We start from the raw sequence: 113,126 nt of genomic DNA on the forward strand, positions 1-113,126 counted from the left end.
GAAGCTGCTCTCGTTCTCGAAGCCCGATGCCTACTTCACCCAGGTCTCGGGCGCGATCTGGTGGCCGATGGTCTACGACCTGCCGCAGGACGCGAAGCAGAACTTCGCCCGCCTCAAGCGCGACGCACAGAACAAGCGCGCGATGTACTACATCGAGAAGGTGGATGCCGAGCACGTCTTCCCGATGGCCGGACCGCCGATGTTCCTGCGCGAGGAGCTGTTCCGCTACAACGGCTGGGGTCTCGAGGACGACGCGATCTTCACCGACCAGCAGCAGTTCCTCGACCACATGGCCGCGCAGCGGCCGGACCAGAAGGGCTACCTCTTCCTGCCGGGCACGCAGGTCGACCTCGACCACGCCGCCGTGACGGTGACGCAGACGCTGTTCTCGGATGCCGAGATCGAGCGCATCTTCGGCCAGAAGTGGGACTACCTCGCCGAGCAGCGCGACACCCGCCAGGACGAGATCCAGGCCGAGGAGGCGCGCCGCGCGCCGGTGCTGCCGCCGGCGGACATGCTCACGGCGATCAAGGAGTGGTGGGAGCCGCTGCTGCGCCGTGCGCGCACCATCCGCGACGGCGTCGGCGGCAACGTGCGCTTCCGCATCGGCGAGCTCGACATGGTCGTGGACTTCCCGAAGGCGAAGGTGCGCGAGTACGCCGGCGAGGAGTGCATCTACTGGTACACGATCCCGGCCGATCTCGTCTCGACCAACATCGCCGATCATGAGATCGACTGGTCGAACTCGATCTTCCTGTCGATGCAGTTCGAGGTCGGACGCAGCGGCAAGTTCAACGAGTTCCTCACCACTTTCCTGAAGTGCCTCTCGCGCGACCGCATCGAGTACGTCGAGAACTGGTACGCCGAGCAGTCGGATCAGACCGAGGATGCGCAGCTGGGCGACTGGATCGTGCAGCGACGCTGCCCGCATCTGCGCGCCGACCTGACGAAGACCGGGAGGATCGAGGACGGCGTGCTCACCTGCAGCCTGCACGACTGGAGCTGGGACCTGCGCAGCGGCAAGTGCCTCACGAGCCAGGGGCACGCGATCCGCGCCCACGCCGTCGAGGACGCGCTGCACCGCGACGCGACCGTTCCGGCCGCCTGAGCACCACCGCGAGCGCCGCGATCGCCAGGGCGCGCTCGCGCCTCGCCTCTCGGCGCGGTGTGGGGGAGCGTCCCGGCGGCCCGATGATACACGGGCTCGTCGCGTATCACGCCAGGGGGCCGCGGCTCTTGATCATCGGTTCATCCAAACCGGAGATTAAGAAGGAGTCGCAATGACAACCATCCCTGTCCGCGCAGGATCCATGACCGCGCCGGCTCCGGCCCGCGAGTCCGCCTGGGCGCGTGCCGTCCGATTCGAGGCCACCGTCGAGGGCGGCGTCAAGACGCTGCTGGAGCGCTGGTCGATCGCCGTGCTGCGTGTGGCGCTCGGGCTCGTGTTCCTGGTGTTCGGCCTGCTGAAGTTCGTCCCGGGCCTGAGCCCGATCGAAGCGCTCGTCATGCGCACGTGGCACTCGCTGTCGTTCGGGATCGTCACGGGCTACTCCGCCATGGCCATCACGGCGGCCATGGAGTCGCTCGTGGGCATCCTGCTGATCGCGGGCGTGTTCCAGCGCTTCGCCCTGGCGCTGCTCGCCCTCACGTTCGTCGGCATCCTGTCGCCGCTCGTGTTCTTCACGGGCGACCTGTTCACGCCGGGACCGACCCTGACCGCGCAGTACATCCTGAAGGATGTCGTGCTGGTCGCCGCCGCGATGGTCGTCGCCTCCCGCGCTCTGCGCGCGGCGCCGTCCCGGAGCTGACGTCGCCGCACACGCGAGGGGCGGGACGGATCGAGGATCCGTCCCGCCCCTCGCGTGTGCGCGGTCTCGGCATACACTTCCGAGTGTGTTCGACTATGACGCGCAGATCCGGGCGGCACTGCAGGTCCCGCTCTCGAGCATCGCCGACGTCGTCACACTGATGAGGACGATCGACACCCTGACCACCGACGGCGACGGCCTGAAGTGGTTCAACGGCCTCTATCTCACGGTGACGGATGCGGTCGGCACCCGCGCCGCGGGCGGCGGATTCGCCGACGCCGGCTTCATGGCGGCCCTCGACGTGGAGTTCGCGCGGCTGTACTTCTCGGCGCTGGCGGACTTCCTCGACGGGTCTGCGCTGCCCGGGTGCTGGCAGGTGCTCTTCGCTGCTCGCGCCGACCGGCGGCTCGCCCGCATCCAGTGCGCCCTGGCCGGAATGAACGCCCACATCAACCACGACCTCGCGTTCGCGATCGTGTCGACGTGTCAGGCGCGCGACATCGCGCCGGATGACGGCAGTGTGCAGCACGGCGACTTCACCGCACTCAACGCGACGCTCGACAGTCTGATCGAGACGGCGAAGACCGGACTCGATGTGCGGCTGCTCGGGGACGCCCTCCCGCCGCTCGGCGTCGTCGAGAACACCATCGCGGGCTGGAGCATGAGCGCGGCCCGTCAGAACGCCTGGAGCAACGCCGAGATCCTCTGGAGCATCCGCGGCCTGCCGCTGCTGAGCGACCGCTTCGCGCACGGCCTCGACGGTGTGGCGAGCGTCATCGGCAAAGCCCTCCTGGTTCCGGTGCCGTGAGGCGGGGTGTCCGACCGCTGCAGAGTTTTGGATAGACTGGTCGCGCACAGCCCAGCAACCTTTAACACCGTCCAGAGAGGCGGAGAAGGGAGCGGCGGATGAGCACGCGCACCGTGCTGCACGAAGCCGACATCGCTCGAGCCCTGACTCGGATCTCCCACGAGATCCTGGAGTCCAATCGCGGACCCGACAACCTCGTGCTCCTCGGCATCCCGACACGCGGCGTCACCCTCGCCGAGCGGATCTCGCGCATCCTCGGCGAGATCTCCGGCGAGTCGATCGAGGCGGGCGCGCTCGACGTCACGATGTACCGCGACGATCTGCACCGCAATCCGACGCGCACCCCCCAGCCGACCCAGATCCCCGGTGGGGGGATCGACGGCAAGGTCGTCGTGCTCGTGGACGACGTGCTCTTCTCCGGTCGCAGCATCCGCGCCGCACTCGACGCCATCCAGGACATCGGCCGGCCCGCGATCGTGCGCCTCGCGACGCTCGTCGACCGCGGCCACCGCGAACTGCCGATCCGGCCCGACTTCGTCGGCAAGAACCTGCCGAGCTCGCGCGACGAGCGCGTGCGCGTGCGACTGGCCGAGGTCGACGGCGAGGACGCCGTGACGATCGAGGGGGAGTGAGCGCCGTGCGGCACCTGCTCGACACCAAGACGCTCGGCCGCGAGGAGGCGCTGCGCATCCTCGACGTCGCCGAGGACATGGCCGACGCGCAGCAGCGCGAGGTCAAGAAGCTGCCGGCGCTGCGCGGCAAGACGGTCGTGAACCTCTTCTTCGAGGATTCGACGCGCACGCGCATCTCGTTCGAGGCCGCCGCGAAGCGGCTGTCGGCGGACGTCATCAACTTCTCGGCGAAGGGCTCGAGCGTCTCGAAGGGCGAGTCCCTGCAGGACACCGCCCAGACGCTGCAGGCGATGGGGGCGGATGCCGTCGTCATGCGCCACGGGGCCTCCGGCGCCCCCCGCACCCTCGCGACGAGCGGCTGGATCACCGCCGGCGTCGTCAACGCCGGCGACGGCACGCACGAGCACCCGACGCAGGCCCTGCTCGACGCGTACACGATGCGCAAGCGCCGGTACGGCGCCGACAGCCGCGGACGCGATCTCACCGGGTATCGCGTGACGATCGTCGGAGACATCCTGCATTCGCGGGTGGCGCGCTCGAACCTCTGGCTGCTGAACACCCTCGGCGCCGAGGTGACGCTCGTGAGCCCGCCGACGCTCATCCCTCAGGACGTGACGTCCTGGCCCGCCCGCATCGGCTACGACCTCGACGAGGCGATCGCCGGCGGTCCGGACGCGCTCATGATGCTCCGCATCCAGCAGGAGCGCATGAACGCCGCCTACTTCCCGACCGAGCGAGAGTACTCGCGCACGTGGGGCCTGGACGCGGCCAGGCTCGCCGCACTGCCGACCGATAGCATCGTGATGCACCCCGGCCCGATGAACCGCGGTCTGGAGATCTCCGCCGACGCCGCCGACTCCGCACGCTCGACCGTGCTGGAGCAGGTCGCCAACGGCGTCTCGGTCCGGATGGCCGTGCTCTACCTGCTGCTGGCGGGGGAGCGCAACGAGAAGGAGGACGCCCGATGACCGCCCTTCGACAGGATGCCGGGACCCCCGGCGCCGTGATCTACCGCGGAGTCAGCCTCGAGGGCGGCGAGACCGCCGACCTCCTCGTCGTGGACGGTCGGATCGACGAGGTCGGCACGGGGCTCTCCCGCGCCGGCGCCGCCGCGGTGGACGCGGACGGACTGGTCGCCCTGCCCGGACTCGTCGATCTCCACACGCACCTGCGCGAGCCCGGATACGAGGCGTCCGAGACGATCCTCACCGGCTCCCGCGCGGCTGCCGCCGGCGGTTACACGGCCGTGTTCGCGATGCCGAACACGTCTCCGGTCGCCGACACCGCGGGTGTCGTCGAGCAGGAGCTGTCCCTGGGCGAGGCCGCCGGCTACGTCACCGTGCAGCCCATCGGCGCGGTCACCGTCGGACAGAAGGGCGAGCGTCTCGCCGAGCTCGGCGCCATGGCGTCCTCCCGGGCGCACGTGCGGGTGTTCAGCGACGACGGATTCTGCGTGTCCGACCCGCTCATCATGCGGCGGGCGCTGGAGTATGTGAAGGCCTTCGACGGCGTGATCGCGCAGCACGCACAGGATCCGCGCCTCACCGAGAGCGCCCAGATGAACGAGGGCGCGGTCTCGGCGGAGCTGGGCCTCGCGGGTTGGCCGGCCGTCGCCGAGGAGTCGATCATCGCCCGCGACGTCCTGCTCGCCCAGCACGTCGGCTCCCGCCTGCACGTGTGCCACCTGTCCACCGCGGGATCGGTCGACATCATCCGCTGGGCGAAGGCGCGCGGCATCCAGGTGACAGCCGAGGTCACGCCCCACCACCTGCTGCTCACCGAGGAGCTCGTGCGCGACTACGACGCCCGGTTCAAGGTCAACCCGCCGCTGCGGCGCGACGAGGACGTCCTCGCCGTGCGCGCGGGGCTCGCAGACGGGACGATCGACATCGTCGCCACCGACCACGCGCCGCATCCCGACGAGGCGAAGTCGTGCGAGTGGCACGCGGCTGCGAACGGCATGGTCGGGCTCGAGAGCGCGCTCCGGGTCGTGCAGCAGGCGATGGTCGACACCGGGATGCTGGACTGGGCCGACGTCGCGCGGGTCATGTCCCGCACGCCGGCGCGCATCGGCCGGCTGGACGGACACGGGCGCCCGCTCGCCGCGGGCGAGGCGGCCGAGTTCACGCTGTACGACCCGTCGGTCTCCGCAGTCTTCTCCTCGGACGACCTGCGCGGGCGCAGCCGCAATTCGCCCTACCTGGGTCGCGAGCTCCCCGGACGGATCGTGTGGACGGTCCACCGCGGCGTGCCGACGGTCGCCGACGGCGTCCTCGCCGAGGCGGGAGTCCCCGCGTGAGCACCGGTTTCGCCGTCATCCCGATCGCCCTGTTCGTCGCCGCCATCGCAGTCGGCGCGGTGTGGGCGTGGATGCGCCGCGCGAAACGCGACTCCGCGCCGTTGGTCGAGCACGGCGAGCTTCCGGCCGACGCGCACGTGCAGGCTGCCTTCGACTCGCTCTACGTCGCCACCACGAGGCACGAGGAGCCCCTGGAGCGCATCGCCGCCCCGGGCCTCGCGATGCGCTCGTTCGCCGGGCTCACCGTGGCGACCGAGGGCCTCGGCGTCGACCTCGGGGGCAGGACGCGCTTCGTCCTGACACCCGAGCGCATCCTCGAGGTCGGTCAATCCACCGTCGCGATCGACCGTGTGGTCGAGAAGGACGGCCTCGTGCGCGTCGTCTGGCGCACCGACATCGACACAACCGTCGACTCCTACTTCCGACCGACGGATGCCTCCGCCCGCGCCCTCGCGGAGGCCGTGGCCGGCATCCTCCCCGCCTCACCCTCTGACTCCCAGACAGGAGCCGACGCATGACCTTCACCACCGACCCCGCGGTGCTCGTCCTCGAGGACGGCACCCGCCACGTCGGGCGCGCCTACGGCGCGCGCGGCACGACCCTCGGCGAGGTCGTCTTCGCCACCGGCATGACGGGCTACCAGGAGACCCTCACCGACCCCTCCTACGCGGGTCAGATCGTGCTCCAGACGGCCCCGCACATCGGCAACACCGGCATGAACGGCGAGGACCCGGAGTCGCGCCGCATCTGGGTCGCCGGCTACATCGTGCGCGACCCCTCCCGGGTCGTGTCGAACTGGCGGGCCGACGAGTCGCTCGACGACGCCCTCGTCACCGACGGCATCGTGGGGATCAGTGGCATCGACACCCGCGCCGTCACGCGCCACATCCGCTCGGCGGGCAGCATGCGCGGCGGGATCTTCTCCGGGGAGGCAGCAGCCCTCGATCCGCAGGAGCAGGTGCGCATCGTGCGCGAGGCGCCGCAGATGGCGGGGCTCAACCTCTCCGCGGAGGTCTCGGTCGCGACCGCCGAGGTGACCGAGGCGACGGCCGAGCGCATCGGCAACCTGGCCGTGCTCGACCTCGGCGTCAAGCAGGCGACGATCGACAATCTGGCGGCGCGCGGCTTCGAGGTGCACGTGCTGCCGCAGAGCGTCACGATCGACGAGATCCGCGCGATCGACCCTGTCGCCGTGTTCTACTCCAACGGCCCGGGCGATCCCGCCGCCTCCGACGACCACGTCGCACTCCTGCGCGCGGTGCTCGACGACGGGCTGCCGTTCTTCGGCATCTGCTTCGGCAACCAGCTGCTCGGCCGCGCCCTCGGGTTCGGCACGTACAAGCTGCCCTTCGGCCACCGCGGCATCAACCAGCCGGTGCTCGACAAGGCCACCGGGCGCGTGGAGATCACGGCCCACAACCACGGCTTCGCCGTCGACGCCCCGATCGAGGGCGAGACGCAGAGCCCGAACGGCTACGGCCGCGTCGAGGTCAGCCACGTCGACCTCAACGACAACGTCGTCGAGGGCCTGCGGGCTCTCGACATCCCGGCGTTCTCGGTGCAGTACCACCCGGAGGCCGCCGCCGGACCGCACGACGCGAACTACCTCTTCGACCGCTTCCGCGACCTCGTCCGCGAGCACCAGAGCCAGAAGGACGCCAAGTAATGCCCAAGCGCGACGACATCAAGAGCGTCCTGGTCATCGGCTCCGGGCCGATCGTCATCGGCCAGGCGTGCGAGTTCGACTATTCGGGCACGCAGGCCTGCCGCGTGCTGCGCGAGGAGGGCGTGCGCGTCATCCTGGTGAACTCGAACCCGGCCACCATCATGACCGACCCCGACTTCGCCGACGCCACGTACATCGAGCCGATCACGCCGGCGGTGATCGAGACGATCATCGCCAAGGAGAAGCCGGATGCGATCCTGCCGACCCTGGGCGGGCAGACGGCGCTCAACGCGGCGATGGCGCTGCACGACCTCGGCATCCTCGAGAAGTACGGGGTCGAGCTCATCGGAGCGAAGGTGGACGCCATCCGCAAGGGCGAGGACCGTCAGATCTTCAAGGAGCTCGTCATCGAGGCCGGGGCGGATGTCGCGGCCTCCGTCATCTGCCACTCGATGGAGGACCTCCTCGCCGGTGCAGACCAGCTGGGCTACCCGCTCGTCGTCCGTCCGTCGTTCACGATGGGCGGCCTCGGATCCGGCTTCGCCTACGACGAGGAGGACCTCCGTCGCATCGGCGGCGCGGGCCTGCACGACTCGCCCACGCACGAGGTGCTCCTCGAGGAGTCGATCCTCGGCTGGAAGGAGTACGAGCTCGAGCTCATGCGCGACACGGCCGACAACACCGTCGTCGTCTGCTCGATCGAGAACGTCGACCCGGTCGGCGTGCACACCGGCGACTCGATCACCGTTGCCCCGGCGCTGACCCTCACCGACCGCGAATACCAGAAGCTGCGCGACATCGGCATCGACATCATCCGCGCGGTGGGCGTCGACACGGGCGGCTGCAACATCCAGTTCGCGGTGGATCCCGCGAACGGCCGCATCATCGTCATCGAGATGAACCCGCGCGTGTCGCGGTCGTCGGCACTGGCCTCGAAGGCCACGGGATTCCCGATCGCGAAGATCGCCGCGAAGCTCGCCATCGGCTACCGCCTCGACGAGATCCCGAACGACATCACGCGCGTGACGCCGGCGAGCTTCGAGCCGACGCTCGACTACGTGGTCGTCAAGGTCCCGCGGTTCAACTTCGAGAAGTTCCCGAACGCCGACACGACTCTCACGACGACCATGAAGTCGGTGGGCGAGGCCATGGCGATCGGCCGCAACTTCGCGACGGCCCTCAACAAGGCGCTGCGCTCCCTCGAGAAGCGCGGATCGAGCTTCCACTGGGGCGACGAGCCGCGCTCCGTCGACGAGCTCCTGGCGGTGGCGGCAGTCCCGACCGACGGCCGGATCATCGCCGTCCAGCAGGCCCTGCGCAAGGGCGCCACGATCGAGCAGCTCTTCGAGTCGACCAAGATCGACCCCTGGTTCCTCGATCAGATCGTGCTCATCAACGAGGTCGCCGCGTTCGTCGCGGCGGCGCCGGAACTGGATGCCGCCACCCTCCGCATCGCGAAGGAGCACGGCCTCAGCGACGCGCAGATCGCGCAGCTGCGCGACGAGGCCGAGGCCGAGGTGCGCGGGGTGCGCCACGGCCTGGGCGTGCGGCCGGTCTACAAGACGGTCGACACGTGCGCCGGCGAGTTCCCCGCCCTCACTCCGTACCACTACTCCAGCTACGACAGCGAGACCGAGGTGGCGCCGTCCGACCGCACGAAGGTGGTCATCATCGGCTCGGGACCGAACCGCATCGGCCAGGGCGTCGAGTTCGACTACTCGTGCGTGCACGCCTCCTTCGCCCTGTCGGCCGCGGGCTACGAGACCGTCATGGTCAACTGCAACCCCGAGACGGTGTCGACGGACTATGACACGAGCGACCGCCTCTACTTCGAGCCGCTGACGCTCGAGGATGTCCTCGAGGTGCTCCACGCCGAGGCGCAGTCGGGCGAGATCCTCGGCGTGGTGTGCCAGCTCGGCGGCCAGACGCCGCTCGGCCTCGCGAAGGGCATCGAGGATGCGGGGTACCGCATCCTCGGCACGAGCCCCGAGGCGATCGACCTGGCGGAGGAGCGGAGCCTGTTCAGCGGGATCCTGAACGCCGCCGGACTCGTCGCCCCCCGCCACGGCACGGCGACGGACGTCGAGGGCGCCGTCGTCATCGCGGAAGACATCGGCTACCCGGTCCTCGTCCGGCCGAGCTTCGTCCTCGGCGGCCGGGGCATGGAGATCGTCTACGACACCGCGACCCTGCGCGACTACTTCGTGCGCGTCGCAGACCAGGCGATCATCGGCCCCGGGATGCCGCTGCTCGTCGACCGGTTCCTCGACGACGCCATCGAGATCGACGTCGACGCGCTCTACGACGGCACCGAGCTGTACATCGGCGGCGTGATGGAGCACCTGGAGGAGGCCGGCATCCACTCCGGCGACTCCAGCTGCACGCTGCCGCCGGTGAGCCTCGGCCGGGCCGACGTCGATCGAGTCCGCACGGCCACGCGCGCGATCGCGGAGGGTATCGGCGTGCGCGGCCTCCTGAACGTGCAGTTCGCGATCAGCGCCGACGTGCTGTATGTCATCGAGGCCAATCCCCGCGCCAGCCGCACCGTGCCGTTCGTGTCGAAGGCGCTCGGCATCCCGCTCGCCAAGGCCGCCTCGCGCATCATGGCGGGCGCGACCGTCGCCGAGCTGAAGGACGAGGGGCTCCTGCCCGCCGTCGACGGATCGCGCGTCCCGCTGGACGCGCCGGTCGCCGTCAAGGAGGCCGTGCTGCCCTTCAAGCGCTTCCGCACGAAGGAGGGGCACACCGTGGACTCCGTGCTCGGTCCGGAGATGCGCTCGACCGGAGAGGTCATGGGCATCGACCGCGACTTCCCCACGGCGTTCGCGAAGAGCCAGGACGCCGCTTACGGCGGGATGCCGCTGTCGGGGACCGTGTTCATCTCCGTCGCGGACGGCGACAAGCGGGCCGTCATCCTGCCTGCTCACCGACTCAAGCAGCTCGGCTTCTCGCTCGTCGCCACGGAGGGCACAGCCGAGATCCTGGCCCGCAACGGCATCAAGGTGGGTGTGGTCCGCAAGTTCAGCGAGTCGAAGGACGGCGAGCCCAACATCGTCGACCTCATCAACGCGGGCGAGATCGACATCGTCGTCAACACGCCGAGCGGCATGTCCGCGCGGGCCGACGGCTATGAGATCCGTGCGGCGGCGGTGGCCGCCGACAAGGCGCTGTTCACGACGATCGCGACGCTGGGAGCGGCCGTGACGGCGATGGATGCGATGCAGGACGGCTACGAGGTCACGAGCCTGCAGGAGTACGCCGCGGCACGGGCGGCTCGCCTGTGATCGACTTCGGCGCGCGACTGGCCGGCGTCCTCGCGGCGCACGGCCCCCTGTGCGTCGGGATCGATCCGCACGAAGCCCTGCTCGAGGAGTGGGGGCTGGATGCGTCGGCCGACGGCGTCCGCGAGTTCGGGCTGCGCGTGGTCGAGGCCGCCGACGGCCGCGTCGGCATCGTCAAGCCGCAGGTGTCGTTCTTCGAGCGGCACGGATCGGCCGGCTACGCCGCACTCGAGGACGTGCTGGCCGCGGCGCGCGCCGCCGGGCTCCTCGTCATCGCCGACGCGAAGCGCGGCGACATCGGATCGACGATGGATGCGTACGCCCGCGCCTGGCTCACTCCGGGATCGTCGCTCGAGGCCGACGCCCTCACTGTGAGCCCGTATCTCGGCGTCGGCGCGCTGGCCGGCTCGTTCGACGTGGCCGCTGAACACGGCAAGGGGCTCTTCGTGCTCGCCGCGACCAGCAACCCGGAGGGTGCATCGCTCCAGGCGGCCGGCGCGGGGGATCGGAGCGTCGCTGCGCAGGTGGCCGGCGAGGTCGGCGCCCGCAACGGCGGCGCGCACCCCGGATCCTTCGGCCTCGTCGTCGGCGCGACGCTGGACCGGGCCGCGTTCGGCCTCACCGACGAACTGCTGGAGGGCACGCCCATCCTGGCTCCCGGATTCGGCTTCCAGGGGGCGCGAGCGGAGGACCTGTCGTCGCTGTTCGGCGCGGTCGCGGGGAGCGTCGTCGCGAGCGAGAGCCGCAGCATCCTCTCCGCCGGTCCCGGCGGCCTCGCGGCGCGAATCGCGGAGCGTGCCGCCCTGTACGCTTGAAGCTCCCATGCCTGACAGCCGCACCCCGCTTGATGGGGCTCCGCCCCAGACCCCCGGCGCGCCAGCGCGACCGCCCGAGGTCGACCGCGTCGCCGCCTCCCGAAACGCCGTCGCCGCCCGTCGTGCCCGGGCGAGCCTGAAGCGCGACCTCGCGTCGCGCGTCGTCTCGCCGCAGACCGTCCTGAGCCGCGCGTTCGCCGACCCGTCGTCGCCGGCGGGCACGATGCGGATCACGGACTTCCTCATCTCGCTGCCGGCGATCGGCGAGGGCAAGCGCGACCGCATCCTGGAATCCCTCGGGATCTCACCGGTCAAGCGTCTCGGCGGGCTCGGCACGCGCCAGCGCGTCGCCCTCCAGGAGTGGCTCGACGAGCGCATGCCGGAGGTCGCGCCGAGGGGCGGGCGCAGCCGGCTCATCGTGCTCGCCGGTCCCACGGCGGTCGGCAAGGGCACCGTCGCGGCGCACATCCGCGACCACCACCACGACATCCATCTCTCGGTGTCGGCGACCACGCGCCCGCCGCGTCCCGGCGAGGTCGACGGCATCCACTACTTCTTCGTCGACGATGCCGAGTTCGACCGTCTCGTGTCCACGGGTGCGCTGCTCGAACACGCGACCGTGCACAACAAGTACCGCTACGGCACGCCGCGCGAGCCGATCGAGCGGGTGCTGGATGCCGGCGGCACGGCGCTGCTCGAGATCGATCTGCAGGGTGCGCGCCAGGTGCGTGCCGCCGCCCCGGACGCGACGCTCGTCTTCCTCCTGCCGCCGAGCTGGGACGAACTCGTGCAGCGACTCGTCGGCCGCGGCACCGAGGACGCCGAGGAGCGGGCCCGCCGGCTGCGCACGGCGAAGGTCGAGCTTGCCGCCCAGAACGAGTTCGACTACCGCGTCGTGAACGAGGATGTCCCCACCGCGGCCCGGGACGTCGTAGAATTGGCTCAGGCGCCCTCGCGCGCGCTTCCGCGCGCCTGAGCGCCGCTTCTTTGCCGCCGAACCGAAACCAGGAGGATTCGCCATGGCCGGACACAACCAGGGCATCATCGAGCCCGCAATCGACAGCCTTCTCGAGAAGGTCGACTCGAAGTATCAGCTCGTGATCTACGCATCGAAGCGCGCGCGTCAGATCAACGACTACTACTCGGACCTGCACGAGGGCAACCTCTTCGACAACGTGGGCCCGCTCGTCGACTCGACCGTCGAAGACAAGCCCCTGACGATCGCCCTTCACGAGATCAACGAGGACAAGCTCCGCCTGCGCCACGCTGAGTGATGCATGACCTCGTGCGACGGCCGGCGGACGGATGTCCCCGGCCGTCGGCATACTGGTCCGCACCCCGCCGCCCGATTCCCGGCCGTCTGATCCTGGAGGATCGATGACAGAACTGCGCCTGTTCACGTCCGAGTCCGTCACCGAGGGCCATCCCGACAAGATCTGCGACCAGATCTCGGACAGCATCCTCGACGCGATCCTGACCGACGACCCGCACGGGCGCGTCGCGGTCGAGACGCTCGTGACGACCGGGCTCGTGCACGTCGCGGGCGAGGTGTCGACGAGCACGTACGTCGAGATCCCGGCGATCGTGCGCGACGTGGTGACGGGCATCGGCTACACCTCGAGCGACATGGGCTTCGACGGCGATTCGTGCGGTGTCAGCGTGTCGATCGGCGCCCAGTCGCCCGACATCGCCGCCGGCGTCGGCAACGCCCTCGAGCACCGCGAGGGCGGATCCGTCGACCCGCGCGACGCGCAGGGCGCGGGCGACCAGGGCATCATGTTCGGGTACGCGACGACCGAGACCCCGCAGTTCATGCCCGTCGCAGCGTGGACGGCGCATCGTCTCGCGGAGAACCTCGCCGGCGCTCGGCGCGGCGGGCGTCTCCCGTTCCTGCGCCCGGACGGCAAGACCCAGGTCACGCTGGGGTACGAGGGGGCGGTCCCGAAGACGATCGAGTCCGTCGTGCTGTCGACACAGCACCATCCGGACGTCAGCCAGGCCGAGCTGCGCGCGCTCGTGCGCGAGGAGGTCATCGACCCGGTGCTCGAGACGACCGGCCTCGACGCCTCCGACGTGACCTATCTCGTCAACCCCGCCGGTCCGTTCGTGATCGGCGGCCCCAAGGGCGATGCCGGCCTCACCGGCCGCAAGATCATCATCGACACCTACGGCGGGGCGTCGCGCCACGGCGGCGGGGCGTTCAGCGGCAAGGACCCCTCGAAGGTCGACCGCTCGGCTGCGTACGCCATGCGCTGGGTCGCGAAGAACGCCGTGGCGGCGGGCTTCGCCGACCGGCTGGAGGTGCAGGTCGCCTACGCGATCGGGGCCGCCCACCCGGTGGGGCTCTATGTCGAGACGTTCGGCACCGGCCACGTCGCCGACGAGACGATCGTCGGGGCGATCCGCGAGGTCTTCGACCTGCGACCCAAGGCGATCATCGACGACCTCGACCTGCTGCGCCCGATCTACCGGCAGACCGCCGCCTACGGACATTTCGGTCGTGAGCTGCCCGACTTCACGTGGGAGCGCCTGGACCGCGTCGACGACCTGCGGCGCGCCGCGGGGCTCTGATCCCGGACACGGAGATGACGGGCCGGCGCATCGCGCGCGTGCTCATCGACTCACCGCTGCCGCAGCTCGATCGGCTGTTCGACTACGCGATCCCCGACGAGCTCGCCACGGCCGCCGTGCCCGGCGTGCGGGTGAGGGTGCCCTTGCGCACCGCGGGACGGGTCGTCGACGGCTACATCGTCGAGACGGTGGAGGCCGACGATTCGGGGGAGGTCGAGGATTCGCCGCCCCGGCCGCTGTCGGAGCTGGACGCCGTGGTGTCGTCCGTGGCTGTCCTGCCCGCGAGGCTGTACGCGCTCGCGCGTCGTGTGGCCGATCGGGCCGCCGGCTCGGCGAGCGACATCCTCCGCCTGGCCATCCCCAAGCGCATGGTGCGCGTCGAGAAGGCGTGGTGCGCCGGCGATCCGCCGTCTGCGGCGCCGGTCACGGCGGCTGCCGCGGCGTGGGCGCGTGCCGAGCTGCAGGATTTCCCCGGCCTCGCCGACGCGCTCACCGACGGGCGGCGAATCGCCGTGGACGCACCGCCGGTACCGGTCGAACTGCCCTCGGGCGAGACGACGGGCCGCTGGGCGACCCTCCTCGCGGCCGCCGCGGCACATGTGCTGGCGGCCGGCCGGAGTGTCGTCGTCGTCGTCCCCGATCACCGCGATCTCGACAGCGTCGCGGCCGCGCTGGAGGGCCTGATCCCGGCATCCGCCCTCGTCCGCGACGACGCGGACCAGAGCGGACCCGCACGCTACGGCGCCTACCTCCGGCGGCTCGCCGATGCGCCGTGCGTCGTCATCGGCAACCGGTCCGCGGTGTACGCGCCCGTGCACGACCTCGGACTCGTCGCGATCTGGGACGACGGCGACCCGCTCCTGGCTGAGCCGCTGAGCCCGGGCGTGCACGCGCGCGACGCCGCTCTGGTCCGTCAGGAGCTCGATGGGGGAGCCCTGCTGCTGCTCGGCCACACCCGGACGACGGATGTCGAGCGGCTCGTGACCGTGGGATGGGTCCGCGACCTCGCCGCCCGGCGCCGGGTCTCGCCGCGCGTCGTGCTGAGCCCGCCCGATGCCCGCGGTGCCCGCATCCCCTCGGCGGCGTGGGCCGCCGCTCGCTCCGCACTGGCCGACGGGCCGGTGCTCGTCCAGGTGGCGCGCCCCGGGTACGCCCCGGCGCTCGTGTGCGCCGACTGCCGGCGCCCTGCCCGCTGCCCGCACTGCACAGGGCCGCTGCGGGCGCGCCGACCCGGCGCGACGCCCGAGTGCGCCTGGTGCGGCCGCGCAGCGACGGGCTGGACGTGCGGCAACTGCGGATCGGACAAGGTCCGCATGGCGTCGTCGGGCAGCGAGCGGACCGCCGACGAGCTCGGCCGGGCCTTCCCCGGCGTGCGCATCGTCGTCGCCGACGGTGCGCACGCCGTGCTTCGGGTGGATGCGCGGCCCGCCCTCGTCATCGCCACCCGGGGCGCGGAGCCGATCGCCGACGGCGGGTACCGAGCCGTCCTCCTCCTCGACGGCGAGCGGATGCTGATGTCCGAGGATCTGCGGATCGGCGAGTCGTGCCTGCGGTGGTGGTCGAACGCCGCAGCGCTCGCCCGTCCGGGCGCCCCCGTGCACCTCGCCGGCGTCGTCGGACCGGTCGCGCGCGCCCTCGCCACGTGGTCGCAGCCCGCCTACGCCCGGGGCGAGCTCGCGGAGCGGGCGCCCCTGCGCATGCCGCCGGCCGTTCGGGTGGCGGCGATCGAAGGGGTGCCGACGGCTGTCGCGAGCGCGTTGAGCACCCTCCGCGAGGCGGTCCCGGCGCTCCCGGAGGACGCGGTCGTCGGTCCCGTGGCCGTCGGGGACGACTCCGCGGTCCATCGCGCGCTCGTCCGGTTCGAGTACGCCCAGGGTCGTGCCGTCGCCGAGAGCCTCCGAGCCTCTGTCGTGCATGCGGCGCTCACGAGCAGACGGTCTGCGCACGAGCGTGGTCCCCGCGCCCGGAATACACTCAAGGTGCGGCTCGACGTGCTCGAGCCCGAGCTGTGAGGAGATCCATGCGCGTCGTCTTCGCCGGGACCCCAGATGCGGCGGTTCCCTCGCTGCGGCTGCTCGCCGCATCCACTCACGACATCGTCGGTGTGATCACGCGCCGAGACGCCCCCCTCGGCCGCAAGCGCGTCCTGACCCCCTCGCCGATCGCCCGCGCCGCGGAGGAGCTCGGTCTGCCGGTCATCAAGACCGATCGACTGGATGCCGAGGCCACAAGCCGGATCGCCGCCCTGAAGCCGGACCTCGGCGTCATCGTGGCGTACGGCGGACTCGTGCGCGAGCCGCTGCTGTCCACGCCGGGCCGGGGCTGGATCAACCTGCACTTCTCGCTCCTGCCACGGTGGCGCGGCGCCGCTCCTGTGCAGCACGCGCTCATCGCCGGCGACGAGGTCGTGGGCGCCGCGGTGTTCCAGCTCGTCCCCGAGCTGGATGCCGGTGACGTCTTCGCGGTGCTCGAGCACCGGCCGGTGGGCGGTGAGACGGCCGGCGATGTCCTCGACGACCTCGCCCATCGCGGCGCGTATCTGCTCGAGGATGTGGTCGATCAGCTGGCTGCCGGGACGGCCGTGGCGACGCCCCAGGAGGGCAGCGCCACCTTCGCACCGAAGCTGACTCTCGACGACGGCCGGATCCGCTGGAACGAGCCGGCGCACGACGTGCTGAACCGCGTGCGCGGTGTGACGCCGGAGCCCGGGGCGCACGCGGAGCTCGACGGCGCGCGGGTGAAGATCCTCGCAGCGAGGGCTGCTTCCACGGCCCGCGAGCTGGCGCCCGGAGAGGTGGAGCTCGTCGGCAAGGAGGTGCTCGCAGGCACGGCCGACGAGCCGATCGCGCTCGTGACCGTCCAGCCTGCGGGTCGCGGATCGATGGCGGCCGCAGACTGGTGGCGCGGGCTCCGCGGCATCGGTCCGGTGGTCTTGCGATGAGCTCGGCCTCTCCACGCACGTCGTCCTCGCGGGGGCGCCCCGGCGGTCACGGGGCCGGCGGTGCGACCCCGGCGCGTCTGGTCGCCTACGAGACGCTGCGCGCCGTGCACGAGTCGGAGGCGTACGCCAACCTCCTGCTGCCGCGAGCCATCGCGTCGGCACGGCTCTCGACGGCGGATGCGGCGCTGGCCACCGAGCTCGCGTACGGCACGCTTCGCCGGCAGGGCACGTACGACGCCGTGATCGCTCTGGCCGCCGACCGCCCGGCGCATGACATCGATCCCGCCGTCCTCGACGCCCTGCGTCTCGGCGTCCATCAGCTGCTCGCCACGCGGATCGCCTCGCACGCCGCGGTCAACGAGTGCGTCGAGCTCGTGCGGCGCACGAGCGGCAAAGGTGCGGCCGGATTCGCGAACGCCGTGCTGCGGCGCGTGTCGCGTGAGACGCCGGGGGAGTGGATGTCGCAGGTCGAGGCCTCGGCCCGCACGGAGGACGAGCGCATCGGTCTGCGCAGCGCGCACCCCGTCTGGGTCGTGCGGGCACTGCGCCGAGCCCTCGCCGCGGAGGGCCGGGCGGACGAGCTCGACGAGCTGCTGGACGCCGACAACGAGGCTCCGAAGGTCACGATGACGGCCCTGCCCGGACTCGCGGACGTGCCGGAGTCCGCCTCGCGCACGCCCTACTCGCCGACCGGGTTCCGCCTCGGCGGGGGCGACCCGGAGCCCGTCATCGCCCGCTCCCAGGGGCGGCTGCGCGTGCAGGACGAGGGGTCGCAGCTCGCGGCCTACGCGCTGACCCACGCGTCGCCGATCGCCGAAGGGGAGCGCTGGCTCGACCTGTGCGCCGGTCCGGGCGGCAAGACCGCGCTCCTCGCCGCCGAGGCGCTGGCGCACGGCGCCCGGCTCGAGGCCAACGAGATCGCCCCCGCGCGGGCCGGCCTCGTCCGGCAGGCCCTCGCCGCGGTGCCGCTCGACGTACCGGTCAGCGAGCAGGATGGCCGTATCCGGGCCACAGCGTCGCTGGACACCTACGACCGCATCCTCGTCGACGCGCCCTGCACGGGCCTCGGAGCGCTGCGGCGGCGGCCCGAGGCGCGCTGGCGCAAGACGCCGGCCGATGTGCCCGAGCTCGTCTCACTGCAGCGCGAGCTCGCATCCACCGCCATCGGGGCCCTCAAGCCCGGCGGCGTCCTCGCGTACGTCACGTGCTCGCCGCACCTCGCCGAGACGAGCGGTGTGGTCGCCGACCTTCGCCGAGACTGGGGCGATCGCATCGAGGAGCTGGATGCGCGGGCGGTGCTGCAGTCCGTCGCCCGCACGCCGCTCGACCTCGCCGAACCCGCCGACGGATCGGGCCGCGCGCAGCTGTGGCCGCACCGCCACGGCACCGATGCGATGTTCATCGCGCTGCTGCGCCGACGCTGACCTTGCGACCTCGGGATAATGGGCCCGTGCCCGATCTTCCCGCCGCGCCGCGCATCAACCCCAGCATCCTCGCCGCCGACTTCGTGAACATGGAGGCCGAGCTCGCCCGGATCGCCGCCGCCGATTTCGTCCATGTCGACGTCATGGACAACCATTTCGTGCCGAACCTCACGTTCGGCCCGCAGATGGTGGAGCGCATTCAGGCGACGAGCCCGATCCCGCTGGACGTGCACCTCATGATCGCGGATCCCGACCGCTGGGCGCCAGGATATGCGGAGCTCGGAGCCGCATCCGTCACGTTCCATCTCGAGGCGGCCACCGAACCGGTGAGCCTCGCGCGCCGCCTGCGCGACATCGGCGCGCGTGCGGGGGTGGCGGTCAAGCCCGCGACGCCGGTGGAGGGGCTGTTCGACCTCCTCGACGACTTCGACCAGATCCTCGTGATGACGGTCGAACCCGGCTTCGGCGGCCAGTCGTTCATGAGCGAGATGATGCCCAAGCTGCGCCGCCTGGCCGACGAGGCGAAGCGGCGGGGGAGCTCCGTGTGGCTGCAGGTCGACGGGGGGATCGCGGCATCCACCATCGAACAGGCCGCGGAAGCGGGCGCCGACACGTTCGTCGCGGGGTCCGCGGTGTTCGGCGCCGACGACCCCGGGCGGGCGATCGCGGCCCTGCGCGAGACGGCCGCCCGGCACCGTCACTGAGCGACGCGCGGTCCGCGGCGCTCCGCCGCTTCGCTACGCTGGAACGGTGAAGACGTTCGACTCGCTGTTCGCCGAGCTCGCCGCGACCGCGGCCGAACGGCCCGCCGGCTCCGGCACGGTCGCCCGCCTCGACGCGGGTGTGCACGCGATCGGCAAGAAGATCGTCGAGGAGGCCGCCGAGGTCTGGATGGCGGCCGAGTACGAGTCGAAGGATGCGGCGGCCGAGGAGATCTCGCAGCTGCTGTACCACCTGCAGGTGATGATGCTCGCAAAGGGCCTGCAGCTGGAGGACGTCTACCGACATCTGTGAGCGAACGCCCGTCCGTCCGCCACGAACCGAAAGCAAACCCGATGCTGCGAATCGCCGTGCCCAACAAGGGCTCCCTCGCCGACACAGCCGCCGACATGCTCGCGGAGGCCGGATACACCGGCCGTCGCGATGCCAAGGACCTCTACGTCTCCGACCCCGTGAACGAGGTCGAGTTCTTCTATCTGCGCCCGCGTGACATCGCGACGTACGTCGGGGCGGGAGCGCTCGATGTCGGTATCACCGGCCGCGACCTCCTCCTCGACGCCCGCATGCCCGGCGCGCGCGAGATCGAGGCGCTCGGCTTCGCCGGTTCGACCTTCCGCTTCGCCGGCCCTCCCGGGCGGTTCACCTCCTTGGAGGACCTCAACGGGATGCGGGTCGCCACGGCGTACCCCGGACTGGTCGACGGCTACCTCGACGCCCACGGCGTCGCGGTCGACCTCGTACCGCTCGACGGCGCGGTCGAATCGGCCGTGCAGCTGGGCGTGGCGGATGCGGTGGCCGACGTCGTCTCGACCGGCACGACCCTCCGCCAGGCCGGCCTCGAGATCTTCGGGCCCGTGCTGCTGGAGTCCGACGCGGTCCTGATCGCGGGACCCACCGACGCCGACGGCACCGAGACGCTGCTGCGCCGCCTGCGCGGTGTCATGGTCGCGCGCCGATACGTCCTGGTCGACTACGACCTGCCGGCGAAGCTCGTCGACCGGGCGATCTCGATCGCAGGCGGCATCGAGTCGCCGACGATCTCGCCGCTGCGCGACCCGGAGTGGGTCGCTGTGCGGGTCATGGTCCCGCGCGCTGGCGTCAACCAGGTGATGGACCAGCTCTATGCGATCGGAGCCCGTGCCATCCTCGTGACCGCGATCCACGCAGCGAGGCTCTGACATGACACTCGCGACCCGGGTCATCCCGTGCCTCGACGTGGCCGGCGGTCGCGTCGTGAAGGGCGTCAACTTCGAGAACCTCCGCGACATGGGCGACCCCGTCGAGCTCGCCCGCCTGTACTTCGATCAGGGCGCGGACGAGCTGACCTTCCTCGATGTCACGGCCACGGTCGACGACCGCGCCACGACGTACGACGTCGTCCGCCGCACCGCCGAGCAGGTCTTCATCCCGCTGACGGTCGGCGGCGGTGTGCGCTCGACGGATGACGTGGCACGGCTGCTGTCGGTGGGAGCCGACAAGATCGGCGTCAACTCGGCTGCCATCGCGCGCCCGGCCCTCGTGGACGAGATCGCCGACCGCTTCGGCGCACAGGTGCTCGTCCTCTCGCTCGACGTCAAGCGCAGCGCTGCGACGGCGTCGGGCTTCGTCGTGACGACCCACGGCGGGCGCACCGAGACCACCCTCGACGCCCTCGAGTGGGCCCGCGAGGCGATCGAGCGCGGCGCCGGCGAGCTGCTCGTCAACTCCATCGATGCCGACGGCACCAAGGAGGGCTTCGACCTCGAGCTCATCCGCCTGATGCGGGAGATCTCGAGCGTTCCGGTGATCGCCTCGGGCGGCGCGGGCAAGGCCGAGGACTTCGCACCCGCGGTGCACGCCGGCGCGGACGCCGTGCTCGCGGCATCCGTCTTCCACTCCGGCCAGCTGACCGTGGGCGACGTCAAGCGCGCGCTGTCCGCGGAGGGCATCGACATCCGCGAGACGGGGGAGCTGTCATGACAGACACCGCACGGGTTCCGGAGGCCGTCGAGGACCGCATCGCCCGGGTCGCCTTCAACGCGGACGGCCTCGTGGCCGCGATCGTCCAGCAGTGGGACACCCGGGAGGTGCTCATGCTCGGATGGATGGATGCCGAGGCCCTCCGCCGCACGCTCACGAGCGGCCGCGTCACCTTCTGGTCGCGCTCGCGCCAGGAGTACTGGCGCAAGGGCGACACGTCGGGCAACATCCAGATCGTGCGCGGCGCGCGCCTGGACTGCGACGGAGACGCCATACTCCTGGAGGTCGATCAGGTCGGCCCGGCATGCCACACGGGCACCCGAACGTGCTTCGACGCCGACGACCTCGACCCCGTTCGAGGTCCGGAGCGATGAGGGCGCGCGCACGGCTGATCTCCGTCGTCCTCATGCTGATCGCGGGCGCGGTCGGCGTCATCTCGTCGACCCAGACGTGGCTCACGGTCACGGTGGACGTGGGCTCGTCGCACGACCTGCCGGTGCCGGGCGCGTCGGCGATGCCGATCCTCGCGCCGCTGAGCCTCGCGGTCATGGCCCTCGGCCTGGCCCTGTCGATCGTCGGGCGAGTGCTGCGCTACATCTTCGGCGCCCTGAGTCTCGTCATCGCCGCGATCCTCCTGTGGCAGACCGCCGTCATCGTCTTCACACGTCCCGTCAGCTCCGTGCAGGCGGTCGTCACGAAGGCGACCGGCATCGCGGGACTCGGTCCGATCGGCCAGCTCGTGGAGAAGATCACCGGGACCGCCTGGCCGGCGATCACCCTGCTGGCCTGGATCGTCCTCGCGGTGGGGGGGATCCTCACCCTCGTCACAGCACGCGACTGGGGCACGGGCGGCCGGCGCTACCGTGCCGACGCCGCACCCCATGCCGCCGCATCCGGTCCGCTCGACGCGATCGACTCGTGGGACGATCTGTCCCGGGGTCAGGATCCCACCGCCGGCGAACAGCCCCGATAGACTGGCCGCGCGCAGTCGCGCCACCCCCGAAGGAGAAACATGAGCAGCAACCCCATCGGCGACCCCGGCCACGGACACTCGCCGGCGGCCTGGACGGCTGTCATCATCATGCTCGCCGCGATCGCCCTCGCGACCGTCGCGTTCTTCCTCGAGGTGCCGTGGCTCGTCTGGACCGGTGTGGTGCTCATCGTCGTCGGTCTCATCGTCGGCTGGGCGATGGCCCGGGCCGGCTATGGCGTGAACGGCCCCAAGTACACGCCGAAAGAGCACTGAACATGCTCGCCGACCTGACGGCCGGCGCAGTCGAGGATGCCGAGGCTCGAGCGGCCGTCCGCCCGCTCGCCGAAGTGGAGCGCGCGGCCCTCGCGCAGACGCCCGCCCTGGACGCCCTCGCGGCACTCGCTCCCGCTGACCGCGTCAAGATCATTGCGGAGGTCAAGCGCGCCAGCCCGTCGCGCGGCGACCTCGCGGCGATCCCCGACCCCGCGCTGCAGGCGCGGCTCTACGAGCAGGGCGGAGCGTCCGCGATCTCCGTGCTCACCGAGGAGCGGCGCTTCAAGGGGAGCCTCGCCGATCTCGAGGCCGTGAAGGCCGCCGTCGGCATCCCCGTCCTGCGCAAAGACTTCATCGCGACGCCGTACCAGGTCTTCGAGGCGCGCGCCGCGGGGGCCGACCTCGCGCTCCTGATCGTCGCCGCGCTCGATCAGCAGCTGCTCGCGCAGCTGCACGCGCTCGTGCTCGAGCTCGGGATGACGCCCCTCGTCGAGACGCACTCGGCCGACGAGGTGGCTCGGGCCGCCGATGTCGGCGCCCGGCTCGTGGGTGTGAACGCCCGCAACCTGTCGACGTTCGATCTCGACCGCGACCTGTTCGGCCGGCTGGCCGACAGCATCCCGGCCGGCGCCGTGAAGGTCGCCGAGTCGGCTGTGCTCGCACCCGCCGACGTCGCCCGCTACCGCGCAGCCGGCGCCGACGTCGTCCTCGTCGGCGAGGCTCTCGTCACGGGCGATCCCGTCGCCACGTTGAACGCATTCCTCGGAGGTTCCGAATGACGACCCTGCGTGCGGCCAAAGGCCCGTTCTTCGGCGAGTTCGGCGGGCGCTACATGCCCGAGTCGCTCATCGCGGCGATCGACGAGCTCACCGAGGTCTACGAGCAGGCGATGGCCGATCCCGCGTTCCTCGCGGAGCTCGGCGAGATCCTGCACTCCTACGCCGGACGTCCGTCGGTGCTGACCGAGGTGCCGCGTTTCGCCGAACATGCGGGCGGCGCCCGCGTTTTCCTCAAGCGCGAGGACCTCAACCACACGGGGTCGCACAAGATCAACAACGTCATCGGCCAGGCTCTGCTCACCAAGCGCCTCGGCAAGACCCGCGTCATCGCGGAGACGGGCGCGGGCCAGCACGGCGTGGCGACCGCGACGGCCGCGGCGCTGTTCGGCTTCGACTGCACGGTCTACATGGGCAAGGTCGACACGCAGCGCCAGGCGCTCAATGTCGCCCGCATGCGCCTGCTGGGCGCCGAGGTCGTCCCGGTCACGACGGGCTCCCGCACGCTGAAGGACGCGATCAACGACGCATACCGCGACTGGGTGGCGAGCGTCGAGACCACGAACTACATCTTCGGCACAGCGGCGGGCCCGCATCCGTTCCCGTCCATGGTCCGCGACTTCCAGAAGGTCATCGGCGAGGAGGCGCGCGACCAGCTGCTCGCCGAGACCGGGCGCCTTCCCGACGCCGTCCTCGCGTGCGTCGGCGGCGGCTCGAACGCGATCGGCATGTTCGACGCGTTCCTCGACGACGAGGGCGTCCGCCTCTACGGCGTGGAGGCTGCCGGCGACGGCGTCGACACCCCGCGGCACGCCGCATCCATCGAGCGCGGTCGTCCGGGTGTGCTGCACGGCGCCAAGACCTACGTGCTGCAGGATGCCGACGGCCAGACGATCGAGTCGCACTCGATCTCGGCCGGCCTGGACTACCCCGGCGTCGGTCCGGAGCACGCGTGGCTCGCCTCGATCGGTCGTGCGGAGTACATCCCGGCGACCGACGACGAGGCGATGCAGGCGCTGCGCCTTCTGTCGCGCACGGAGGGCATCATCCCCGCGATCGAGTCCGCGCACGCTCTGGCGGGGGCGCTGCGCATCGGGCGCGAGCTCGGATCCGACGCGATCCTCGCGGTGTGCCTCTCCGGTCGCGGCGACAAGGACATGGACACCGCGGCGCGTTACTTCGGGCTGTACGACGAGGAGGGCCAGCGATGACCTCGCGAGTGGAAGCCGCGATCGACGCCGCGCACGCCGCCGGCCGCGGGGCGTTCGTCGGGTACCTCCCGGTCGGGTTCCCCGATCTGCAGACGAGCATCGACGCGGCGGTGACGCTCGCCGAGAACGGCGTCGACGTCATCGAGCTCGGGCCGCCGTACTCCGACCCGGTCATGGACGGAACGGTCATCCAAGAGGCGACGCAGGCCGCTCTCGCGGGCGGCTTCCGGCTGCCGGACCTCTTCACGGCGGTGCGCGCCATCACGAGTCGCGTCTCGATCCCGGTTCTCGTCATGACCTACTGGAACCCGGTGCTGCAGTACGGCGTCGACCGGTATGCCGACGACCTGCTCGCCGCCGGCGGCGCGGGACTGATCACGCCCGACATCACGCCCGAGAGCGCGCCGGAGTGGATCGCGGCGAGCGAGCGCACCGGCCTCGACCGCGTGTTCCTCGCAGCGCCGACCTCGACGGATGCGCGCCTGGACCTCATCAGCGCCAGCTCAACGGGCTTCGTCTACACCGTGTCGACGATGGGCATCACGGGGGAGCGGGCGCAGCTGGATGCCGCGGCCCGCACTCTCGTCGGCCGCCTGCGCGCGCACGGTGCGCGGCGCGCGTGCGTGGGCATCGGCATCTCGAACGCCGAGCAGGTCGCCGCGGTGCTCGAGTACGCGGACGGGGCGATCGTCGGGACGGCGCTCGTGCGCGCCCTGCGCGACGGCGGACTGGACGGCCTCGCGCAGACGACCCGTGCCATCGCGGCCGGGACGGTGCGCGCAGGAGCCTCGTCGCAGCCCGCCTAGAATCGACGCATGACCCTCCCCGCCTCGGGCGTGCTCTCCGGCGCGCTCGCCAGCATCCCGAGCCCGCCCTCGAGCTACTTCACCGTGGGCCCGTTCCAGATCCACTACTACGCCCTGTGCATCATCGCCGGCATCGTCTTCGCCACGCTGATGACCAACTACCGGCTGACCAAGCGGGGCGGCGAGCCGTGGGTGGTCATCGACATCGCACTGATCGCGGTGCCTCTCGCGATCATCTTCGCCCGGGGCTACCACGTGCTCACGCACTGGAGCTTCTACTTCGGACCGGGCAAGAACCCGCTGACCGCCCTGTACATCTGGGAGGGCGGCATAGCGATCTACGGCGCCCTCATCGGCGGCGCCATCGGCGCGTGGCTGGGCTGCAAGTGGACCGGCATCCGCTTCACGAGCTTCGCCGACGCCCTCGCACCGGGCCTGCTCGTCGCCCAGGCGCTCGGCCGGTTCGGCAACTGGTTCAACCACGAGCTGTACGGCCTTCCGACGACGCTTCCGTGGGGCCTGCAGATCGAGTCGACCAACCCCGCGTTCCCGCCGGGACTGCCGGCCGGCACGCTCTTCCACCCGACCTTCCTCTACGAGATCATCTGGAACCTGATCGGCGCGGCGGTGCTCCTGTGGGCCGGTCGTCGCTTCCACCTGCAGTGGGGCCGGCTCTTCGGCCTCTACCTCGTCTGGTACAGCGCGGGCCGCATCGTGTGGGAGTCCATCCGCATCGACCCGAGCGACGTCTACCTGGGTCTGCGCACCAATGTGTGGGCCGCGATCTTCGGCGTCATCCTGGGTCTCGCCGTCATGCTCGTGCAGAAGCGCCGGCACCCCGGCTTCGAGCCGTCGGTCTATATGTCCGGTCGACAGCCCAAGTCCAAACTGCCTGTAGACTCTGGGGACACCGATGACTACGTCGACGTGAGCGAGCCGCCCGCGACGGAAGTCGAGGGCACAGCCACAAGCACCGCCGCCACCACGTAGGAGAACGGGCCGACGTCGTCCCATCTTGAGTATCAACTGAGGACGGTAGGTATGGCTTCGAGCCCACCTCACGGCGCCGCGACCGGCGCGTTCCCGGCCAAGCAGGGCATGTACAACCCGGCGTTCGAGAAGGACGCCTGCGGCCTCGCGATGGTCGCGACGCTGCGCGGCGAGGCCGGACACGACATCGTCGAGCTGGCGCTGACCGCACTGCGCAACCTGGAGCACCGAGGTGCGATCGGATCGGATGCGGGCACCGGCGACGGCGCCGGCATCCTGACCCAGATGCCGGACGCGTTCCTGCGCGCGGTCGTCGACTTCGACCTGCCGCCGGTGGGCGAGTATGCCGCAGGACTCGCGTTCCTGCCGCGCGACGACGATGAGCGCGCCGCGCTCAAGGAGGGCGTCGCGCGGATCGCCGAAAGCGAGGCCCTGACGATCCTCGGCTGGCGCACCGTGCCCGTCGAGGAGGAGCACCTCGGCAAGCTCGCGTTCGAGGCCCGTCCCTCTTTCGAGCAGATCTTCGTCTCCCGTCCGGCGGTCGGCGACTCGCCGGCGCTGTCGGGGATCGAACTCGACCGCCGCATCTACCGGCTGCGGAAGCGTGCCCAGCACGAGCTCGACGCGTACTTCGTCTCGCTGTCGTCCCGGACGCTCGGCTACAAGGGCATGGTGACGACGCTCCAGCTCGAGCCGTTCTACCCCGACCTGCAGGATGAGCGCTTCACGACCGAGCTGGCCGTCGTGCATTCGCGCTACTCGACCAACACGTTCCCGTCGTGGCCGCTGGCGCAGCCGCTGCGCATGCTCGCCCACAACGGCGAGATCAACACCGTCAACGGCAACCGGAACTGGATGCGCGCCCGTCAGTCGCAGCTCGAATCCGAGCTGCTGGGCGACATCCGGCCGCTCCTGCCGATCTGCACCGACGCCGCCAGCGACTCGGCGTCGTTCGACGAGGTGCTGGAGCTGCTGACCCTCAGCGGCCGCAGCCTGCCGCACGCCGTGATGATGATGGTGCCGGCCGCGTATGAGAAGCAGACCGAGATCTCGCCCGAGCTGCGCGCCTTCTACGAGTTCCACGCCATGCAGATGGAACCGTGGGACGGCCCCGCCGCCCTCATCTTCACCGATGGCACCCTCGTCGGCGCGACCCTCGACCGCAACGGCCTGCGCCCGGGCCGGTGGACCGAGACGACCGACGGCCTCGTCGTCATCGGCAGCGAGACGGGCGTGCTCGACTTCGAGCCGGCGCGTATCAAGCGCCGCGGCCGGCTGCGTCCCGGACGCATGTTCCTCGTGGACACGGCTGCCCGCCGCATCGTGGAGGACGAGGAGCTCAAGGCGGACCTCGCCGCCCTCGAGCCGTGGCAGCAGTGGCTCGACGAGGGCCGCGTTCGGCTTGCCGACCTCCCCGAGCGCGAGCACATCGTGCACCCCATCGCATCCATCACGCGCCGCCAGCGCACGTTCGGCTACACCGAGGAGGAAGTGCGCATCCTCCTGACCCCGATGGGCCAGAACGGCGCCGAGCCGCTCGGCGCGATGGGCAGCGACACGCCCGTCGCGGTGCTCAGCGAGCGCCCGCGCCTGCTGTTCGACTACTTCACGCAGCAGTTCGCGCAGGTGACCAACCCGCCGCTGGACTCGATCCGCGAGGAGGTCGTCACGTCGCTGGCGCTCGGACTCGGTCCGGAGCGCAACCTGCTGTCATGGGGTCCGTCGCACACGCGCAACGTCATCCTGGATTTCCCGGTGATCGACAACGACGAGCTCGCGAAGATCCAGCACATCGACACGGCCCTCCCGGGTCGCTCGTCGGTGACGATCCGCGGCCTGTACCGCGTCGAGGCCGGCCACAAGGGGATGGAGAAGCGCCTCGCCCAGATGTGCCAGGAGGTCGACGAGGCCATCGAGGACGGCGCGGAGTTCATCGTGCTGTCGGACCGCGACTCGAACAAGGATCTCGCGCCCATCCCGTCGCTGCTGATGCTGGCGGCCGTGCACCACCACCTCATCCGCAAGGAGACGCGGATGCGCGTCGGTCTCGTGGTCGAGGCGGGCGATGTGCGCGAGGTGCACCACGTGGCGACGCTGATCGGCTACGGCGCCTCCGCGGTGAACCCGTACCTTGCGATGGAGACCGTCGAGTACCTCGTGCGCGCCGGCTACATCACCGGCGTCACGCCCGAGAAGGCCGTCCGCAACCTCATCTACGCCCTCGGCAAGGGCGTGCTGAAGATCATGTCCAAGATGGGCATCTCGACCGTGTCGTCGTACGCGGGCGCGCAGGTCTTCGAGGCGATCGGGCTGTCCCGCTCGTTCATCGACGCGTACTTCACGGGCACCGAGTCGAAGCTCGGCGGTGTCGGCATCGAGGTCATCGCGGCCGAGGGCGCCCAGCGCCACGCGTTCGCGTACCCCGAGGACGGCGCGGTGCGTGTGCACGAGCGCCTGTGGACGGGCGGCGAGTACCAGTGGCGCCGCGACGGGTCGCCGCACCTGTTCAACCCGGAGACGGTGTTCCGTCTGCAGCACTCCACCCGCACACGTCGGTACGACATCTTCCGCGAGTACACGAAGATGGTCGACGACCAGGCCACGGAGCTGAAGACCCTCCGCGGCATGTTCCGGCTCAAGTCCGGGATGCGCCCCGCCGTCCCGATCGACGAGGTGGAGCCGGTCTCCTCCATCGTCAAGAGGTTCTCCACCGGCGCGATGAGCTACGGCTCGATCTCGCGCGAGGCCCACGAGACCCTGGCGATCGCGATGAACCGCATCGGCGGCAAGTCCAACACCGGCGAGGGCGGCGAGGACGTCGACCGCCTCGTCGACCCCGAGCGGCGCAGCGCGATCAAGCAGGTCGCGTCGGGCAGGTTCGGCGTCACGAGCATGTACCTGACGCAGGCGGACGACATCCAGATCAAGCTCGCCCAGGGCGCGAAGCCCGGCGAGGGCGGTCAGCTGCCTCCGGGCAAGGTGTATCCGTGGATCGCCCGCACCCGCGGGGGCACGGCCGGCGTCGGCCTCATCTCGCCGCCGCCGCACCACGACATCTACTCGATCGAGGACCTCAAGCAGCTGATCTTCGATCTGAAGCGCGCGAACCCCGAGGCACGGGTGCACGTCAAGCTCGTCAGCCAGTCCGGCATCGGCGCGGTCGCGGCCGGCACGGCGAAGGCTCTGGCGGACGTCATCCTCGTCTCCGGCCACGACGGCGGAACGGGCGCGAGCCCGCTGAACTCCCTGAAGCACGCGGGCACCCCGTGGGAGCTCGGCCTCGCCGAGACGCAGCAGACGCTCATGCTCAACGGCATGCGCGACCGCGTGTCCGTGCAGGTCGACGGGCAGCTGAAGACCGGTCGCGACGTCATCATCGGCGCGCTGCTCGGCGCCGAGGAGTTCGGCTTCGCCACCGCGCCGCTCGTCGTGTCGGGCTGCGTCATGATGCGCGTGTGCCACCTCGACACGTGCCCCGTGGGCGTGGCGACGCAGAACCCCGTCCTGCGGGCGCGGTTCTCCGGCAAGCCGGAGTTCGTCATCAACTTCATGGAGTTCATCGCCGAGGAGGTGCGGGAGCTCCTGGCTCAGCTCGGCTTCCGGTCCCTCGACGAGGCGATCGGCCACAGCGAGCTGCTGGACGTCGACGGCGCCGTCGCGCACTGGAAGGCGAACGGTCTCGATCTCACGCCGATCCTGCACGGTCCCGCTTTCGCCGAGGACGAGCCCCGCCGTCGTGCCCGTGCCCAGAACCACGAGCTCGAGGAGCACTTCGACGTGCCGCTCATCGAGCGTGCCCAGGATGTCATCGGCCACGGCGGCCACGTCGCGTTCGATCTGCCGATCCGCAACACGGAGCGGGCGGTCGGCACGATGCTCGGTCACCACGTGACGAAGGCGCACGGCGAGAACGGACTGGCCTCCGGGTCGATCGAGATCAACCTCACGGGCTCGGCCGGGCAGTCCTTCGGCGCGTTCCTGCCGGCGGGCATCACCCTGCGGCTGGAGGGCGACTCCAACGACTACGTGGGCAAGGGCCTCTCGGGCGGCCAGATCGTCATCCGCCCGCCGCGTGCCGCGACCTTCGACGCATCCCGCAACGTCATCGCGGGCAACGTCATCGGGTACGGGGCGACGCAGGGCACGATGTTCCTGCGCGGCGTGGTCGGCGAGCGGTTCCTCGTCCGCAACTCGGGCGCGACCGCGGTCGTCGAGGGTGCGGGCGACCATGCTCTCGAGTACATGACCGGCGGTCTCGCGGTGATCCTGGGCGAGACCGGGCGCAACCTCGGCGCGGGGATGTCGGGCGGCACCGCCTACATCCACAAGCTCGACCGGGCGCGCGTCAACCGGGAGGCGCTTTCGGGAGGCGAGCTCGAGCTCGGTCCGCTGGGATCGGCGGATGCGGAGATCCTCCGCGATCTGCTCGAGCAGCATGTCGCCGAGACCGACTCGGCCCTCGCCGCGGCGATGCTCGCCGATTTCGACGCCGAGCTGGCGAACTTCACGCGCGTGCTCCCTCGGGACTACGCGGCCGTACTGCAAACCCGGCAGGATGCCGTCGCCCAGGGTCTCGACCCGGACGGCGACGTGGTCTGGAGCCGCATTCTGGAGGTGACCGGTGGCTGACCCCAAGGGCTTTCTGAAGACGACGGAGCGCGAGCTGCCGCCTCGCCGTCCGGTGCGCGTGCGCATCATGGACTGGAAAGAGGTCTACGAACCCGGCGACTCCGCCGTGCTGCGCCGGCAGGCGGGCCGCTGCATGGACTGCGGCATCCCGTTCTGCCACCAGGGGTGCCCGCTCGGCAACCTCATCCCCGAGTGGAACGACCTCACGTGGCGCGGCGAGGGCCGCTCCGCCATCGAACGGCTGCACGCGACGAACAACTTCCCGGAGTTCACCGGCCGGCTGTGCCCGGCGCCGTGCGAGAGTGCGTGCGTCCTCGGCATCAACCAGCCGGCGGTCACGATCAAGCAGATCGAGGTCTCCACGATCGACGAGGCGTTCTCGCGCGGATGGGTGGAGCCTCAGCCTCCCGGTCGCCTGACCGGCAAGACCGTCGCCGTCGTCGGATCGGGTCCTGCCGGCCTCGCGGCCGCGCAGCAGCTGACCCGCGCCGGCCACACCGTGGCCGTGTTCGAACGCGACGACCGCATCGGCGGGCTGCTGCGCTACGGCATCCCCGACTTCAAGATGGAGAAGCGCCACATCGAGTCGCGCCTGCGCCAGATGCAGGACGAGGGCACGCGCTTCCGCGCGGGCGTCGAGGTCGGCGTCGACATCTCGTGGAGCGACCTGCGGGCGCGCTACGACGCCGTCGTGATCGCCACCGGCTCCACCGTGCCGCGCGAGCTCGCGCTGCCCGGTCGTGACCTCGACGGCGTCCACTTCGCCATGGAGTACCTGGTCGAGTCCAACCGCGTGATCGCCGGCGAGCGGGTGCCCAACCAGATCACGGCCGAGGGCAAGCACGTCATCGTCATCGGCGGCGGCGACACCGGCGCCGACTGCATCGGCACCGCGCACCGCCAGGGTGCGCTGAGTGTCACGAACCTCGCGATCGGACGCCAGCCCCCGGCATCCCGCCCCGACCACCAGCCCTGGCCGATGATGCCGAACGTGTTCGAGGTGCAATCCGCGCACGAGGAGGGCGGCGAGCGCTCCTATCTCGCGTCGACGGTCGAGTTCCTCGGGAACGACGTCGGAGAGGTGCGTGCGCTGCGCGTCGCCGAGACCGAGTTCGTCGACGGCCGCCGCGTGCCGCGCAGCGGCACCGAGCGCGAGATCCCCGCTGACCTGGTGCTGATCGCCATGGGCTTCACCGGTCCCGAGCGCGAGCTGCTCGAGGACCAGCTGGGTGCGCGGTTCACCGGCCGAGGGAACGTCGAGCGCGAGGACGACTATCAGACCACTGTTCCCGGCGTGTTCGTCGCCGGCGACGCGGGCCGTGGACAATCCCTCATCGTGTGGGCCATCGCCGAAGGCCGCGCCGTCGCCGCGGGCGTCGATCGGTACCTCATGGGGGATACGTCCCTGCCATCTCCCGTTCGCCCGACCGACGTCGCCATCGGTCTGCAGCCCGCGTAGGCTGTACGCGGTTTGCCCAACAAATCCCCGGAGTTGAAACCCGAATGAGACGCGCGAAGATCGTCGCAACCCTGGGGCCCGCCACATCGTCGTACGAGATGGTTCGCGCCATCATCGACGCCGGTGTCGACGTGGCCCGCCTCAATCTCAGTCATGGCGATTACTCGCTGCATGACGCCAACCTCGCCAATGTGCGGCGCGCCGCGGACGACGCAGGACGCGCCGTCGCCGTGCTGGTCGACCTGCAGGGTCCGAAGATCCGTCTCGGACGCTTCTCCGACGGCCCGCACGAGCTCGCCCCGGGCGACATCTTCAAGATCACCATCGAGGACATCCCCGGCACGAAGGACATCTGCTCCACGACCTTCAAGGGTCTGCCGCAGGACGTCAAGCCGGGCGACTTCCTCCTCATCGACGACGGCAAGGTCCGCGTCCAGGTCATCGAGACCGACGACCTCGTCGTGACCACGAAGGTCGTCGTCGGCGGTGCCGTGTCGAACAACAAGGGCATCAACCTTCCCGGCGTCGCGGTCAACGTGCCCGCGCTGTCCGAGAAGGACGAGGCGGACCTGCGCTGGGGCCTGCGCGCCGGCGCCGACCTCATCGCCCTCTCGTTCGTGCGCGATGCGAAGGACGTCCAGCGGGTGCACGTGATCATGGCGGAGGAGGGGCGTCACGTCCCGGTCATCGCGAAGATCGAGAAGCCCCAGGCCGTCGACAACCTCGAGGAGATCGTCAACGCGTTCGACGGCATCATGGTCGCGCGCGGCGACCTCGGCGTCGAGCTCCCGCTCGAGGCCGTGCCGATCGTGCAGAAGCGCGCCGTCGAGCTCGCGCGGCGCAATGCCAAGCCCGTCATCGTGGCGACGCAGATGCTCGAGTCGATGATCACGAGCCCGGTGCCGACCCGCGCCGAGACGAGCGACGTCGCCAACGCCGTCCTCGACGGCGCGGACGCGGTCATGCTCTCCGGCGAGACGAGCGTCGGGGAGTACCCGGTCGTCGTCGTCGAGACGATGGCCCGCATCATCGAGTCGACCGAGGACCACGGCCTGGAGCGCATCCTGCCCCTGACCACCAAGCCGCGCACGCAGGGCGGCGCGATCACGCTCGCCGCGAGCGAGGTCGCGGACTTCGTCGAGGCCCGCTACCTCTGCATCTTCACGGAGTCGGGGGACTCGGCACGCCGCATGTCGCGCCTGCGCTCGAAGATCCCGATGATCGCCTTCACTCCCGATCCCGGGATCCGGCGCCGCATGGCGGTCACGTGGGGCATCCACTCGACACTCGTCGAGCACGTGCAGCACACCGACCGCATGTTCATCCAGGTCGACGACTACCTGCTCTCGAACGACCTCGCGAAGGTCGGCGACAAGGTGGTCGTGATCTCCGGATCCCCTCCCGGGATCATCGGATCGACGAACGACATCCGCGTCCACAAGGTCGGCGACGCCGTCCACGGAGCGGCTCCGATCTATCGTCAGTAGCGAATTACGACACGTCTCGCGGAGGCCCGTGCCCTATCGGGGTGCGGGCCTCTATGCTGGGCTCACAATCGTGAAAGGGCGGTGTCCGTGTTCTTCTGGTGGATTCTCTGGGCGTTCTATTTCTTCGCCTACTTCTATGTCATCTTCTTCGTCATCCGCGATCTGTTCCGTGACGACAAGCTGAACGGGTGGCTGAAGGCGCTGTGGATCATCCTGCTGATCTTCGTGCCGTTCCTGACCGGTCTGATCTATGTCATCGCGCGGGGCAACGGCATCGCCGAGCGCGAGTACGCGGCGCGCTCATACGGTGTCGCCGAGTCGGACGACTACACGCCGACGGCCTCCGCGGACCCGGCCGGTGATATCGCAAAGGCGCAGGCATTGCTGGAGTCGGGCGCGATCTCGCAGGGCGAATTCGACGCACTCAAGAGCAAGGCGCTCGGAAACAAGTACTACGGCGCATAACGACGGATGCAGGAGCGGATGCCTCGGCCCGAGGCATCCGCTCCTGCATGTCCGGATCGTGCCGGTGGTGGGAGTCGAACCCACACGCCCTCACGGGCAACCGAGTTTGAGTCGGTCGCGTCTGCCATTCCGCCACACCGGCCGGCGTCGTTCGACAAGAACCATACCGTAGGATTCAAAGGTGACTGAGCAAGAGACCAACGGGACGAGCGCTCCTCGACGCGTCGTCGTGGCCGAGGACGAATCGCTGATCCGCCTCGACATCGTCGAGATCCTGCGCGACAACGGGTTCGACGTCGTCGGCGAGGCCGGCGACGGCGAGACCGCCGTGCAGCTGGCCACCGAGCTTCGTCCCGACCTGGTGATCATGGATGTGAAGATGCCGCAGCTCGACGGCATCTCCGCCGCCGAGAAGCTCAGCAAGAACCACATCGCCCCCGTCGTGCTGCTGACCGCGTTCAGCCAGAAGGAGCTCGTGGAGCGGGCGAGCGAGGCCGGTGCCCTCGCCTACGTCGTGAAGCCGTTCACGCCGAACGACCTGCTGCCGGCGATCGAGATCGCGCTGGCACGCCACGACCAGATCATCACCCTCGAGGCCGAGGTCGCCGACATGGTCGAGCGCTTCGAGACCCGCAAGCTCGTCGACCGCGCGAAGGGCCTGCTCAACGAGAAGATGGGGCTCAGTGAGCCCGAGGCCTTCCGCTGGATCCAGAAGGCGTCCATGGACCGCCGCCTCACGATGCAGGACGTCGCGAAGGCGATCATCGAGCAGCTGGCCCCCAAGAAGAGCTGAGGACCGCCCTTCGAGCGAAGCCGCGTCGCCGCAAGGCGCGCGGCTTCGATGTCGAGGGTCCCGGACTCAGTCGACGGACTTGATGTAGTTCGTGATGCGGATCGTCGAGCAGCGCCGGCCCTGATCGTCGGACACGACGATCTCGTGGACGGTCATGCTGCGGCCCAGGTGGATGGGCGTGCAGACCCCGGTGACGAGACCCGAGGTCGCCGAGCGTGTGTGCGTGGCGTTGAGGTCGACTCCGACGGCGAGCTTGCCGGGCCCGGCGAACATGTTGGCGGCCATGGAGCCGAGGGACTCCGCGAGCACGACGTATGCTCCGCCGTGCATGAGCCCCACCGGTTGCGTGTTGCCCTCGACGGGCATCGTCGCGACGCATCGTTCGACCGAGAACTCGGTGAAGGTGAGGCCCATCTTCTCGCCCAGTGCGCCCATTCCGCGCTGCGCCGCCCAGAGCAGGCCGTTGACGTCGTCGGGGGGATTGTCGGTCATCGTGCACCTTCGCTGCCGGGGCCGGCATCGAGCGCCGGAGGTGTCCGCAGCCCTCGGTAGTCTGACAAGGTGACGGACTCCGCAAAGCCTACCCTGCTCGTCGTCGACGGTCATTCGCTCGCGTACCGGGCGTTCTACGCCCTGCCCGTCGAGAACTTCTCGACGAAAGACGGCCAGCACACGAACGGCATCTACGGATTCCTCTCGATGCTCGTGAACCTCATCAAGGCCGAGCGACCGACGCACATGGCCGTCGCCTTCGACACGTCGCGCGTCTCCTTCCGCACCGAGCAGTACCCGGAGTACAAGGCGAACCGCTCCGAGACGCCGGCGGAATTCCGCGGGCAGATCCCCATCCTGCAGGACTGCCTCGCCGCGATGAGCATCCCGGTCCTCCTGAAAGAGGGCGTCGAGGCCGATGACATCCTGGCGACGCTCGCGACGCAGGGCGTCGCACAGGGCTTCGACGTGCTCGTGTGCTCCGGCGACCGCGACACCATCCAGCTCGTCACCGACGAGGTCACGCTGCTGTACCCGAACGTGCAGGGTGTGTCCCAGCTGAAGCGATACGACCCCGCGGCGGTGCGCGAGCGGTACGGCGTGGAGCCGGCGCAATATCCCGAGATCGCGGCGCTCGTCGGCGAGACGAGCGACAATCTGCCGGGCGTGCCGAAGGTCGGCGAGAAGACCGCTGTCAAGTGGCTCACCCAGTACGGCTCGCTCGAGACACTGCTCGACAACGCCGACAAGATCACCGGCGTCGTGGGCGGCAACCTCCGCGAGCACCTCGAGGACGTCCGGCGCAACCGGGCGCTCAACCGACTGGTGCGCGACGTCGAGCTTCCGATGGGGCCGGCCGACCTCGAGGTCAAGCCGATCGACGCCGTCGCCGTGCGCGACATCTTCTCGCGGCTCGAGTTCCGCACGCTGCTGCCCAGAGTGTTCGAGGCTGCGGGGGAGTCCGCCGACGCCGCCGTCGCACAGCCGTCGCAGGCGGCGCCCGCCGTCGCCGAACTCGACGCCGCCGAGCTTGCCGCGTGGCTGGGGGCCGCCGAGGGAGACGTCGGCGTCACGCTCACGATCGCGGGCGGCCTTCCGACGCGCATCGGATTCGCGACGCGGGATGCCGCGGCCGAGGCGAGCTGGATGCCGGAGGTGGCGGCATCCATCGCCCCCTGGCTGGCATCCGACGCGCCCAAGGTGTTCGCGGACGCGAAACCGCAGCTGAAGGCGCTGGCGCGCGCGGGGGCCGAGGTGGGCGGCATCTCCTACGACGTGTCCCTCGCGGGCTGGCTCATGCGCCCGAGCTTCCCGGACAAGACCCTCGGCGATCTCGTCGACCGCTACCTGCACGAGAAGCTTCCGGAGGCCGACCCCAACCAGCTGGTGCCCGAGACCGAGGGCGCCACGCCCGCTCAGCTCTCCTGGTACACGCTCCGGGTCGCCGACGCGCTGCGGGCAGAGCTGCCGGCGCGCGTCACGGGGGTGCTCGAGACGATCGAGCTTCCGACTCTGCGCACACTCGCCGACATGGAGCTCGCGGGCGTCGCCGTATCGCACGAGAAGCTGAGTGCGTTCTCCGCGGAACTCGGCGCGCGCGCCGACGCGGTGGCCGTCGAGGCGTACGCCACGATCGGCCGTGAGGTGAACCTCGGCTCGCCGAAGCAGCTGCAGGAGGTGCTGTTCGACCAGCTCGCGCTGCCGAAGACGCGCAAGACGAAGACCGGCTACTCCACGGACTCGACCGCGCTCATCGATCTGCAGGAGACGAACCCGCATCCGTTCCTCGAGCAGCTGTCGCAGCACCGCGAGGCGACGAAGCTCCGCCAGATCATCGAATCGCTGGATGCGGCGATCGGCGCCGACGGCCGGATCCACACGACCTATGTGCAGACCGGCAGCCAGACCGGACGCCTGTCGAGCACCGACCCCAACCTCCAGAACATCCCGATCCGCACGGACGAGAGCGGGCGCATCCGGGCAGCCTTCGAGGTCGGCGAAGGATACGAGACGCTCCTGACGGCGGACTACTCGCAGATCGAGATGCGCATCATGGCGCACCTCTCCGGCGACCCGGGGCTGATCGAGGCGTTCAACTCGGGGGAGGACCTGCACCGCTTCGTCGGCGCTCGGGTGTTCGGCGTCGAGCCGTCCCAGGTCACGCCCGCGATGCGCACCAAGGTCAAGGCGATGTCGTACGGGCTCGTCTACGGCCTCTCCGCGTTCGGGCTGTCGAAGCAGCTGCGCATCGAGCAGTCCGAGGCGAAGCAGCTCATGATGGAGTATTTCGCGCGCTTCGGCGCGGTCCGCGACTATCTCCGCTCATCGGTGGAGACCGCGCGCATCGAGGGCTACACCGAGACGATCTTCGGCCGACGCCGCCCGTTCCCCGACCTGACGAGCCCCAACCGGGTGCTCCGCGAGAACGCCGAACGTGCCGCGCTGAACGCCCCGATCCAGGGGAGTGCGGCCGACATCATGAAGATCGCGCTGTTCCGCATCCATGACGAGTTCCGTGCGGCATCGCTCTCGTCGCGGGTCCTCCTGCAGATCCACGACGAGCTCGTCGTCGAAGTCGCGCCGGGGGAGTGGGATGCGGCGGCGGCCATCGTGAAGGACCGGATGGGCGATGCCGCCGAGCTGTCGGTGCCGCTCGACGTGCAGATCGGCCGCGGTGCCGACTGGAACGAGGCCGGCCACTGATCCGCGCCGGGCTGCACGGGCGTCGGCGGCCTTCCCCGGGGGACCCGGCACCACACTTTGCGGCACCGGATGCCGAGTGCCTAGGCTCGTGGTCATGACTGAACCCGAACGCAACCCGACGCCGATCGACACGATCGCCGACGCCTGGGTCGATTCCCTGGCCGAGCTGTCGCCGACGCTCGCGACGTACATCGGCCGCTCGGAGTACAACGATCGCTACGGCGACTACTCGCCCGAGGGCGAGGAGCGCTTCGCGGACACGGTGCGCTCGACCCTCGCGGCGCTCGAGAGCGCTGAGCCCGTCGACGAGATCGATGCGATCACGAAGGCCGACCTCACCGGAGAGCTGCGCCTCGAACTCGACCTCCACGAGGCGAAGTGGCACCTGCGCAAGCTCAACGTCATCGAGTCGCCCGCGCAGGAGATCCGCAGCGCCTTCGACCTCATGCCGACCGACACCGTCGACGACTGGTCCGTGGTGGCCCGGCGCCTCGGCGCGGTGCCCGGCGCGATCGACGGCTTCATCGAGACGCTCCGCGAGGGCATCAATCAGGGCATCGTGCCGGCACGACGTCAGGTGAACGAGGTCGCGGTCCAGATCGACCGCTACACGAGCGACGACGGCTTCTTCGCGTCCTTCGTCGGCACGGCGACACCGGCAGAGGGGCAGCTGCCCGCATCCCTCGCCCGCGACCTGGCCGACCAGTCGGGTGCTGCCCGTGTGGCTTACGAGAAGCTCGCCGAGTTCCTCCGAGGCGAGCTCGCCCCCGCAGCAGGGGAGAAGGACGCCGTGGGCCGCGAGCTCTACGCGTTGCACTCCCGCCGCTTCCTCGGAGCGGTCATCGACCTCGACGAGACCTACGACTGGGGCCGTGAGGAGCTCGACCGGATGGTGGCCGAGCAGACCGCCATCGCGAACGAGATCAAGGCGGGTGCCTCCGTCGAAGAGGCCGTCGCGTTCCTCGAGGGCGACGCCAGCCGACAGCTGAAGGGCACGGAGGCGCTTCAGGAGTGGATGCAGGCCACCAGCGATCGTGCGATCGAGGAGCTCGGCAAGACCCACTTCGACATCCCGGACCCGATCCGCAAGCTCGAGTGCATGATCGCGCCGACGAATGAGGGCGGCATCTACTACACCGGCCCGACCGACGACTTCTCGCGGCCCGGCCGGATGTGGTGGTCGGTTCCCGAGGGAGTCGACACGTTCGACACGTGGCGCGAGCTGACGACGGTGTACCACGAGGGCGTCCCCGGTCATCACCTGCAGATCGCGCAGGGCACCTACAACCGCGCTCAGCTGAACACCTGGCGGCGCCTGCTCGCCGGCACGTCCGGCCACGCCGAGGGCTGGGCGCTGTACGCGGAGCGGCTCATGGAGCAGCTGGGCTACCTCGAAGACCCGGCCGACCGTCTCGGCATGCTCGACGGGCAGCGGATGCGGGCCGCCCGCGTCGTGCTCGACATCGGGGTCCACCTCGAGAAGCCGCGCCTCGACGGCACCGGTACCTGGGATGCGGACTACGCGCTCGAGTTCATGCGCCGCAACGTCAACATGTCCGACCAGTTCATCCGCTTCGAGGTGAACCGCTACCTCGGCTGGCCGGGCCAGGCTCCCTCGTACAAGGTCGGCCAGCGCATCTGGGAGCAGGTACGCGACCAGGTGAAGGCGGCCGAGGGCGACTCGTTCTCGATCAAGGCGTTCCACAAGCGGGCGCTCGACATGGGCGGTGTCGGCCTCGACACGCTGCGCACGGCGCTCACGAGCTGAGCCTCGTCACTCCTGACCGGCGCGGGGGTTGTAGGACAGGAGTTCTACGACCTCCGCGTCCGTCGTCTGGGTGAAATCCTCGTAGTACTGGCCGACGGCCCAGAATCCGCGCTCCGGATGGGCGCACACGTACTCGTCGATCGCGTCGTGGGGCGGACGCCAATCCGCGGGAGCGACCGGCACCGCGAGCACCACCCGACCCGCATCGCGGTGCTTCAGCTCCTGGCACGCGGCCGTCGCGGTGGCCCCGGTCGCCACGCCGTCGTCGACGACGATCGCCGTCCGACCCCGCAGGTCGATCTCGTCCGACGCGAACACGGCGACCCGGCGGTTCAGCTCGACGCGTTCGAGGTCCTCGATGAAGGCGAGCTGCTCCGCCGTGACAGCGGCGTGGCGCACGGCGTCGGGGTTCACGACCGTGATGCCGGAGGCGATGGCGCCGATGGCGAACTCGGTGTTCGACGGGGCTCCGAGTTTGCGGACGACGACGGCGGCGAGCGGCGCGCCGAGCGCCCGGGCGACCTCGGCGGCCACCACGACACCGCCCCGCGGGATGCCGAAGACCACCGCATCCGGGTAGCTGTTCGCGCCCAGCACCTGTGCGAGCTCCCTGCCCGCGGCCGATCGATCCGCGAAGATGACCATGTCGCCACGATACGTCGCACCGGGATGCGGGGGAATGCCCCCGGCTCCGCCCCCGTTGCATCCATGTGAATGAAAGGCGGTCCGCATGGCGCACACGGTCCAGCTCGGACTCGATACGTTCGGGGACATCACACGCGACGACGACGGCGAGCTCGTCAGTCACGCACGGACCATTCGCGACGTCGTCGAGCAGGCGGTGCTCGCAGACCAGGTCGGGCTGTCGTTCTTCGGCGTGGGGGAGCATCACCGCCCGGAGTTCGCCGTCTCGAGTCCTGAGATCGTGCTGGCGGCGGCAGCCGGACGCACGGAGCGCATCCACCTCGGAACCGCCGTCACGGTCCTCTCATCGGACGACCCGGTGCGCGTCTTCGAGCGATTCGCCACGCTGGATGCGGTCTCCGACGGGCGTGCTGAGGTGATCCTCGGACGCGGCTCGTTCATCGAGTCGTTCCCGCTGTTCGGCTTCGATCTGAACGACTACGAGCTGCTCTTCGACGAGAAGCTGGACCTGTTCAGCCGCCTCATGGAGGAGAAGCCCGTCACGTGGACGGGGCGCACCCGCGCGCCGCTGGAGAACGCGGACGTCTACCCGAAGACGGAAGGCGGACTGAAGGCGTGGGTCGGGGTCGGCGGCACGCCCGAATCCGTCGTGCGCACCGCCCGCTACGGGTATGGCCTCATGCTGGCGATCATCGGCGGCCCGTCCCACCGATTCCGGCCCTTCGTCGATCTCTATCACCGGTCGCTCGAGGGCTTCGGCCGCGATCGGCTACCCGTCGGCGTGCATTCGCCCGGCCACATCGCCGAGACCGATCAGCAGGCCTGGGACGAGGCCTACCCGGGATTCGAGTCGATGAACAACACGATCGGGCGCGAGCGCGGATGGCCGCCGTACAACCGCCTGCGCTTCCAGCACGACGTGGGGCCGGAGGGTGCTCTGTACGTCGGATCGCCCGAGACCGTCGCGCGCAAGATCGCGGACACTGTCCGCACCCTCGGCGTCGACCGCTTCGACATGAAGTTCTCGACGGGCACGCTGTCGCACGCGAAGATGCTGCGCAGCATCGAGCTGTTCGGCACGCGCGTCGCCCCGATGGTGCACGACCTGCTCGCATCCGACTGAGCGGACGGGGCGCTCGGGCGACGGTCCTAGGCTGGAGTCGTGGCATCCGTTCGCTTCGTCGCCATCGGCGACTCATTCACCGAGGGCGTCGGCGACGAACTGCCCGACGGTCACGTCCGCGGGTGGGCCGACCTGGTGGCCGAGGGCTGGGCGCGATCGAGCGGCGAGCCTGTCGAGTACGCGAACCTCGCGATCCGCGGCAAGCTCGTCTGGCCGATCATCGAGCAGCAGCTCGAGCCGGCGCTGGCGTTGAAACCCACGCATCTGTCGTTCAACGGCGGCGGGAACGACATGCTCCGCCCGCGGACCTCGATCTCTCACGTCGTCGACGCCTTCGAGGTCGTCCTGCGGCGGTGTGACGAGGAGGGCGTGCAGCTCATCGGCCTCTCCGGCGCGAATCCCTCGGGCCAGCTGCCGCTGAGCCGGCTGATCCAGCGGCGTGGCGACCTGCTCTCAGCCGCCGTCGCGCAGCGTCTCGCCGAGCGCCCGGATGTCATCACGGCGTGGAACTGGCCCGACCGGGAGCTCTCGACGCCGCCGTACTGGTCTGAGGACCGCCTGCACATGAACGCGCGCGGCCATCATCGGGTGGCGGCACGCGTGCTCAGCGCGCTCGGCGAGCAGCCGCCGAGCAGCTGGTGGTCGCTGCCGGAGATCACGGATGCTCGTACTGCTCGGGGACTCTCGTACTACCGGGAGCACGTCGGCCCGTGGGTGCGGCGACGCCTCACCGGCACGTCGTCGGGCGATGGACGCGCGGCCAAGTTCGGGGAGTGGATCGTCGTCGAGCCCTGAGCCGCTCAGGCGGTGACGCGATACCGGAGCGCTGCGAAGGGCCCCTTGCGGGCGGCATCCACCAGGGTGAGACGGTCGACGCCGAGGTTGCGGGGGAGCAGCGGCTTTCCTGACGTGAGGGTTGCCGGGGCGAAGGTGACGACGAGCTCATCGAGGTGACCGGCATCCACGAACTGGCCGGCGAGATCGCCGCCGCCGACCACCCAGACATCCCGCTCGCCGCTCGCCGTCGCGATTACGGCCCAGTGATCCTCGACTCTCCCGGAGACGAACCGGATGTCGACGCCCGGCACGACGGGAAGCTCCCTCGTCGTGAAGACGAACGTCGGCCGGTCGCCGTAGTACCCGGGCCATTTCTCGGGATGGGCGACGAGATCCTCGTGGGCGACGACCCATTCGTAGGTCGATGACCCCTGAACGAGGGCGCCGATGCCGGCGAGGAAGCCGGCGAAGTCGCCGCCGGTGTCGGCATCCGGAACCGCGAACAGCCATTCCAGAGAGTCGTGCTCGTCGGCGAGGAAGCCGTTGAGCGTCGAGGCGGTGTAGAAGATCGCGCGCGTCATACGCACACGCTAGGGGCGACCTCCGACACGTCGCCGGCGTTCGCGGCGGCATCCGTTCGCTGCGATGTGTTGACCAGTAGTAAACTAGATGGTATTATACCGAGTGGTTGAAAGGAGAGGCGATGTCGAGTGATGCACTGAGCCAGACCTTCGCGGCACTCGCCGATCCCACGCGCCGCGCGATGCTCGAGCGATTGAGCAGGGGAGAGGCGACGGTCAACGAGCTCGCTGCGCCGTTCGACATGACGCTCGCAGCGGTCTCGAAGCATCTGCGGGTGCTGGAGAACGCGGGGCTCGTGACCCGCAGTCGGGAGGCGCAGTATCGCCCTGCCCAGCTCGACGCGCGGCCCTTGGCCGCTGCATCCGGCTGGATCTCCGACTACGCGCGCTTCTGGGAGCAGAACGTCGACGCCATCGAGGCCTACCTCGACGTCCTGCAGCAGCTGACCTTCCATTCCGACGACACCGATGACCCCGACACGAACAAGGAGCCCCGAAATGACTGAGTACTTCACCGTCACCCGTACCCTCGCCGCACCCCGCGAGCTCGTCTTCGACGTGCTCACGACGCCCCAGCACTTCGCGGTGTGGTTCGGAACGGCCGCCGTCGAGGTGCCCGCGGATTCACTGTCGATGGATGTGCGACCCGGCGGCGGCATGCGCGCCGACATGGTGCTGCCGGACGGCAACGTCATCCACTGGGCGGGCGAGTACGTCGAGGTCGACCGTCCGTCGCACCTCGCGATGACGCTCACCGACCGCCCCGACGAGTACGCCGGCCTGCCCGTGATCTTCGACCTCGAGGAGGTCGAGGGCGGCACGCTGCTCACGATCCGCCAGGACCGCGCCGACTTCTCGGACGAGCAGGTCGCCGCGACGATCGCCGGCTACAACGGCTTCATCGACGACATGGAGCGGGTGCTCGCGAGTCTCTGAACCGCTACGGACGGCGCCGCGGCGTGTGCAGCCCCATCCGCACACGCGTGCGGCGCCGTTCGAGCACGATGAAGAAGATGCCGATCATCCACAGCGGCACCTGGGTGAGGAACGCGATGCGGAACGCATCGAGCGAGTAGGTCGCCGGCGTGCCCGCCCCCTGCAGGTCGAGCGCGAGACCGATGAGGAAGATCGCGACGAGCGCGGAGAGGAACCCGCCCACGTTCGTGATGCCCGTGGCGGTGCTCAGGCGATGACTCGGATTGTGCGTGCGCGCGTGGTCGAACGCGATCATCGACGCCGGGCCGCCCATGGCGAGGGCCACCGCCAGCCCGATCAGCAGCCACAGCGGCGCCGGGCCCGGCCAGGCGATCACGACGAGCCACGCGACCATCTGCACTGCCACGGCGGGCAGCACCAGCAGGTGGGAGCGGCGTGTCGGATTGCGACTGGACAGCGCACCCATGATCGGCCCGATGCACATGCCGACGACCACGAAGATCGTCGTGATCAGGGATGCCTCGCCCGCGGTCCGGCCTTCGCCGGCGATGAGGAAGGGGAACCCCCACAGCATCACGAAGGCCGTGCCGGCGAACGGCGTCGTGAAGTGCGACCAGAAAGCCAGGCGTGTTCCCGGATGCGACCACGCCTCTCCGATGCTCTGCCGAAGGTCGGCCGAGCTCTTGACCACACGTATCGCGCCGGTGTCGGTGTCGACGGAGACGTCGGCGTCGACCTCTGGCGGGTGGTTCCGGATGACGGCGAAGACCAGGACCGTGAAGAGGGCGCTGAGACCGGCGAGACTGCCGAAGGCGACCTCCCAGCTCGTCGCGTGCAGGAGAGCCGCGATGGGCAGGATCGCGAGGATCTGGCCGCCCTGGCCGACGATCCCGGTCGATTGCACCATGAGCGGAGCACGCTGCGCGGGGAACCACGTCGCGATGACACGGAGCACGCTCGGGAAGACCGCCGCGTCACCGGCGCCCAGCAGCATGCGGGCCGCGATCGCGACGCCGACGTTGGGGGAGAGGGCCATCACGAGCTGGCCGATGGCCATCAGGCCCATGCCGATCGTGATGATCGGGCGGGCTCCGAACCGGTCCAGCATCACGCCGACCGGGATCTGCATCGCGCCGTACACGCCGAGCTGCAGCACCGCGAACATCGCGAGGGTCGACGCATCCGCGTGGAACCGGTCGGAGGCATCGACGCCGACGGCCGAGAGCGACGTGCGGTTGGTCACGGAGAGCACGTAGCCGGCGACGGCGATGCCCCAGATGATCCACATGCGCCACTGGCGCGTGCGTGTCGATGCCGTCGTCATGCGATCACGCCGCCGTCATGCGCAGGGCTGTTCCGCTCCGTGCGCGCCAGGGGGGTGGATGATGCTGTGCGCACCTCTTCATCGTATGGCGGTCCGGGCACGGTCACGGGCGGATCGCGCAGGGGACGTCGTCCACCGGTTGAGTTGACATAATGTGCATTATCGGCGAACGGCCGATCCCGCCCGACGAGGCTGTACGCGGCCCCTCAGGCTCCGACGTACTCAGCGAGGAACTGTCCCGTGAGTGTGGACCGGTCCGCGATGAGGTCGGCGGGCGTGCCCTCGAAGACGACGCGCCCGCCGTCGTGCCCGGCGCCGGGTCCGATGTCGATGATCCAGTCCGCGTGGGCCATGACGGCTTGGTGGTGCTCGATCACGATGACCGACTTGCCGGAGTCGACCAGGCGATCCAGCAGTCCGAGCAGCTGATCGACATCCGCCAGGTGCAGGCCGGAGGTCGGCTCGTCGAGGATGTACACGCCGCCCTTCTCGCCCAGGTGGGTCGCGAGCTTGAGCCGCTGGCGCTCGCCGCCGGACAGGGTCGTCAGCGGTTGACCGATCTGCAGATAGCCGAGACCGACATCCGAGAGACGCGACAGGATCGTGTGCGCTGCCGGCGTCTTCGCCTCGCCGCTCGCGAAGTGCTCGGCGGCCTCGGTGACCGACATCGCAAGCACATCGCTGATGTCTTTGCCGCCGAGTGTGTATTCCAGCACGGAGGCGTCGAACCTTTTGCCCTCGCACACCTCGCAGACGGTCTCGACGGATGCCATCGGTCCGAGGTCCGTCGTGATGAACCCGGCGCCGTTGCAGTTCGGGCACGCGCCCTCGGAGTTCGCGCTGAACAGAGCCGGCTTGACGCCGTTCGCCTTGGCGAACGCCTTGCGGATGGGCTCGAGCATCCCGGTGTACGTCGCGGGGTTGCTGCGCCGCGAACCGCGGATCGCTGACTGGTCGATGGCCACGACGCCGTCGCGGCCGGCGACCGATCCGTGGATGAGCGAGCTCTTGCCCGATCCTGCGACCCCGGTGACGACCGTCAGCACGCCCAGCGGCACATCGACGTCGACATCCTTGAGGTTGTGCGTCGAGGCGCCGCGCACCTCGATGGCGCCCTTGTGGGCTCGCACCGAGGATTTGAGCTGGGCACGGTCATCGAGGTGGCGTCCGGTCACGGTGCCGCTCGCCCGCAGGCCTTCGACGGTGCCCTCGAAGCAGATCTCGCCGCCGGCGGAGCCCGCGCCGGGGCCGAGGTCCACGACATGATCCGCGATCTCGATGGCCTCGGGCTTGTGCTCGACGACCAGCACGGTGTTCCCCTTGTCGCGCAGCTGCTGCAGCAGCTCGTTCATGCGCTGGATGTCGTGCGGGTGCAGCCCGACGGTCGGCTCGTCGAACACGTACGTGATGTCGGTGAGCGACGAGCCGAGGTGGCGGATCATCTTGGTCCGCTGCGCCTCTCCCCCCGACAGGGTCCCGGACGGGCGGTCCAGCGACAGGTAGCCGAGGCCGATGTCGACGAACGAGTCCAGGAGCTGACGGAGCGACGTCAGCAACGGCGCCACCGTGGGCTCGTCCAGCTCCCCCACCCACGCTGCGAGGTCGCTGATCTGCATGGCGAACGCATCCGCGATGCTGATGCCGCGGATCCTCGACGAACGCGCGCCCTCGTTCAGGCGCGTTCCGCCGCACTCCGGGCATGTCGCGAAAGCCACGGCGCGCTCCACGAATGCTCTGATATGCGGCTGGAGGGACTCGACATCCTTCGACAGCATCGATTTCTGGATGCGGGGCACCAATCCCTCGTACGTGAGGTTGATGCCGTTGATCTTGACCTTCGTGGGCTGCCTGTAGAGGAAGTCGTGCAGCTCCTTCTCGCTGTACTCCCCGATCGGCTTGCTCGCGTCGACGAAGCCGGACTCGGCGTACAGCCGCACCGACCACCCGCCCGCCGTGTAACCCGGGATGGTGATCGCTCCTTCGTTCAGCGACTTCGTCGCGTCGAAGAGCTGGTGGATGTCGACATCCGACACGGTTCCCATGCCCTCGCAGCGCGGGCACATGCCCCCGGTCTGGCTGAACGTGCGCCGGGTCGTGACGCCGCCGATGGTGATCGCGCCCTTGCCCTGCACCGTCGGGATGTTGAAGGAGAACGCCTGCGGCGACCCGACGAACGGCTCGCCGAGACGGCTGAAGAGGATCCGGAGCAGGGCGTTCGCATCCGTCACCGTGCCGACCGTGGATCGCGCGTTCGCGCCCATCCGCTCCTGATCCACGAGGATCGCCGTGGTGATCCCCTCGAGCACGTCGACATCGGGGCGTGCGAGCGTGGGCATGAAGCCCTGCACGAAGGCGCTGTACGTCTCGTTGATGAGCCGCTGCGACTCGGCGGCGATCGTGGCGAACACCAGCGAGCTCTTCCCCGAGCCCGAGACGCCCGTGAAGACGGTCAGGCGGCGCTTGGGGATCGAGAGGCTGACGTTCTTGAGGTTGTGCTCGCGTGCACCCTCCACCCTGATCCACGCATGGGCGTCTGCGGCGATGTCCGTGGCCATGCGGTTCACTCTAGGGGCGAGGTCCGACGCGCACTTCTCCGATCCTGCGCACGACGATCCGGCTGAGGGCGGATCAGTTCGGACGCACCTCGCCGAGCGCGCCGATGATGAGGCGCACCGAGTTGTCGTCGCGCAGCACGGTGAACAGCGTGTGGGTGCAGCTCCGGCACCGCACGATGGCGGCGTCGTCATCCATTTCGACGACGGCCTCGGCGAAGACCGCGACGGCATCGCATCGCCTGCACGTCCCGACGAACATCGTCGCGTCCCCCGTGAACACCTCCGAGAGGAGGCCCGCGACCGCGTTCCCGTCGACGACCGACTGCTCGTCGTGCTCGCTCATGAGGCCCCTCCGAATCGCTCGGTGCGGATGCGACCCGGAGAATGACCCAGCTCGACGAGCGCATCCGCGACATGCTCGACGAACCCCGTCGGACCGCAGACGTAGACCAGCGGGTTCTGCTCGACGGGCCAGACGGATGCACGCAGGAGCACGCCATCCACGCGTCCGACGCTGCCTTCCCAACCGGCCGGCGCGGCGCGGGTGTACGCCCACGTGACCTGCACTCCCCCGTCCGCGGCGCCCCGCGTCAACTCATCGCGATATATCGCGTCTTCGCTCCGGCGCACGGAGTACAGCAGGCGCAAGGATGCGGCGGCCCCCGCGTCCGTCGCGGCGCGCGCGATGGCGACCAACGGCACGACTCCCGAGCCGCCCGCGATGAGCTGCACCGGCCCGGGGTCGTCCGGATGCCAGACGAAGTAGCCGCCGAGCGGGCCTTTGACCTCCAGCTCGTCCCCCGGCTGGACATCGCGGACGAGATAGGGCGACACCTCGCCGTCCGGGACCTCGTCGACCGCGACCTCGACCTCGGTGGCATCGCCGTACGACGCGAGCGAATAGGAGCGCACGGCCTGGTAGCCGTCCTCAGCCGTCAGGCGGAGGTCGATGTGCTGGCCGGCCACGCTTCCCGGCCACCCGGGGACCTCGAGACGCAGCACGCGCGCCGAAGGCGTCGCCGCGGATGCACTCGCCACGCGGGCAGCGCGCCAGTCCCCTGCGATCACCAGTACCGCTCCTCCGTCCACGGGTCGCCGTGCATGTTGTATCCGTTCTGCTCCCAGAAGCCCGGCGCGTCCTGCTGCATCAGCGTCAGCCCGTGGACCCACTTGGCGCTCTTCCAGAAGTACAGGTGCGGCACGAGCAGTCGGGCCGGTCCGCCGTGCTCGGGATCGAGCGGTGCACCGTCGAACTCGAAGGCGACCCACGCGCGGCCGTCGCGCATCTCGGCGAGGGGGACGTTGGTCGTGTACCCGCCGTAGGAATGGGCCATCGCGTACGAGGCCGTGCTGTCCACCCCCGCGAGCAGCGTGTCGATGGAGACGCCCCGCCAAGAGGTGCCGAGCTTCGACCAGCGCGTCACGCAGTGGATGTCCGTGTGGACGTCCTCGACACCGAGCGCGACGAACTCGTCCCACGTCCACTGTGCGAGAAGCTCCGACCCCTCGCGGATCTCGAATCGCCACGCCGCGCGATCGATGCGCGGCGTAGGGCCGGCGGACAGCACCGGGAAGTCCTCGGTGAGGTACTGCCCGGGCGGCAGATGCGGATCGCTCTCCCGGCGGCGGGCGCCGAACCCTCGTGACACGACAGCCATGGCAGACCCTCCTCGACTCGCGGCGTCGCCGCACGCTCACCGTAGCGCGGCCCGCGGTTCGGCGGAACCGGCGGACGCCCTCGCACAAAGGGGCGGCGCGCCGACACGCGCGGCAACGAAGATCCCGCGTCGCACGATAGCGCTATGGTTAGCGCAGTTCCGTGTTCAGCAATCTCTCAGGGAAGGGATCCTCATGTCTGATCTCACCGCGGATGAGAAGTCTGCCGTCAACGGCCTGCGCACCGCGCTCGGCATCGGCGGCATCCTCGCCATCCTCCTCGGCCTCGCCATCCTCGTCTGGCCGGCCAAGTCCGCTTCGGTCGTCACGATCCTGATCGCGATCTACGCGATCGTGGGCGGCCTCGTCTATGCCGGTCTCGGCATCTTCTCGCGCGGGATGCGGGCGTGGCCGCGTATCGGGCACATCGTGCTCGGCATCGTGTTCATCGTGGCCGGTGTCATCGCGTTCGCGAACCTCAACCAGGCGACGCTCTGGCTGGCGTTCTTCATCGGCATCCTCGTCGGCGTCATGTGGATCGTCGAGGGCATCGTCTCGCTGACGACCCTCGGCGACGCGGCCTCGAAGGTCTGGACGATCATCTTCGCGATCATCAGCATCATCGCGGGCATCTTCCTGATCTTCTCGCCCGTGTGGGGAGCGGCGATCCTCTGGTGGATCCTCGGCATCGCGCTGATCGTCCTCGGGATCATCAACCTCGTTCGCGCGTTCACGTTCGCACGCAAGGTCTGATCCAGGCGTCGCGAGACGGGCGTCCGGGAAGCACTCCCGGACGCCCGTCTCGCATTCCCGACCCCCGAGTCCCGGAGAGGCTGCCTATGTCCATCGCACCGGAGAGCGGCCCGGTCGCCGTGAACCGCATCCGCAGATCCCTCGGCGTCGGCGGCGTGATCGCCGTCATCGCCGGGATCCTGATCCTGTCGTGGCCGGGGAAGACGATCCTCGTCGTCGCGGCCATCGTCGCGTGTTACGCCATCGCCGCCGGCCTCGTGTACCTTGCGATCGGCATCTTCTCGCGCAAGACCCGCGGCTGGGCGCGGCTCGGACACATCGTGCTGTCGCTGCTCTGCCTCGTCGTCGGTGCCATAGCCCTGTTCAACCTGACGTCGCCGAACGGATCGCCGCTGCGGCTGCTCGGCATCCTCATCGGCATCATGTGGATCGTCGAGGGAATCGTCTCGCTGTCGACCCTGGGCGATGCGCCGTCACGCGGCTGGTCGATCGCGTTCGCCATTCTGAGCGTCGTCGCCGGGATCGTCGTGCTGGTCGCACCCATCGCCGCGACGCTCGCGCTGTGGTGGGTGCTCGGGGTGCTGCTCGTGGTCCTGGGGATCATGAACATCGTGCGCGCGTTCACGATCCGAACCGCGTTCTGACGCGTTGCTCAGGCGGTGGGCACCTGCGACACGAGCATCTGCATGAGCTGGTTCATGAACGTGAACATCCACACCATCCCCACGATGAGGCTGACGGCCTGGATGGCGAGGAACACGACGAGCGGCGCAGCCCCGCGTCCCCCGCGACGGCTGACGACCGCGGTGCGGCCGATGACGTAGACCCACGCCGACAGGAACAGCCACGCCCAGTGGAACGGGCGCACGAAGCCGCGCGCCTCGAGCTCGCGGACGTCCCGATACCCGAACCAGACGCTCACGCCGTACGTGGCGAGTCCCACGAGCAGCAGCAGGAAGTACGCGGGTGTGAAGACCGAGGTCAGCTCCCACTGCAGGATCGCGTGGGAGTCGGGAGCCGAGTTCTCCGTGGCGATGACACGGACGAGGGAACTCATGCCGGACGTCATCTGGGCGAGGTAGATCAGCGAGGCGAGCCCGGAGAGGATCGGCACGAGAACGATGAGCCAGATCCACCCGCCGAGGTCCCGGGCGCGACACGCCCGGGCGGCGCGAGCGGCGCCTGGGGCACCGGAATCCCGTCGACCCATCGCGCGCCGTCCCACCAGCGCAGGGTTCCCGAGGCGTCCGGGTACCAGCCGGCCGGCGCGCTCATGACGCGCTCCCGACCGGCAGGTGGCGCGACCACCAGTCCACCACGGCATCGAAGCGCTGCACGCGGTGCCGAGGCTGGCCGCCGCGGGTCAGCTCGTGATTCTCGCCGGGGAAGATGAGCATCTCGGCGTCGACGCCGCTGCGCTTCAGCGCGGCGTAGTACCGCGTCGCCTGCTCGAGCGGGCACCGGAAGTCGAGCTCGGAATGCAGCACGAGGGTGGGAGTGGCCACGCGGTCGACGACGGCCATCGGGCTCTGGCGGGAGATGTCGTCGGGCGCGACCCCGACGTACTCGTCGCCGAAGAACGTGCCGATGTCGCTCGTGCCCTGGAAGGTCGCCGGGTCGAGGAAGCCGCGCTCGACGATGGCACCGGCGAACCGGTGGTCGTGAGCGATCACCCACGCGGTGAGATATCCGCCGTACGAACCCCCCATGACCCCGGCGCGAGCGCCGTCGATGCGCTCGTCGGATGCGACAGCGCCCTCGAAGAAGTCGATGACATCGGCGAAGTCGACGGTGCCCATGGCTTGACGGATGGCCCGGCCGTGGTCGCGCCCGTAACCGGCGGATCCGCGCGGGTTGCAGTACACGACCGCGTATCCGGCATCCACGAGCACCTGGGTCTCGTCGAACAGGTGCACGCCGTAGGCGGCGTACGGACCGCCGTGGATCTGCAGGATGACCGGGAACGGCCCATCGCCCGCGGGTGCCGCGACCCAGCCGTGGATCGGGTATCCGTCGCGGCCCGTCACGGTGAGCTCGCGCGGATCCGCGATGCCGGCCGATCGTGCGGCCTCCCCGAACGAGGTGAGGGCGCCATGACCGGCGAGCACGAGCTCGCCGAACGAGTCGGGTCCGGCGACGGCGGCGAGGATGCGGTCTCCCCCGGCTCCGTGGCCGGTGACTTCGACGTCGCCGCCGAGGACCGTGGACACCCCACCGTCGCGCGTCACCCGGACGAGCTCCACGCGTCCGCGCGCGCGGTGCTGCACCAGGAAGTCCGAGCCGACGAAGCCGATGTGGCTCCCCACCTCGCCGAGGTCGAGCGTCTCGGGGTCGGTCAGGCGTCGCGGACCCGTCGTCTCGACGATCCACAGCGCGGTCGCAGGCGCAACGAAATCGACGCCTCCGGGACCGACGTCGCCGGCGAGCAGGGCGATGGTGCCGTCGGGGCCGACGGCGACCTCGTCGACCGACAGATTCTCGGCACGGCCGACGACCTCGCGCACCCCGGATCCGTCGACCCGCAGCGCGAGGACGGGCGTGCGCAGATCGGGCTCGCGGTCCTCGATCTCGCCCGCGATCGTGAGCACCTCCCAGCCGTCGGCGGTGAAGGCCACGCCGGCGTGCGACACGTCCCCGGAGGTGAGCTGACGCGGCTCGGCTTGGACGAGGCGCCGGCCGGGGCCGTCCGTGTCGTCGGCGCGGACCGCTGCTGCCGGCTCGTAGAAGGGCTCCGCGTCGAGGTCGGGAGCCGCGATCACGAAGACGTGGGCCGGACGGTCAGCGATGTAGCCGAGTCCATTCGCGTGCCAGCGGATGCCGGTGACCCGCCGCGGCGCCTCGGCCGCCGCATCCAGACCCTCCACGGTGCCGTAGCGGCCGTTCTCGGGCACGCGGGCGACGAACGCCAGCATCCCGCCGTCCGGCGACCACGCGAACTCCGAGACGCTCGCTGCGGCATCCGTGGCCTGGACGGGCTCGCCCCCGGTCGCGGCGACGACGAAGACCTGGGCCCGCCCCTTGCCGTCGGCACGGAGGAACGCGATGCGGTCGCCGTCGGGAGACAGCCGCGGCGAAGAGTCGGCGACGCCGCGGGTGAGGCGGCGGGGCTGCCCGTCCGGCAGTCCGACGCGCCACAGCTGCCCGACGGAGCGATTCGCCTCGATGTCGGGGCGCGAGGTCGCGAACACGGCGAACGATCCGTCGGGGGCGACCTGCGGACGGCCGACCGAGATGAGCGTCTCGATGTCCTCAGCGCGCACGGGTCACTCCGCGACGAACGAGCTCGTGTCGCCCACGAGACGCGTATTGTCCTCGGGGATGGGCTCCACGGCGGCACGGGCGACCTCGGCGGCGAACTCGGCCACGTTGTACAGCCGCCCCGCTTCCTCGCGGCGGTACGAGAGGGCACCGGGGTTCGCGCGCTCGAGGAGCGTCGCGGTGATCGTGCCCTCGATCATGTCGCCGGAGACGACGACGAACTCGACGCCCGCCTCCGTGAGAGCGGGGATCCGCTCGCGCAGGGCGTCCTCGCCGGCGCGCTTCGACAGTGCCACCGGCTCGTACTCCGGCATCGTCGGAGTGGTGCGGATGAAGTGCGCCTGGTGGCTCGTCACGAAGACGACGCGTGAGCCCGGCGGCATGAGGGGCAGCGCCGCGCCGAGCACGCGCAGCTGCGCGTCGCGGTTCAGCTGGAGCGCGTAGTCCTCGGCCATGCCGCTCTCCATACCCCCCGAGGCGTTGAGCACGAGGATGTCGAGCTTGCGGAACAGCTGCTCGATCTGGGCGATCATGCCGCCGACCGAGATCGGGTCCGTGAGGTCGGCGCCGACGACGAGGGCCTGGACGCCCTTCTCCCGCAGCTCCGCGGCGAGCTTCTCCGCGCGCGGAGCCTTGTTGCGGTAGTTGATGACGACGTTGGCGCCGGCCTCGGCCAGGTAGCGGACGGTGTCGGCGCCGATGCCGCGGGAGGAGCCCGTGACGAGCGCGACCTTGCCGTCGAGCGAGCCGGGTTCGAGGATGGTCGGCGAGTCGGTCACGGAGTCTCCTGTCGTGCGTCCCGCCCTGGTGAGCGGGCGGATGCGTCTTCCCGCCGAGGTCTCGCGGGGTACGGATCGACCCTACCAATCGGGCTCTCGACTGGTTGTCCCCAGGCACGGATCCCGCGCCCTGACGCACGTGTAGTGTTCAGACCAGGAGGTCGTCATGGAGTTCATCACTGCCGTGGCGCAGTTCGCATGGATCGGCTGGATCGTCCTGATCGCCGTGTTCCTGGTGATCGAGATGCTCACGCTCGACTTCACGTTCCTGATGCTCGCGATCGGCAGCGTCGCGGGACTCGCTGTGGATCTGTTCGGCGCGCCGATCTGGCTGCAGGTTCTCGTCGCCGCCGTCGTGGCCGCGCTGCTCATCTTCGGCCTCCGTCCGCCGTTGCTCAGGCGCCTGCGGCGCGGCGAGGACCCCACACCGACGAACGTGGCAGCGCTCATCGGCATGGCGGGCCAGGTCGTGTCGACGGTCACCGCGCTCGGCGGGCTGGCGAAGCTCTCCAATGGCGAGACCTGGACAGCACGCGCCACCGCATCCGCATCCGAGATCCAGGTGGGCGCACCGGTCCGCGTCGACCGCATCGACGGCGCCATCGCATACGTGACGGCGGTCCCCGCAGTATCCGCGCCCCCGGAGGTCGACGCATGAACGCTGCAGCTGTCATCCCCACGGCGATCGGCTGGTTCCTCGCCCTGGCCATCGTCATCTTCGTCATCGTCGTGATCTTCCGGTCCGTCCGGATCATCCCCCAGGCGACGGCCGGCATCGTCGAGCGGCTCGGCCGGTACCACAAGACCCTCTCCCCCGGTCTGAATCTCCTCATTCCCTTCATCGACAGGCTCCGGCCTCTGCTCGACATGCGCGAGCAAGTCGTCTCCTTTCCGCCTCAGCCGGTGATCACCGAAGACAACCTCGTCGTTTCCATCGACACGGTCGTCTACTTCCAGGTGACCGATGCGCGGGCGGCGACGTACGAGATCGCCAACTATCTCGGTGCGGTCGAACAGCTCACGACGACCACGCTGCGCAACGTGGTCGGCGGGCTGAATCTCGAGCAGGCGCTGACCAGCCGCGACGAGATCAACGGACAGCTCCGGATCGTGCTCGACGAGGCCACCGGCAAGTGGGGCATCCGCGTCTCGCGGGTGGAGCTGAAGGCGATCGACCCTCCCCACAGCATCCAGGACTCGATGGAGAAGCAGATGCGTGCGGAGCGTGACCGGCGCGCCCTCATCCTCACCGCGGAGGGCACGAAGCAGTCCGCGATCCTGGAGGCGGAGGGGCATCGGCAGGCCGTGATCCTGAGCGCCGAAGGCGACAAGCAGGCCGCGGTGCTCCGCGCCGAGGGCGAGGCGAAGGCCATCGAGACCGTGTTCAACGCGATCCACGTCGGAAACCCCGACGACAAACTGCTCGCCTACCAGTACCTGCAGACACTGCCCAAGATCGCCGACAGTGCATCGAGCAAGCTGTGGATCATCCCCAGCGAGTTCACGGAGGCGCTGAAGGGGCTGTCCGGCGCCTTCATCGGCAAGGGAGCCGACAACACTCCCTCGGCTCCCCTCTCCCCGGTCGGCGACGTCGACCCGGTCACCTTCGCCCCGAGTCGGTCGACCGCACCGTCGCGCGCCGTGACCGCCGATTTCGCGGATGCCCCGCAGATCCCTCCTGCCCCTGCAGCCGCGCCCGACGACTCGACCCCGTGACGCATCCTTGGTTCGCGGACGCCTCCCGGCCGCGGATCCTCGCGCATCGCGGACTCGTGACGCCCGAAGACTCCGTGGTCGGGATCGCCGAGAACTCCTTCGCCGCGGTGGCCGCGGCCCACGCTGCGGGCGCGACGTATGTCGAGTCTGACTGCCACCTGACCGCCGACGGCACGGTGGTGCTGTTCCACGACGACACGCTGACCCGGGTCACGGGCGACCCCAGGCGGATCGCGGAGGTGGAGCTCCGCGAGCTCGAAGATCTCATGGCCTCGCGAGGTGGGCTCATCACGCTGACCCACGCACTCGAGGCGTTCCCGGCCGTGCGCTTCAACCTCGATGCGAAGGCCGACGGCGTCGAGGAGCAGATGGCGCGCGACATCACGCCCCACGCCGAGCGGGTGCTGGTCGCGAGCTTCTCCGACCAGCGCCGCATCCGGGTGCTCCGCGCCGTCGCGGCATCGGGCCGCGGCATCCTCCCGGCGACCTCCGCGGGCGCCCGCACGATCGCCCGCGTCGTCACGGCCGTCAGCGTCCGGTCCGAGCGTCTCCTCGCCCGTACCCTCTCGGGCCTCGACGCCCTGCAGGTGCCCGAGCGGCGCGGTGCCGTCCGCATCGTGACGAGCCGATTCGTGGATGCTGCGCACCGCCACGGCGTGGAGGTCCACGTGTGGACCGTCAACGAGCCCGAGGATATGCGGCGGCTTCTGGCACTGGGCGTCGACGGGCTCGTCACCGACCGCGTGGACGTGGGTCTGAAGGTCGCCGCCGAGGTCGCCTGACGTCCGCCGCTCAGACCGCATCCGCGGTCCTCGCTGCTGCGTTCGGCCGTTCGCGCAGGAGGCATCCCGCCGAATCCGAGTGCTGATGCTGGGCCCGCTGAGCATCCTCTGGGAAACCTCCCGATGAGGGGCCTGTTCGGATGATCCATCCAGGTCCCGTCGTTATACCTGAAGAGCGAGGAGAGGACCACACAATGGCAGACCGCAGCTTGCGCGGCATTCGACTCGGCGCCCAGAGCCTTCAAAGTGAAGACGGCGTCGTGTTCCATGAGCGCGCGCAGTTCACCTACACCTGCACCGCGTGCCGGCGCGACACCACCCTGACGTTCGCGGCCGACGCCGAAGTGCCCGACACCTGGGAGTGCCGCACCTGTGGTGCAGAGGCCGTCCTCCGTGTCGGTGACACGACCGTCACGGTCGACCACAGCGACGACAAGGCGCCCCGCACGCACTGGGACATGCTGCTCGAGCGCCGTACGATCCCCGAGCTCGAAGAGCTTCTCGAGGAGCGTCTCGCCTACATCCGCGCGCGTCGCGGCGCCGGTGAGGACGTCACCACGGAGAAGATCAGCGCCTGACTCAGGGTTGCAGCGCGACGCCGGTTCCTTCGGGGGCCGGCGTTTTCGCGCTGCGGCGGTAGACGACGACGCCGAGGGCGATGAGCAGAGCGAGGCTCCCCCACCCGATGACGATCTGCACCCACGCGCCGAGGAGGACGGCGGGCGTCAGCCCGGTCCGCAGCGGCACGTCGGCCAGCACGTGCCCCGCTGTGCCTGCGGGCAGGCTCTGGATCGTGCTGCCGTCGGGCGCGATCACCTGACTCGTGCCGACCGTGGAGATGTTGACGACCGACCTGCCGGTCTCGATCGCGCGCATCCGGGCGACCGCGAGCTGCTGAAGGTTCTCGTCCGTGCCGCGGAAGTCGGCGTTGTTCGTCTGGAACGCGTAGAACTCCGCACCCGACTCGGCCCCCTCCCAGATCACGTCGTCGTAGATGACGTCGAAGCAGATGGCGAGCCCGATGCCGACCCCGCGTGCGCGGACGTAGGGCGGATCGATTCCCGGAGTGTACTCGCGCTGGATCAGGTTGATCAGATCCGGCGCGAGCGCGCCGTAGAACCAGCGATCCGGCACGTACTCGCCGAACGGCACCGGATGCCGTTTGGCATACGACTGCGTGATGCCCGCGCCGGCCTGCCAGAGGAACGAGGTGTTGAAGTACTCCTTGCCCTTCTGGACGACCCCGTTCGCGAGGAACGCCGCGCCCGCCTGCCGCTGGACCTCGTTCAGGACGGCGACGGTCGGCTCGTCCTGCGTCGGGTCGTAGTCGATGCCGCCCTCGGGCCAGACGAGGAGGTCGAGATTCTTGCCGAAGAGGGGCTGGGATGCGGCGACCTGCGCGTTCAGGACCGCGTAGTCCTCGTGCTTGTCGAAGTACCCCGACGGCCCATTGCCCTGCACGGCGCCGACGCGCATCGTTCCCGCACCGGTCGTCGGGAACTGCGGCACCGCCACCAGGACGACGATCAGCGCGACGACCGGAATGGCGGCGCGCAGATCGCGCAGCGATCGCAGCCGTGCGTACTCGATGGTCCCGGCGCACAGCGCCACGATGAGGAACGTCAGACCGGAGACGCCGACCCACGAGGCGAGGTCGGCGAGAGGGCTGTTGGACTGGGTGAGCCCGATGCGTCCCCAGGGGAATCCGCCGTAGGGCCACGAGCCGACGAACTGCTCGCGCGCCGTCCAGAGCCCGGCCACGAGAAGCGGCAGGCCGATGAGCCGCGACCAGGTCCCCGGCATCACGCGCGGCAGCCAGCGGTAGGCCAGGGCGATCGGGATCGAGCCGATCGCGGTGAGGGCGGACTCCAGGATCGAGAGGGCGAGCCACGGCACCGGCCCGAGATACCGAGCCGTGAACGAGACGTTCACGAGGAAGAACGCGAGCCCGAACGCGAAGCCCACGAGCAGGGAGCCCCAGACGGTTCGCCCGATGAGGCTCAGCAGCGCCAGCGTCACGCCGACGAACGCCATGGGCCACCACGCGAGGCTCGGGAAGGCCGTCGTCAGGGCGAGACCGCCGGCGACCGCGCTGAGGGTCGCCGCCCACAGCGGGAGGAAGGGGCGGAACGGCGGCACGGATCGAGCCTAAGCCACCGCGAAATGCGCGGGTTTCACACCGAGGAGTACGCCACGATGCCGTGCCGCACCTCATCGAGCGCCGTGCGCGCGGTGGACGCCAGCGCGGGTTGCGCGACGAGCGAGAGCTGGTCGAGCAGGTCGATCGTCTGCTTCGCCCAGCGTACGAAGTCCCCCGCCGCCATGTCGGCCTCGATGAGCACCCGGTCCAGCGGCATCCCCAGCGCCCACGCATGCATCGCGGTCGCGAGCCCCGTCGCGACAGGGTTGGAGCCCGGGAGGCGGTGCTCGCGCTCGAGGTCGTCGAGCTCCTGCCAGAGGTCCTGCGTGGCCGTGAGCGCGGCACGGAACGCTCCGCGCGGAAGGCCGTTCGCACCCGGGCCGTCGCCATCCCGCCGCGGCTCGTACACGAGGCAGCAGGCGATCGCGGCGAGGGATGCGGCATCCAATCGGTCCCAGAGTCCGAGCCGCAGGGACTCGGCCACGAGCAGGTCGCGCTCGCCGTAGATCCGTCGCATGGTCGCACCCGACGCCGTGACCCGCGTGGCGGCTCCCGTGCCCTCGACGTAGCCGACCTCGCCCAGCACCTCGACCACGCGGTCGAAGACGCGGGCGACCGTGCCCGTACGGGTCTCGATCTGCTGGCGCAGGCGATCGGCGGTGCGGCGCAGCTTCCAGTACCGCTCGGCCCATCGGGCATGGTCCTCGCGGTCGGGACAGGAGTGGCAGGGGTGGCGCTGCATCCGTCGCCGCAGCGTGGCGATCTGCTTGTGCCGGGCGTCGCGTGTGGAGCGGGAGGCGTTCGCGTCCTTGCGGTTGATCTTCTCCAGATCGCCCAGCTCGCGGCGGATGCCCGAGTACTCGGCGAAGTCACCGCGATCGCAGCTCATCGCCTTCGCGTAGCCGGCGAGCGACTCCTCCTGCTCGCGGACTTGTCGGGCGAGGCCGACGACGGCGCGATCGGCTTGGAACTGCGCGAACGACGACTCGAGGATCTGCCGTGCCCGCGGACGCCCGAACTGCTCGATAAGGTTCACCGCCATGTTGTACGTCGGCCGGAAGCTCGAGTTCAGCGGGTAGGTGCGGCGGGATGCGAGGGCCGCCACCGCCTGCGGGTCGAGGCCTTCGGTCCACTGGATGACGGCGTGGCCCTCGACGTCGATGCCGCGCCGCCCGGCGCGGCCGGTGAGCTGCGTGTACTCCCCCGGTGTGATGGCGACCCGCGCCTCGCCGTTGAACTTCTCCAGCTTCTCGAGGACCACGGTGCGTGCCGGCATGTTGATGCCGAGGGCGAGCGTCTCGGTCGCGAAGACCGCCTTCAGGAGCTTGCGCTGGAAGAGCTCCTCGACGACCTCCTTGAATGCGGGCAGAAGCCCCGCGTGATGGGCGGCGACGCCGCGCTCGAGGTTCTCCCGCCATTCCCAGTAGCCGAGGACCGCGAGGTCCTCGTCGAGCATCATGCGGGTGCGCTCGTCGACGATGGCACGGATCTCGGCGCGCTCCTCCGGCGTCGTGAGGCGGAGCCCGGCGCGGCGCACTTGCTGCACCGCGGCGTCGCAGCCCATCCGGCTGAAGATGAAGAAGATCGCGGGCAGGAGGTTCGCCCGGTTCAGCAGCTCGACGACGTCGGGGCGGTCGAGCCGCTCGATGCGGCTCACGTTCGCCGAGCGCACCGGCCGTGTGCCGCCCTTGTGCGGGCGGCGGCGGACCGCTTCATAGCCGGCGTGGCGTGCACTGCTCGACGCCTGGGCGCGCCGGTTGCTCTCGTACGTCTGGCCCTTGAACGAGCGGATGCGCATCAGTTCCTGGTTGACGCGTGCGGTGGCCACGCCCGCGCGGTCGTCGAACAGGGGCAGCAGGTCGCTGCGCACCAGAACATGCTGTTCGAGCGGAACCGGCCGCGTCTCGGACACGATGACCTCGGTGTCGCCGCGTACCGTGTCGAGCCAGTCGCCGAACTCCTCCGCGTTGGAGACCGTGGCCGACAGAGACACCAGGCGGACGGCGGACGGGAGGTGGATGATGACCTCCTCCCACACGGCTCCGCGGAAGCGGTCGGCGAGGTAGTGCACCTCATCCATCACGACGAAGCGCAGCCCGCGCAGCGCGGGAGAGTCCGCGTACAGCATGTTGCGCAGGACTTCCGTCGTCATGACGACGATGCGCGCGTTGCCGTTGATGTTCGTGTCGCCGGTGAGAAGGCCCACGTCGTCCGGCCCGTACACGTCGACGAGCTCACGGAACTTCTGGTTCGAGAGCGCCTTGATCGGGGTCGTGTAGAACGCCTTCTCATCGCTCTCGCGCATGGCGAGATGGATCGCGAATTCGCCCACGATGGTCTTGCCCGCGCCGGTCGGGGCAGCGACGAGCACGCTGCGGCCCTCCTCCAGTGCACGGCAGGCCTCGATCTGGAAAGGATCCAGCGAAAAGCGCTGGGAATCCGCGAACGCCGTGGCGAGCGGATGCGCTGCGGCCGCACGGGCCTGTTCGTACCGCTCGGAGGGGGAGCTCACTCCACTGGGTCCGGCGGCAGGATGAGCTTCTCGCGCTTGCGCTTTCGCCGGTCGAACAGCATGGAGATTCCCACCGCCGCGAAGTACAGCACGGCGAGGATGCCGCCGAGCAGCAGCATGGACGTCACATCTGCGGCGGGGGTGGCCGCGGCCGCGAAGACCGCGATGACGACGATGGCGATCCGCCAGGCCTTGAGGATGCCGCGACCCGACACGACGCCCGCGAGGTTCAGCGCCACCAGGAACACGGGGGTGACGAACGAGACCCCGATCACGAGAAGCAGCTTGAAGACGAAGTCGTAGTAGGTCGAATAGTCGTAGAACTGCGAGATGCCTTTGCCCTCCGGCACGAAGTTCGCCATCAGCAGGACCATGTGCGGCATGATCAGCCAGCCGACGTAGAGTCCGGCGGCGAACAGCGGAACAGCGGCACCGAGGAACCCGATCGTGTACCGGATCTCCTTACGGGTGAGCCCGGGCATGATGAACGCCCAGATCTGCCAGAGCCAGATGGGCGCGGACAGAAGCAGCCCGATCGAGAACGCGATGCGCATGTGGAGATCGAAGCCGCTCGAGACCGTGTTGAAGTTCAGGGCGGTGTACAGCCGCCCCTGCTCCACTGCGATCTGCTTGATGGGCTGGGCCAGCAGATCGATCACCGGCCCGGAGATGATGAACGCGATGACCATCCCGACGATCAGCGCCGCGGCCGCGATGAACAGGCGGCGCCGCAGTTCGAGCAGATGCTTGATCAGCGGCATCCGCTTGTCGTTGCGAGGTGCCTCCGGCCCGCTGAGCTGGGAGGTTCCAGCCGTAGCCACGTCCGTCAGGAGTTGGAGTCGGCGGGCTTGCCCGACTCGACCGAAGCCTTCGCCGCGTCATCAGACGCGGGCTGCTCGACCTTCGCGCTCGCCGTCGCGTTGTCCTCTTCCTTCATCGCCTTCATCTCACCCTTGAACACCCGCGCCGACTGCCCGAGGCTCTTGGCCAGCGCCGGCAGCTTCGCCGCGCCGAAGATCAGGATGATGACGGCGAGGATGATCAGCAGGTGCGGCCATCCGAATGCGCCCATGAGGAGCCCTCCAAGTCGTTTGGGGCCAGTCTAATACCGTCCGGCCCGGAGTATCCGCGAGTCTCAGTGGTATTGGGCGAGTCCGGCCTCTGCCCAGGCCGCCGCGGCGGCGCGGGCCGCCGGCGGCGACAGGATCTCTACCGCTCCGCCGCGGCGTGCGGCGAGGCGCTTGAGGCTGTGCTCGTCGGCGACCTGCAGCGTCGCGGTGGTGATGCCCCCCGACGACTCCACAATCGCCCGGTCGAGGTAGTCGCCGAGCAGGGGGGCGACGTCGTCGGCGAAGCGCACACGGATCTCGATGTCGTTCTCGCCCGGGGAGAAGAGCGCAGGCACGCTGTCGTCGCCGTGGGTGATCGGGATGTCGGTGAGCTCGAGGTCGCTCACCCGGTCGAGGTGGAACGTGCGCATCGCCTGACGGAGGTGGCACCAGCCCTGCAGGTACCACTCGCCGTTCGCGATGTGCACCTTGACCGGGTCCACCGTGCGCGTGGTGGCCTCGGCATCCGGCGCCTTGTACGTGAAGGAGAGCGCGACGCCCGAGCGCAGCGCCTCGTCGACCGCGACGCGGACGGCGTCGACACGCGGCGGCACGACGATCACCTCGGCGGGGGCGCTGGCCGCGCCCTTGGACAGCTTGGCGAGAAGCCCGGCCACCACGTCGCTCGAGCCGACCCCGGGCAGCGATCGGGCCAGCTGCAGACCCGCGAGGAGTGCGGCGGCCTCGCGCGCCGTGAGCTTCGGCGCGCGCTCGAGGGCCACGGTGTTGGTGATGACGATCGTGTCCTGCTCGTCGAGCAGCTCCCAGTCGATGTCGAACAGATCGTTCGGCATCTGCCAGTAGCCCGCGTCGCCCGGGCGGCCGATCATGGTGAGCTGGCGCACCATGGCGCGCATCTGCTCGCGCGAGACGTCGAAGTCGTCGGCCGCCTCGGCGATCGAGACCTCCTCCTTCGCGACGAGGTAGGGAACGAGCTGCAGCATCAGGGCGGCGCGTGCCGACGCCTGGGCCGGACGCGGGCTCATGCGGCCCTCCCGGTGTGGACGTCGAGCGTGGCGCGCAGGCGACGGACGACCTCGTCGCGCAGCTGCAGGGGCTCGACGACGCGAACCTCGGGTCCGTACGAGGCGAGCTCGTCCGCCAGGACGTGCACATCCACGTACGGGACGCGGATGCCCTGCTCCGCCGGGGTCGCGCGACGACCCAGTCGTAGTGCGGCCTCGCTGCCGGGGTTCACCTCGAGCAGGGCCGACATCCGCGCCGCGAGCGCCTCCAGGCCCTTCAGCGCGCGATCCCCCGCGCCCTCGCGCTGCGCGGGGTCGAATGCTTCGCGTGTCGCGACGACGTCGCCGACGATGCGCGAGAGCAGAAAGGTGCGGTCGGCCTGCGCCATGAGGTCGTAGCCGTACACGTGCCACCGCGACTCGTAGTCGACGAGGGCGAGCGGACGGATGCGGCGCACCCGGGGCGACGGCTCACCGGGTTTGAGATAGGGGAAGGTGACGACGCGCGACTGCTCGATGGCCTGCTGGAGCGGTGCGAACGCAGGGTCGCGCAGGCTGATGCGGGGGGCGTAGCCGATGATGGGCTCGTCGACGCTGATGCCGAGCGCACGGATCTTCCGCAGCCCGCTGCGGGCTTCCTCGGACAGCGATCCTTCGCCCCACACGCTCCCGGCCAGGTTGAGCAGGGCGATCTCGGCCGGTGTGAATTCGATATCGACCGGGAGTTCGTACTCTCCCGACGGCACGCGGTAGCGCGCTTCGCGCAGATCGTCGGGGTCCGCGGCATCCCCGATGGTCTCGATCGGCACGCCGAGCCGACGCAGGCTCTCCTTGTCGCGCTCGAACATCTTCTCGAGCGCGTCGCGGCCGGCACCCGCCTCGGACTGCTCGCGATAGCCGGAGACGGACTCGAGGATCGTGTCCTTCGTGAGCCCCTGCTCGGTGGCCATGAGGGCCACCACCAGGTTGAGCAGGCGCTCTTCGGGAGCCGTGTTCGTCGCCACGACCCCCATCCTATGGGCGGGCTATCGGCCGCAGGACAGGACTCCCCCTGGAGGTCCGCGGGCTCGGGTGTCAGCCTGCGGCGGCGGCGTCGAGACCGAGGATGTCGATGACGTAGATGTGCGCCTGCTTCTGGTCGCCGCCCGATGCTCCGTCCTTGCCGGCGGGCACCACGACGAGCAGCTCCGACCCCACGGTCGCACCCTTCAGCGCCTTGGCGAGATCGGGCGAGACGCTCGAGAGGTCGACGGACTCCGGCTCGCCGCCCCACGTCGTGTTCACGACCTGCTTGTCGTCCCACGTCACCTCGAGCGAGTGGATGCGCACGGGGTCCTTGCCCGTGACCGCGGCGCCGGCGCCCTTCTTGAGCGTCTGCACGACGAGCTCCGACGGCGCGGATCCGTCGGGGACGATGACGCCGGGGCGGCCGCTGTCCGTGCGGACGACGACGGGCAGCCCGAATCCCGCGTTGTACTGGTCTGCGCCGTCGGCCTTGGTCAAGTAGACCTTCTCGACGTCGATGACGGCGACCGAGGAGTCCTTCGGGCCGAGGGCGAGGCCTGCGTCGGCGGAGACTCCCTTGGGCGGGAGCGCCACCGCGACGCGGGTGCCGGGGGTCGCGCACTGCACGGCATCGCGGATGCCGGGCAGGATCTTCGTCCAGAACGACAGCGGCTGCACCTGGGACAGGTCGCCGTAGGTGGTCGTGCCGAGCACCTTGCCGTCGGCGCCGCTCACGACCGTGATGCCGAGGACGACCAGCTGATCGTCCGCCGTGATCGGCGTGCCCTTGCCTGTCTCGATGGTCTTGAACGACGTGTCGGGGGTGTGGAACGGAGTGCCGATGTGCACCGTCGGCTGCGAGCCGACCGCTCCGCTGACGTCGATCAGGCCGGCGGCGTCGCCGACCGACGAGGGCGTCGGGCACGACGCGGCGGTCGTGCCGGACGCGCAGCCGGTCAGCGCGAGGGCGGAGAGGCCGATGACGGCGAGGACAGCAGGCAGAGTGCGCACCGCAGAAGTCTAGGCGGCCACAGTCTATGAATCCGACGTGAGGGCGTCCTCGTCGCCGACGCCGGCCGCGAGGCGTGCGCCGTCCGCCGCCCGCTGCGCCTCGCGCACCCGCTTGCGCAGGTTCTTGTCGGTGATGGTGCGGTCGCCGACGGCTCCCGGGGTCCACAGCTCGACATCCTCATCGCCGTACGACGCCTTCTTCACCGTCCGCTTGCGAACGTCCGGCGGCACCGCGCCCGGTGCGAGCCGGCGCGCCGAGATGAGGAAGCCCGTGTGCGCGACCATCCGGTGGTCGGGTCGTACCGCGAGACCTTCGACGTGCCAGCCGCGGACCATCGTCTCGCTGGCCTGCGGCTCGGTGAACAGGTCCGTGCCGCGGATGTACTCGGCCACACGGCTGAGCTGGGTCGCCGTGGCGACGTAGCAGATGACGACCCCGCCGGGAGCGAGCGCCTCCGCGACGACGTCGACGCACTCCCACGGCGCGAGCATGTCGAGCACCACGCGGTCGACGGATGCGGGCTCCAGCGTGCGGGGCAGAGCCTCGACGAGGTCTCCGACGACGACGTCCCAGTTGCCCGGCATCCCGCCCATGAACGTCTCCACGTTCGCGCGTGCCACCTCCGCGAACTCGTCGCGGCGCTCGAACGAGACCAGCCGCCCGTCGACGCCCACGGCGCGCAGGAGGGACAGCGACAGCGCGCCGGAACCCACGCCGGCCTCCACCACCACCGCGCCGGGGAAGATGTCGGCCTGCACGACGATCTGCCCCGCATCCTTCGGGTAGACGATGGCCGCGCCGCGCGGCATCGACATGACGAAGTCGCGCAGGAGCGGGCGCAGGGCGAGGTACTCCATGCCGGAGCTGTTCGCGACGACCGAGCCGTCCGGCAGCCCGATGAGCGTCTCGTGGCGCAGCACGCCGTGATGCGTGTGCAGCTCGCCGCCCTCGCGCAGCGTGATGGTGTGCAGGCGTCCCTTGGGGCCGGTGAGCTGAACCCGGTCGCCGAAGCGGAACGGCCCCCTCGGGCGCAGGTCTGTGTCGGTCATGCGCGGGTGCGCTCCTTTCGGGCGTGGCGGGCGTGCAGCGCCCGCAGATCCTCGGCGGTCCGCCCCTCGAGCGTCGGCCAGAGCTCGTGCGCGCCGACGCCCTCGAGGGAGAGGGCGAGCGGGACGCCGAGGCTCACCGCTCCGGACGCCACCGCCGACCGGAGTCCGTTCGGCGAGTCCTCGATGGCCACCGCGTCGGCGGCGAGGACGCCGAGGGCCTCGCATGCGAGCAAGTAGGGGTCGGGGTAGGGCTTGGGTCGCGTCACGTCGTCGCCGGCGAAGACGACGTCGAAGGCGTCGAAGCCGATCCGCTCGACGATGATGTGGGCCATGCGGCGGCGCGACATCGTGACGAGGCCCGTCGGGATGCCGGCATCCTTGAGACTGCGCAGCAGCTCGCGGGCACCGGGGCGGAACGGATCGCGGCCGCCCGTCCGGCGCTCGCTCTCCAGCTGGGTCATCACCTGATCGGTGAGCCACTGCACGATGTGCTCCTCGGGCATCCGCACGCCGGCGGCCTGGAGCACCCGTGCACCGTCCTCGAGACCGGCGCCGACGAGGCCGAGCGCCTGCTCGTGGGTCCACGTGCCGCCGAAGCTCTCGACGAGCGCTCCTTCGGCTGCCATCCAGTACGGCTCGGTGTCGACGAGGGTGCCGTCCATGTCCCACAGGACGGCGGCGAGGCCGGGCGTTGTCACGAGACGACTCTAGCGAGCGCCCCTGTGCGCGCCCTCGCTCCACCCTCCTGTGCGGGGGCGGGCCTATCCTGGATGAAACGGGAGGAGCTCGTGTGGATGGACTCGGCCGACGGATCCTCGTCGCCGCCTTCGACGGCTGGAACGACGCGGGAGAGGCTGCGACGTCGGCCGTCGCGCTGATGCGCGACGAGGGCTCGTACGAGAAGGTCTTCGGCGTCGACCCCGAGCTGTACTTCGATTACCAGTACACGAGGCCCGTCGTCGCGCTGGATGCCGAGGGGCGCCGCACGCTCCGCTGGCCGGAGGCGACGATCCTGCGCCCGGCCAAGACCCGCCGCGGCCCCCAGCTGTGGCTGCTCACCGGCGCCGAGCCTGCGCGCGCGTGGCAGGGCTTCGCCGCCGAGATCATCGATGTCGCCTTGCGCGAGGACATCACAGGCTTCGTCGGGCTCGGCTCGATGATGTCGGACGTGCCGCACACGCGGCCGATCTCCGTCTTCGCCTCGAGTGAGAGCGAGGCGCTGCGCACCTCGCTCGACCTCGAACGCAGCACGTACGAGGGCCCGACCGGGATTCTCAGCGTGATCGCCGCGGGCGCGGAGGCCGCCGGCATCCCGTCGGCCATGCTGTGGGCGAGCGTGCCGCACTACGTCGCGGGGCACACGCCCTCGCCCAAGGCCAGTCTGGCGCTTCTGGATCGGCTCGAAGACGTCACCGGCGCCCCTGTGCCGCGGGGCGAGCTGGCGGCCGAGGCGGCCACGTGGGAGGCGACGATCGACGCCGCTGCGGCCGACGACGACGAGATGCGGGAGTACATCCGCCAGCTCGAGGCCACACGCGACACGTGGGACTCGCCCGACGCATCGGGCGATGCGATCGCCCGCGAGTTCGAGCGCTACCTGCGCCGCAACGGCGAGGGACCGGGCGATTCGCGCGGCAAGCCGGGTCGCGACGAGCCTCCACGCCGCTGACCGAGCCGCCGTGCCGCGGCCGGACACGACGAAGGGATGCCTCGCGGCATCCCTTCGTCGTCGTCTCGGCGCTCAGAACGGCTGGATGACGCCGAGCGACAGGAGCACCAGCAGGAGCGAGCCGATGAAGACGCGGTAGACGACGAACGGCAGGAAGCTGTGCTTCGAGATCCAGCCCATGAAGAAGGCGATGACGGCGAGCCCGACCCCGAACGCGACGACGGTCGCGACCGCGGTCTCGAGCAGGGAGTAGACGGCCGCCCCCGACTCCGTGACGCTCTTGGCGAGCTCGAACAGTCCGCTGCCGAAGACGGCGGGAATCGCGAGGAGGAACGCATACCGGGCGGCCGCGGCGCGCTCGTAGCCCAGGAAGAGACCCGCCGTGATCGTGCCGCCCGACCGTGAGACGCCGGGCAGGAGCGCGAGCGACTGCGCCAGTCCGTAGATCACGCCGTGGCCGATCGTGAGGTCCTCCAGCGTGCGCCGCTTCGCGCCGACCATGTCTGCGATGCCGAGGAGCACGCCGAAGAAGATCAGCGTGGTCGCGATGAGCCACAGCGAGCGGAACGCGGTCTCGATCTGCTTCTGGAAGAGAAGGCCCAGCACCACGATCGGAACGGTGCCGATGATGATGAGCCAGCCGAGGCGCGCATCGGGGTCGGCGCGCGGCACGCGCCCGATGAGCGAGCGGAACCAGCGGCCGACGATGCGCACGATGTCGCGCCAGAAGAAGACGACGACGGCGGCCTCCGTGCCGAGCTGAGTGATGGCGGTGAACGCCGCTCCGGGATCCTGCGCGTCCGGAAGGAATGTTCCGACGATGCGCAGGTGTGCGCTGGAGGAGACGGGCAGGAACTCGGTGAGGCCCTGCACGAGTCCGAGGAAGATCGCCTCGATGAGGTGCATGGACGCCTCTCAGTACGTGCGCAGGAGGTCGGTCAGCACACGCTTGCCGAACTCCAGCGCATCCAGCGGCACCCGCTCGTCGGTCCCGTGGAACATGCCCGTGAAGTCGAAGTCGACGGGCAGACGCAGCGGGGCGAAGCCGTAGCCGGTGATGCCGAGCCGCGAGAGAGCCTTGTTGTCCGTGCCGCCGGCGAGCAGGTACGGGAGGACGGGCACGCCCGGGTCGTGGGCGCCCAGTGCGCCCACCATGGCCTCGACGAGAGCTCCCTCGAACGGCGTCTCGAGCCCGATGTCGCGGACGACCGTCTCGATCTCGACATCCGGCCCGACGAGCTCGCGGATCTCCTCGAGCGCGACGTCCTCGGTGCCGGGCAGCACGCGCACGTCGATGGTCGCCTCCGCGCGGTCGGGGATGACGTTGTGCTTGTACCCCGCGGTGAGACCTGTCGGGTTGGTCGTCGTGCGCCACGACGACTTCAGGAAGCCGGATGCCGGTCCCGCGGCGTCCGCGAGGGCATCGGGGTCGTCGCCGTCGGCGGAGGCTCCGAGGCCGCGGAGGCCGTCCAGGAGCGCGCGCGTCGTCGGGGTGAGCGTGACGGGCCAGGACGCCCGCCCGAGGCGGGCGACGGCCTCGGAGAGGATCGTGACGGCGTTCACCGGGTGGAAGCGGCTGCCGTGGCCGCCCCGGGTGCGAGCGACGAGCCGGATCCAGACGAGGGCCTTCTCCCCGACCTGCAGGAGGTACGCGCGACGATTCGCGACGGCGATCGAGTAGCCGCCGACCTCGCTGATCGCCTCGGTCGCTCCATCGAACCACGACGGTCGATCCCGGACGACGAGGGCGGAGCCTTCGACTCCCCCGTTCTCCTCGTCGGCGAAGAACGTCAGCACGAGGTCGCGCTCGGGCTGGTCGCCGGAGCGGAGGATGTCCGCCACCGACGTGAGGATCATCGCATCCATGTTCTTCATGTCGACCGCGCCACGGCCCCACAGCATCCCGTCGCGGATCTCGCCGGCGAACGGGTCGACGCTCCAGTCCTCGGCGATGGCCGGGACGACGTCGAGGTGCCCGTGGACGACCAGTGCGGGCTTGTCGGGGTTCTTCCCGCGCACGCGCGCAGCCACGTTCGTACGGCGCTCGATGGGCTCGTAGTACTGCGGCCGCAGCCCGAGGTCGGCCAAGTACGCGCCCACGTACTCGGCGGCCTCGCGCTCGCCGCGGGAACGGCCCCCTCCCCAGTTCGTCGTGTCGAACCGGATCAGATCGCGCGCGACCCGGACCACCTCCTCCCGGGGCTCCTCGGGGGTGAGCGGGGAGTCCGGGTTCTCGGGCATGCGTCCCAGGTTATCGGCACGCCAGGAGCCGCATCGATTCTGTGGTCCGCGCTTTACGTGATAGTGTCAATCCTCGGTTGCGCAAGCAGCCGACACCACCTGCGCGGGTGGCGGAATAGGTAGACGCGCTAGCTTGAGGTGCTAGTGCCCGTATAGGGCGTGGGGGTTCAAGTCCCCCCTCGCGCACAGAGAGACAAAGGGTCCCGAAAGGGGCCCTTTGTCGTTGCGACCTGCGGTTTCTGACGCCGCGCTCACCCCGCGAGGACCGGCTCCGCCTTCGGCTCGACGGCGACCTCGAACGCGGTCTCGTCGACCGGCAAGGTGGCGACCTCGGTGACGAGCACGGTGGCGAGGGCCGTGTTCCGGATGAAGAGGATGATCCACGTGAACGCCATCACGGCCGCGATCAGCTCCACCGCTGTGAGGGTGTAGTAGCCGACCGCGTAGAACGAGCCGATGAGCACCGTCACCGCGACGAACACGCGTCCGAGCCAGATGAATCCGCGGGCGAGACCCGGCACCCACGACGGCACGCGGAGGGCCAGGATGCAGAAGACCACTCCCATGCCGGATGCCGAGAGCGTGTGCACCCAGAAGAAGACGTCGACCGGGAACAAGCCGACGAACGCGAGCAGCACGCCCATGAGCACGAGGAAGACACGGAGTCTGGCCACCCCACCGGCGCTGGCACCGGGAAGCGCTCGGGTGATGTAGCGGGTGAGGGTCGTGATCATCAGTCCGGCCACGACCAACGTCAGGTTGAAGGTCAGCGCCGAGTTGTCGTTCGTCATGCCGAGGGCGCTCAGATTGAACCGCCACCAGTGCGGATTGCTCGCGCTCAGCATGCTCGCGACGAGTCCCTCGGCGAGGAAGACGGCGAGCACCACCGCGAGCGTCATCAGGCTGCTGCCCGTCGCCGCATGGAGCACCAGATAGGTCGTCACGGCGGTCACGGCGCCCGTGGCGAACAGCAGCGGGATCGGGTAGACGACCGCCTTCCCGAAGCTCTGTGCGAGGATCGCCGACAGAAGCGTCCACGACAGCAGCGCGATGACCGCATGGGCGAGGGCGACCACGCCGAGGTCGACGAGGTCCATGACCCGTGGCGGATGCTCCGGATCGCGTACGACGTACCGACCGAACACGAAGACGACGATGGCCGCGACGGTCGCGGCGACCGCTGCGAACTGGCCGACGGATCCCGGCCCGGCGATCGGAGCGGGCTCGAGGCGGAAGACCAGCAGCGCGGCGACGATCGAGACCGCGGATGCTGCCCCCGCGACGACGATCGCAAGGGATTCACGGGCGCGCCCGTCGGCGGTGAACACGACCCGTGTCATCGCCACTACCACCCCCCGTCCGATTTTACGGGCCGAGGAGCCCGTTTTCCGTCATACGAACGGCATGGGACACGAACGTCAGCCGCCCATCGTGACATCGAACAGCAGACCGAGCACATAGGTGACCGCCGCCGCGCCGAATCCGATGGAGAGTTGCCGCAACCCGCGCATGAGTGGAGAGGTGCCCGAGAGCAGGCCCACCATCGCGCCGGTGAGCATGAGCGCGATGCCGACGAGCACGAGCGCGACGACCACCGCGGCCGGGCCTGACAGCCCGAAGATCCACGGCAGCACCGGGATCACGGCGCCGGACGCGAAGAACAGGAAGCTCGAGAGGGCGGCCCGCCACGCATCGCCGATGACCTCGTGGGTCTCGGTCGCATCGGCGCGGTGGCGGTACGACAGCGGACGGTCTGATGCCGCGGCCCGCGCGTGCTCGAGCGCCTGCCGGGCGCGCTCCTGCGCGGCCACCTCCGTCAGCCCTCGCGAGCGGTAGACGAGGGCCAGCTCGTTCGCGTCGAGGTCGAGGTCGGGCAGCACCTCGGCGGCGTCGGAGCCGGGCTCCGTGGCAGCGAGCAGCTCGCGCTGCGACTGCACGGAGACGAACTCGCCGGCCCCCATCGACAGCGCTCCGGCCAACAGGCCCGCGATGCCGCTGAAGAGGACGAGCTGAGGCGGGGCGCCCGTCGCACCGATGCCCATGACGAGCGCGAGGTTGGACACGAGCCCGTCGTTGGCGCCGAAGACCGCCGCCCGGAAGGTGCCGGACAAGTGGCGGCGCCCCCGCGCCGCGAGGCCCCGCACGACCTCGCGGTGGACCTTCTCGTCGGCTCGCATCGCCGGCGTGGCGTGCGGGTCGTCGTCGTAGGGCGAGCGGTCCTCGGCGTTCTGCGCGAGCGCGAGCACGAAGATCGAGCCGAAGCGGCCCGCCATCCACCCGAGGGCCCGCGTCCGGAACGAGGCGCGCGGAAGGGATGCCGGCTCTCCGCCGAGGATGGTCAGCCAGTGCTGCTCATGCCGTCCCTCGGCCTCGGCGAGGGCGAGGAGGATCGCGCGCTCCTCCCCCGAGCGTCGCTGGGCGAGCTCGCGATAGACGCGGGCCTCGGCGCGCTCGTTCACGAGGTAGCGCGTCCAGCGGCGGCGTTCGCGGGCGGTGGACGGGGCGGGCGCGCTCAAGGGAGCCTCCTCGGCTGCGGCGGGTGCGGGAACCGTTCGAGGCTATCCGCCGGATCAGCCCGCGATCCGCGGAATCCCGCGATTGCCAGCATTTCGGGGATCCGAACGGCGCGCGCGGGTCAGGAGTGCACGCGCTTGCGGAGGACATCGATGCGCGCCTGCAGCTGCGCCACGGTGGCGTGCGAGACGGCAGGACCGCCGCAGATCCGTCGCAGCTCCGCGTGCACGAGGCCGTGGGCCTCCCCGCTCTTCCGCGCGTACAGCCCGACGAGGCTGTTCAGCAGCTGCCGCTGCTCCTTGAGGGTGCGGTGCAGGGCCTGCGGGAGCGCGGAATCGTCCGCGGCGGACGAATCGGCCGTACTCTCGCGTGCCTCGCGCTCCCTGCGGTGGCGTCCCTGGCGCGCCTGTCGCTGCATCAGCAGCTCGTGGACGTGCTCCGGCTCCAGAAGCCCGGGGATGCCGAGGAACTCCTCCTCCTCGATCGTGCCGGGCACGGCGAGCTGACCGAACTCCTTGCCGTCGAACAGGACTCGATCGAAATGCGCGAGCGAGCCCAGAGCCTGGTAGGTGAACTCCTCGGTGAGCGCATCGGATGCCGAGTCCTCGCGCTCGGCGGCATCCATCAGATCCTCTTCGGCGTTCCACTCGTCGCCGTCGCTCTCGCGGTCGAGGGCGTGGTCGCGCTGGCGCTCCAGCTCGTTCGCGAGCTCGAGCAGCTGCGGGACGTTCGGGAGGAACACGCTCGCGGTCTCGCCACGCCGGCGCGCGCGCACGAAGCGCCCGATGGCCTGCGCGAAGAACAGCGGGGTGGACGCGCTCGTGGCGTAGACGCCGACGGCCAGTCGCGGGACGTCCACGCCCTCCGACACCATGCGGACGGCCACCATCCATCGCGTGCTGCTCTTCGAGAACGTCTCGATGCGGCCCGATGCCTCGGCCTCGTCGGAGAGCACGACCGTGGGCTGCTCCCCGGTCAGCCCCGCGAGGATCGCCGCGTACGCGCGCGCCGCCGTCTGATCGGTCGCGATCACGAGGCCACCCGCATCCGGAACCTGCTCGCGGACCTCGCTCAGCCGCCGGTCGGCCGATCGCAGGACGGCGGGGATCCAGTCGCCCTCCGGATCGAGCGCGGTGCGCCACGCCTGCGAGGTGATGTCCTTCGTGTTGTCCTGTCCGAGATGCGCCTCCATCTCGTCGCCGGTCTTGGTCCGCCAGCGCATCTTTCCCGCGTACACGAGGAAGATCACGGGGCGGACGACGCCGTCCTCGAGCGCCCGACGGTAGCCGTACGCGTAGTCGGTGCGCGATATGCGGATGCCCTTCTCGTCGGGGTGGTATTCGACGAAGGGAATCGGGGCGGTGTCGGAGCGGAACGGCGTTCCGGAGAGGAGGAGCCGCCGTGCGGCGCGCTGGTAGGCGTCCCGCAGCGCGTCGCCCCAGCTGAGCGCGTCGCCCCCGTGGTGAACCTCGTCGAGGATCACGAGCGTGCGCCGATCCATCACGAGTCGCTGGTGCACCGACGACTTCACCGCCACTTGCGCGTAGGTCACGGCCACGCCGTGATAGTGCCGGGCGGGCGCGACATGACGGTTGCTGAAGGCGGGGTCCAGGCGGATGGAGACGCGAGCCGCGGCATCCGCCCACTGGGTCTTGAGGTGCTCCGTGGGCGCCACGACGACGATGCGATCGACCACGCCGCGCCGCATCAGCTCGCTCGCGAGGCGCAGGGCGAAGGTCGTCTTGCCGGCGCCCGGCGTGGCGGCGGCGAGGAAGTCGCGCGGCCCCTTGCCGACGCCGTCGGGCCCGTCCAGCGCGAAGTAGAGGTCGAGCGCCTCGGCCTGCCAGGCGCGCAGGCGCTGGGCCGTGCCCCACGGGGCGCGCTGCGGGAACGAGGGCGAGAGATGCTCCGCGGCGAAGCCGCCGAAGTGGGGGGCGGACTCCTCGTGACGGGAGACGTCGCCGGGGCCGACCGGGTCGGTGGTGGAGAACTCCTCCATGCGCCCCCGCCCTTCGTCTTGCCGTGCCGTCCCGTGTCGCTCCGCACGCGGGCAGACACGGGTCACCACGATAGACGACCTCTCGGACAGCATGCGCCGGGGCCGGCCCCATCCCGCGGGGATAGGCTCGAGGCATCCCCCGGTAGAAGGTCGAGATGAGCACGACGGACGCGAACCGCACCCCCTATGTCCCGAACGACGGACCACATCCCTGGCGTCGGTTCGTCGCGATCGGCGACTCGTTCACGGAGGGCATCGGCGACCCCGATCCTGACGCGCCGGGCGGTCACCGCGGCTGGGCGGACAGGGTGGCGGAGGTCCTCGCCGCGCAGGTGGACGACTTCGCCTACGCCAACCTCGCCATCCGGGGACGGCTCATCCGTCAGATCGTGGAGGAGCAGGTCGAGCCGGCGCTGGCGCTGAAGCCCGACCTCATCACGTTCTCCGCGGGCGGCAACGACGTGATCCGGCCGAACGGCGACCCCGACGCCATCGCCGAGCTCTTCGAGGACGCCGTCGTGCGCCTGTCGAGCCAGGGTGCGACCCTCGTCGTCTTCACCGGCATCGACACCAACTTCACGCCGGTGTTCCGGGGCATCCGCGGCAAGATCGCGATCTACAACGAGAACATCCGCGCGATCGCGGACAAGTACGACTGCATCGTCGCCGACCAGTGGGCGCTCAAGGAGGTGCAGGACATGCGGTTCTTCACCGATGATCGCCTGCACTACAACAGCCTCGGCCACCACGAGGTCGCGAGGATGGTGCTGCGCGCGCTCAACGTGCCCAACGATCTGAAGCCGATGCAGCCGGACGCGATCCCGTTCCGGACGTGGCGCGCTGCGCGCGCGAACGACCTCGTCTGGGCGCGCGAGTACTTCGTCCCGTGGGTGCTGCGGCGCGTGCGCCACCAGTCCTCGGGCGACAACATCGCGCCGAAGCGCCCCGAGCCGATGCCGGTGACGATCCTCGCGCCGGCGAAGGACGAGGCCGCTCACCGGGGAGAGCAGGTCTGACGTGGCGACGCACCTCATCACGGGGGCAGGCTCGGGCATCGGCGGTGTCCTCGGCGATCGCCTCGTCGAGCGCGGCGACGAGCTGTGGCTCATCGCGCGGGACGAGACACGGGCCGCGCAGTTCACGGAGCGGTTCCCGGGTGCGCGCATCCTCGTCGCCGACCTCTCCGACCCGGGCGGCCTCGCTTCCGCGCTCGGCGCGCAGGAGCTGCCTGATCGCCTCGACTCGCTCCTGCACGTCGCAGGCATCGTCGAGCTCGGCCGGATCGCCGAAACCCCGGTGGCGGCCTGGCAGCAGCAGCTCGACGTCAACGCCGTCGCGCCCGCGGAGCTGACCCGCATCCTGCTTCCCGCCCTGCGGGCCGGGCGCGGTCACGTGGTGTTCGTCAACTCCGGAGCCGGACGGCGCGTGCATCCCGGGTGGGGCTCCTATGCGGCGAGCAAGTTCGCCGTGCGGGCGATCGCCGACGCGCTGCGCGAGGAGGAGCGGGCGAACGGCGTGCGGGTGACCACGGTCTATCCCGGGCGGACCGCGACGCCGATGCAGGAGAAGGTGCACCGCCAGGAGGGGGCGGAGTACGACGCATCGCAGTGGATGCGGCCCGCCTCCGTCGTCACGACGATCCTGACCGCGCTCGACCTGCCTCGGGATGCCGAGATCACCGAGCTGATGGTGCGCCCGGGCGTCTGAGTCGACGGCTTCGCAGCTCCCACAGCGCGACGGCGCTGGCTGCGGCGACGTTGAGGGAGTCCACTCCCCCTGCCATCGGGATCGTCACGATCGTGTCGGCCGCGGCCAGTGCGCGACGGCTCAGGCCGTCTCCCTCGGCGCCGAGGAGCAGTGCGACACGCTCCGGGCGCTCGGCCGAGAAGGCATCCAAGGCGACCGCGTCGTCGGCCAGGGCCAGCGCGGCCACGTGCAGCCCCGTCTCGCGCAGCTGCCCGAACGATTCCAGCCGCGTCCACGGCACCTGGAACACCGTGCCCATGCTCACCCGCACGCTCCGGCGGTAGAGCGGGTCCGCGCAGCGGGGACTTACCAGCACGGCATCGGCTCCGAGTCCCGCGGCGGCGCGGAAGATCGCGCCGACGTTCGTGTGGTCGACGATGTCCTCCAGCACGACGACCAGACGGGCACCCGCGACGACCTCGGCGACCGGCGGCAGCTCGGGCCGGTGCATGGCGGCGAGCGCGCCTCGGTGCACGGCGTAGCCTGTGACGGCCTCCGCCACCTCGGCCGGGACGACATAGACGTCGGTGTCGTCGCCGGGGGGCAGCATCCGCTCGACGTCGGCCAGCCATTTGCTCTGGACCAGCACGGATCGCGGCCGATGGCCGGCAGCCAGCGCGCGGCCGATGACTTTCGCCGACTCCGCGATGTAGAGCCCGCCCTCCGGCTCCAGCAGACGGCGCAGCGCGACATCCGTGAGACCCCGGTAGTCCGCGAGCCGTGGGTCGTCCGGGTCGTCGATGGTCGCCACGCGCATCCATCCAGGATGCCTCAGGCGGCGACGTCCCGGGTGTCCGTAACATGCCCGAAAAGTGGTCGGCCTACACTGCCGAGGAGGGGGGCTGCCGTGACGCAGGCTGATCGGACCCCGCCACCGGAATTCGCGGGGTACGCCGCGAGCAGGAAGCACGGTGCTCCATGACCGCGACTCTCGCGCTGAATGCGCAGACGGCCATGCTCGTCGAGCGCGCGGTCGAGGTGCTGGGCGGGCGGCGCGTCGCCGTCCTGACCGGTGCGGGCGTGTCGACGGACTCCGGCATCCCCGACTATCGCGGCGAGGGCGCTCCCGTCCGGACGCCGATGACCGTCGACCGGTTCCTGGAATCGGATGCTGCGCGCCGCCGCTACTGGGTCGGCAGCCAGCTCGGCTGGCGCGCCTTCTCGAGCGCCGACCCCAACTCGGGGCATGAGGCTCTGGCCCGCCTCGAGAGCGACGGCGTCGTCACCGGCGTCATCACGCAGAACGTCGACGGCCTCCACTTGCGGGCAGGCACCCGGCGCCTGGTCGAGCTGCACGGGACGATGCGCCGCATCCAGTGCCTGCGCTGCGGCCAGATCTTCGACCGGCGGGATGTCTCGGCGCGCATCGACGCCGACAACCCCTGGCTGGCGCGCGACGGCGAGATCGTCCTCGGCCCGGACGGCGACGTGACGCCCGAGAGCGTCGAGGACTTCGTCCTGCCGCTGTGCACGGTGTGCGGCGGGACGCTGAAACCGGACGTGGTCTTCTTCGGCGAGTTCATCCCCGCCGGCAAGTTCAAGGAGGCCGAGCAGCTCGTCCACGCCAGCGAGGCCCTGGTCGTGGCGGGCTCGTCGCTCGTCGTGAACTCCGGGGTGCGCCTCGTCGAGCGCGCCCGGCGCCGGCGCATGCCGATCGTCGTCGTCAACCGCGGCGTGACGCGCGCGGACCCGTGGGCGGCGGTGAAGATCGACGCCGGCACCACGGAGGTGCTGAGCGCCCTGTCCGATCGTCTCCCCGCCGCTCGTTAGGCTCGAGTCATGACCGTCCTGACCCTCGTGCGCCATGGCGAGACCGAGTGGAACCGCGCGCGACGCATCCAGGGACTGACGGACATCCCGCTGAACGACACGGGACGGGCGCAGGCGCGGGATGCCGCGACCGGCCTCCTGCACCACCTCGATCCGACGGTTCCCGTCGTCGTCGCGGCGAGCGATCTGGCCCGCGCGCGGGAGACCGCCGAGATCATCGCGGAGACGCTGGGAGCGGCGACGCCGCGCCTGTACCCGGATCTGCGCGAGCGAGGCTACGGCCAGGCGGAGGGCGTCGGCATCGACGAGTTCGCGCAGCGCTGGGGGGCGTGGCACTCCGCCGAGGTGCCGGACGCGGAGACGCGCGACGACCTGCGCGTGCGCGCGCTGCGCGGGCTGCGCGCGGCTGTCGCCGATGCGCGTTCCTCCGTCGGAGCACCGGCGCCCACGCTCGTGATCGTGAGCCACGGCGCGCTCATCCGCGAGGTCATCCATCATGCGTCGGGCGGCACTCTCCCCCGCGACGGCGAACGCCTGCCGAACGGCTCCGCGCACCGCGTCATGTGGGAGCGCGATCGGATGCGGCTGCTCTCCTACACCGCCGGCATCGACTGACGCGGGCCGGATCGATCGGGTCCGATCGACGCGGGCTGGATCGGCTCAGAGTCTGTCGAGCACGCGTCGAGCATGCCGCAGCACGGGCTCGTCGACCATCCGCCCCTCGAACGCGAAGACGCCCCGCTCCCCGTCGGCCGCCGCGAGCACGGCTCGCGCCCACTCGGCCTCCGCCGCGGTCGGCCGGTAGGCCTCGCGGATGACGTCCACCTGGCTGGGATGGATGCAGGCTGTCGCCGCGAAACCGGAGGCCGCGGCATCCCTCGCCTCTCGTCGCTGTCCCTTCACGTCGGCGATGTCGAGGTGCACCGCGTCGATGGCGACCTTGCCGTGGGCGCCGGCTGCCACGAGAACGCGCGAGCGGGCGTAGCGCGCGACATCGCGGTAACGGCGCCGGTCGTTTCGGCTCGCCGTCCCGCCGAGGGACGCGACGAGGTCCTCGGCGCCCCACATGAGAGCCGTCACGCGCTCCAGGGCGGCGATCCGGTCGGCATTCTCGACGCCCCGCGCGCTCTCGCAGAGGGCGACGACCGAGAAGCGAGGGTCGATGGCCGCGATGCGCTGCGGCGACTCCGCCTTCGCGAGCATGATCGTGCGGTGATCCGTATGCGACAGGGTCGCCATGTCGTCGGCGAAGTCGTGCGAGCCGACGGGATTGACCCGCACGATCACCCGGTCGGGCTCCAGTTCGGCGTCGATCAGAGCACCTCGGGCAGCCGCCTTGTCGGCGGGCGCGACGGCGTCCTCGAGGTCGACGATGACGGCGTCGGCCCGCTCGAGCGCCTTGGCGTAGCGCTCGGGCCGGTCGGCGGGGCAGAACAGGATCGCGGGACCGCAGCCGAAGGGCCCGGTCATGCGTGGCTGTCCAGGATCGTGGCGTCGTCGGCCTCGCCGTCCTCGTCGTTCGCGGAACCCGCAGGGCGGCACCACATGAGCGCCACCCGCGTCGCCGTCGCCACGACCACCCCGTCCTGGTTGCGACCGGTGTGCACCATGGTGACGATCCCCTGGCCCGGACGCGACGCCGACAGCCGCGCGGCGGTGATCTCGGTCTCGGTGTAGAGCGTGTCCCCCGCGAACAGCGGGGCGGGAAAGCTGATGTCCCCCAGCCCCAGCTGCGCGACGAGCGTGCCCTGCGTCAGCTGCGAGACGGATGCGCCCACCATCGTGGCGAGCGTCCACATGGAGTTCATGAGGCGCTGGCCGAACGGCTGGGTCGCCGAGTACGCGGCATCCAGATGCAGTGCCTGCGTGTTCATGGTGAGAGACGAGAACAGGACGTTGTCGGCCTCGGTGGCGGTGCGTCCGGGGCGGTGCAGGTAGCGTGCGCCCACCTCGAACTCCTCGAACCACAGGCCGCGCTGCTCGATCACGGACATATCGTCACGCTACTCCGAGGGCCCGGGCGATCACGAGCAGCTGCACCTCGCTGGTGCCCTCGCCGATCTCGAGGATCTTCGAGTCGCGGTAGTGGCGGGCGACGAGGAACTCGTTCATGAAGCCGTTGCCGCCGAACAGCTGAGTGGCGTCACGCGCGTTGTCCATCGCCGCATCGCTCGCGGTGAGCTTCGCGATCGCGGCCTCGGTCTTGAACGGGCGGCCGTTGTCGCGCAGGCGCGCCGCGTGGTGCCAGGCGAGGCGGGCATTGTGCACGCGCGCCTGCATGCGCGCGAGCAGGAACTGCACGTGCTGGCGCGTCGACAGCGAGCTGCCGAAGACCGTACGGCTCTGGGAGTATGCGAGGGCCTCTTCGAGGCATCCCTCCGCCGCACCCGTCGAGAGCGCAGCGATGGCGATGCGCCCCTCGTCGAGCGTCTGCAGGAAGTTCGCGAAACCGCGCCCTTCCTGTCCGAGCAGGTTCTCCTCGGGGACGCGGGCATCCGAGAAGGTGAGGGGATGCGTGTCGGATGCGTGCCACCCGACCTTGTCGTACGCCGGCTCCACGGTGAAGCCGGGGGTGCCGTTGGGCACGATGATCGTGGAGATCTGCTTGCGCCCGCCGCTCTCGCCGGTGACCGCCGTCACCGTCACGAACCGGGTGATGGCGGTGCCCGAGTTCGTGATGAACTGCTTCGTCCCGTTGACGACCCACTCCGCGCCGTCGCGGCGGGCCGTGGTGCGCGTCGCGCCGGCATCCGATCCCGCCTCGGGTTCGGTGAGACCGAATCCCGCCAGTGCGCGCGCGGACAGCAGGTCGGGCAGGTGCTCGGCCTTCTGCGCATCCGTGCCGAACATGTAGACCGGCATCGCGCCGAGGCACGTGGCCGCCTCCAGCGTGATCGCGATGGACTGGTCCACGCGGGCGAGACCCTCGATCGCGAGGCACAGCGCGAAGAAGTCGCCGCCCTGTCCGCCGACCTCCTCGGGGAAGGGAAGGCCGAAGAGTCCGAGCTCGCCCATCTGCGCCACGATGTCGAGCGGCAGCTCGTGGTCGCGGTCCGCCTGGTACGACCGCGGAGCGACGACCTCGTCCGCGAACTCGCGGACCAGTCCTGCGAGCTCCTGCTCGTCGTCGGTGAGAGTGCTGTCGATCATGGTTCTCCTCGGGATGTCAGTCGCCTGCGGATGCGGCGGAGTCTGCGGATTCGGGGGCGGGCGCATCGACCCGCGCGATCTTCTCGCCGAGGCGCACCTGCGCCCCGGCGCTGACCGAGAGGGTGACGACCCCGTCATGCGGTGCCGTCACGGGATGCTCCATCTTCATGGCCTCGATGGTCGCGATGCGGTCGCCGGCAGTGACGGAGTCGCCGTCGACGACGTGCACGGCGACGACGGCACCCGGCATCGGCGCCCGCAGGTCCGGGTCGGCTGCGCCGTCGCCGCGGCCGCGCTGAGCCAGCCGGATGTCGGCCGCCTGGCGGCGGGTCACGGGACGCAGGGTGGTCGTGACGCCGTCGGCATGCACCCAGAGCCGTCCGTCGGCGTCGCGGGCGAGCGGCAGGTCGCGTCCCGCTCGAGCGGGAGGGGGCACAGGCGACGCCGTCACGAGACGGCCGTCGGATGTCTCGAAGCTCTCGAGGAGCGCGACCGCCGGGGCACCCGCGCGCCACCCCGAGCGTGACAGCCACAACGGCGAGGCGTGCTGCACACGACCCTCTGCCGTCGCCGCATCCGCCGCCGCGATCACGGTGGCCGCGGCCGACAGCGCAGCAGCCGACGGCTCCGGGTCGGTGTAGGGCGGCAGTCGGTCGATGAGTCCGGTGTCGAGGTCGCCCGCCACGACGGCGGGGTCGTTCAGCAGCGTGCGGAGGAAGCCGATGTTCGTCTCCACGCCGAGCAGCACCGTGTCGCCCAGCGCGCGGTCGAGGGCCGCGACGGCGCCCGCCCGGTCGTCGGCGTGCGCGATGACCTTCGCGATCATCGGGTCGTAGTCGGCGGTGACGACGGAGCCGGTCTCGACCGCTGCATCCGTCCGCGCCTCCACGGACGGCCGCCACACGAGCACGTGCCCGGTCTGCGGCAGGAATCCGCGCGCCGGGCTCTCGGCGTACACGCGCGCCTCGATGGCGTGTCCGGTGAGCACCACGTCGTCCTGGTCGAGCGGCAGCGGCTCGCCGGCGGCGGTGCGCAGCTGCAGCTCGACGAGATCGAGACCCGTGACGAGCTCGGTCACCGGGTGCTCCACCTGCAGGCGCGTGTTCATCTCGATGAAGAAGAAGTCGTCGGGGCGATCCCCGGCGACGAGGAACTCGACGGTCCCGGCGCCGACGTAGTCCACGCTGGCCGCCGCCGCGCACGCCGCTGCACCCAGTCGCGCGCGCGTCGCCGCGTCGATCACGGGTGAGGGAGCCTCCTCGACGACCTTCTGATGCCGGCGCTGGAGTGTGCACTCCCGCTCCCCGAGATGGATGACGTGTCCGTGTGCATCCGCCATCACCTGCACCTCGATGTGCCGGGGACGCTCGATGAGGCGCTCGAGGAGCAAGGTGTCGTCGCCGAAGGCCGCGGCCGACACGCGTCGCGCCGTGGCGAGCGCGGGCCGCAGCTCGGCCGCGGACCGCACGACCTGCATGCCCTTGCCGCCGCCGCCGGCCGACGGCTTCACGAGCAGCGGATAGCCGGCGGCATCCGCCCGCGCCGCGACCTCGTCGTCGGACATCCCCGCGGCACTGAACCCCGGCACGATCGGCACGCCGTGGGAGGCGACATGGTCGCGCGCACGGATCTTGTCGCCCATGACCTCGAGCGCCCGTTCGCCCGGCCCGATGAACACGATGCCGGCATCGGCGCACGCCCGGGCGAACGCCGCATTCTCGGAGAGGAAGCCGTAGCCGGGATGGATGGCCTGAGCGCCCGCAGACTGCGCCGCCGCGATCACCGCGCCGATGTCGAGATACGATTCCGCCGCCGCTGCCGGCCCGATCCGCACCGCGGTGTCGGCTTCCCGCACGTGCGGAGCGTCGGCGTCCGCGTCGCTGAACACGGCGACGGAGCGGATGCCGAGTCGGCGCAGCGTGCGGATCACGCGTTGCGCGATCTCACCGCGATTGGCGACGAGGACGGTGTCGAACCCCTCGACAGGCTCGGGGACCGATTCGGCTGGGCGGGTGATCATGGGGCTCACATCCGGAAGACGCCGAAGCGCGGCTCGGGCAGCGGGACTCGGGAGACGACGTCGAGCGCGAGGCCGAGGGCGTCGCGGGTGTCGAGCGGATCGAGGATGCCGTCGTCCCACAGGCGGGCGGTCGCGTAATAGGGGTCGCCCTGCTCTTCGTACTGCCGCCGGATGGGCGACTCGAAAGCCGCGCGCTCGTCGTCGGGCCAGTCCTCCCCCCGCGCGGCGAGCTGGTCCGCACGGACCGTGGACAGCACGGATGCCGCCTGCGGGCCGCCCATGACCGAGATGCGGCTGGCCGGCCACGACCACAGGAACCGCGGCGAGTACGCGCGGCCGCACATGGAGTAGTTGCCCGCGCCGAAGGAGCCGCCGACGATGACCGTGAGCTTCGGCACGCGGGTCGTCGCGACCGCGGTGACCATCTTGGCGCCGTCCTTGGCGATGCCGCCGGCCTCGGCATCCCGTCCGACGAGGAAGCCGGTGATGTTCTGCAGGAACAGCAGCGGGATGCCGCGCTGGTCGCACAGCTCGATGAAGTGCGCTCCCTTGAGTGCGGATTCGGAGAACAGGATGCCGTTGTTGGCCACGATCCCCACCGGGTGACCGTGGATGTGGGCGAAGCCCGTGACGAGCGTCGTGCCGTAGTTGCGCTTGAACTCGTGGAAGGCGCTCGCATCCACGAGGCGCGCGATGACCTCGCGCACGTCGTACGGCCGCGTGACGTCCACCGGGACGATGCCGTACAGCTCCGCCGGATCGGCCGCGGGCGGGACGCTCTCCAGGACGGTCCAGGCGGGCTCGAGAGGTTGCGGCAGCGTCGCGACGATGTCGCGGACGATCTCGAGCGCGTGCTCGTCGTCCTCGGCGAGGTGGTCGACCACGCCCGAGCGGCGGGCGTGCAGCTCGCCGCCGCCCAGCTCCTCCGCGCTGACGATCTCGCCGATCGCGGCCTTCACGAGCGGCGGACCGCCGAGGAAGATCGTTCCCTGGTTGCGCACGATCACCGTCTCGTCGCTCATCGCAGGCACGTACGCCCCGCCGGCGGTGCACGAGCCGAGCACCGCGGCGATCTGCGGAATGCCCGCCGCCGAGAGCCGTGCCTGGTTGAAGAAGATGCGGCCGAAATGGTCACGATCGGGGAACACCTCGTCCTGCTTCGGCAGGAAGGCGCCGCCCGAGTCCACGAGGTAGATGCACGGGAGGCGGTTCTCGAGGGCGATCTCCTGGGCGCGCAGGTGCTTCTTCACCGTCAGCGGATAGTACGTGCCGCCCTTGACCGTCGCGTCGTTGCACACCACGATCACCTGCCGGCCGTGCACGAGCCCGATGCCCGCGATAAGACCTGCTCCCGGCGCGTCGCCGTCGTACAGGCCCTCGGCGGCGAGCGGGGAGACCTCCAGGAAGGGACTTCCCTCGTCGAGCAGCCGCAGCACCCGGTCGCGCGGCAGCAGCTTGCCGCGCGACGCATGGCGCTCGCGGGAGCGCTCGGGTCCGCCGAGGGATGCCGCGGCCACTCGCTCGCGCAGGGCCTCGGCGAGTCGCCGCTGCGCTGCATACCCCTCGTCGTAGGCCTCACCACGAGCCGGCGCGGTGCCGATCCGCTCCCCCGAGGGAAGAGCCGTCCCCGTCATGCCATCTCCCTCGACGTCACGATCGCATCACGTCCGTTGAACGGACCGCAGATGCGCGGTTAGTGTTCATTAACCTCTCGCCCATGTTAGTGAGGATTAACTGAAATGCCAAGGGGAGCCACCGAGCGCCGCCGCGCGAAATCGGATCGTCAGGCCGCGCTCGTGCGCGAAGCCGCCCGCCTGTTCGCGGACCGCGGCTTCAGCGGTGTGAGTCTCGAGGACCTCGGCGCAGCCGTCGGGGTCAGCGGCCCGGCCGTGTACCGACACTTCGCGAACAAGCAGGCCCTCCTCGGAGCGATCCTGATCGGCGTCAGCGAGGGCCTGCGCGACGGCGGTCGGGCCGTGGTCGCCCAGCACGACGAGGCGCGGCGGCAGCTGGACGCGCTCGTCGACTTCCACGTCGACTTCGCGCTCGACGAGCCCGACGTCATCCGGGTCCAGGACCGCGACCTCGCCAGCCTGTCCGACCGGGACAGGTCGCAGGTCCGTCATCTGCAGCGCGAGTACATCGACACCTGGATCGGGGTGCTGCGGGAGGTTCATCCCGGGCGCTCCGAGGGCGATCTGCGTGTGCGCGCCCACGCCTGCTTCGGCCTCATCAACTCCACGCCGTACAGCCTGCGCGCATCGCGCGCCGCCTCCGTCGACGACGCCGTCGTGCGCGATGTGCTGCACGACATGGCGATCGCGGCGCTGTCCGCCTGACAGCGCCGCGATCGCCGTCGCGCTCAGCGCAGCAGCATCGCCCGTCCGGGCTCCCGCAGAACTCCGGCCACATCGCGCAGGAAGCGTGCGGCCTGCTCGCCGTCGACCAGCCGGTGGTCGAACGACAGGCTCAGGGTCATGACGTCGCGCAGGGCGATCTCGCCCCGGTGCTCCCACGGCTGCCGACGCACAGCACCGAGTGCGAGGATGGCGGCCTCGCCCGGGTTGACGATGGGCGTTCCGCCGTCCACTCCGAAGACGCCCACGTTGGTGATCGTGAACGTTCCGCCGAGCATCGACGCCGGCGTGGTCCGGCCGGCGCGCGCGGTCGCTGCGAGGTCGCGGATCGCGTCGGCGAGGCCGACGAGCGTCAGCTGCTCGGCATCCCGGATGGTGGGGACCACGAGCCCCCGCTCCGTCGCCGCGGCGATGCCGAGGTTGACGTAGCCGAACTCGACGATCTCCCCCGCCTGCTCGTCCCACCGCGAGTTGACGCTCGGGGTCGCGCCGAGCGCAAGGCACACGGCCTTCGCGGCGATCGCCATGATGCCGACGCGGTGACCCTCGAGTGAGCGATCGGCGGCCAGCGAGGCCACGAGCTCGGTCGTCGCGGTCACATCGACCGCGAGGAAAGTCGACGCCTGCGGCGCCGTGAAGGCGCTGCGCACCATGGCATCCGCCGTCGCCCTGCGGACGCCGCGGATCGGCGTGCGGGTCTCGCGCGGCCGCGCGCCGACGGACGTCACGACATCGGGCTCGGAGGCGATCGCCGGGATCGCCTGCGGCGCGGTCATGCGCGCCGCGTAGGCCTCGACGTCGGCGCGGGTGATGATCCCGGTCACGCCGGATGCCTCGACCAGGGCCAGGTCGACGCCCAGGTCCTTGGCGAGCTTGCGGACGGGCGGCGTGGACCGCGGCCGCTCCATCACGGGCTCGGGGGCCTCGCGCCGCGGCATCGCGTCGTGCGGGGCGGCCTCGAGCACCGCCGTGTCGGGACCGGAGGCCGCGCGCGCTCCGCGCGCCCTGCGCTGCGGCCGTCCGCCGGCCCGGGGCGCGGCGCCGTAGCCGACGAGGTTCGGGACCGCCTTCTCCGCCTCCGCGGGTTCGGCGGCCTCGGCGTGCGCCGGCGCCGCCTCGGCGGGCGCATCCTCACCCGTGTCGATCGTGATGACCACGTCGCCGACGGCGAACACGTCGCCCGGCGCGGCGTGCAGCGCCCCCACGGTGCCCGCGTACGGCGATGGCAGTTCGACGACGGCCTTGGCCGTCTCCACCTCGGCGATCGTCTGGTTCAGGCTGACGGTGTCGCCGGGCGCCACGAGCCACTGCACGAGCTCCGCCTCGGGAAGACCCTCGCCGAGGTCGGGAAGCCGGAAGTCCTGACTCATGCCCCCACACCCCCATCGACGGCCGCTGCGCGGTCGGCGGCCTCCGGCGACGCACTCTCCACGGGTGACAGGCTGTTCGGCCGATCCATCACGCGGTCCACCGCATCCAGGATCCGGTCGAGGTCGGGCAGGTGGTACTTCTCGAGCTTTGCGGGCGGGTACGGGATGTCATGGCCCGTCACGCGCACAGGCGCCGACTCGAGGTAGTTGAAGCAGCGCTCGGTGACGCTGGCGATGAGCTCGGCGCCCACTCCCGCCTCGCGGGCCGCCTCGTGCGTGACGACGACCCGTCCGGTCTTGCGGACCGACGCGGTCACCGTCCGGTAGTCGACGGGCGAGAGCGAGCGAAGGTCGATGACCTCGATCGACGTGCCCTCGTCCTCGGCGGCGGTGGCCGCATCCAGCGCCGTCTGCACCTGTGCGCCGTACGTGAGGATCGTCACGTCCCGTCCCTCCCGCGCGACGCGGGCGAGGCCCATGGGTGCGGCGTCGGCGAGCGGCGACTCGAGGTCGACCTCGCCCTTCGTGTGGTAGAGCCGCTTGGGCTCGAAGAAGACGACGGGGTCGTCGCTCGCGATCGCCTGCCGGAGCACGGTGAAGGCGTCCTGCGGGTTCGAGACCGCCACCACGCGCAGGCCCGACGTGTGCACGAAATAGGCCTCGGGAGACTCGGAATGGTGCTCGGCGGCGCCGACACCGCCGGCCCACGGGATGCGGATCGTGATCGGCATGCGCACCCTGCCGGCCGTGCGGTAGTGGAGCTTGGCCACCTGGCTCACGATCTGATCGAAAGCGGGGTACACGAAGCCGTCGAACTGGATCTCGACGACAGGGCGGAAGCCTCGGTACGCGAGACCGACGGCCGTGCCCACGATCCCCGACTCGGCGAGGGGGGTGTCGACGACCCGCGCCGCACCGAACTCGCTCTGCAGTCCGTCGGTGATGCGGAACACGCCGCCGAGCTTGCCGATGTCCTCGCCCATGAGCAGGACGCGGTCGTCGTCCCGCATCGCGCGGCGCAGGCCCTCGTTCAGGGCCTTCGCCATCGTCAGCTGGGTCATCGTGCGACCTCGCCCTCGGCCTCCGCGAACCCGTCCAGGTACGCGCTGAAGTCGGCGATCTGCTCGGCGATCCCGGTGTGCGGCTCGGCGTAGACGTTGTCGAAGACGCTCATCGCCGGCTTCGTCACGGCGCCGAGGCACGCGGCGCGCACCTGGGCGGCCATGTCGTCGGCCGCGGCCTGCACGGATGCCGCGAACTCGTCGCCGAACTCGCCGCGCGAGCGCAGGTACGCCTCGACACGGGTCAGCGGGTCGCGCGCGCGCCAGCGCTCGAGCTCGGCCGCGTCGCGGTAGCGGGTCGGGTCGTCGGACGTCGTGTGCGGACCCATGCGGTAGGTGACCGCTTCGATGAACGCGGGGCCCGCTCCGCTGCGGGCATGTGCCGCCGCCCACCGCATCGCGGCGAGGCAGGCCAGGACGTCGTTGCCGTCGACGCGCATGCTCGGGATGCCGAAGCCCGGTGCCCGGCCGGCGATCGGCGCGGCCGCCTGCACGCGAACGGGCTCGGAGATGGCGTACTGGTTGTTCGTGCACACGAACACGACGGGAGCGCCGAAGGATGCCGCGAACACCATCGCCTCGTTCACGTCGCCCTGGCTGGATGCGCCGTCGCCGAAGTACGTGACCGCGACCTGGTCGGCGCCGTCGCGCTGGATGCCCATCCCATAGCCGACGGCATGCAGCGTCTGCGCGCCGATGATGATCTGCGGAACGGCCGAGTGCATCGTCTCGGGCTCGAGCGTCGAGTGGGCCTCCCCGCGCCAGGACAGGACGAAGTCCGACGGGCGGGCGCCGCGGGCGTAGACCACGCCGATCTCGCGGTAGCTGGGGAAGGTGAAGTCGTCGGCGCGCAGACCGCGCGCGGTGCCGATCTGCGTCGCCTCCTGGCCGCTGCACGGCGCCCACAGACCGAGCTGGCCCTGACGCTGGAGGGCGACGCCCTCGGCGTCGATGCGCCGGAGTACGACCATGTCGCGATAGAGGGCCTGCAGCTGCGCGGCATCCACGTCCGCGATCCACGGGTCCAGGACGGAGTCGGCGATGCGCTCTCCGTCGGCGGTGAGCAGTCGTGCGACGTCGTCGATGTCGGCGCCGAGTTCGGCTGCGGGGGTGAGGGTGTGCACCATTGTCGTGACCTCCATTCCGCATCGGCCTCTTGGGCTCCGCGGGTCGTCATCGGCCTCTTCGCCGACCTGATACGAGCGTACGTCCGATATGCACCCCGCTCAAGCATGTCCGTTTTGCTTGAGCATGTTGCCCATCACTGGTCCCCGGACGCGTGCTAAAGTTGCGCATCATGAGCAACTTGGACCGCGTCGATCTCGAGCTCCTCAGCGCGCTCTCAGCGGATCATCGGGCGACCGTCGTCGCGCTCGCCGATCGCCTCGGGCTCTCCCGCAACACCGTCCAGGCGCGCATGGCCCGACTGGAGCGCGAGGGGGCGTTCCTGTCGTTCGAGCGGGCCGTCTCCACGAAGGCGCTCGGGTTCCCGATCGAAGCCTTCATCCACGTCACCGTGCGCCAGGTCGAGCTGCCGCAGATCACCGCCGAGCTGGTCCGCATCCCCGAAGTCGTGCAGGCGCACGGCCTGAGCGGTCAGATCGATCTGCTGGTGCGCGTGGCCTGTCTCGACACCCAGCATCTCTTCGAGACGGATGCCCGCATCCTGGCGATCGACGGCGTCGAGCGGACGGAGACCTCTCTCGTCATGGGCGAGGTCATCCCCCACCGCGTCGCTCCGCTCATGGACCTGGCGCGGGAGCGGTAGCGGCGTCCGCCGCGGACGTCGAGTCGGCGCGGACCAGCACGACGCCCACGAGGATCAGCGCTCCCCCGAGGAATTGGATGGGCGCGGGCGTCTCGCCGAGAAGCAGGCAGGCGAATCCGAGCGCGAAGAGCACCTCCGAGAGGCCGACGAACGAGGCCACGCGGGACCCGAGGCGCGGAATCGCCATGACGCCGAGCGCATAGCCGAGGGTCGTGCCGACCGCGGCCACCCACGTCATCGGCACGAACCACGGCACCTCGAGCCCGGAGAGCGCGACGGTTGCCGCCGGGGCGCGGAACGGCATGACGCCGATCGCGCAGAGGACGCCCATGGCCGCCGCACCCGTCAGGAGTCCTCCCGCCGCGAGAGCGAGCGGCGGCAGGCCGGCGCCCGCCCGCTCGGACGCGACGAAGTACACGCACACGCAGACGGCCGCGGCAAGGGCGAGAAGCGTGCCGACGAGGTCGAAGGACGCGCCGACGACGTTCACGACGAGGACGAGGCCCACCACCGCGACCACGGACCCCCACAGGACGAGCGCCGAGGGAGCGCGCCGGGTGCGCAGCCACGTGAAGGCGACCAGCAGCACGGGAGCGAGGTACTGGATGAGCAGGGCGACGGCCACCGGCATCCGCTGCATCGCCGAGAAGAAGAAGAGCTGACAGCCGAGGACCGGCACCAGCCCGAACAGGACGATCAATCCGCCGTGGCGGCGGAGGAAGCCGGGCTGCCGCCGGAGCGCGCGGATCAGCGCCGGCGAGAGGATCAGCCCGGAGACCCCCATGCGGACCAGCAGGGCGGCCCCGAGCGACCAGCCCGCCTCCAGAAGCGGCTTGACCAGCGGACCGCTCGACGAGAACGCCAGGGCGGACCCGATTCCGAGCAGCAGCCCGGTCGTCCGCACGCGCGCACGACTCCGTTCGCCCGCAGCGGCGACGGGAGGGAGGGAGGCGGTCGAAACGGTCATGGGCGGCATCCGACTGTCAGGGGTGAACGTTGTCTACACTGGTGACACTATCGATCGAGGATGTCAGGAGTCAACGTGGTGTTCATCCATGACACGCGTCAGTCGCTCACGGCTGCCGTTCACCTCGTCAACACGCTGCCCGGGATCGATCGCGACGACACGCTGCGCACGCTCGGGGACCTCGATGCGTATCTCGCGGTGAACCCGTTCACGGGGATGCTGCGACGGGATGCGTCCGAGCTCGCCGCCGTGCGCAGCATCCGCCCGCGACTGCGCGCGCTCTGGGACGTCGACCGTGACGGCGCGGTGCCGCTCGTCAACGAGATGCTCCGCGACGGCAAGGCGCTCCCCCAGCTGACGATCCACGACGGCTACGACTGGCACATCCACGCGACGGCCGACGACTCGCCTCTGCAGACCCGCATCCTCGTGGAGGCCGCCATGGCGTTCGTGGACGTGATCCGGTCCGACGAGTACGACCGCGTGCGGGTGTGCTCGGCCGATGACTGCGACGCGGTGTACGTCGACTACTCGAAGAACGGATCCAAGCGCTACTGCGACACCGGCAATTGCGGCAACCGGATGAACGTCAACGCGTACCGCCGTCGGAAGGCGCAAGAAACCGCGTGATGGCGGCCGCCGCCGCCTGCGGCGTCTCGTAGTGGATGAGATGCCCGACGTCGGCGATCTCGACCAGCTGCGCGTCGGGGAACATCGCGACGAGCCGGCGCTCCGCCTCGATGGGCGTGATGTCGTCCTTCTGCGCAGCGACCAGCAGGGTCGGCTGCGCGATGAGCGGCGCGAACTCGCGCACGTCGTGCGACACGGATGCCACGAACGCATCGTGCAGCACATCCCGGTCGGCGAAGCGCGAGAAGTACGTGTCGTGCTGATCGTGCACGAAACGCCGCAGCTCGGGCTCGCGCGTCTTCGCCATCGACTCGCTCATGCCGCGCACGATCAGCGGGCTGCGCAGCAGCGCCTCGCCTGCGGGCCGCGGCAGTCGCGCCCCTGCCCAGTAGTAGAAGACCGCGAGTCGCGTCAGCACGCCACGCGGTCCCTCGAGCGCCGGCGCTCCGATCGGGTTCACGAGGATCAGGCGGTCGGTCGGCAGCCCCCAGGCGACGGCGGCGGCCGCGACGATCGAGCCGAAGCTGTGGCCCAGGACGACGGCTCCCGGGGCGACCGCCGCGACGAAGGCCGTGAGCCACTCGGCGTAGGTGTCGAGCGTGTGGCGGCGGCCCGGAAGCGGCGCCGATTCGCCGAAGCCGGGGAGGTCGGGTGAGACGATCCGGATGCCGGGCAGGTGGGCGACCACCGGCTCGAGTCCGTGGTGCTCTCCGCGGAAACCGTGCACGGCGACGATGGTGGTCCCGGCATCGGCGGGACCGTAGACCCAGTAGGCCGTCGTGCCCGCGCACACCTCGACCTCGCGCCGCTCGACCGGGATCTCGGCGAGTCGGGCGGCGTACGGGTTCACGGCGGGCACCCGTCGAGTCTACGAGCCGCCGCCGGCGCGCCGGACGGTCGCTGTCGGAGGCCACCCATACCGTGGGCGGCATGCACGACGGCCCGCCGCTCTTCGAGATGGACGCTCCGGAATGGGCGTACGGCGTCGGCGTGTTCGACCTGGAGACCACCGGCATCGACGTCGAGCGGGATCGCATCGTGACCGCGCATGTGGGTGTGCTCGGCCCGGACGGCGCGGTGCGGCGGTCACGGGCATGGATGGCGGACCCCGGAGTGGAGATCCCGGCCGAGGCCAGCGCCGTGCACGGCATCTCGAGCGCGCAGGCGCGCGCACAGGGGCGACCCGCTGCCGAGGTCGTGGCGGAGGTCGTCGACACGCTCCGAGCGGTGTTCGCCGCCGGATATCCGGTGGTCGCCTACAACGCGCCGTTCGACTTCTCGATGCTGCGCCATGAGGCCGTGCGTCACGGCGTCGAGCCGATCGACCGGCCCTCGCCCGTCATCGACCCGCTCGTGCTCGACAAGTTCATGGACCGCTATCGCCCCGGCAGGCGCACGCTCTCCGTGGTGGCGGAGCACTACCGCGTGGTGCTCGCGGACGCCCACGACGCATCCGCCGACGCCGTCGCCGCCGGCCGCGTCGCTCTGGCCCTCGCGGAGCGCTTCGGCCCTTCGCTCCCCCGCACCGCCGGGGAGCTGCACACCCGGCAGATCTCGTGGGCGCGCCTCCAGGCGGAGAGCCTCACGGAGTACTTCGTCCGGATCGGGCGCATCGACCCGGAGGAGCGCCTCGACGGCCGCTGGCCGATCCGATGAGCCGGCACGGCTCTGCATCCGTGGCCGCTGCCACCTCCGGCGACGACGAAGGCCCCGCCGGGGCGGGGCCTTCGGAACGTGCGGGGCTCGATTACTTCGAGGAGCCGCCGCCGAAGTTCTTGAAGCGCTGGTTGAACTTCTCGACGCGGCCGGCCGAGTCGAGGATGCGCTGCTTGCCCGTGTAGAACGGGTGCGAGGCGGACGAGATCTCGACGTCGATGACGGGGTACTCGGCGCCTTCGAACTCGATGGTCTTGTCGCTCGAGACAGTGGAGCGCGTGAGGAACAGCTCGCCCGAGCCGAGATCGCGGAACACGACGGCCTGGTAGTTCGGGTGGATGTCAGTCTTCATGGGAAGTCCTTCAAAGTGTGGTGCCCTGGATTTTGCCAGGGCGGACGAAGTCTGCGGTGCGAGCGCACCAAGGATCGAGTCTACCAGCAACACGGTCCGCCCGAGGAATCGGGGCGGGCGCCGTCGTCAGGCCGCGGCGCGCGCGGCGAAGCGGCCGTCCGCCTCGGTGAGCACGATCGGCATCCCGAACGTCTCGGTGAGGTTGTCGGAGGTCAGGGTGCCGGCGAGCGGGCCCGATGCCACGGCCTGGCCGTCGCGCAGCAGCAGCACGTGTGTGAAGCCGACGGGGATCTCCTCCACGTGGTGCGTGACCATGATCATCGCCGGGGTCGTCGGCGCCTGGGCGTAGCCGCTGAGCAGGGCGAGCAGCTCTTCGCGCGCGCCCAGATCGAGACTCGCGCTCGGCTCGTCGAGGAGAAGGAGCTCGGGGTCGGTCATGACCGCGCGCGCGATCTGGACCCGCTTCTGCTCGCCGTCGGACAGCGTGCCGAAGGTGCGGTCGGCGAGATGGTCGAGATGCCACTCGGCGAGCACGCGCAAGGCGCGACGCTCGTCGATGTCGTCGTAGTCCTCGCGCCAGCGGCCGAGGACCGAGTAGGCGGCCGTCATGACGACGTTCAGCACCGTCTCCTCGGGCGGCACCTGGCGCGCCATGGCGGTCGAGGCGAAGCCGATGCGCGGACGCAGCTCGAACACGTCGCTGCGGCCCAGCTGCTCGCCGAGGATGCGGACGATGCCCGACGTCGGATGCATCAGGGTGTCGGCGAGCTGCAGGAGCGTCGTCTTGCCCGCGCCGTTCGGCCCGAGGATCACCCAGCGCTCGTCGTCCCGCACAGTCCACGAGAGGTGGTCGACGATGTCACGGGAACTGCGGCGGACGACGACGTCGGAGAACTCGAGGACCTCAGGCATCTGCCCAGCCTATCGAGACTCGGCGGCGACCTCCGCGTACAGTGCGGCCGTCTGGGCGGCGATGGCGGCCCAGCTGAAGTCCTCGGTGGCGCGAGCCCGACCGGCCGCGCCGTAGGCGGCCGCCCGCTCCGGATCCGTCGCCACCTCGGTCAGCACGCGGGCGAGGTCGGCGACGAAGGCGTCCGGATCGATGGGCGTGCCGCTGCCGTCCTGCACCTGGTCGATCGGCACCAGCCGGCCCGTCACGCCGTCGCTGACGACCTCGGGGATGCCGCCTGTCGCGGTTCCGACCACGGCCGCGCCGCACGCCATCGCCTCGAGGTTCACGATGCCGAGCGGCTCGTAGATCGACGGACAGACGAAGGTCGTCGCTGCGGCCAGGATCGTGCAGAGCTCGGGCCTTGACAGCATCCTGTCGATCCAGACCACGCCATCGCGCGTCTCCTGCAGTCCCTGGACGAGACCCTGCACCTCCGCCATGATCTCGGGCGTGTCCGGCGCGCCGGCGCACAGCACGAGCTGCACCTCCGGCGGCAGCAGGGCCGCAGCGCGCAGGAGATACGGCAGACCCTTCTGGCGGGTGATGCGGCCCACGAAGACGATGGACGGACGGCTCGGATCGATGCCCTGCTCAGCCAGGTACCCCGGGTCGTCGACGGGATGCCACGCCTCGACGTCGATGCCGTTGTAGATGACCCGCACCTTGGCGGGATCGAGCGAGGGGTAGCTGCGGAGGATGTCTCGTCGCATCCCGTCGCTGACCGCCACGACCGCAGCGGCACCTTCGTACGCCGTCTTCTCGATGTAGCTCGACACGCGGTACCCGCCGCCGAGCTGCTCCGCCTTCCACGGCCGCAGCGGCTCCAGGCTGTGGGCGGTGACGATGTGCGGGATGCCGTACAGGAGCGACGAGAGGTGACCCGCGAAGTTCGCGTACCACGTGTGGCTGTGCACGACGTCGGCCCCCGCCACGTCGGGGACGATCTCGAGGTCCGTGCCGAGCGTCTGGATGGCGCCGTTCGCACCCGCGAGCCCCGGTGGGACGCCGTGCGAGGTGGTGCCCTCCTCGTCGCGTTCGGCGCCGAAGGCGTGCACCCGGACATCGAGGCCGTCCTCGACGCGCAGCGCCTTCACGAGCTCGGCGGCATGCACGCCGGCGCCCCCGTAGATCTCCGGCGGATACTCCTTGGTCACGATGTCGACGCGCATGACGAAACGCTAGTACAGGCTGGGGCGAGCACCTATGGTGGGTGCCATGCCAGCAGCACCGAAAGTGTTCGGAATCATCCTCGCCGGCGGCGAAGGCAAGCGGCTGATGCCCCTGACGGCTGATCGGGCCAAGCCCGCGGTGCCGTTCGGAGGCCAGTACCGCCTGATCGACTTCGCCATCTCGAACCTGATCAACTCGGGTCTGAGACAGATCGTGGTGCTGACGCAGTACAAGTCCCATAGCCTCGACAGGCACATCTCGCAGACGTGGCGCATGTCGGCGCTGCTCGACTCGTACGTCGCCTCCGTGCCGGCGCAGCAGCGCCTCGGCAAGCGGTGGTTCTCCGGGTCGGCCGACGCCATCCTGCAGAGCCTGAACCTCATCAACGACGAGAAGCCCGACATCGTGGTCGTCATCGGCGCCGACCACGTGTACCGCATGGACTTCCGCCAGATGCTGGACGCGCACATCGAATCGGATGCCCGTGCGACGGTCGCCGGCATCCGTCAGCCGATCTCGCTCGCGAACCAGTTCGGCGTCATCGATGTCGCCGGCGACGACCCGACGCGCATCAACGAGTTCCTGGAGAAGCCGCAGAACCCGACGGGTCTCGCGGATGCGCCGCACGAGGTGCTCGCCTCGATGGGCAACTACATCTTCGACGCCGATGCCCTGATCGACGCCGTCGAGTCGGACGGAGAGCTGTCGGCGTCCAACCACGACATGGGCGGCGACATCGTCCCCTACTTCGTCGGTCGCGGGGAGGCGGGCGTCTACGACTTCAAGCGCAACGACGTGCCGGGATCGACGGATCGCGACCGTGCGTACTGGCGGGATGTCGGCACGATCGACTCGTTCTTCGACGCGCACCGCGATCTCATCTCCACGCTGCCGATCTTCAACCTGTACAACACCGAGTGGCCGATCCACGCGCAGGCCGTGAACTCGCCGCCGGCGAAGTTCGTGCGCGACTCGGTCGGCCGGATCGGCACGGCGATCGACTCCGTGGTCTCGCTCGGCTCGGTGCTCTCGGGCACGCACCTCGAGCGCAGCGTCGTGGGGCCCTGGACGCTCGCGGGCGGCGGCTCGACGATCACCGACTCCGTGCTCTTCGACCAGGTCAACGTCGGTCCGGGTGCCCGGGTGCACCGCGCGATCCTCGACAAGAACGTGGTGCTGGCGCCCGGGGCGACGGTGGGCGTCGATCGCGAGCGCGACCTGGCGCGAGGTTTCACGGTGACCGATTCGGGCATCACCGTGGTCGGCAAGAACGTCCGGGTGGAGGCGTGACGCTCTGAGACGCCGCGGTCGGGACGCCCGCGGTCTGCTCGGTACGGTGGTGGAATGCTCCCCCGCCGTGCCCGGTTCCTGGTCGTCCTCGACGCCGACTCGACGCTGATCCGCAACGAGGTCATCGAACTGATCGCCGCGGAGGCGAGTCGCGAGGCCGAGGTGGCCGCGGCGACGGAGGCCGCCATGCGCGGCGAGGTCGACTTCGCCACGAGTCTGCGGTCGCGCGTCACAGCCCTGCGCGGCGTGCCGCTCGAGTCGTTCGCGCGCGTGCTCTCGCGCATCGAGCCCACACCGGGAGTTCTGGAGCTGACCTCCGCCGTGCATGCGCGCGGCGGCGCCGTCGGAGTCGTGTCGGGCGGCTTCCACGAGATCCTCGACGAGATCGCCCCGCGGCTGGGCGTGGACATCTGGCGCGCGAATCGGCTGGCAGTCGAGGACGGCCGACTTTCCGGCGTCGTCGAGGGCGCAATCGTGGATGCCGCGGCCAAGGCCGCGGCGCTCCTCGAGTGGGCCGAGCAGCTCGGCATTCCGGCCCGCCGCACCATCGCGATCGGCGACGGAGCGAACGACCTGCTCATGATGGCCGAGGCCGGTCTCGGCCTCGCCTTCAACGCGAAGCCCGCGGTGCGGGCGCGGGCCGACCTGGTGGTCGGCCGTGTCGACCTGTCGCAGGTCGTGCCGTTGCTGCCCTGATCCGTCGGACGGAGGGTCAGTGACCCATCCCGAGACCGCCGTCCACGGGGATGACCGCGCCCGAGATGTAGGCCGCGTCGTCCGAGGCCAGCCACGTCACGACGCCCGCGACTTCGTCCGGTGTCGCGAACCGGCCCGCCGGGATGCTCTTCTTGTACTCGGCCTGCGTCTCGGCGGGCAGCTCGGCGGTCATGTCGGTCTCGATGAAACCGGGAGCCACGACGTTGGCCGTGATGCCGCGTGCGCCGAGCTCGCGCGTCAGCGACCGCGCGAAGCCGACGAGGGCGGCCTTCGAGCTCGAGTAGTTGATCTGGCCCGCAGAGCCGAGGAGCCCGACGACGGACGAGATCAGGATGACGCGGCCCCACCGGGCGCGCAGCATCCCCTTCGATGCCCGCTTGACGACCCGGAAGGTGCCGCCGAGGTTCGTGGCGACGACCGAGTCGAAATCGTCCTCCGACATGCGCAGCAGCAGTGTGTCCTTCGTGATGCCCGCGTTCGCGACGACGACCTCGACCGGGCCGAGCGTGCTCTCGACCTGGAGGAACGCGGCATCCAGCTGCGCGGAGTCGGTGACGTCCGCGCGGACCGTCAGCGTGCCCATGGGACCCTCTCCGCTGCGAGCGGTCACGGCGACCTTGTAGCCCTCGGCGACGAAGCGCTCGGCGATGGCACGGCCGATGCCCCGGTTGCCGCCGGTGACGAGGACGACGCGCTCTGCGGACATGACTGCTCCTGTCTGTTGTGACAAAACCGATCCAGCGTAGCGCGAGGTGTTTGACACGCCCCATAGGCGTTGCCAATCTAGGCACAGGCGGGTTCCTCCGCCGATCCGCCTACGAAAGGCCCTACCGTGAGCGACACCACACCAGACCCCACGCCTGAGGTCCCCGCCGCGGCGTCATCCGCCGACGAGGTCGCCTCGTCGACCCCCGCTGCCGCGGAACCCGCAGCCGAGCCGGGCGCCGCAGAGGCGGCCCCCGCTGCTCCTGCGGCCGAGGCCGCGCCCGCGGCTGAGCCGGCACCCGTATCCGAGCCGGCATGGTCGTCCGCGCCCGCTGCTGCCCCGGAAGCGGCACCCGAGCCGCCGGCGTACGCGCCGGCACCCGAGGCCGCTCCTCCGGCATACACCGCTCCGCCCGCCTACCAGGCGCCGACGTACGCGGCTGCCCCGGCCTACTCGGCTCCGGCCGGCCCCCGCACGAACACGCTGGCCATCGTCTCGCTCGTGGCGGGCATCGCCGGCTTCGTCTTCCTCCCGTTCATCGCCCACCTGGTCGCGGTGATCACCGGACACCTGTCCCTGGGACAGATCAAGCGCACCGGCGAGGGCGGCCACGGCATGGCGCTCACCGGCACGATCCTCGGCTGGGTCGGGCTCGCGCTCAGCATCATCGCCACGATCCTGATCATCATCGTCGCGATCGGCCTGGCCGCCTCGTACCCGAACTACCGCGGGGCCTGAGCACAGCAGCGGTCGTCCCCCGCCGGAGTCATCCGGCGGGGGACGATGCGTCTGCGGCGGCGTAGGCTGGATGCACCGTGAAGCGCTCGCCATCCACCCCCTCCGCCACGTCCCTGCCTCGGGCACCGCGCGACGAGGTCGGCGCACGCTCCGTCCGATACCTCGTGACGATGGGCATCCGTGTCGCCTGCTTCGTCCTGATGGTCGTCGTGCAGCCCTACGGCTGGTACACCTGGGTCTTCGGAGCCGGCGCCATCTTCCTCCCCTACATCGCCGTCGTGATCGCGAATGTCGGTCAGGATGCGAAGACGGTGCGCGCAGAGAATCCCGAGCGGGCCCTCCCGGCCGCCCCCGAGACGCCGACTGAGCCCGCGACGCCCGCGACGGAGCACCCTGTGCTGCGGATCGCGGAGACCGGGCCCGCTCAGCGGGCGGAATCACCGGACGAGGCCGAGAAGTGATCTCCGCGGGTGAGGCGCGCTGCTCGCGCGCCGGATGCGTCGCGGACGCGAACTGGCAGATCCTGTGGCGGAACCCCCGCATCCACACCGCCGACCGGCGCAAGACGTGGCTCGCGTGCGACGAGCACGTCGGCTACCTGCGCGACTTCCTCGCCGCGCGCGACTTCCCGCTCGAGGTGCTCCGATTCCCCCTGCCCGCCGAGGCGGAGGCGATGGCATGAGCCGGCGCAACGCTCCGCCGGCCGTCCGCTGGGCGGCCTACATCGGCGTCGCGATCGTGTTCGCGATCGCCTGCGCGTTCCTGTCCAACTGGCAGCTCACGAAGAACGCGGCCCGTTCGGAGCAGCTCTCGCTGATCTCCCGCAACTACGACTCGACCCCGGTGCCGCTGGATCAGCTGCTCAGGCCGGGTGCGACGCTCGACGCCGGCGACCAGTGGCGGCGGGTCACGATGACCGGCCGCTACGCGCCCGACGAGCAGCTGCTCGTCCGCAACAGGGTGCACGGCGGCACGGCGGCCTATGAGGTGCTCGTTCCGTTCCGCTCGACCGACGGGCGCGTGTTCCTCATCGACCGGGGGTGGGTCGCGCCGGGCAACACGCAGTCCCTGCCGGACCACGTGCCGTCGGCTCCGTCGGGCACGGTGACCGTCGTCACGCGGCTGCAGCCGGGCGAGCCGCTGCCGTCCTCCGGAGCGGCGGCGCCGCACGGCCAGGTTCCCTCCGTCAACCTTCCGCTCATCGCGACGAAGATCGGCGCGGACGGGAGCGCGCTCGAGCGCGGCGCCTACGGGACGATGGTCTCCGAGACCCCCGCGCCGGCGAGCGTTCCGCAGGCCCTCGAAGCCCCGTCGGACGACCCTGGCCCGTACCTGTCGTACGGCGTGCAGTGGATCCTCTTCGCCGTCATGGGCTTCGTCTTCATCTGGTACGTCATCCGGTCCGAGCGCCGCGCGCGTCGGGAGGATGCCGAGGACGCCGCGGCGGTCGCCGCCCTGGCCGCCTCCGACCCGGCTGCAGCGGCCGAGCTCGAGGCCGCCGCATCCGTCCGCCGCTCGGCCCGCGCGCTGTTCCCCAAGAAGCGCATCGACCGTGACATGGCCGACGAGGACGACCTCCTCGATCGGGCCGGTCGCTGACGACCTTCGGGTCGTCCTGCACGCCGACGCCGTGCGGGCGCGGCGGGCCGCCGGCGCTCAGGCCAGTGTGATCAGGTCGATGTAGTCGCGACCCCAGATGTCCTCGACGCCGTCGGGCAGGATGAGGACGCGCTCCGGATTCAGCGCCTCGACGGCGCCGGGGTCGTGGGAGACCAGGATGACCGCGCCTTCGTAGTGCGCGAGCGCACCGAGGATCTCCTCACGCGAGGCGGGGTCGAGGTTGTTGGTGGGCTCGTCGAGCAGCAGCACGTTCGCACTGGACACCACGAGCGTCGCGAGAGAGAGACGGGTCTTCTCGCCGCCGGAGAGCACGCCCGCCGGCTTGAGCACGTCGTCCCCCGTGAACAGGAACGACCCCAGCACCTTGCGGGCATCCGTGGCGTTGATGTCGGGCGCGGAGGACATCATGTTGTCGAGGACCGAACGCTGCACGTCGAGGTTCTCGTGCTCCTGCGCGTAATAGCCGATCTTCAGGCCGTGCCCGGGCTCGATCACGCCGGTGTCCGCGGAGTCCACTCCCGCCAGGATGCGCAGCAGCGTGGTCTTGCCCGCGCCGTTGAGTCCGAGGACGACGACCTTGGAGCCGCGGTCGATGGCGAGGTCGACGTCGGTGAAGATCTCGAGAGAGCCGTAGGACTTCGACAGCCCCTTGCCCATGAGCGGGGTCTTCCCCACCGGCGCGGGCTTGGGGAACCGCAGCTTCGCGACGCGGTCCTCCTGCCGGACATCCTCCAGGCCCGAGAGCAGCTTCTCGGCGCGTGCCATCATCTGGTGCGCCGCCGCGGCCTTCGTGGCCTTGGCGCCGAACTTCGCGGCCTGCAGCTGGAGCGCGGTCGCCTTCTTCTCGGCGTTCGCTCGCTCCTTCTTGCGGCGCTCCTCGTCGGCGACCCGCTGACGCTGGTAGTTCTTCCAGTTCATGTTGTAGATGTCGATGACCTGGCGGTTGGCGTCGAGGTAGAAGACCCGGTTGACCGTCTCGCCGACCAGCTCGACGTCATGGCTGATGACGATGAGGCCGCCGCGATAGCCCCGGAGGAAGTCGCGGAGCCACACGACGCTGTCGGCGTCGAGGTGGTTCGTCGGCTCGTCGAGGATCATCGTCTGCGCGTCCGAGAACAGGATGCGGGCGAGCTCGATGCGCCGCCGTTGACCGCCGGAGAGCGTCTTCAGCGGCTGCTCGAGGATGCGGTCGGGAAGCGAGAGGTTGTGGGCGATGGATGCGGCCTCGGCCTCGGCCGCGTACCCGCCGAGCGTCTCGAAGCGTTCCGTGAGGTTCGCGTACTTGCGCATCGCCTTGGCCGCGGCGGCGGAGTCGTCGGACCCCATCGCGAGCGAAGCCTCGTGCATCCCGATCGCCAGCGTGCCCAGTCCGCGCGCGTCGAGGATGCGGGTGCGTGCGAGCATCTCGGGGTCGCCCGAGCGCGGGTCCTGCGGCAGGTAGCCCAGCTCGCCGTGCCGCTCCACCTTGCCCTCGCTCGGGAGGAGGTCTCCGGCGAGCACCTTCGTCAGGGTCGTCTTCCCTGCGCCGTTGCGGCCGACGAGACCGACCTTGTCGCCGTCCCCGACGCGGAAGGACACGTCCGACATGAGCACACGGGCGCCCACGCGGATCTCGAGGTCATGCACGGCGAGCACAGCTGAGGTCCGTTCTGCGGGAAGGGAGGATGGCCGACGGGCCAGCCATCCAGTATACGGGGGTGCTCGGAAGGGACGAGGTCGCAGCCGACGACGTCACACGTGCTTCTCGTGGGCATGCCCGAGCCGCAGACCCGGAACAAGCGCGAGGAGGGACAGCAGCGCGCCGAGCGCGAACACGACCGCGAACCCGGCATCCGTCGCCTGGAGCGCCGTGAACACGAGCCCCATGACCGCGATCGTCGTGGCGGAGCCGGCGGCGTCGAAGATCGAGAGCGCGGACGAATTGAAGCCCTGATTCTGCGGCGTCGAGTAGGCCAGAGTGAGGACGGTCATGCGCGGATACATCAGGCCCATCCCGCCTCCGGCGAGCGACCAGCCCGCGATCGCCGTGGCGGGCGGCAGATGGCCGAGCGCGGTCGCGGTCGCCAGCACCGTCGCCGTCGTCAGCAGTCCCACACCGAGGATGCTGGTGCGCGCATTGCCCAGACGGTCGCCGAACCGCCCTTGGAGGGCGGCGCCGACGGCCCACGCGATCGCGCTCACGGTGAGGGCGAGCCCCGCCCACGTGACGCTGAACCCGTACTCCGTCACGAGCAGGTACGGCAGGTACACCTCGGAGCCGAAGAGGGCGCCGGCGATCAGTCCGCGCATGAGCACGACGCTCGGCAGGCCACGCCCCGCCCGCAGCGTCCCGCGCGGAACGAGCGGGAGCACGGCTGCCACGAGGACGACGACGGATGCGGCGACCACCGGGATCGTCCACGGTCGCAGCTGGTCGGCGAGGCTCAACCCCAGCACGCCCGCCGCGACGGCGACGGCGAGCCAGACCCGTGGGCCGATGCGCGCGGTCGAGGGCTCGTCCGTGCCGAGCTGCCTCCCGTGCAGGCGCGTGAAGACGAGCACGAAGGCCGCGGCCGTGAGCACCGCGACGCCGAGGAACACCCAGCGCCAGTGCAGATACTGCGCGACAGCCCCGGCGGCGAACGGTCCGATGAGCGACGGGATGACCCAGGTGGCCGAGAATGCCGCGAACAGCGGTCCGTGCGGGCGCGGCGGGTACACCCGGGCGACGACGACGTACAGCGCGACGATCTGCCCACCGACGCCGAGGCCCTGCAGAAGGCGTCCGGCGACGAACACCCCCATGGTCGGCGCGAGGCCCGCGACGAGCAGACCCGCCACGAACAGCCCGACCGCCGCGGTCAGCGGGGCGACCGGACTCCCCCGGTCGCACCAGGCGCCCGCCACCACCATCCCGATGACGCTCGTGGCCAGGGTGCCGGCGAACGCCGCCGCGTACAGCGCCGCGCCGTCAAGCTCGTGGCTGACCACCGGCATGACCGTCGTCATCGCGAGAGACTCCAGCGCGGCGAAGAAGATCAGCGCCACGGCACCGACGGTGACCGCGAAGTAGCCGCCCGACCAGATGCTCTCGCGGGTGTCGATCCGCCCCGTCACGAGGCGGTGGCGGCCTCCGCGTCCGCCCGCGCGAGCGCGCCGATGCGCTCGACGGCCTCGCGGAGCACGTCGGGCGCGCATCCGATGTTGACGCGCACGTGTCCGTTGCCCTCGGCGCCGAACATCGGTCCGAAGTGCAGCGCGACCTTTGCGTCGCGGAGGACCTTGACGGCGGGGTTGTCGCCCCAGCCGAGCGCGGTGAGGTCGACCCAGGCGAGGTAGCCGGCATCCGGGATGCGGTAGCGTGCGCCGGGCACGTGCTCGGCGAGGAGGTCACCGAGGAGGCGACGGTTCTGATCGAGAGTGACCAGCAGGCTGTCGAGCCACGCGTCGCTCTGCGGGTCGAAGGCCGCGACGCCGGCCAGCGCGCCGAACAGTCCCGTGCGCCACTCGACCTCATCGGGCAGGGCATCCACCATCGCGGTCGTTCGATCGGATGCCGTGACCATGAGGGCGCACTTCAGCCCCGCGAGGTTGAACGCCTTGCTGGCGCTCGTGACGGTCAGTCCTACGCGTGCAGCGGCATCCGAGGCGGCCAGGAACGGTGTGAACACGACGCCGGGCTGAGTGAGGGGCGAGTGGATCTCGTCGCTGATGATGTGCGCGCCGTGGCGGTCGGCGATCTCGGCCAGGGCGGCGAGGCTCTCCTTGCTGTGCACGGTCCCGGTGGGGTTGTGCGGGTTGCACAGGAGCATCGCCGTGGCGCCGGCCGCGAACGCGGCCTCGATGCCGGCGAGGTCGAGCTCCCAGTCGTCGTCGGTCTCGAGGAGCGGGACGCGTTCGACCTCGCAACCGGCCTCGGGCACGCCGTCGTAGAACGGCGGATACACCGGCGGTGTCACGATGACGCGGTCGCCCGGCGTCGTCACGAGGCGCAGGAGCTCGACGACGCCCATCATGACGTCGCAGGTCGTGCGGATGCGGTGCGGCTCGACGTCCCACCCGAACCGGCGCGCGGCGAAGCCGACGTAGGCCTCCCGGATCCCCGGCTCCGGCGGCGTGTAGCCCGTGTCGCCGAGCTCCACCGCACGCGCGAGGCGCGCGGTGATCGCGGGCGCGAGCGGGAAGTCCGTCTCGGCGACGAAGAGCGGCAGGACATCGGCCGGGTAGCGGCGCCACTTCGTGCTCGACCGTTGACGGAGCTCGTCGATGGGCAGGGCTTGAAGCGGCGCGGCAGTCACCTCTCGAGCCTACGGCCCCGACGCGCCGGGCGGCGGCCTCATGTGCCACGGGCCGCGCTGCGGACTGTCAGCGCGCGGCCCGGGATGCCCGCACGTCGCGCAGTGCCAGCTCGACATCGTCGAAGCGGAACGAGAAGCCGGCCTCGAGCAGTCGTTCCGGGGCCACCCACGTGCTCTTGAGGACGAGTTCCGGCTCGGCTCGCAGCACCCACATCCCGGGCTCGAGGGCCAGCCGCGGAGCGGGCAGTCCGACGGGCATGCCGACCACGTGGCGCAGCGCAGCCATGAGCGCGCGATTCTCCACGGCTTCCGGTGCGACGACGTTGATCGGCCCCTCGATGCCCGGATCGTCACGGGCGAAACGGATGGCGCCGATGACGTCGTCGATGTGGATCCAGCTGAAGCGCTGCCGGCCGCCGGAGCGATGCCACTCCGGCGCTCCGTCGCCGGTCGGGTCGGACCCGATCCCCCGGTAGCGACGGTGCGGGAACCACCAGCCGTCGTACTGCGGCCCGCCGAGCCCGAGCCGGGCCAGGCGGAACAGCAGCGCGGTCGCCGCGCCGTCGCCCAGCACGACGCCGAGCCGCAGCGCGATCCGCCGCGTGCCGGGCAGGTCACCGGCGAAGAACTCGCGCTCCCACTCGCGGGCGACATCCACGGTGAACCCCTCGCCGATCTCGCCGGCGGCCTCGGTCTGCGCGCGGTCGAGCGCTGAGCGGTAGATCGTCGCCGTGCTCGCGTTGAACCACACGGATGGCGGCGCAGCCGCGTGCTCCACCGCCACACGCAGCGCGCGCGTGGTCTCGACGCGCGAGCGCAGGATCTCGTCGCGGTTCGCATCCGTGAATCGGCAGCTGATGCTCCGGCCGGCGAGGTTCACCAGCAGGTCGGCGCCGTCGACGGCCCTGCGGACGGAATCCGGATCATCCCATCGAGCGTCAGGTCCGCTGCGGCCGATGCTGCGGATGGCATATCCCTCATCGACCAGAGCGCGCCGCAGAGCGGTGCCGATGAACCCGCTTGCTCCCGCGAGGGCGGCGATCGGACGCGTCACTGTGTGGCGGGCCTCAGATCGCGAAGCCGAGCGCGCGCATCATGTCGCGCCCGTCGTCGGTGATCCGCTCGGGGCCCCACGGCGGCATCCACACCCAGTTGATGCGGAACTGCTCGACGATTCCGTCCAGAGCCTGTGCCGTCTGCTCCTCGAGCACGTCGGTGAGCGGGCAACCGGCGGACGTCAGCGTCATGTGGATGACGAGGGCGTCGTTCTCGTCATCCCACGCCAGGTCGTAGATGAGACCGAGGTCGACGACATTGATCCCGAGCTCGGGATCCATGACATCCTTGAGTGCCTCGGTGACCTCGTCGAACTTCTCCGGGCTGAGAGTCGCGGTCATATGACGACTCTACGCCTCCACGTCCAGCGCGGGCTCGGACGAGCCGACGAAGCGGTCGTAGCCCTCGTCCTCGAGACGGTCGGCCAGCTCCGGGCCGCCCTCCTCGACGATGCGCCCGCCGACCATGACGTGCACGAAGTCGGGGTGGATGTAGCGCAGGATGCGGGTGTAGTGCGTGATCAGCAGCACGCCGAGGTTCGTCTCGCCCTTGGCGCGGTTGACACCCTCGGACACGATCTTGAGCGCGTCGACGTCGAGACCGGAGTCGGTCTCGTCCAGCACGGCGAGCTTGGGCTTGAGCAGCTCCAGCTGGAGGATCTCGTGGCGCTTCTTCTCGCCGCCCGAGAAGCCCTCGTTCACGTTGCGCTGTGCGAACTTCGGGTCCATGCGCAGGTCCTTCATGGCCTGCTTGACATCCTTGGTCCACGTGCGGATGGACGGAGCCTCGCCGTCGACGGCGGTCTTCGCCGTGCGCAGGAAGTTCGTCACCGTCACGCCCGGGATCTCGACCGGGTACTGCATGGCGAGGAAGAGCCCTGCCCGCGCTCGTTCGTCGACCGTCATCGACAGGACGTCCTCACCGTCGAGCGTGATCGAGCCGCTCGACACGGTGTACTTCGGGTGGCCGGCGATCGTGTACGCCAGCGTGGACTTTCCGGAGCCGTTGGGGCCCATGATCGCGTGGGTCTCGCCCGTGCGGATCGTGAGCGTGACGCCGGTGAGGATGGGCGTCGTGCCGGCATCGGTCTCGACCGTCACATGCAGGTCGCGGATCTCGAGGACAGACATTGTTTTCCTTCGTGAGTTCTGGTTGCGGACGCGACGGCTCAGGAGGCCGGCTTGGTCACGCTGGGGTCGATGAGCACGTCGTCGCCGTCGAGCTGGACGGCGTAGACCGGGACGGGCTCGTACGCGGGGAGGTTGAGCGGGCGGCCGCTGCGGAGGGAGAACGCCGAACCGTGCGCCCAGCACTCGATGGTGTCGCCCTCGACGAAGCCCTCGGCGAGCGAGATGTCGCCGTGCGTGCAGGTGTCGCCGATGGCGTGCACCTCGCCGGCCGAGTCGAGCACGACCGCGATCGGCACGCCGTCCACGACGACACGCCGGGCGGAGTCCGGCTCGAGCTCGCTCAGCGAGCACACACGGGTCGCGCTCATGCGGACTCCCCCTTCATGACGGATGCGGGTGCGGCGATGCCCTGGGCGAGCTCGCGCTCGATCAGCTCGGTGAGCTCCTCCTCCAGTGCCGGGACGCCGATGCGCTGGACGATCTCGGTGAGGAAGCCGAGGACGACCAGGCGCCGGGCCTCGGGCTCGGGGATGCCGCGGGCCTGCAGGTAGAACAGCTGCTCGTCGTCGAACCGGCCCGTGGCGCTGGCGTGACCGGCACCACGGATGTCGCCCGTCTCGATCTCGAGGTTCGGGATCGACTCGGCCCGGGCACCATCGGTGAGGACCAGGTTGCGGTTGGCCTCGTAGGAGTCCGTGCCGACCGCTTCCGGGCCGATCAGGACGTCGCCGATCCACACGCTGCGCGCGCCGGCGCCCTGCAGGGCGCCCTTGTACAGCACGTCGCCCGTGGTCTCCGCGCCCTTGTGGTACAGGTAGACCTGGCTCTCGAGGTGCTGGCCGGCGTCGGAGTAGCTCATGCCGTACATCTCGGCTCGTGCGCCGGTGCCGGCCAGCTCGATGCTCGGGTTCACCCGCACGACGGCGCCGCCGAAGCTGACGACGACGTGGCGGAGGGTCGCATCCTTGTCGACGCGGGCCTGGTGGGATGCGGCGTGCACGCTGCCGCCGTTCCACTCCTGGACCGTGACGAGCTCGAGGTGCGCTCCGTCGCCCACGATGATCTCGACGTTCTGCGCGAACGACGTGCTGCCCCGGTGACGCAGGACGACGGTGGAGTGCGAGTTCGGCCGGGCCTCGATCACGAGATGGGCATGCGCCACTCCCCCGCGACCGGTGACCTCGATGAAGACGGGCTCGTCCCGTTCACCCTCCAGGACGACGTGGTCGGCCCGGTCGGCACGCACCCAGGCGATCGCCGACGGGAGGTCCTCGGGACGGAAGACCTCGCCGCGCGGGGCCTCGCCGATGCGCAGCGCGGATGCCGCGGCATCGGTCACCGTCACGTCGAGGTCGCCCGCCACGGCATCCACGTCGAACAGGGGCGCGAGGGCGTCGAGCGGCGTGTGACGCCAGTTGACCTCCCGGCCCGTGGGGCGCGCGAAGTCCGCGGGATCGAACGAGTGCGGCCGTTCCGAGCGGGTCTGAACCGGAATGAAGGCAGGCTCGGTCTCGGTGTAGGTCGTCGTCATGCTCAGCCGACCGATCCTTCCATGCCCATCTCGATGAGCTTGTTGAGCTCGAGGGCGTACTCCATGGGCAGTTCGCGGGCGATCGGCTCGATGAAGCCGCGGACGATCATGGCCATTGCCTCGTCCTCGGGCAGGCCGCGGGACTGCAGATAGAACAGCTGCTCCTCGCTGACCTTCGAGACGGTCGCCTCGTGGCCGAGCTGGACGTCGTCCACGCGGATGTCGATCGCGGGGTAGGTGTCCGAGCGCGAGATCGTGTCGACCAGCAGCGCGTCGCAGCGGACCGTGTTGGCCGCGTGGTGGGCGTTCGGGTCGACCCGCACCTCGCCGCGGTAGCCGGCGCGGCCACCGCCGCGGGCGATCGACTTGGAGACGATCGACGACTGCGTGTACGGCGCCATGTGGATCATCTTCGCGCCGGCGTCCTGGTGCTGACCGGGGCCGGCGAAGGCGACGGACAGGGTCTCGCCCTTCGCGTGCGCGCCCATGAGGTAGATCGACGGGTACTTCATCGTGACCTTGGACCCGATGTTGCCGTCGATCCACTCCATCGTCGCGCCCTCGTGCGCGATCGCGCGCTTGGTGACGAGGTTGTAGACGTTGTTCGACCAGTTCTGGATCGTCGTGTAGCGCACGCGGGCGTTCTTCTTCACGATGATCTCGACCACCGCGGAGTGCAGCGAGTCGCTCTTGTAGATCGGGGCGGTGCAGCCCTCGATGTAGTGGATGTAGGAGTCCTCGTCCGCGATGATCAGCGTCCGCTCGAACTGGCCCATGTTCTCCGTGTTGATGCGGAAGTAGGCCTGCAGCGGGATCTCGACGTGCACGCCCTTGGGGACGTACACGAACGAACCGCCCGACCAGACGGCCGTGTTCAGCGCGGCGAACTTGTTGTCGCCCGCCGGGATGACCGTGCCGAAGTACTCCTCGAAGAACTCGGGGTGCTCGCGCAGCGCGGTGTCGGTGTCCATGAAGATGACGCCCTTGGCCTCCAGGTCCTCGCGGATCTGGTGGTAGACGACCTCGGACTCGTACTGCGCGGCGACTCCGGCGACCAGGCGCTGGCGCTCCGCTTCGGGGATGCCGAGGCGCTCGTAGGTGTTGCGGATCTCCTCGGGGAGGTCCTCCCACGACTGCGCCTGCTTCTCGGTCGAGCGCACGAAGTACTTGATGTTGTCGAAGTCGATCTCGCTGAGGTCTGCGCCCCAGGTCGGCATCGGCTTGCGACCGAACAGCTGCAGGCCCTTGAGCCGGTTCTTGAGCATCCACTCCGGCTCGTTCTTCAAGCCCGAGATGTCGCGGACGACCTTCTCGTTGAGGCCTCGCTTGGCGCTCGCCCCGGCGGAATCGGCATCGTGCCAGCCGAACTCGTACACCCCCAGCCCGTCGAGCTCGGGCCGATCGATCAGCACATCCGACATGACGTCACTCTCCTTCAGCCTGCAACGGTGTCATCCGTCCCGGCTTTCCATCGCCCTGCGCGGAGTCACGGAGGGGAAAAGCCGCTCTGCGGGCCTGATCAGTAGCCGCGCGAACTGCGCGCCTACACTGTCAGTGGTGCGTGCGCTGGCGCGCCGCATCCCTACCCAACGATTCTATAGGCTCCGCCGTGCCCTCGGTCGGCACATGACCGCCCGCCCGGAGCCTCCCAGGAGGCGAGACCATGTCCGCGACCCGCGCAACCGGCGATCGACAGGGAGTGCGGCGGCGGTTCGTCGCCTGGCTGCCCGACACGGTCGACCGTCGGGTGCGCGTGTTCGCGTGGCTGTCGTTCCTCGCCGAGACGATCATCGTCGGCACCGGCGGCGCGGTGCGGCTCACCGACTCGGGCCTCGGCTGCGGCTGGCCGCTGTGCACGCCCGAGTCGCTCGCTCCGACGCCGGCGATGGGCATCCACTCGTTCATCGAATTCGGAAACCGCATGATGAGCGGCGTCGTCGGGATCGTCGCGCTGATCGTGCTGATCCTCGTGTGGCGGATGCGTCGCACGCGTCGCGACCTGTGGTGGCTGGCGCTCGTCGTCGTCCTCGGAGTCCTGCTGCAGGCCATCGTCGGCGGTGTCACGGTGCGGACGGAGCTCAACGCGGGCATCGTGTCCTTCCACTACGTGGCCTCGGTCGTCCTGGTGTGCGTGACGGCGGCGTTCCTCGTGCGCATGAACGTGGCTGCGGGTCCGCGCGAGCGTGCCGTTCCGCGGTGGTTCGCGATCCTGACGCACATCACCTCGTTCGTCCTGGCCCTCACGCTGCTGTTCGGCGTACTCACCACCGCCAACGGTCCGCACTCGGGCGATCCCAACGTCATCCGGCACGGGTTCGACGCGACTCTCCTCGCCCATGTGCACTCCTGGCCGGGGTACACGCTGTTCGCGCTCAGCCTCGTGCTGCTCGTCACGGCGATGATGCAGCACCTGCCGATCCGTCGGTGGCTCATGGTGCTCGTGGCGCTCGAGATCGTCCAGATCGGCGTCGGCGTGCTGCAGGCGCGCACCGAGCTCCCGCCGCTGCTGGTCGGCATCCACATGATCATCGCGGCACTGACGGCCGCGACGATGACGGCCGTGGTGCTGAATCTCAAGCGGCCCGCGACCGCCGCGGACTCCCCCGTGCCCGCCGCTTCGACGTCGGTCACCGCCTGACATTCATCGGAAGTTCATCGGCGCTCCATGGAGCGCGCCGAGTGCATTGACGGCAGACTGGGTGTCGCGCGGCGATCGCCGCGGCATCCCCACGCCCCTCACCCCTTCCCAGGAGACACGCATGCCCACCCGCCCCAGCCTCGCCCGCAGCATCCCGTTCTGGATCCTGTTCCTCGGATCGCTCCTGAGCGCTGCGCTCGGCGTGCTCCTGGTCGTGAGCAAGATCTCGGGGATGGCGTCCGACATCAAGTCGCAGTCGGCCACCGCCGCCATCACGGTCTACACGGGCCAGTCGTGGGTCGTTCTCGGCGCCGCCCTCGTGGGCGCGGGCCTCATCGGCCTCATCGTCGCCCTCCTCCTCGGCGTGCTCGTGAGCCTCGTCCCCGCGCCCGCGGTGGCGACGGTCGTCCCGGCCGAGGACGCCGCCGCGGTCTCCGACGAGGCCCCCTCCGCCCTCGTCGGCGACGCCTCCGTCATTCCGGCCGAGCCGCCCGTGGAGGTCGAGGCCGCTGCGGCACCCGTGGACGAGACGCCGTCCGTGGAGTCGGGCGCCCAGCGCTGATCCGTCCGAGGGCGCGGTCGGGGGTTCAGGCCCGCGACCGCGCCGTCGTCGTCTGGGCCTCCAGGCGGGCCCTCTCCGCGGCGCTTCCCGTCAGCGCCGCCGCCTCGGCGTAGGCATCCGCGGCCTCCGACCATCGGCCCAGGTCCGCGAGGAACGCCGCGCGTGCCGCCGGCAGATACGCGTAGTGCGCGAGAGCCGGATCATCCGCCACCGCATCCACAGCCGCGAGCCCGGCATGCGGCCCGTCGCGCATACCCAGAGCCACTGCGCGGTTGAGCTCGACGACGGGGCTCGGCCACGCGGCAGCGAGGATGCCGTACAGCTCCACGATCCGGTCCCAGTTCGTGTCGGCCCACGTCGGGGCCTGCGCATGCACCGCGGCGATGGCGGCCGAGATGGCGAAGCGGTCGACCGGACCCGATGCCGCGATGTCGAGCAGCGCGAGCCCGTCCTCGATCCGGCTCCGATCCCAGCGTGAGCGATCCTGGTCGGGCAGCAGCTGGTCGCGCGTCTGCCTGCGCGCGTCGGTGAGCAGCATGAGCGCGAGCAGTCCCGCGACGGTGCGGTCCCGCGGCAGCAGGCCGTGCAGCATCCGCGTCAGGGCGACCGTCGCATCCACGAGCTCGGCGTGCACGACGTCGTCGCCCGAGGGCGGCGCGTGCCCGACGGTGAACGCCAGGTGCAGGACATCGCACACGGCGACGACCCGGCCGGGCAGCTCGCGCGGGTCGGGCACCCGGAACGGGATGCGCGACACCGCGATCTTGCGCTTGGCCCGCGTCAGCCGCGCTGCCATCGTCGTTTCCGTCACGAGGAAAGCTGCGGCGATGTCGCCGGTCGGGATGCCGCAGACCAGCCGCAGCGTCAACGCGACCTGCGCCTCCCGTGCGAGGGCGGGGTGGCAGCACGTGAAGATGAGGCGCAGACGATCGTCCGAACGCCACGGGTCATGCTCGTGCGCGACCTCGTCGCGCACGAGCAGCGGCAGCCTTCGTGCGAGGGCCGCCTGACGTCTGAGCACATCGCGCGCGTGGTTGGCGGCC

At 70.3% G+C, this 113,126-nt stretch carries 111 protein-coding genes, 2 tRNA genes and 1 pseudogene (2 of these 114 cut by a window edge); 62 read left to right on the forward strand and 52 right to left on the reverse strand.

All coding sequences use genetic code 11. The annotated features are described in order from the left end of the window. From SM116_RS09630 to SM116_RS09780, 31 genes and pseudogenes are all read left to right on the forward strand, one after another. Positions 1-1,108, forward strand: partial view of a Rieske 2Fe-2S domain-containing protein gene (locus SM116_RS09630; RefSeq protein WP_320940769.1) — the 3' portion only. Its footprint begins 467 nt before the window's first position; the window shows 1,108 of its 1,575 coding nt (coding positions 468-1,575); the start codon falls outside the window, past its left edge; the stop codon is at positions 1,106-1,108. 172 nt (positions 1,109-1,280) lie between these two features. Further along, on the forward strand, positions 1,281-1,808 hold the full coding sequence (locus SM116_RS09635; protein WP_320940770.1) for a DoxX family protein: 528 nt from the start codon (positions 1,281-1,283) through the stop codon (positions 1,806-1,808). A gap of 85 nt (positions 1,809-1,893) precedes the next feature. Further along, entirely contained in the window at positions 1,894-2,616 is a 723-nt protein-coding gene (locus SM116_RS09640; RefSeq protein ID WP_320940771.1) for a DUF5995 family protein, read from the forward strand. Positions 2,617-2,711: 95 nt separating this feature from the next. Then, a pseudogene (gene pyrR, locus SM116_RS09645) lies at positions 2,712-3,248 on the forward strand (bifunctional pyr operon transcriptional regulator/uracil phosphoribosyltransferase PyrR); the annotation flags it as partial. A gap of 5 nt (positions 3,249-3,253) precedes the next feature. After that, positions 3,254-4,216 (forward strand): aspartate carbamoyltransferase catalytic subunit, encoded by a 963-nt coding sequence (locus SM116_RS09650; RefSeq protein WP_320944151.1) that lies wholly within the window; start codon positions 3,254-3,256, stop codon positions 4,214-4,216. Then, complete coding sequence (locus SM116_RS09655) at positions 4,213-5,547, forward strand: dihydroorotase (RefSeq protein ID WP_320940772.1); 1,335 nt, start codon at positions 4,213-4,215, stop codon at positions 5,545-5,547. Before SM116_RS09650 ends, SM116_RS09655 begins: the two co-directional genes overlap by 4 nt. Further along, a complete protein-coding gene (locus SM116_RS09660; RefSeq protein ID WP_320940773.1) occupies positions 5,544-6,065 on the forward strand; it encodes a PH-like domain-containing protein in 522 nt (173 codons plus the stop codon). Before SM116_RS09655 ends, SM116_RS09660 begins: the two co-directional genes overlap by 4 nt. Further along, entirely contained in the window at positions 6,062-7,213 is a 1,152-nt protein-coding gene (carA, locus tag SM116_RS09665) for a glutamine-hydrolyzing carbamoyl-phosphate synthase small subunit (protein WP_320940774.1), read from the forward strand. Before SM116_RS09660 ends, carA begins: the two co-directional genes overlap by 4 nt. Further along, positions 7,213-10,497 carry a carbamoyl-phosphate synthase large subunit gene (gene carB, locus SM116_RS09670; RefSeq protein WP_320940775.1) on the forward strand — a complete coding sequence of 1,095 codons (3,285 nt, stop codon included), beginning with the start codon at positions 7,213-7,215 and terminating at the stop codon, positions 10,495-10,497. The genes carA and carB overlap by 1 nt, the downstream gene beginning before the upstream one ends. Beyond that, positions 10,494-11,309 carry an orotidine-5'-phosphate decarboxylase gene (pyrF, locus tag SM116_RS09675; protein WP_320940776.1) on the forward strand — a complete coding sequence of 272 codons (816 nt, stop codon included), beginning with the start codon at positions 10,494-10,496 and terminating at the stop codon, positions 11,307-11,309. The genes carB and pyrF overlap by 4 nt, the downstream gene beginning before the upstream one ends. A 7-nt stretch (positions 11,310-11,316) precedes the next feature. Then, entirely contained in the window at positions 11,317-12,285 is a 969-nt protein-coding gene (gene gmk, locus SM116_RS09680; protein WP_320940777.1) for a guanylate kinase, read from the forward strand. A gap of 43 nt (positions 12,286-12,328) precedes the next feature. Next, the gene (rpoZ, locus tag SM116_RS09685; protein WP_320940778.1) at positions 12,329-12,583 is read left to right on the forward strand and encodes a DNA-directed RNA polymerase subunit omega; all 255 of its coding nucleotides are present in this window, start codon (positions 12,329-12,331) and stop codon (positions 12,581-12,583) included. 103 nt (positions 12,584-12,686) lie between these two features. Beyond that, positions 12,687-13,880, forward strand: a complete 1,194-nt coding sequence (gene metK / locus SM116_RS09690; RefSeq protein WP_320940779.1) for a methionine adenosyltransferase — start codon at positions 12,687-12,689, stop codon at positions 13,878-13,880. A gap of 14 nt (positions 13,881-13,894) precedes the next feature. Further along, a complete protein-coding gene (locus SM116_RS09695; protein ID WP_320940780.1) occupies positions 13,895-15,892 on the forward strand; it encodes a primosomal protein N' family DNA-binding protein in 1,998 nt (665 codons plus the stop codon). Between the two features lie 8 nt (positions 15,893-15,900). After that, the gene (gene fmt, locus SM116_RS09700; protein ID WP_320940781.1) at positions 15,901-16,821 is read left to right on the forward strand and encodes a methionyl-tRNA formyltransferase; all 921 of its coding nucleotides are present in this window, start codon (positions 15,901-15,903) and stop codon (positions 16,819-16,821) included. Next, positions 16,818-18,245 carry an RsmB/NOP family class I SAM-dependent RNA methyltransferase gene (locus tag SM116_RS09705; protein ID WP_320940782.1) on the forward strand — a complete coding sequence of 476 codons (1,428 nt, stop codon included), beginning with the start codon at positions 16,818-16,820 and terminating at the stop codon, positions 18,243-18,245. The genes fmt and SM116_RS09705 overlap by 4 nt, the downstream gene beginning before the upstream one ends. A gap of 26 nt (positions 18,246-18,271) precedes the next feature. Beyond that, positions 18,272-18,949 (forward strand): ribulose-phosphate 3-epimerase, encoded by a 678-nt coding sequence (gene rpe / locus SM116_RS09710; RefSeq protein ID WP_320940783.1) that lies wholly within the window; start codon positions 18,272-18,274, stop codon positions 18,947-18,949. Between the two features lie 46 nt (positions 18,950-18,995). Continuing rightward, positions 18,996-19,259, forward strand: a complete 264-nt coding sequence (locus tag SM116_RS09715; RefSeq protein WP_320940784.1) for a phosphoribosyl-ATP diphosphatase — start codon at positions 18,996-18,998, stop codon at positions 19,257-19,259. Between the two features lie 41 nt (positions 19,260-19,300). Further along, positions 19,301-20,143: an ATP phosphoribosyltransferase gene (gene hisG / locus SM116_RS09720; RefSeq protein WP_320940785.1), complete on the forward strand. Its 843-nt coding sequence runs from the start codon at positions 19,301-19,303 to the stop codon at positions 20,141-20,143. A gap of 1 nt (position 20,144) precedes the next feature. Then, positions 20,145-20,924: an imidazole glycerol phosphate synthase subunit HisF gene (hisF, locus tag SM116_RS09725; RefSeq protein ID WP_320940786.1), complete on the forward strand. Its 780-nt coding sequence runs from the start codon at positions 20,145-20,147 to the stop codon at positions 20,922-20,924. After that, on the forward strand, positions 20,921-21,298 hold the full coding sequence (gene hisI, locus SM116_RS09730) for a phosphoribosyl-AMP cyclohydrolase (RefSeq protein ID WP_320940787.1): 378 nt from the start codon (positions 20,921-20,923) through the stop codon (positions 21,296-21,298). The genes hisF and hisI overlap by 4 nt, the downstream gene beginning before the upstream one ends. Further along, entirely contained in the window at positions 21,295-21,897 is a 603-nt protein-coding gene (locus SM116_RS09735; RefSeq protein WP_320940788.1) for a Trp biosynthesis-associated membrane protein, read from the forward strand. Before hisI ends, SM116_RS09735 begins: the two co-directional genes overlap by 4 nt. Before the next feature lie 39 nt (positions 21,898-21,936). After that, positions 21,937-22,170, forward strand: coding sequence for a DUF6704 family protein (locus tag SM116_RS09740; protein WP_320940789.1), 234 nt, complete (start codon positions 21,937-21,939; stop codon positions 22,168-22,170). Between the two features lie 2 nt (positions 22,171-22,172). Further along, positions 22,173-22,949, forward strand: coding sequence for an indole-3-glycerol phosphate synthase TrpC (trpC, locus tag SM116_RS09745; protein WP_320940790.1), 777 nt, complete (start codon positions 22,173-22,175; stop codon positions 22,947-22,949). Beyond that, on the forward strand, positions 22,946-24,157 hold the full coding sequence (gene trpB / locus SM116_RS09750; RefSeq protein ID WP_320940791.1) for a tryptophan synthase subunit beta: 1,212 nt from the start codon (positions 22,946-22,948) through the stop codon (positions 24,155-24,157). Before trpC ends, trpB begins: the two co-directional genes overlap by 4 nt. Continuing rightward, entirely contained in the window at positions 24,154-24,963 is an 810-nt protein-coding gene (trpA, locus tag SM116_RS09755) for a tryptophan synthase subunit alpha (protein ID WP_320940792.1), read from the forward strand. The genes trpB and trpA overlap by 4 nt, the downstream gene beginning before the upstream one ends. Before the next feature lie 9 nt (positions 24,964-24,972). Then, positions 24,973-25,953, forward strand: a complete 981-nt coding sequence (lgt, locus tag SM116_RS09760; protein WP_320940793.1) for a prolipoprotein diacylglyceryl transferase — start codon at positions 24,973-24,975, stop codon at positions 25,951-25,953. 51 nt (positions 25,954-26,004) lie between these two features. Then, on the forward strand, positions 26,005-30,582 hold the full coding sequence (gltB, locus tag SM116_RS09765) for a glutamate synthase large subunit (protein WP_320940794.1): 4,578 nt from the start codon (positions 26,005-26,007) through the stop codon (positions 30,580-30,582). Next, positions 30,575-32,041 (forward strand): glutamate synthase subunit beta, encoded by a 1,467-nt coding sequence (locus SM116_RS09770; protein ID WP_320940795.1) that lies wholly within the window; start codon positions 30,575-30,577, stop codon positions 32,039-32,041. Before gltB ends, SM116_RS09770 begins: the two co-directional genes overlap by 8 nt. Positions 32,042-32,085: 44 nt before the next feature. Next, the gene (gene pyk, locus SM116_RS09775) at positions 32,086-33,528 is read left to right on the forward strand and encodes a pyruvate kinase (protein ID WP_320940796.1); all 1,443 of its coding nucleotides are present in this window, start codon (positions 32,086-32,088) and stop codon (positions 33,526-33,528) included. A gap of 87 nt (positions 33,529-33,615) precedes the next feature. Next, entirely contained in the window at positions 33,616-33,993 is a 378-nt protein-coding gene (locus SM116_RS09780; RefSeq protein ID WP_425563291.1) for a PLDc N-terminal domain-containing protein, read from the forward strand. A gap of 59 nt (positions 33,994-34,052) precedes the next feature. Here the strand turns inward: SM116_RS09780 and SM116_RS09785 are convergent. Continuing rightward, positions 34,053-34,135: transfer RNA gene (locus tag SM116_RS09785), tRNA-Leu, on the reverse strand. Positions 34,136-34,174: 39 nt separating this feature from the next. Between SM116_RS09785 and SM116_RS09790 the strand changes: the two genes are divergently transcribed. Beyond that, on the forward strand, positions 34,175-34,786 hold the full coding sequence (locus tag SM116_RS09790; protein ID WP_320940798.1) for an ANTAR domain-containing response regulator: 612 nt from the start codon (positions 34,175-34,177) through the stop codon (positions 34,784-34,786). Between the two features lie 66 nt (positions 34,787-34,852). Here SM116_RS09790 and SM116_RS09795 read toward each other — a convergent pair whose 3' ends face one another. Beyond that, positions 34,853-35,278 carry a hotdog fold thioesterase gene (locus tag SM116_RS09795; protein WP_320940799.1) on the reverse strand — a complete coding sequence of 142 codons (426 nt, stop codon included), beginning with the start codon at positions 35,276-35,278 and terminating at the stop codon, positions 34,853-34,855. A gap of 69 nt (positions 35,279-35,347) precedes the next feature. On the opposite strand from SM116_RS09795, the gene polA reads away from it, so the two are divergent. Both polA and SM116_RS09805 read left to right on the forward strand, forming a co-directional pair. Beyond that, on the forward strand, positions 35,348-37,981 hold the full coding sequence (polA, locus tag SM116_RS09800; protein WP_320940800.1) for a DNA polymerase I: 2,634 nt from the start codon (positions 35,348-35,350) through the stop codon (positions 37,979-37,981). A gap of 94 nt (positions 37,982-38,075) precedes the next feature. Continuing rightward, positions 38,076-39,749 carry a DUF885 domain-containing protein gene (locus tag SM116_RS09805; RefSeq protein WP_320940801.1) on the forward strand — a complete coding sequence of 558 codons (1,674 nt, stop codon included), beginning with the start codon at positions 38,076-38,078 and terminating at the stop codon, positions 39,747-39,749. A gap of 6 nt (positions 39,750-39,755) precedes the next feature. Here the strand turns inward: SM116_RS09805 and SM116_RS09810 are convergent, their stop codons facing one another. Then, positions 39,756-40,394, reverse strand: coding sequence for a phosphoribosyltransferase (locus SM116_RS09810; protein WP_320940802.1), 639 nt, complete (start codon positions 40,392-40,394; stop codon positions 39,756-39,758). Between the two features lie 85 nt (positions 40,395-40,479). Between SM116_RS09810 and SM116_RS09815 the strand changes: the two genes are divergently transcribed. Both SM116_RS09815 and SM116_RS09820 read left to right on the forward strand, forming a co-directional pair. Continuing rightward, the gene (locus SM116_RS09815) at positions 40,480-41,517 is read left to right on the forward strand and encodes an LLM class flavin-dependent oxidoreductase (RefSeq protein ID WP_320940803.1); all 1,038 of its coding nucleotides are present in this window, start codon (positions 40,480-40,482) and stop codon (positions 41,515-41,517) included. Between the two features lie 39 nt (positions 41,518-41,556). Continuing rightward, positions 41,557-42,312, forward strand: a complete 756-nt coding sequence (locus tag SM116_RS09820; RefSeq protein ID WP_320940804.1) for an SGNH/GDSL hydrolase family protein — start codon at positions 41,557-41,559, stop codon at positions 42,310-42,312. A gap of 5 nt (positions 42,313-42,317) precedes the next feature. On the opposite strand, the gene SM116_RS09825 is transcribed toward SM116_RS09820, so the two are convergent. Then, positions 42,318-42,875: a dihydrofolate reductase family protein gene (locus tag SM116_RS09825; RefSeq protein WP_320940805.1), complete on the reverse strand. Its 558-nt coding sequence runs from the start codon at positions 42,873-42,875 to the stop codon at positions 42,318-42,320. A gap of 122 nt (positions 42,876-42,997) precedes the next feature. On the opposite strand from SM116_RS09825, the gene SM116_RS09830 reads away from it, so the two are divergent. Both SM116_RS09830 and SM116_RS09835 read left to right on the forward strand, forming a co-directional pair. After that, positions 42,998-43,381: an ArsR/SmtB family transcription factor gene (locus SM116_RS09830; protein WP_320940806.1), complete on the forward strand. Its 384-nt coding sequence runs from the start codon at positions 42,998-43,000 to the stop codon at positions 43,379-43,381. Further along, positions 43,374-43,811: an SRPBCC family protein gene (locus tag SM116_RS09835; RefSeq protein ID WP_320940807.1), complete on the forward strand. Its 438-nt coding sequence runs from the start codon at positions 43,374-43,376 to the stop codon at positions 43,809-43,811. Before SM116_RS09830 ends, SM116_RS09835 begins: the two co-directional genes overlap by 8 nt. A 4-nt stretch (positions 43,812-43,815) precedes the next feature. Here SM116_RS09835 and SM116_RS09840 read toward each other — a convergent pair whose 3' ends face one another. From SM116_RS09840 to SM116_RS09860, 5 genes are all read right to left on the reverse strand, one after another. After that, positions 43,816-45,135, reverse strand: coding sequence for an MFS transporter (locus SM116_RS09840; protein ID WP_320940808.1), 1,320 nt, complete (start codon positions 45,133-45,135; stop codon positions 43,816-43,818). 206 nt (positions 45,136-45,341) lie between these two features. After that, positions 45,342-47,690: an excinuclease ABC subunit UvrA gene (locus SM116_RS09845; protein WP_320940809.1), complete on the reverse strand. Its 2,349-nt coding sequence runs from the start codon at positions 47,688-47,690 to the stop codon at positions 45,342-45,344. Positions 47,691-47,763: 73 nt separating this feature from the next. Next, complete coding sequence (locus SM116_RS09850; protein WP_320940810.1) at positions 47,764-48,033, reverse strand: DUF6510 family protein; 270 nt, start codon at positions 48,031-48,033, stop codon at positions 47,764-47,766. Then, the gene (locus SM116_RS09855) at positions 48,030-48,758 is read right to left on the reverse strand and encodes an FAD-binding oxidoreductase (protein WP_320940811.1); all 729 of its coding nucleotides are present in this window, start codon (positions 48,756-48,758) and stop codon (positions 48,030-48,032) included. Before SM116_RS09855 ends, SM116_RS09850 begins: the two co-directional genes overlap by 4 nt. Continuing rightward, a complete protein-coding gene (locus SM116_RS09860; protein ID WP_320940812.1) occupies positions 48,755-49,348 on the reverse strand; it encodes a sulfite oxidase-like oxidoreductase in 594 nt (197 codons plus the stop codon). The genes SM116_RS09855 and SM116_RS09860 overlap by 4 nt, the downstream gene beginning before the upstream one ends. A gap of 193 nt (positions 49,349-49,541) precedes the next feature. Here SM116_RS09860 and SM116_RS09865 point away from each other — a divergent pair, with 193 nt between their 5' ends. Both SM116_RS09865 and SM116_RS09870 read left to right on the forward strand, forming a co-directional pair. Next, positions 49,542-50,099 (forward strand): HdeD family acid-resistance protein, encoded by a 558-nt coding sequence (locus SM116_RS09865; RefSeq protein ID WP_320940813.1) that lies wholly within the window; start codon positions 49,542-49,544, stop codon positions 50,097-50,099. Positions 50,100-50,185: 86 nt separating this feature from the next. Next, positions 50,186-50,743, forward strand: a complete 558-nt coding sequence (locus SM116_RS09870) for an HdeD family acid-resistance protein (RefSeq protein ID WP_320940814.1) — start codon at positions 50,186-50,188, stop codon at positions 50,741-50,743. A gap of 8 nt (positions 50,744-50,751) precedes the next feature. Here SM116_RS09870 and SM116_RS09875 read toward each other — a convergent pair whose 3' ends face one another. From SM116_RS09875 to SM116_RS09885, 4 genes are read right to left on the reverse strand one after another with little or no spacing between them, the layout of a single operon-like run. After that, a complete protein-coding gene (locus tag SM116_RS09875) occupies positions 50,752-51,213 on the reverse strand; it encodes a hypothetical protein (protein WP_320940815.1) in 462 nt (153 codons plus the stop codon). Then, positions 51,183-51,374 (reverse strand): DUF2510 domain-containing protein, encoded by a 192-nt coding sequence (locus SM116_RS18435; protein WP_425563285.1) that lies wholly within the window; start codon positions 51,372-51,374, stop codon positions 51,183-51,185. Before SM116_RS18435 ends, SM116_RS09875 begins: the two co-directional genes overlap by 31 nt. Continuing rightward, positions 51,371-53,359, reverse strand: a complete 1,989-nt coding sequence (locus tag SM116_RS09880; RefSeq protein ID WP_320940816.1) for a S9 family peptidase — start codon at positions 53,357-53,359, stop codon at positions 51,371-51,373. Before SM116_RS09880 ends, SM116_RS18435 begins: the two co-directional genes overlap by 4 nt. Positions 53,360-53,362: 3 nt before the next feature. Continuing rightward, a complete protein-coding gene (locus SM116_RS09885) occupies positions 53,363-54,136 on the reverse strand; it encodes an SDR family oxidoreductase (RefSeq protein WP_320940817.1) in 774 nt (257 codons plus the stop codon). A gap of 166 nt (positions 54,137-54,302) precedes the next feature. Between SM116_RS09885 and SM116_RS09890 the strand changes: the two genes are divergently transcribed. The 4 genes from SM116_RS09890 to SM116_RS09905 all read left to right on the forward strand — a co-directional run bounded on the left by SM116_RS09890 (position 54,303) and on the right by SM116_RS09905 (position 57,212). After that, positions 54,303-54,794, forward strand: a complete 492-nt coding sequence (locus SM116_RS09890) for an NfeD family protein (RefSeq protein ID WP_320940818.1) — start codon at positions 54,303-54,305, stop codon at positions 54,792-54,794. Further along, entirely contained in the window at positions 54,791-55,852 is a 1,062-nt protein-coding gene (locus SM116_RS09895) for an SPFH domain-containing protein (RefSeq protein ID WP_320940819.1), read from the forward strand. The genes SM116_RS09890 and SM116_RS09895 overlap by 4 nt, the downstream gene beginning before the upstream one ends. Next, positions 55,849-56,634, forward strand: coding sequence for a glycerophosphodiester phosphodiesterase family protein (locus tag SM116_RS09900; RefSeq protein WP_320940820.1), 786 nt, complete (start codon positions 55,849-55,851; stop codon positions 56,632-56,634). The genes SM116_RS09895 and SM116_RS09900 overlap by 4 nt, the downstream gene beginning before the upstream one ends. Positions 56,635-56,828: 194 nt before the next feature. Continuing rightward, positions 56,829-57,212, forward strand: coding sequence for an RNA polymerase-binding protein RbpA (locus SM116_RS09905; protein ID WP_320940821.1), 384 nt, complete (start codon positions 56,829-56,831; stop codon positions 57,210-57,212). 1 nt (position 57,213) lies between these two features. On the opposite strand, the gene lnt is transcribed toward SM116_RS09905, so the two are convergent. The 9 genes from lnt to SM116_RS09950 all read right to left on the reverse strand — a co-directional run bounded on the left by lnt (position 57,214) and on the right by SM116_RS09950 (position 67,124). Continuing rightward, positions 57,214-58,773, reverse strand: a complete 1,560-nt coding sequence (lnt, locus tag SM116_RS09910) for an apolipoprotein N-acyltransferase (RefSeq protein ID WP_320940822.1) — start codon at positions 58,771-58,773, stop codon at positions 57,214-57,216. 35 nt (positions 58,774-58,808) lie between these two features. Beyond that, positions 58,809-61,286, reverse strand: a complete 2,478-nt coding sequence (locus tag SM116_RS09915) for a DEAD/DEAH box helicase (RefSeq protein ID WP_320940823.1) — start codon at positions 61,284-61,286, stop codon at positions 58,809-58,811. Next, positions 61,283-62,047, reverse strand: a complete 765-nt coding sequence (tatC, locus tag SM116_RS09920; protein WP_320944152.1) for a twin-arginine translocase subunit TatC — start codon at positions 62,045-62,047, stop codon at positions 61,283-61,285. Before tatC ends, SM116_RS09915 begins: the two co-directional genes overlap by 4 nt. Before the next feature lie 65 nt (positions 62,048-62,112). Further along, complete coding sequence (gene tatA / locus SM116_RS09925) at positions 62,113-62,358, reverse strand: Sec-independent protein translocase subunit TatA (RefSeq protein WP_320940824.1); 246 nt, start codon at positions 62,356-62,358, stop codon at positions 62,113-62,115. A 63-nt stretch (positions 62,359-62,421) separates the two neighbouring features. Further along, positions 62,422-63,381, reverse strand: coding sequence for a helix-turn-helix transcriptional regulator (locus SM116_RS09930; protein ID WP_320940825.1), 960 nt, complete (start codon positions 63,379-63,381; stop codon positions 62,422-62,424). After that, entirely contained in the window at positions 63,378-64,310 is a 933-nt protein-coding gene (locus SM116_RS09935; protein ID WP_425563290.1) for a helix-turn-helix transcriptional regulator, read from the reverse strand. The genes SM116_RS09930 and SM116_RS09935 overlap by 4 nt, the downstream gene beginning before the upstream one ends. 124 nt (positions 64,311-64,434) lie before the next feature. Continuing rightward, positions 64,435-65,376 (reverse strand): FKBP-type peptidyl-prolyl cis-trans isomerase, encoded by a 942-nt coding sequence (locus SM116_RS09940; protein WP_320940827.1) that lies wholly within the window; start codon positions 65,374-65,376, stop codon positions 64,435-64,437. Between the two features lie 24 nt (positions 65,377-65,400). Continuing rightward, positions 65,401-66,426 (reverse strand): tRNA (adenine-N1)-methyltransferase, encoded by a 1,026-nt coding sequence (locus SM116_RS09945; protein ID WP_320940828.1) that lies wholly within the window; start codon positions 66,424-66,426, stop codon positions 65,401-65,403. Then, a complete protein-coding gene (locus SM116_RS09950; RefSeq protein ID WP_320940829.1) occupies positions 66,423-67,124 on the reverse strand; it encodes an HAD family hydrolase in 702 nt (233 codons plus the stop codon). Before SM116_RS09950 ends, SM116_RS09945 begins: the two co-directional genes overlap by 4 nt. A 92-nt stretch (positions 67,125-67,216) precedes the next feature. On the opposite strand from SM116_RS09950, the gene SM116_RS09955 reads away from it, so the two are divergent. Then, a complete protein-coding gene (locus SM116_RS09955; RefSeq protein WP_320940830.1) occupies positions 67,217-68,095 on the forward strand; it encodes a PAC2 family protein in 879 nt (292 codons plus the stop codon). Positions 68,096-68,167: 72 nt separating this feature from the next. Here SM116_RS09955 and SM116_RS09960 read toward each other — a convergent pair whose 3' ends face one another. Together SM116_RS09960 and SM116_RS09965 are read right to left on the reverse strand one after the other, a co-directional pair. Further along, entirely contained in the window at positions 68,168-69,001 is an 834-nt protein-coding gene (locus SM116_RS09960; protein WP_320940831.1) for an undecaprenyl-diphosphate phosphatase, read from the reverse strand. 9 nt (positions 69,002-69,010) lie between these two features. Beyond that, positions 69,011-70,336 carry a M20/M25/M40 family metallo-hydrolase gene (locus tag SM116_RS09965; RefSeq protein ID WP_320940832.1) on the reverse strand — a complete coding sequence of 442 codons (1,326 nt, stop codon included), beginning with the start codon at positions 70,334-70,336 and terminating at the stop codon, positions 69,011-69,013. A 101-nt stretch (positions 70,337-70,437) separates the two neighbouring features. On the opposite strand from SM116_RS09965, the gene SM116_RS09970 reads away from it, so the two are divergent. After that, positions 70,438-70,522 (forward strand) — tRNA-Leu (locus tag SM116_RS09970). 65 nt (positions 70,523-70,587) lie between these two features. On the opposite strand, the gene SM116_RS09975 is transcribed toward SM116_RS09970, so the two are convergent. The 3 genes from SM116_RS09975 to SM116_RS09985 form a co-directional block, all read right to left on the reverse strand. Next, a complete protein-coding gene (locus SM116_RS09975) occupies positions 70,588-71,682 on the reverse strand; it encodes a hypothetical protein (RefSeq protein WP_320940833.1) in 1,095 nt (364 codons plus the stop codon). A 72-nt stretch (positions 71,683-71,754) separates the two neighbouring features. Then, positions 71,755-72,852 carry a VIT1/CCC1 transporter family protein gene (locus tag SM116_RS09980; RefSeq protein ID WP_320940834.1) on the reverse strand — a complete coding sequence of 366 codons (1,098 nt, stop codon included), beginning with the start codon at positions 72,850-72,852 and terminating at the stop codon, positions 71,755-71,757. Positions 72,853-72,971: 119 nt separating this feature from the next. Next, a complete protein-coding gene (locus SM116_RS09985) occupies positions 72,972-74,849 on the reverse strand; it encodes a DEAD/DEAH box helicase (protein ID WP_320940835.1) in 1,878 nt (625 codons plus the stop codon). 155 nt (positions 74,850-75,004) lie between these two features. On the opposite strand from SM116_RS09985, the gene SM116_RS09990 reads away from it, so the two are divergent. Together SM116_RS09990 and SM116_RS09995 are read left to right on the forward strand one after the other, a co-directional pair. After that, positions 75,005-75,865 carry an SGNH/GDSL hydrolase family protein gene (locus SM116_RS09990; RefSeq protein WP_320940836.1) on the forward strand — a complete coding sequence of 287 codons (861 nt, stop codon included), beginning with the start codon at positions 75,005-75,007 and terminating at the stop codon, positions 75,863-75,865. 1 nt (position 75,866) lies between these two features. Beyond that, positions 75,867-76,556, forward strand: a complete 690-nt coding sequence (locus SM116_RS09995) for an SDR family oxidoreductase (protein WP_320940837.1) — start codon at positions 75,867-75,869, stop codon at positions 76,554-76,556. On the opposite strand, the gene SM116_RS10000 is transcribed toward SM116_RS09995, so the two are convergent. Continuing rightward, positions 76,525-77,352, reverse strand: coding sequence for a TrmH family RNA methyltransferase (locus SM116_RS10000; protein WP_320940838.1), 828 nt, complete (start codon positions 77,350-77,352; stop codon positions 76,525-76,527). The two genes, SM116_RS09995 and SM116_RS10000, sit on opposite strands and share 32 nt — an antisense overlap. A 161-nt stretch (positions 77,353-77,513) precedes the next feature. On the opposite strand from SM116_RS10000, the gene SM116_RS10005 reads away from it, so the two are divergent. Both SM116_RS10005 and SM116_RS10010 read left to right on the forward strand, forming a co-directional pair. Beyond that, positions 77,514-78,365, forward strand: a complete 852-nt coding sequence (locus SM116_RS10005) for a Sir2 family NAD-dependent protein deacetylase (protein WP_320940839.1) — start codon at positions 77,514-77,516, stop codon at positions 78,363-78,365. A 9-nt stretch (positions 78,366-78,374) separates the two neighbouring features. Continuing rightward, positions 78,375-78,980: a histidine phosphatase family protein gene (locus tag SM116_RS10010; protein WP_320940840.1), complete on the forward strand. Its 606-nt coding sequence runs from the start codon at positions 78,375-78,377 to the stop codon at positions 78,978-78,980. 45 nt (positions 78,981-79,025) lie between these two features. On the opposite strand, the gene SM116_RS10015 is transcribed toward SM116_RS10010, so the two are convergent. The 5 genes from SM116_RS10015 to SM116_RS10035 are packed head-to-tail and all read right to left on the reverse strand — an operon-like array spanning position 79,026 to position 85,169. Next, positions 79,026-79,835, reverse strand: a complete 810-nt coding sequence (locus SM116_RS10015; RefSeq protein WP_320940841.1) for an HpcH/HpaI aldolase/citrate lyase family protein — start codon at positions 79,833-79,835, stop codon at positions 79,026-79,028. Then, the gene (locus SM116_RS10020) at positions 79,832-80,359 is read right to left on the reverse strand and encodes a MaoC family dehydratase (protein ID WP_320940842.1); all 528 of its coding nucleotides are present in this window, start codon (positions 80,357-80,359) and stop codon (positions 79,832-79,834) included. Before SM116_RS10020 ends, SM116_RS10015 begins: the two co-directional genes overlap by 4 nt. 4 nt (positions 80,360-80,363) lie before the next feature. Beyond that, positions 80,364-81,515 carry an acyl-CoA dehydrogenase family protein gene (locus SM116_RS10025; protein WP_320940843.1) on the reverse strand — a complete coding sequence of 384 codons (1,152 nt, stop codon included), beginning with the start codon at positions 81,513-81,515 and terminating at the stop codon, positions 80,364-80,366. A gap of 16 nt (positions 81,516-81,531) precedes the next feature. Next, positions 81,532-83,535 (reverse strand): acetyl/propionyl/methylcrotonyl-CoA carboxylase subunit alpha, encoded by a 2,004-nt coding sequence (locus tag SM116_RS10030; RefSeq protein ID WP_320940844.1) that lies wholly within the window; start codon positions 83,533-83,535, stop codon positions 81,532-81,534. Between the two features lie 5 nt (positions 83,536-83,540). Beyond that, positions 83,541-85,169, reverse strand: coding sequence for a carboxyl transferase domain-containing protein (locus tag SM116_RS10035; protein ID WP_320940845.1), 1,629 nt, complete (start codon positions 85,167-85,169; stop codon positions 83,541-83,543). A 105-nt stretch (positions 85,170-85,274) separates the two neighbouring features. On the opposite strand from SM116_RS10035, the gene SM116_RS10040 reads away from it, so the two are divergent. Beyond that, the gene (locus tag SM116_RS10040) at positions 85,275-85,874 is read left to right on the forward strand and encodes an SACE_7040 family transcriptional regulator (protein WP_320940846.1); all 600 of its coding nucleotides are present in this window, start codon (positions 85,275-85,277) and stop codon (positions 85,872-85,874) included. Between the two features lie 23 nt (positions 85,875-85,897). On the opposite strand, the gene SM116_RS10045 is transcribed toward SM116_RS10040, so the two are convergent. From SM116_RS10045 to pdhA, 3 genes are read right to left on the reverse strand one after another with little or no spacing between them, the layout of a single operon-like run. Then, positions 85,898-87,262, reverse strand: a complete 1,365-nt coding sequence (locus tag SM116_RS10045; RefSeq protein ID WP_320940847.1) for a dihydrolipoamide acetyltransferase family protein — start codon at positions 87,260-87,262, stop codon at positions 85,898-85,900. Beyond that, positions 87,259-88,323 (reverse strand): alpha-ketoacid dehydrogenase subunit beta, encoded by a 1,065-nt coding sequence (locus SM116_RS10050; RefSeq protein WP_320940848.1) that lies wholly within the window; start codon positions 88,321-88,323, stop codon positions 87,259-87,261. Before SM116_RS10050 ends, SM116_RS10045 begins: the two co-directional genes overlap by 4 nt. Next, the gene (gene pdhA, locus SM116_RS10055; RefSeq protein ID WP_320940849.1) at positions 88,320-89,465 is read right to left on the reverse strand and encodes a pyruvate dehydrogenase (acetyl-transferring) E1 component subunit alpha; all 1,146 of its coding nucleotides are present in this window, start codon (positions 89,463-89,465) and stop codon (positions 88,320-88,322) included. The genes SM116_RS10050 and pdhA overlap by 4 nt, the downstream gene beginning before the upstream one ends. 155 nt (positions 89,466-89,620) lie before the next feature. Here pdhA and SM116_RS10060 point away from each other — a divergent pair, with 155 nt between their 5' ends. Beyond that, positions 89,621-90,091, forward strand: a complete 471-nt coding sequence (locus SM116_RS10060) for an Lrp/AsnC family transcriptional regulator (protein WP_320940850.1) — start codon at positions 89,621-89,623, stop codon at positions 90,089-90,091. Here SM116_RS10060 and SM116_RS10065 read toward each other — a convergent pair. Further along, positions 90,066-91,058, reverse strand: coding sequence for an EamA family transporter (locus SM116_RS10065; protein ID WP_320940851.1), 993 nt, complete (start codon positions 91,056-91,058; stop codon positions 90,066-90,068). The genes SM116_RS10060 and SM116_RS10065 overlap by 26 nt on opposite strands. A 75-nt stretch (positions 91,059-91,133) precedes the next feature. Between SM116_RS10065 and SM116_RS10070 the strand changes: the two genes are divergently transcribed. Further along, entirely contained in the window at positions 91,134-91,688 is a 555-nt protein-coding gene (locus SM116_RS10070; protein ID WP_320944153.1) for a CGNR zinc finger domain-containing protein, read from the forward strand. Here the strand turns inward: SM116_RS10070 and SM116_RS10075 are convergent. Then, on the reverse strand, positions 91,648-92,547 hold the full coding sequence (locus tag SM116_RS10075) for an alpha/beta fold hydrolase (protein ID WP_320940852.1): 900 nt from the start codon (positions 92,545-92,547) through the stop codon (positions 91,648-91,650). The two genes, SM116_RS10070 and SM116_RS10075, sit on opposite strands and share 41 nt — an antisense overlap. A gap of 71 nt (positions 92,548-92,618) precedes the next feature. Between SM116_RS10075 and SM116_RS10080 the strand changes: the two genes are divergently transcribed. Beyond that, a complete protein-coding gene (locus tag SM116_RS10080; RefSeq protein ID WP_320940853.1) occupies positions 92,619-93,344 on the forward strand; it encodes an exonuclease domain-containing protein in 726 nt (241 codons plus the stop codon). Positions 93,345-93,435: 91 nt separating this feature from the next. Here the strand turns inward: SM116_RS10080 and SM116_RS10085 are convergent, their stop codons facing one another. The 3 genes from SM116_RS10085 to glgA all read right to left on the reverse strand — a co-directional run bounded on the left by SM116_RS10085 (position 93,436) and on the right by glgA (position 95,817). Then, entirely contained in the window at positions 93,436-93,696 is a 261-nt protein-coding gene (locus SM116_RS10085; protein WP_320940854.1) for a type B 50S ribosomal protein L31, read from the reverse strand. Positions 93,697-93,822: 126 nt separating this feature from the next. After that, positions 93,823-94,608, reverse strand: a complete 786-nt coding sequence (locus tag SM116_RS10090) for an ABC transporter ATP-binding protein (protein WP_320940855.1) — start codon at positions 94,606-94,608, stop codon at positions 93,823-93,825. Between the two features lie 9 nt (positions 94,609-94,617). Continuing rightward, positions 94,618-95,817 (reverse strand): glycogen synthase, encoded by a 1,200-nt coding sequence (glgA, locus tag SM116_RS10095; RefSeq protein ID WP_320940856.1) that lies wholly within the window; start codon positions 95,815-95,817, stop codon positions 94,618-94,620. Positions 95,818-95,863: 46 nt separating this feature from the next. Here glgA and SM116_RS10100 point away from each other — a divergent pair, with 46 nt between their 5' ends. Both SM116_RS10100 and serB read left to right on the forward strand, forming a co-directional pair. Further along, positions 95,864-97,108, forward strand: coding sequence for a glucose-1-phosphate adenylyltransferase (locus SM116_RS10100; RefSeq protein WP_320940857.1), 1,245 nt, complete (start codon positions 95,864-95,866; stop codon positions 97,106-97,108). 54 nt (positions 97,109-97,162) lie between these two features. Then, complete coding sequence (gene serB, locus SM116_RS10105) at positions 97,163-97,804, forward strand: phosphoserine phosphatase SerB (protein ID WP_320940858.1); 642 nt, start codon at positions 97,163-97,165, stop codon at positions 97,802-97,804. Positions 97,805-97,820: 16 nt separating this feature from the next. Here the strand turns inward: serB and fabG are convergent, their stop codons facing one another. After that, positions 97,821-98,531 carry a 3-oxoacyl-ACP reductase FabG gene (gene fabG, locus SM116_RS10110; RefSeq protein ID WP_320940859.1) on the reverse strand — a complete coding sequence of 237 codons (711 nt, stop codon included), beginning with the start codon at positions 98,529-98,531 and terminating at the stop codon, positions 97,821-97,823. A 126-nt stretch (positions 98,532-98,657) separates the two neighbouring features. On the opposite strand from fabG, the gene SM116_RS10115 reads away from it, so the two are divergent. From SM116_RS10115 to SM116_RS10130, 4 genes are all read left to right on the forward strand, one after another. After that, the gene (locus SM116_RS10115; protein ID WP_320940860.1) at positions 98,658-99,269 is read left to right on the forward strand and encodes a DUF4190 domain-containing protein; all 612 of its coding nucleotides are present in this window, start codon (positions 98,658-98,660) and stop codon (positions 99,267-99,269) included. Between the two features lie 77 nt (positions 99,270-99,346). Further along, positions 99,347-99,730: a DUF3099 domain-containing protein gene (locus SM116_RS10120; RefSeq protein WP_320940861.1), complete on the forward strand. Its 384-nt coding sequence runs from the start codon at positions 99,347-99,349 to the stop codon at positions 99,728-99,730. Next, positions 99,727-99,951, forward strand: a complete 225-nt coding sequence (locus SM116_RS10125; protein ID WP_320940862.1) for a hypothetical protein — start codon at positions 99,727-99,729, stop codon at positions 99,949-99,951. Before SM116_RS10120 ends, SM116_RS10125 begins: the two co-directional genes overlap by 4 nt. Further along, a complete protein-coding gene (locus SM116_RS10130) occupies positions 99,948-100,868 on the forward strand; it encodes an SURF1 family cytochrome oxidase biogenesis protein (RefSeq protein WP_320940863.1) in 921 nt (306 codons plus the stop codon). Before SM116_RS10125 ends, SM116_RS10130 begins: the two co-directional genes overlap by 4 nt. A gap of 57 nt (positions 100,869-100,925) precedes the next feature. Here the strand turns inward: SM116_RS10130 and SM116_RS10135 are convergent, their stop codons facing one another. The 9 genes from SM116_RS10135 to sufB form a co-directional block, all read right to left on the reverse strand. Beyond that, positions 100,926-102,524, reverse strand: a complete 1,599-nt coding sequence (locus SM116_RS10135) for an ABC-F family ATP-binding cassette domain-containing protein (RefSeq protein WP_320940864.1) — start codon at positions 102,522-102,524, stop codon at positions 100,926-100,928. Between the two features lie 96 nt (positions 102,525-102,620). Next, entirely contained in the window at positions 102,621-103,985 is a 1,365-nt protein-coding gene (locus SM116_RS10140) for an MFS transporter (RefSeq protein WP_320940865.1), read from the reverse strand. Continuing rightward, the gene (locus SM116_RS10145; protein ID WP_320940866.1) at positions 103,982-105,166 is read right to left on the reverse strand and encodes a MalY/PatB family protein; all 1,185 of its coding nucleotides are present in this window, start codon (positions 105,164-105,166) and stop codon (positions 103,982-103,984) included. The genes SM116_RS10140 and SM116_RS10145 overlap by 4 nt, the downstream gene beginning before the upstream one ends. A gap of 67 nt (positions 105,167-105,233) precedes the next feature. Beyond that, a complete protein-coding gene (locus SM116_RS10150) occupies positions 105,234-106,220 on the reverse strand; it encodes an epimerase (RefSeq protein ID WP_320940867.1) in 987 nt (328 codons plus the stop codon). Between the two features lie 13 nt (positions 106,221-106,233). Continuing rightward, positions 106,234-106,563: a metal-sulfur cluster assembly factor gene (locus SM116_RS10155; protein WP_286288828.1), complete on the reverse strand. Its 330-nt coding sequence runs from the start codon at positions 106,561-106,563 to the stop codon at positions 106,234-106,236. A gap of 9 nt (positions 106,564-106,572) precedes the next feature. After that, a complete protein-coding gene (gene sufC, locus SM116_RS10160; RefSeq protein WP_320940868.1) occupies positions 106,573-107,352 on the reverse strand; it encodes a Fe-S cluster assembly ATPase SufC in 780 nt (259 codons plus the stop codon). Between the two features lie 38 nt (positions 107,353-107,390). After that, entirely contained in the window at positions 107,391-107,720 is a 330-nt protein-coding gene (locus SM116_RS10165; RefSeq protein WP_320940869.1) for a non-heme iron oxygenase ferredoxin subunit, read from the reverse strand. Further along, complete coding sequence (gene sufD / locus SM116_RS10170; RefSeq protein ID WP_320940870.1) at positions 107,717-108,883, reverse strand: Fe-S cluster assembly protein SufD; 1,167 nt, start codon at positions 108,881-108,883, stop codon at positions 107,717-107,719. Before sufD ends, SM116_RS10165 begins: the two co-directional genes overlap by 4 nt. Positions 108,884-108,885: 2 nt before the next feature. Beyond that, a complete protein-coding gene (gene sufB, locus SM116_RS10175) occupies positions 108,886-110,304 on the reverse strand; it encodes a Fe-S cluster assembly protein SufB (protein ID WP_320940871.1) in 1,419 nt (472 codons plus the stop codon). 242 nt (positions 110,305-110,546) lie between these two features. On the opposite strand from sufB, the gene SM116_RS10180 reads away from it, so the two are divergent. Together SM116_RS10180 and SM116_RS10185 are read left to right on the forward strand one after the other, a co-directional pair. Beyond that, entirely contained in the window at positions 110,547-111,521 is a 975-nt protein-coding gene (locus SM116_RS10180) for a COX15/CtaA family protein (protein ID WP_320940872.1), read from the forward strand. Positions 111,522-111,642: 121 nt separating this feature from the next. Continuing rightward, positions 111,643-112,083 (forward strand): dinucleotide-utilizing enzyme, encoded by a 441-nt coding sequence (locus SM116_RS10185; protein WP_320940873.1) that lies wholly within the window; start codon positions 111,643-111,645, stop codon positions 112,081-112,083. Positions 112,084-112,108: 25 nt separating this feature from the next. Here SM116_RS10185 and SM116_RS10190 read toward each other — a convergent pair whose 3' ends face one another. Beyond that, a protein-coding gene (locus SM116_RS10190) for an RNA polymerase sigma factor (RefSeq protein ID WP_320940874.1) crosses the window boundary here: on the reverse strand, positions 112,109-113,126 show its 3' portion. It continues 203 nt past the right edge of the window; 1,018 of the gene's 1,221 nt are visible here — the last part of the coding sequence; its start codon lies beyond the right edge, outside the window — the gene reads right to left on this strand; its stop codon occupies positions 112,109-112,111.

Source organism: Microbacterium rhizosphaerae, from assembly GCF_034120055.1.
Lineage (GTDB): Bacteria > Actinomycetota > Actinomycetes > Actinomycetales > Microbacteriaceae > Microbacterium > Microbacterium rhizosphaerae.

Excerpts from the sequence above, each read along its gene's own strand:
- SM116_RS09635 (WP_320940770.1), top strand. The coding sequence starts at position 1,281 with ATGACAACCATCCCTGTCCGCGCAGGATCCATGACCGCGCCGGCTCCG.
- SM116_RS09655 (WP_320940772.1), top strand. The coding sequence starts at position 4,213 with ATGACCGCCCTTCGACAGGATGCCGGGACCCCCGGCGCCGTGATCTAC.
- carA (WP_320940774.1), top strand. The coding sequence starts at position 6,062 with ATGACCTTCACCACCGACCCCGCGGTGCTCGTCCTCGAGGACGGCACC.
- carB (WP_320940775.1), top strand. The coding sequence starts at position 7,213 with ATGCCCAAGCGCGACGACATCAAGAGCGTCCTGGTCATCGGCTCCGGG.
- gmk (WP_320940777.1), top strand. The coding sequence starts at position 11,317 with ATGCCTGACAGCCGCACCCCGCTTGATGGGGCTCCGCCCCAGACCCCC.
- rpoZ (WP_320940778.1), top strand. The coding sequence starts at position 12,329 with ATGGCCGGACACAACCAGGGCATCATCGAGCCCGCAATCGACAGCCTT.
- metK (WP_320940779.1), top strand. The coding sequence starts at position 12,687 with ATGACAGAACTGCGCCTGTTCACGTCCGAGTCCGTCACCGAGGGCCAT.
- SM116_RS09695 (WP_320940780.1), top strand. The coding sequence starts at position 13,895 with ATGACGGGCCGGCGCATCGCGCGCGTGCTCATCGACTCACCGCTGCCG.
- fmt (WP_320940781.1), top strand. The coding sequence starts at position 15,901 with ATGCGCGTCGTCTTCGCCGGGACCCCAGATGCGGCGGTTCCCTCGCTG.
- SM116_RS09705 (WP_320940782.1), top strand. The coding sequence starts at position 16,818 with ATGAGCTCGGCCTCTCCACGCACGTCGTCCTCGCGGGGGCGCCCCGGC.
- hisG (WP_320940785.1), top strand. The coding sequence starts at position 19,301 with ATGCTGCGAATCGCCGTGCCCAACAAGGGCTCCCTCGCCGACACAGCC.
- hisF (WP_320940786.1), top strand. The coding sequence starts at position 20,145 with ATGACACTCGCGACCCGGGTCATCCCGTGCCTCGACGTGGCCGGCGGT.
- hisI (WP_320940787.1), top strand. The coding sequence starts at position 20,921 with ATGACAGACACCGCACGGGTTCCGGAGGCCGTCGAGGACCGCATCGCC.
- SM116_RS09735 (WP_320940788.1), top strand. The coding sequence starts at position 21,295 with ATGAGGGCGCGCGCACGGCTGATCTCCGTCGTCCTCATGCTGATCGCG.
- SM116_RS09740 (WP_320940789.1), top strand. The coding sequence starts at position 21,937 with ATGAGCAGCAACCCCATCGGCGACCCCGGCCACGGACACTCGCCGGCG.
- trpC (WP_320940790.1), top strand. The coding sequence starts at position 22,173 with ATGCTCGCCGACCTGACGGCCGGCGCAGTCGAGGATGCCGAGGCTCGA.
- trpB (WP_320940791.1), top strand. The coding sequence starts at position 22,946 with ATGACGACCCTGCGTGCGGCCAAAGGCCCGTTCTTCGGCGAGTTCGGC.
- trpA (WP_320940792.1), top strand. The coding sequence starts at position 24,154 with ATGACCTCGCGAGTGGAAGCCGCGATCGACGCCGCGCACGCCGCCGGC.
- lgt (WP_320940793.1), top strand. The coding sequence starts at position 24,973 with ATGACCCTCCCCGCCTCGGGCGTGCTCTCCGGCGCGCTCGCCAGCATC.
- gltB (WP_320940794.1), top strand. The coding sequence starts at position 26,005 with ATGGCTTCGAGCCCACCTCACGGCGCCGCGACCGGCGCGTTCCCGGCC.
- pyk (WP_320940796.1), top strand. The coding sequence starts at position 32,086 with ATGAGACGCGCGAAGATCGTCGCAACCCTGGGGCCCGCCACATCGTCG.
- SM116_RS09795 (WP_320940799.1), bottom strand. The coding sequence starts at position 35,278 with ATGACCGACAATCCCCCCGACGACGTCAACGGCCTGCTCTGGGCGGCG.
- SM116_RS09805 (WP_320940801.1), top strand. The coding sequence starts at position 38,076 with ATGACTGAACCCGAACGCAACCCGACGCCGATCGACACGATCGCCGAC.
- SM116_RS09810 (WP_320940802.1), bottom strand. The coding sequence starts at position 40,394 with ATGGTCATCTTCGCGGATCGATCGGCCGCGGGCAGGGAGCTCGCACAG.
- SM116_RS09815 (WP_320940803.1), top strand. The coding sequence starts at position 40,480 with ATGGCGCACACGGTCCAGCTCGGACTCGATACGTTCGGGGACATCACA.
- SM116_RS09825 (WP_320940805.1), bottom strand. The coding sequence starts at position 42,875 with ATGACGCGCGCGATCTTCTACACCGCCTCGACGCTCAACGGCTTCCTC.
- SM116_RS09830 (WP_320940806.1), top strand. The coding sequence starts at position 42,998 with ATGTCGAGTGATGCACTGAGCCAGACCTTCGCGGCACTCGCCGATCCC.
- SM116_RS09835 (WP_320940807.1), top strand. The coding sequence starts at position 43,374 with ATGACTGAGTACTTCACCGTCACCCGTACCCTCGCCGCACCCCGCGAG.
- SM116_RS09840 (WP_320940808.1), bottom strand. The coding sequence starts at position 45,135 with ATGACGACGGCATCGACACGCACGCGCCAGTGGCGCATGTGGATCATC.
- SM116_RS09845 (WP_320940809.1), bottom strand. The coding sequence starts at position 47,690 with ATGGCCACGGACATCGCCGCAGACGCCCATGCGTGGATCAGGGTGGAG.
- SM116_RS09850 (WP_320940810.1), bottom strand. The coding sequence starts at position 48,033 with ATGAGCGAGCACGACGAGCAGTCGGTCGTCGACGGGAACGCGGTCGCG.
- SM116_RS09860 (WP_320940812.1), bottom strand. The coding sequence starts at position 49,348 with ATGGCTGTCGTGTCACGAGGGTTCGGCGCCCGCCGCCGGGAGAGCGAT.
- SM116_RS09865 (WP_320940813.1), top strand. The coding sequence starts at position 49,542 with ATGTCTGATCTCACCGCGGATGAGAAGTCTGCCGTCAACGGCCTGCGC.
- SM116_RS09870 (WP_320940814.1), top strand. The coding sequence starts at position 50,186 with ATGTCCATCGCACCGGAGAGCGGCCCGGTCGCCGTGAACCGCATCCGC.
- SM116_RS18435 (WP_425563285.1), bottom strand. The coding sequence starts at position 51,374 with ATGAGCGCGCCGGCCGGCTGGTACCCGGACGCCTCGGGAACCCTGCGC.
- SM116_RS09890 (WP_320940818.1), top strand. The coding sequence starts at position 54,303 with ATGGAGTTCATCACTGCCGTGGCGCAGTTCGCATGGATCGGCTGGATC.
- SM116_RS09895 (WP_320940819.1), top strand. The coding sequence starts at position 54,791 with ATGAACGCTGCAGCTGTCATCCCCACGGCGATCGGCTGGTTCCTCGCC.
- SM116_RS09905 (WP_320940821.1), top strand. The coding sequence starts at position 56,829 with ATGGCAGACCGCAGCTTGCGCGGCATTCGACTCGGCGCCCAGAGCCTT.
- tatC (WP_320944152.1), bottom strand. The coding sequence starts at position 62,047 with ATGCCGCTGATCAAGCATCTGCTCGAACTGCGGCGCCGCCTGTTCATC.
- tatA (WP_320940824.1), bottom strand. The coding sequence starts at position 62,358 with ATGGGCGCATTCGGATGGCCGCACCTGCTGATCATCCTCGCCGTCATC.
- SM116_RS09930 (WP_320940825.1), bottom strand. The coding sequence starts at position 63,381 with ATGAGCCCGCGTCCGGCCCAGGCGTCGGCACGCGCCGCCCTGATGCTG.
- SM116_RS09935 (WP_425563290.1), bottom strand. The coding sequence starts at position 64,310 with ATGGCCACCGAGCAGGGGCTCACGAAGGACACGATCCTCGAGTCCGTC.
- SM116_RS09945 (WP_320940828.1), bottom strand. The coding sequence starts at position 66,426 with ATGACCGACACAGACCTGCGCCCGAGGGGGCCGTTCCGCTTCGGCGAC.
- SM116_RS09960 (WP_320940831.1), bottom strand. The coding sequence starts at position 69,001 with ATGCACCTCATCGAGGCGATCTTCCTCGGACTCGTGCAGGGCCTCACC.
- SM116_RS09965 (WP_320940832.1), bottom strand. The coding sequence starts at position 70,336 with ATGCCCGAGAACCCGGACTCCCCGCTCACCCCCGAGGAGCCCCGGGAG.
- SM116_RS09985 (WP_320940835.1), bottom strand. The coding sequence starts at position 74,849 with ATGGAGGAGTTCTCCACCACCGACCCGGTCGGCCCCGGCGACGTCTCC.
- SM116_RS09990 (WP_320940836.1), top strand. The coding sequence starts at position 75,005 with ATGAGCACGACGGACGCGAACCGCACCCCCTATGTCCCGAACGACGGA.
- SM116_RS10000 (WP_320940838.1), bottom strand. The coding sequence starts at position 77,352 with ATGCGCGTGGCGACCATCGACGACCCGGACGACCCACGGCTCGCGGAC.
- SM116_RS10005 (WP_320940839.1), top strand. The coding sequence starts at position 77,514 with ATGACCGCGACTCTCGCGCTGAATGCGCAGACGGCCATGCTCGTCGAG.
- SM116_RS10010 (WP_320940840.1), top strand. The coding sequence starts at position 78,375 with ATGACCGTCCTGACCCTCGTGCGCCATGGCGAGACCGAGTGGAACCGC.
- SM116_RS10015 (WP_320940841.1), bottom strand. The coding sequence starts at position 79,835 with ATGACCGGGCCCTTCGGCTGCGGTCCCGCGATCCTGTTCTGCCCCGCC.
- SM116_RS10020 (WP_320940842.1), bottom strand. The coding sequence starts at position 80,359 with ATGTCCGTGATCGAGCAGCGCGGCCTGTGGTTCGAGGAGTTCGAGGTG.
- SM116_RS10025 (WP_320940843.1), bottom strand. The coding sequence starts at position 81,515 with ATGATCGACAGCACTCTCACCGACGACGAGCAGGAGCTCGCAGGACTG.
- SM116_RS10030 (WP_320940844.1), bottom strand. The coding sequence starts at position 83,535 with ATGATCACCCGCCCAGCCGAATCGGTCCCCGAGCCTGTCGAGGGGTTC.
- SM116_RS10035 (WP_320940845.1), bottom strand. The coding sequence starts at position 85,169 with ATGACGGGGACGGCTCTTCCCTCGGGGGAGCGGATCGGCACCGCGCCG.
- SM116_RS10040 (WP_320940846.1), top strand. The coding sequence starts at position 85,275 with ATGCCAAGGGGAGCCACCGAGCGCCGCCGCGCGAAATCGGATCGTCAG.
- SM116_RS10045 (WP_320940847.1), bottom strand. The coding sequence starts at position 87,262 with ATGAGTCAGGACTTCCGGCTTCCCGACCTCGGCGAGGGTCTTCCCGAG.
- SM116_RS10050 (WP_320940848.1), bottom strand. The coding sequence starts at position 88,323 with ATGACCCAGCTGACGATGGCGAAGGCCCTGAACGAGGGCCTGCGCCGC.
- pdhA (WP_320940849.1), bottom strand. The coding sequence starts at position 89,465 with ATGGAGGTCACGACAATGGTGCACACCCTCACCCCCGCAGCCGAACTC.
- SM116_RS10060 (WP_320940850.1), top strand. The coding sequence starts at position 89,621 with ATGAGCAACTTGGACCGCGTCGATCTCGAGCTCCTCAGCGCGCTCTCA.
- SM116_RS10065 (WP_320940851.1), bottom strand. The coding sequence starts at position 91,058 with ATGACCGTTTCGACCGCCTCCCTCCCTCCCGTCGCCGCTGCGGGCGAA.
- SM116_RS10080 (WP_320940853.1), top strand. The coding sequence starts at position 92,619 with ATGCACGACGGCCCGCCGCTCTTCGAGATGGACGCTCCGGAATGGGCG.
- SM116_RS10085 (WP_320940854.1), bottom strand. The coding sequence starts at position 93,696 with ATGAAGACTGACATCCACCCGAACTACCAGGCCGTCGTGTTCCGCGAT.
- SM116_RS10090 (WP_320940855.1), bottom strand. The coding sequence starts at position 94,608 with ATGCCTGAGGTCCTCGAGTTCTCCGACGTCGTCGTCCGCCGCAGTTCC.
- glgA (WP_320940856.1), bottom strand. The coding sequence starts at position 95,817 with ATGCGCGTCGACATCGTGACCAAGGAGTATCCGCCGGAGATCTACGGG.
- SM116_RS10100 (WP_320940857.1), top strand. The coding sequence starts at position 95,864 with ATGCCAGCAGCACCGAAAGTGTTCGGAATCATCCTCGCCGGCGGCGAA.
- serB (WP_320940858.1), top strand. The coding sequence starts at position 97,163 with ATGCTCCCCCGCCGTGCCCGGTTCCTGGTCGTCCTCGACGCCGACTCG.
- fabG (WP_320940859.1), bottom strand. The coding sequence starts at position 98,531 with ATGTCCGCAGAGCGCGTCGTCCTCGTCACCGGCGGCAACCGGGGCATC.
- SM116_RS10130 (WP_320940863.1), top strand. The coding sequence starts at position 99,948 with ATGAGCCGGCGCAACGCTCCGCCGGCCGTCCGCTGGGCGGCCTACATC.
- SM116_RS10155 (WP_286288828.1), bottom strand. The coding sequence starts at position 106,563 with ATGACCGCGACTCTCAGCCCGGAGAAGTTCGACGAGGTCACCGAGGCA.
- sufC (WP_320940868.1), bottom strand. The coding sequence starts at position 107,352 with ATGTCTGTCCTCGAGATCCGCGACCTGCATGTGACGGTCGAGACCGAT.
- SM116_RS10165 (WP_320940869.1), bottom strand. The coding sequence starts at position 107,720 with ATGAGCGCGACCCGTGTGTGCTCGCTGAGCGAGCTCGAGCCGGACTCC.
- sufD (WP_320940870.1), bottom strand. The coding sequence starts at position 108,883 with ATGACGACGACCTACACCGAGACCGAGCCTGCCTTCATTCCGGTTCAG.
- sufB (WP_320940871.1), bottom strand. The coding sequence starts at position 110,304 with ATGTCGGATGTGCTGATCGATCGGCCCGAGCTCGACGGGCTGGGGGTG.
- SM116_RS10180 (WP_320940872.1), top strand. The coding sequence starts at position 110,547 with ATGTCCGCGACCCGCGCAACCGGCGATCGACAGGGAGTGCGGCGGCGG.
- SM116_RS10185 (WP_320940873.1), top strand. The coding sequence starts at position 111,643 with ATGCCCACCCGCCCCAGCCTCGCCCGCAGCATCCCGTTCTGGATCCTG.